The sequence below is a fragment of the Kitasatospora sp. NPDC023385 genome (assembly GCF_055664045.1).
Window position 1 is genome coordinate 1 of the sequence record NZ_JBVOOL010000018.1, and the last position, 115,343, is coordinate 115,343.

Sequence of the window (115,343 nt, forward strand, 5' to 3'; positions counted from 1 at the left end):
CCGCAACCCGGCATCCCGTCACGACGTCGGCAAGACCATCAAACGCGAACCCACGCTCCAGGCCCACCTCGCCGCGCGAGGTTAAACGTCAAGCTAAGCGTCAACCGCGCAGCGCCCGGTCGTCGAGCCTGCGTAGCAGGCCGGGCAGGTGCCGGTACTCGTCGCGGAGCGCGGCCAGCCGCTGCCGGAACTCAGAACCGCGCCCGACGTGGTCGCAGGCATCACGCAGCTCGACCATGAGGGCCACTGCGATGTCGTAGCGCGCCACCTGCTTACGGGCGACGTGGTTTGCAACCTCGCGCCAGATCGCTTCCTCCTCGGCGGCCAGGGCGGTCAGCTTCGTCGCCCGCGCCTCGACTCGAACCCGCTCGGCGCGCTGCCGGCGCTCCGTGACTCGCGCATGCGCTGCGTCCAGCAGTTCCGCGGCGGAGCGCTGCCCCGGCACGGTCACGGCAGACGGTTCGCCGCGCAGTCGGCGCACGAGTTCGGCTCTCAGCTGAGGCTCATCACCCAGCGCGAAGCGCACCAGGAGGTCGTCCTTCTCCTTCTCGGGAAGCGCGGCGATCAGCGGCGCCAACTCCTTCTTCCCGGGTCGCTTCCGAGGGGCGGGGGCGGGCGGGCTGACCTGGGCGGCGACCGCCAGCAGGTCGGCGTCGACGCGCAGGAAGTCCGCGAGCGCTCGCTGCGGCGCGGTCAGCCGGTCGAGCCCGGCCGGGACCGGGGGCTCGACCGCGTCCTGGTAGGCCTCCTCGTCGTCCTCCTGGAGTGCCCAGGCGCTGATGGCGGACAGCCATGCGAGGTACAGGGCGCGGTGATCACCGGCGGCCAGCTCGGCCCGCACCCCGGCGATGGCACCGAGTGAGTCTTCGGCGCCCTCCTCCCAGTCGCCGCTCTCGTCCTCGCTGCGCAGGTCCAGGACGAGGTGGGTCTTGGTCGTCCACGCCTCGACGCACTCGTCGAAGCAGTACGGCTCCAGCGCCCGCAGCGGGAGCTGCCCCTTGGGCAGGCGCAGGATCACCTGATGGGTACCCCAATTTGTCAGGTACAGGTGGGCGTCGTAATACTGCTCCACCATCCGCCGAGGATCGCCGCGCAAGTTGCCCCACTGATACCCGTTGGTGAAGCTGGTCGCGGTGATCCGGGCCCGGGTGGACAGCGATCGCAGCTGCCCCTGCTCGTCGCTGGTCAGCGGCCGGTCGATCGCCAGGAACTCGTAGTACTGGTACTCGCTCATCGCCCCGCGAGCCTAACGGGAATGCCGATCCTCGATGATGGAGTCCTCAAGCCCTGAGCAGACAGGAAGCAGCGATGGAACCCGAGCAGCCACGCACCGTCGAGCAGGTCCGAGGGCTCGTCAGCTGGATCGGCGCGGGACGCAAGCTCACCCAGACGGGCAAGGTCACCCTCGCGGACGCGCGGGCCCTGGTCGCTCTTCTGGAGACCGACGACACCATCGACCCGGCCATCGGTGACAGGACCTTCAAGACCAAGTCCAGCCAGGAGCTGTACCACCTGAACCTGCTGGTCGAATGGGCCAAAGCAGCCCGACTGCTGCGGGTCACCAGCGGCCGCCTGGTGCCCGTCAAGAAGAACGCGCGCGTACTGGAGGACCCCGAGCGCATCCTCGACGCGCTGTTCGAGGCCCTGCCGCGCATCGGCGAGGCGGTACTCCCCTCCGGGTGGCTCGGCTCCCTGCTCGCGGAGGAGTACCCCGGCGGGCTGCGGGCGGTGCTGACGAGCCTCTACGCCACGGACCTCCCGGTGCCGGAGCAGAAGCTGCGGACTTCGGTGTGGGAGACACTGTCCGGGTTCTTCGTCCTCGACGACCTTCCCGAGGACCGCCTTCGCCTCCTGCGCCAGAGCAACGACCGCGACGTGGACCGCCTCCTCGCCACACTCAGGGGCCTCGGGGCCGCCCAGCCGACCGGCAAGTCCGTCACTCTCACCTCGGCCGGCCGTCAAGCCATGGCTCGGCTACGGGGGAGCCACGCCTTGGCGACCCGGTCTACCAGCTCCGCATCCAACTCGCCGATGCGGAACAGCCTGCGGTGTGGCGCCGCGTCCAGGTACCGGCAGGCATCCGCCTCGACAGGTTGCACCAGGTCATCCAGGCCGCTATGGGCTGGCAGAACTGTCACCTGCACGCGTTCAGCGCGAACGGCGTCCGGTACGGACGCCGCTCCAGCGAACTGGACTTCGTGGACGAGACCACCGCTGTCCTGGACAGCCTGGTCAAGGAAGATGGAGTCCTCGATTACGACTACGATTTCGGTGACTCGTGGGAGCACAGCATCACCGTCGAACGCCGGATGACAGCCGAGGCCGGCCACCACTATCCCGCCTGCGCGGACGGCGCCGGAGCCTGCCCTCCTGAGGACTGCGGCGGCCCGGGCGGGTACGAGGACCTCAAGCGGACCCTCCAGGACTCCGCCGCCCCGGAGCACGAGGACCAGCTTCGCTGGCTCGGTCTCACGACAGCAGCCGACTTCGACCCGGCCCACTTCGACCTGCGCGAGACCAACCGGCAACTGCGCACCCTCGGCTGGTGAGCGCGGTCCGATGCCGTGACTCCGGTTGACGCCAACGCTGACGCCAACCACCGTGCACTGTGACGTCCGTAGCCGCACTTCTACGGACGGCAGGACAGCTCAAAACAGGGCGTATCGACGCTCCGGCTTGGCCTGAAAAGCGGAAGATCGCCGGTTCGACCCCGGCCCTGGCCACATCGCCTGACCAGGCACGATGCCCTCGAAGCAGTTCGCTTCGGGGGCATTTTCGTGCGCTACGGGCGATGTCGCTCCCGGTGCCGGACTACCCTGAGGACGTTGCCCGGCGCACCCCAGGAGACACCGCGCATGAACCCGGAGCACTTCGCACTCCTCGACGAAGCCCGCCGGAGCCTGCCCGACGGATTCAAGGTCGAGATCTCGGGCGACACCATCGTCATGACGGTCAGCCCCTCGGGCATCCACCAGCGGAACCTGCTGCTGGTCCGCCGCCAGTTCGACGCCCACGCACCGGCCGAACTCCTACCGAGCGAGAACACCGACCTGGTCTCGCCCATGGTCGGCAAGAGCCGCAACCCGGACCTGACCTACCTTCCGAGTGAGGCGTTGGAGACGTCCGACAACCAGGTCCCGTCCGAGCTCGCCGCTGTCGCCGTCGAGCTGGTCTCCCCCTCGAACCCGGAGAACGACTGGGTGGGGAAGGTTCGCGACTACCCGTTGATGGGCATCCCGCTGTACTTGTTGGTCGACGCGAGGCAGAAGACCGTCACCCTGTTCAGCCGCCCCGACGGTACGAAGTACCACCGCCGCGAGGACATCGAGTTCGGTGAGACGCTGCCCATCCCCGAGCCGTTCGGCTTCGACCTGGTCACGGCCGGCCTGCTGCCGTACTGACGCACGCCGGCCCGCCTGCCGCAGTCCTGACCGGCTCGGCGCCGGACGGACCGTCAAGGACGAAGGCCGGCCCCCGGTTGAGGGCAGCCACGGCCCACCGCCCCGGCGCGAGGTCAGGAGGTGCCTCTCCGGGGTGGCGTGGGGCCCGGAGGCGACCACGACCACCGCGGAGCCGCGCGCGCCCCGCCCGTGAGGCCGGCGGGCCGGCTCAGGAGGTGCGGAGCCAGCTGGTTCTGGTGTCCAGCACCGAGCCGTCCGCCGCGTAGGAGGTGACGGCCTTGGCGTCGGTGCCCGGCTTCGCGATGACGGCGTAGTAGCGGAACGGGGAGTCCCCGACCGCGACCGGCACCGCCTCGGTGGAGCCGCCGGTCTGCCATTCGACGACGATCCGCGCGACCTCGGACCGGACCCCCTCGATCACGACCGGCGGGAGGCTCGACCGCGCGCCGTGCTCCAGGCCGAGCGATGCGCCGCCGACGGCGGCCGGGTACCCGCCCGGAGCGGAGACCCGGTGCACCGAGTCGTCCGCCTGCCGCCTGCCGTCCACGGTGTAGTAGAGGTTCGCCGCGTCGAGGAGCGGGTCGAAGTTCCGGTCGGCGTCCGCCTGGGTGACGGGCCGGACGTCCGGGTTGGCGGCGTGCCGCTCCATCTGAATCAGCCGGGCCTGTTTGAAGGCGGCCTCCTTGGTCTGGGCGGCCGGCCACAGGGCGGTCCAGGCCTGCCAGGTGTGGCCGTTCGCCGTGCCTTCGCCGACCTTGACCCGGGCTGGGCTGAGCGGATCCCGGGCGGGTGCGCTCGTGGTGGCCGCCGCGGCGGCCGTGGCGGAGACCGCGGTGCCGGCCGAGGCGGCCACCGCCACGGTCGAGGCCGCCTGCCGGCCGCGCTCGCCGAGCGCCGCCCCGCCGCCGAGGACCGCCGTGACCAGCACGGCGGCCGCCCCGGCGGTCAGCAGTCGTCGCCGCCGCAGGCGCCGCCGGCCGCCGGCGACCAGCCGGTCGTACGGGACCGTACCGGTCTCGACGCTCCCGGCCAGTTCGCCGAGGGCCCGTACGGCCGCCCTCTCGTCGTCGGCCGCCGTGTCCGCGGGCAGGAACTCGGGCAGGAACTCGGGCAGGAACTCCTTGCTCATCTTGCGCCTCCGATGCTGGTCAGTTCGATGAGTGAGGAGGCTCCCCGGAGTTTGGCCAGCCCGCGGGCGGCCTGGCTCTTCACCGTCCCGACCGAGCAGCCCATCGCCGCCGCGGTCTGGGTCTCGGAGAGGTCCTCCCAGTACCGCAGCACCACGGCCTGGCGCTGGCGCGGCGGCAGGCCGCCGAGCGCGTCGAGCAGCACGGCGCGGTCGTCCGGGTCGGCCCAGGCCGGTACGGGCCGGTCGGGGACGGCGTGCACCAGGTGTTCAGGGGGTCTGCGCCGGAACCGGCGGGCGTGCTCGTTGATCAGGATCCGGCGCACGTACGCGTACGGGTCGTCGGCCGCGCGGACCCGCGCCCACGCCACGTAGGCCCGCTCCAGGGCCTGTTGGACCAGGTCCTCGGCGCCGTGCCGGTCCCCCGCGAGCAGGTACGCGGTCCGGAACAGCCGGGACCACGTGCCGCCGGCGAACGCCCGGAACTCCTCGTCCCGTGCGGTCTTCTGGGCTCCCATTGAGCACCTCCTCACCCCCCAGAGCCCACGGGGGGCGCGGACCGTTGCCCGGCGTTCGCGATTGGCCACCGGCGGCTGTGACACTGGAGGGGCTCGAAAACCGAGGTGCGCTCCGCCGTGCCTCCTTGCGAACCTAGAGGGATGCCCGCAGTGAGTTCTCCCGCAGTCCAGTCCGCCCCCGCGCCCGCCGAGGGCCCAGGAATAGGCGAGCTGGCCGCCCGCCTGCCCGAACTGACCCTGCGCGACCAGGTGCGGATCGGCCGCCGGCTGGAGGGGGCCCGCCGGGTGCGCAAGCCCGATGCCCGGCAGAAGGTCGCCGCCGAGATCGCCGCGGACATCGACCGCGCCGAGCTGCTGGTCGCGCGGCGCCGCAGCGCCGTCCCGGCGATCCGTTATCCCGCCGAGCTGCCGGTCAGCCAGAAGAAGGACGAGATCCTGGCGGCGATCCGGGACCACCAGGTGGTGATCGTCGCAGGTGAGACCGGGTCCGGCAAGACCACCCAGATCCCGAAGATCTGTCTGGAGCTCGGCCGCGGCGTGCGCGGTCTGGTCGGCCACACCCAGCCGCGCCGGATCGCCGCCCGCACGGTGGCCGAGCGGGTCGCGGAGGAGTTGGACAGCCCGCTGGGCGAGGCCGTCGGCTGGAAGGTCCGGTTCACCGACCAGGTCGGCCCGGACACCCTGGTCAAGCTGATGACGGACGGCATCCTGCTCGCCGAGATCCAGACCGACCGCGACCTGCAGCAGTACGACACCCTGATCATCGACGAGGCGCACGAGCGCAGCCTCAACATCGACTTCATCCTCGGCTACGTCAAGCAGCTGCTCCCCCGCCGCCCCGACCTCAAGGTCGTGATCACCTCCGCGACCATCGACCCGGAGCGCTTCGCCCGGCACTTCGGCGACGCCCCGATCGTCGAGGTCTCGGGCCGCACCTACCCGGTGGAGGTCCGCTACCGGCCGATCGTCGACGACGACGCCGAGGAGCAGGACGAGGTCGACCGCGACCGCGACCAGGTCCAGGCGATCTGCGACGCCGCCGAGGAGCTGCAGGCCGAGGGCCCGGGCGACATCCTGGTCTTCCTCTCCGGCGAGCGCGAGATCCGCGACACCGCCGACGCCCTCAACCGGCTGAAGCTGAGGAACACCGAGGTCCTGCCGCTGTACGCCCGGCTGAGCTCGGCCGAGCAGCACCGGGTGTTCCAGCGGTCCGGCAGCCGCCGGATCGTGCTGGCCACCAACGTGGCCGAGACCTCGCTCACCGTCCCCGGCATCAAGTACGTGATCGACCCGGGCACCGCCCGGATCTCCCGCTACAGCCACCGCACCAAGGTGCAGCGGCTGCCGATCGAGGCGGTCAGCCAGGCCAGCGCCAACCAGCGCAAGGGCCGCTGCGGCCGCACCTCGGACGGCATCTGCATCCGGCTGTACTCGGAGGAGGACTTCCTCTCCCGCCCCGAGTTCACCGACGCCGAGATCCTGCGCACCAACCTGGCCTCGGTGATCCTGCAGATGACCGCGGCCGGCCTCGGCGACATCGCCGCGTTCCCGTTCCTGGACCCGCCGGACTCGCGCAACATCAAGGACGGCGTTCACCTGCTGCACGAGCTGGGCGCGCTGGACCCGGACGAGAAGGACCCGCGCAAGCGCCTCACCCCGCTCGGCCGCAAGCTCGCCCAGCTCCCGGTGGACCCGCGGATGGCCCGCATGGTGCTGGAGGCGGACCGCAACGGCTGCGTCCGCGACGTCATGGTGATCGCCGCCGCGCTCTCCATCCAGGACCCGCGCGAGCGCCCCGCCGAGAAGCGCCAGGCCGCCGACGAGCGGCACCGCCGGTTCACCTCGGAGACCTCGGACTTCCTCTCCTACCTGTCGATGTGGCGTTACGTCCGCGAGCAGCAGCGCGAGCTGTCCTCCTCGGCGTTCCGCCGGATGTGCAAGACGGAGTTCCTCAACTACCTGCGGATACGGGAGTGGCAGGACATCTACACCCAGCTGCGCACCGTGGCGAAGCAGTTGGGGGTGACGCTGGAGGAGCCGCATGCCACCGGGCCGGCCGAGGAGGCCGAGCCGGACGCCGACCGGATCCACCAGTCGCTGCTGGCCGGACTGCTCTCCCACATCGGCCTGTTCGACGTGGAGAAGCGCGAGTACGGCGGCGCGCGCGGCGCCCGCTTCGCGGTGTTCCCCGGCTCCGGTCTGTTCAAGAAGCCGCCGCGCTGGGTGATGTCGGCCGAGCTGGTGGAGACCTCTCGGCTGTGGGCCCGGATCAACGCCAAGATCGAGCCGGAGTGGGTGGAGCCGCTGGCCGCCCACCTGACGAAGCGCAGCTACAGCGAGCCCCACTGGGAGAAGAAGGCCGGCGCGGTGCTGGCGTACGAGAAGGTGACCCTCTACGGGATGCCGATCGTGGCCCAGCGCAAGGTCAACTTCGGCAGGATCGACCCGGAGCTCTGCCGCGAGCTGTTCATCCGCAACGCGCTGGTCGAGGGCGACTGGGAGACCCACCACCGGTTCTTCGCGGAGAACCGCAAGCTGCTCGGCGAGGTCGAGGAGCTGGAGAACCGGGCCCGCCGCCGGGACATCCTGGTGGACGACCAGACCCTGTTCGAGTTCTACGACGCCCGGCTGCCCGACGACGTCGTCTCCACCCGGCACTTCGACTCCTGGTGGAAGAAGGCCCGGCACGAGCAGCCGGACCTGCTGAACTTCGAGAAGTCGATGCTGATCAACGACGCCGCCGACGGCGTCACGGAGGCCGACTACCCGGACCACTGGCAGCAGGGCAAGCTGCGCTTCCGGCTGACCTACCAGTTCGAGCCGGGCAGCGACGCGGACGGCGTGACGGTGCACATCCCGCTGCCGGTGCTCAACCAGGTCACCGCGGAGGGCTTCGACTGGCAGATCCCCGGCCTGCGGGCCGAGCTGGTCACCGCGTACATCAAGTCGCTGCCGAAGGCGATCCGGCGCAACTTCGTACCGGCCCCGGACTTCGCCAGGGCGGCGCTGCGCGAGGTGAAGGACCGCCAGGAGCCGCTGCTGCCGTCCCTGGAGCGCGCCCTGAAGCGCCTGACGGCCGTCACCGTGCCGCCGGAGGCCTGGGACGACGAGCGGGTGCCGGACCACCTCAAGGTGACCTTCCGGGTGGTGGACGGGCGCCGCAAGCTCGCCGAGTCCAAGGACCTGGAGGAGCTGCGGCTGCAGCTCAAGCCGAAGCTCAAGGAGACGCTGTCCTCGGCGGCCTCCGGCCAGGGCATCGAGCAGAGCGGGCTGACCGCCTGGCCGACCTCCCTGCCCGTCCTGCAGCGCACCTTCGAGCAGCGCTCGCGCGGCCACGCGCTGCGCGCCTACCCGGCTCTGGTGGACGAGGGCGCCACGGTCGGCGTCAAGCTGTTCGACACCCCGGAGGCGCAGGCGCAGGCGATGTGGGAGGGCACCCGGCGGCTGCTGATGCTGACCACCACGTCCCCAGCCAAGTCGATCCAGGGCCGGCTGGGCAACCAGGCGAAGCTGGCGCTCTCGTACAGCCCGCACGGCTCGGTCGCCGCCCTCTTCGAGGACGTCGTGGCCGCCGCGACGGACCGGCTGACGGCCCTGGCGGGCGGCCCGGCGTGGGACGAGGCGGCGTTCGCGAAGCTGCACGACAAGGTGCGCGCGGACCTGTACGACCTGTCCGCGGACACCACGCTGAAGACGGCCGGCGCGCTGATCGCCTTCCACAAGGCCTCGACCCGGTTGAAGTCGGTGAGCAGCCCGGTGCTGCTGAACGCGGTGAACGACGTCCGGCTGCACCTGGCCTCGCTGGTGCACCCGGGCTTCGTGACGGCCACCGGCTGGCAGCGGCTGCCGGACCTCAAGCGCTACCTGCTGGCGGTGGACCGCCGCCTGGAGGCGCTGCCCAACCACCCGCAGCGGGACGCCCAGCAGCTGCTGAAGGTGCAGCAGGTGCAGCAGGCGTACGGGGAGCTGCTGGCGGCGGTGCCGGCCGGGCGGCAGCCGTCCGAGGAGGTGCGGGCGATCCGCTGGATGATCGAGGAGCTGCGGGTGAGCTTCTTCGCCCAGTCGTTGGGCACGCCGACTCCGGTCTCGGAGAAGCGGATCATGAAGGCGATGGAGACGGCGAGGGCGGCCCTGTGACCCGGGCCCCGCTCTGAGCTGGGCGGGGCCGCCGGGCGGGGCCTTCGGGGGCCCTCAGGTGCCAGTTCGACCTGGGGGCCCACCATGGGCTACGATCTGTCTTGTTCGCAGCGCGGCAAGCGAGTGAACGAGATCAGAAAACTCTGGTCCCGTGGAGCAGTTGGTTAGCTCGCCACCCTGTCAAGGTGGAGGTCGCGGGTTCAAGTCCCGTCGGGATCGCCGCAGTGCGAGAGGCCCGGAACCGTCAGGTTCCGGGCCTCTCGCTTTTGGCTTTTCGGCCGCCATGCCCTTACCCCGGCTAGGTCTAGACCACAAGCGACCGACCGCGTGACGGTCGTCACTTCTCTTTCCCGGAACCCGGCCCCGGCACCACCCGGCCCGAACCCCATTAATTTAATATGTAAAATTGTACAGCTATTCACTGTAAATCCCCCCCACCCCACGCGCATCAAATCGTTATCCGGAGTTCAACATTCCGGTCGGCCGACCGGAACCGGAAGCCGGGCCGGGCACGACAAAGGGGCCGCTTACCGGACCCGGCGGAGTCCGGTAAGCAGCCCCTTTAAAGAGCCTTTGGCCCATCAGGCCTCAGTGCGCTGAGCGGGAATCCCGGCCAGCAGGGCGCGCACCTCCGCCTCACGGTAACGGCGGTGACCGCCGAGCGTGCGAATCGACGTCAGCTTGCCCGCCTTGGCCCAGCGGGTGACCGTCTTCGGGTCCACGCGGAACATGGTGGCAACCTCTGCCGGCGTCAGCAGCGGCTCAGCATCAGGGGTACGAGCGGTCATGAGCGGCCTCCTCGGGAGAACCGAACCAGGGCGGTTCTATCCTTCAAATTCTGCACCTTGGCCCGCGATGCCCGAAATGGCATAGACGGGCCGAGTCGGTTATAGGACGAACGGCTTGTCCTGGTGTCTACAACTACACCATCCGTCCAGCCCTATCGACCAAACCGCCAAAATTGACCCCTCACGGGTTCAAGGCCGACGGATGGCGATGGACCACCCCATAACGGACAGTCACACGTCGATGACATCGGGTTACGGGGGGACCAGACCCTCCGTTTCCCCACAAAGCACGCATCGACTCCAGAACCACCCAAAAGTGGGCATGCTCACGTGAAGTTGGGCTGGTTGTCCCATTTTTGCACATAGGGGTAAGTTCGCGTCAACGGTGAGTAGTGTCACGTTCGACAGCTATTGACCCGAACCAGGACCTTGGTCATCGACGCCGCGGTCCCAAGGACTCTTACAGTCATACACGGGCGGTCGGACGTCAGTTCGCGTTCCGCAGCGCCGACACCCGCCGCCAGCGCCCCGTCAGGTCCCCGTACGCGCGCAGCGCCTCGGCGGTGTCCCCCGCGCGCAGCGCGCGCAGCCCCTCCTCCAGCTCCGCCGCCGAACGGTCCGCCAACAGCCGTTCCGGCCCCAGCAGATGCACCAGGCCCCCGTAGTCCAGTTCCACCAGCGAACGCGGATGGAACTCCTCCAGCCACCGCCCGACCCGCTCCGCGCCCTGCGCCAGCTCCCCGTCCGGCAGCTTCTCGCGCAGCGCCCGGTAGGCCCGCGCCACCCGCCGGCGCGCCTGCGCCATCGGCACCAGGTAGAACAGCGCCGCCGGCCGGCCGCCCCGCTCCCCTGCCACCCCCGCTCCGCCGCCCGGCGCCTCCCCCTCGGCCGCCTCCCCGGCCGGCGGCCCGCCGGCCGGCACGAAGCAGCGGTCCTCGTCCCCGAACGGCAGGAACCAGCGCACCGGCACCTCCCACCGGCTGGTGAGGATCCACGGCCGGGCGTCCGGGTGCTCGGCCCGCCAGCGCTCCCGGTCCGCCTCGGCGGCCGCCCTGGCCGCCGGCGGCAGCGCGGTGTCCAGCAGCGCCACCGGCGCCCCGGCCCGCAGCTCGTCCAGCGCCTGCCAGCTGCGCAGCCTGGTCGCCCACGGGCAGACGTACAGCACGCCGTCCACCACCCGCAGGTACGCCCGCCCGCTCTCCCGCTCGGGCAGCGCCCGGGGCGTCCGCGAAGCCAGCCCCGCGAGCGCCTCCCGCTGCTCCTCCAGCACCGCCGCCGCGACCGGCTGGCCCGCCTGCCCGGCGTCCGGCCCGTGCTCCGCCGCGTAGGCCTGCCAACGCGCCCGCTCGGGCTCCGGATAGGCCGCCAGCGGCTCGTAGACCCGCAGGTGGGCGGCGTAGGGCGGCTGTACGGAAGTGCGTACGACGGTCACGTCCTGCATGGTCGCACGAGCCGCCCGGCCCCGGGAGAGCGCGCCTGCGAACCGTTCGCGCCCGCACCGCGCACCCCTCCCGTCTCACCCCTCGGACAACCGGCGCAAGCTCGGACAAGCGGGCCGATCGGCGGCGCCCGCCCGACTACGCTTCGCCGTAGGCGCCCGCACCACAGCAGCGGGCCTTCGATACTGGAGTCACCACAGTGACCGACGTACAGACCCCCGCCACGCACCCCGCACCCGGCGTGCTCAGCAGGATCTTCCGCACCGAGCAGGACGGCGCCCCCGGCGACGGCCACGAGCAGGTCGTCCTCTGCCACGACCGAAGCTCCGGCCTGAAGGCCATCATCGCCATCCACTCCACCGCCCTGGGCCCGGCCCTCGGCGGCACCCGCTTCTTCCCGTACGCCTCCGAGGAGGCGGCGCTGGAGGACGCGCTGAACCTGTCCCGCGGGATGTCCTACAAGAACGCGCTGGCCGGGCTGGACCTCGGCGGCGGCAAGGCCGTCATCATCGGCGACCCGGCCCCCAAGTCCGAGGGCGGGGACAAGAACGAGGCGATGCTGCGGGCCTACGGCCGCTTCGTGGAGTCCCTGCGCGGCCGCTACATCACCGCCTGCGACGTGGGCACCTACGTCCAGGACATGGACGTCATCGCGCGCGAGACCGCGTTCGTGACCGGCCGCTCGCCCGAGCACGGCGGCGCCGGCGACTCGTCCATCCTGACCGCCTTCGGCGTCTTCCAGGGCATGCGCGCCTCCGCCCAGGCCCGCTGGGGCCAGCCGACCCTGCGGGGCAAGCGGGTCGGCGTCGCGGGCGTCGGCAAGGTCGGCCACTACCTGGTCGGCCACCTGGTCGCGGACGGCGCCACCGTCGTCATCACCGACGTCTCCGAGGCCGCCGTCAACCGCGTGCGCGCGGCCCACCCGGAGGTGGAGGTGGTCGCCGACACCGCCGCCCTGCTCCAGGCCAAGCTGGACGTCTACGCCCCCTGCGCCCTCGGCGGTGCGCTGACCGACGCCACGGTGGCGGCGCTGGGCGGGCTCGGCACCTCGATCGTCTGCGGCGCGGCCAACAACCAGCTGGCGCACCCGGGCGTCGAGAAGGACCTGGCCGACCGCGGCATCCTCTACGCGCCGGACTACCTGGTGAACTCCGGCGGCGTCATCCAGGTCGCCGACGAGATCGACGGCTTCAACTTCGAGCGGGCCAAGAACAAGGCCACCAGGATCTTCGACACCACCCTGGAGATCTTCACCCGGGCCGCCGTCGACGGCGTCCCGCCGGCGGTTGCCGCCGACCGCCTGGCCGAGCGGCGGATGCGCGAGATCAGCGCCCTGCGCACCGTCCTGCTGCCAGGCGCCCGCCGCGCCTGATCCGGCCGGTACCGGAATCCGGATGCGCGGGGGGCCGCCGACCGCGGCCCCCCGCGCATCACGATGTGGAACCGGATTCTCACTTCTGCGCCCGATCGGGTGATCCAGCGCCCCCCTAGGGGGGATAATCGGTCCCGGAACGACGGACCCGAGACACCTCTGGACAGCGCGCAAAACGCCGCAAAACCTCCCCTGACCTGGGAAGACCTGGTCTCGGGTGCAGTCGGTGCGCGCCACGTCACACCGACGACGTACCGTCCAGCGGCGGAAACAGGTACCGTTAATGCTCCAAGGCACGGTCCTCCCATTCGGGCAGGCCGGTCCTGATCATGAACACGTGTCAGACTCGGGGCCGTGAGCCCCATCGTTGAGGGGGTCGACCCATGGGGCGCGGCCGGGCCAAGGCCAAGCAGACGAAGGTCGCCCGCGAGCTGAAGTACAACAGCGGCGGGTTCGACGCTAACCGTCTGTCCAACGAGCTGGGCGTATCGCCGTCCACCGCTTCGATCGACCCTGAGCCGATCGAGGAGGAGGAGGAGGACGACGACCCGTACGCGGAGTACGCCGCCCGCTACGCCGACCTCGAAGACGAGGACGACAACGAGCCGGGCACCGGGGCCTCGCAGGCCTCCCGCCGCTCGTAACCAGCAGCTTCGCCGGACCGGTCCGGGCGCCCAGGGCGCCGGGCCGGTCTTCGGCGTTCCCGCGGACGGGAGCGCTGCCCGCGGCGGCCGCGGAACGACGAGAGGGCCCCTCCGGTGCGCCGGAGGGGCCCTCTCGTCGTCGGGGCCGGGTCAGACCGCCCGGAAGCCCTCGTAGGCGTTGTAGAGGGCCGCGCCGCCCTCGTACTCGTCGCCGCGCTCGACGATGTCGCCGAGCAGCCAGGCCTCCACGCCGCGGTCCTCGAGGATCGCCAGCACGGCGTCCACCGAGTGCGGCGGGACGACGGCGACCATGCCGACGCCCATGTTGAGCGTCTTCTCGATCTCCAGCGTGGCCACGTTGCCGACCTCGGCGACGGTCCGGAAGACCGGCAGCGGGGTCCAGGTGCCGCGGTCCAGGCGGGCGTGCAGGCCGTCCGGGACGACCCGGGCCAGGTTGGCCGCCAGGCCGCCGCCGGTGACGTGCGAGAAGGCGTGGACCTCGGTGGCGCGGGTCAGCGCCAGGCAGTCCAGCGAGTAGATCCGGGTCGGCTCCAGCAGCTCCTCGCCGAGGGTGCGGCCGAACTCCTCGACCTTGCGGTCCAGCTTCCAGCCGGCCTCGTTCAGCAGCACGTGGCGCACCAGCGAGTAGCCGTTGGAGTGCAGGCCGGAGGCGGCCATCGCGATCACCACGTCGCCGGCCCGGACCCGGTCCGCGCCGAGCAGCGCGTCGGCCTCCACCACACCGGTGCCGGCGCCCGCCACGTCGTACTCGTCCGGGCCAAGCAGGCCCGGGTGCTCGGCGGTCTCGCCGCCGACCAGGGCGCAGCCGGCCAGCGCGCAGCCCTCGGCGATGCCCTTGACGATCGCGGCGACCCGCTCCGGGACGACCTTGCCGACGCAGATGTAGTCGGTCATGAACAGCGGTTCGGCACCGCACACCACCAGGTCGTCGACGACCATGCCGACCAGGTCGTGACCGATGGTGTCGTGCTTGTCCATGGCGGCGGCGATGGCCACCTTGGTCCCCACGCCGTCGGTGGCCGAGGCCAGCAGCGGCCGCTCGTAGTTCTTGAAGGCGGACGCGTCGAAAAGGCCGGCGAAGCCGCCGAGACCGCCGACCACCTCGGGGCGGTTGGCCTTCTTCACCCACTGCTTCATGAGCTCGACGGCGCGGTCGCCCGCCTCGATGTCGACGCCGGCGGCGGCGTAGGTGGCGCCATCAGGGGTGTGACGCACAGCGTCTCCATGGGGGGTGGCGGTGGGCGACGGGTGGGAGGTCACTGCGGTGCGGCCCTTCCGGGTCGGGGTGGGGGTCGGAACAGCGCGGTGGGGCCCCGGGTTCCGGGGCCCCACCGTGAGTACTACGGGCGGCGCAGCGCGTCGGCCGCGCCCGCCCCGCCGAGCAGCGACTGGACGCCGTCCAGGTCGCTGCCGCTGGTCGGCTTGCCGCGGACGGCCGGCTGCTGCCGGCCGCCCTTGATCTCGGCCTCCAGCAGGAGCTTGCCGAGCAGCGCCGGGTCGGGCAGCTCCATCGGGTACTCACCGTCGAAGCAGGCCCGGCAGAGCTTGTCCTTGGGCTGGGTGGTGGCCTCGATCATGCCGTCGATCGAGATGTAGGAGAGCGAGTCGGCACCGAGGGTGCGGCCGATCTCCTCGATGGTCATGCCGTTGGCGATCAGCTCCGCGCGGGTGGCGAAGTCGATGCCGAAGAAGCACGGCCACTTCACCGGCGGGGAGGAGATCCGGATGTGCACCTCGGCGGCGCCGGCCTCGCGCAGCATCTTCACCAGCGCGCGCTGGGTGTTGCCGCGCACGATCGAGTCGTCCACGACCACCAGGCGCTTGCCCTGGATGACCTCGCGCAGCGGGTTCAGCTTGAGCCGGATGCCGAGCTGGCGGATGGTCTGGCTGGGCTGGATGAAGGTGCGGCCCACGTAGGCGTTCTTCACCAGGCCGGAGCCGTACGGGATGCCGCTGGCCTCGGCGTAGCCGATCGCGGCGGGGGTGCCGGACTCGGGCGTCGCTATCACCAGGTCGGCCTCGACGGGGGCCTCCTTCGCCAGGCGGCGGCCCATCTCCACCCGGGAGAGGTGCACGTTGCGACCGGCGATGCTGGTGTCGGGGCGGGCCAGGTAGACGTACTCGAAGACGCAGCCCTTGGGCTTGGCCTCGGCGAAGCGGGAGCTGCGCATGCCGTTCTCGTCGATGGCGATCAGCTCGCCGGGCTCGACCTCACGGATGAACGAGGCACCGCAGATGTCCAGCGCCGCCGTCTCGGAGGCGACCACCCAGCCGCGCTCCAGCCGGCCGAGTACCAGCGGGCGGATGCCCTGCGGGTCGCGGGCGGCGTAGAGGGTGTGCTCGTCCATGAAGACGAGCGAGAAGGCGCCCTTGACGGCCGGCAGCACGACCTTGGCCGTCTCCTCGATGGAGAGGTCCGGGTGGCCGGCGAGCAGCGCCGTCACCAGGTCGGTGTCGTTGGTCGCGGCGGTCCGGCCGGAGCGCGAGACGTGCTCCTCGCCGGGCAGTTCGGCGACCATGGCCGCCAGTTCGGCGGTGTTCACCAGGTTCCCGTTGTGCCCGAGGGCCAGCGAACCGTGGACGGTCGCCCGGAAAGTCGGCTGGGCGTTCTCCCAGACCGAGGAACCGGTGGTCGAGTAGCGGGCGTGTCCGACGGCGATATGCCCGTGCAACGACCCCAGGGAGGCCTCGTCGAAGACCTGGGAGACGAGTCCCATGTCCTTGAAGACGAGAATCTGGGAGCCATTGCTCACTGCGATGCCCGCGGATTCCTGACCGCGGTGCTGCAGGGCGTAAAGGCCGAAGAACGTGAGCTTGGCGACCTCCTCGCCGGGAGCCCAGACACCGAAGACGCCGCAAGCGTCCTGGGGGCCTTTCTCACCGGGAAGAAGATCGTGGTTGAGTCTTCCGTCACCACGTGGCACGCCTTCGAGTCTAGGGCAGTTGGTGCGGTCTTCCGGAACCAGGGATGCCTGGATTGTCGGGCGGCCGATCAGTAACGCGCGTAGACAAAACCCCTTACGGGGTGGGGATTTAGGGGCGCCGGAATTCCGGTGGGCAGCGGTTGGCCTTGCGGTTCGCGCCCGTTGGGGAATGTCGGGGACTTCCGGGTGTGCGGCGGGGGGTGTCGGGGCGACGGCGAACGTGAGCCTGCTCACCCGGCGTTCACCTCGGGGTCGCATGGTCGCGCGGTCGCGCGGTCTGCCCGGGGGTGGTCGGCGCTACGCCGCGGGCAGCAGCAGGCCCCAGGCGTCGGGGCGCACCGTCCAGGTCCTGGCGCGGACCGGGCCGATCTGGTGGCCGTCCGCCTCGTAGCCGAAGCCCCGGCCGACCACCGAGACGCTCGCCGCCCGGGCCCGCACCAGGGCACCTGAGGCGCGCACCACGATCTCCAGTTCGCCCGTGCCGTCCGGGGCCCCGGACGGGAGCGTGACGTGGACCAGCCGGACCGGCCGGTGGACGTCCGCGAGCAGCCGGCCGTCCGCCTCGACCCGGACCCGGGAGCTGTGGTCGACCCCCTCGGGAGTGAGTGCGTTCGCCTGCTCGGCCGCAGCCAGTTTCGCCCATAGCGAACGCCAGCCACTCGAACGGCCCCCCGGACGGCGCGCGCCGCCACCGGTGATCCGCACTCCGCCCAGGGCCACCCCGCCGCCGTCGTCCACCAGGAGGTCCAGCCGGCGCGACGCGCCCGACAGCACCGCCCGCGCGGCCCGCACCGGCTCCCCCGGCACACCGAGCGCCCGGGCCGCCGCCAGCTCCTCCGCCCGCCCGACCGGAACCATCCCCACCGGTTCCGCACCCAGCTCACGCTGGCGATGCAGCGCCTGCAGCACCCGCTGCAACGCGAGATCGGAACCGATCACCACCGGTCGCCGCCGACCCCGGTGCGAAAGCACCCGGTCCAGTTCGGAAGGACTCTCCGGATAGGCCACCTTGACGTCCGCGCCCCCGCAGAGGACGTCCTTCGCGATCCGCACCGACTCGCCGTCGGTCCGCCGGGCCACCGGGTCGAGGAGCAGCAGGAGCGGCTCGGGGCCGCCGGTGGCAGGCGTGGACAGGGACGACACGACCGGTCCTTCCTCAGGTAATCTCTCGGTGCAAGAGCCCCTTGCGCCATTGCGCCAGGGGCTTCGTCTATCTCGGGGCAGACTGCGGCCTACGCAGGATGCCCCAACCGGAAGGGGTGTACGCCTGTGCCGGCACTCGTGCTCGTTGGCGCTCAGTGGGGGGACGAGGGCAAGGGGAAGGCCACCGACCTCCTCGGTGGTTCCGTCGACTACGTCGTCCGCTACCAGGGCGGCAACAACGCCGGTCACACGGTGGTCATCGGCGACCAGAAGTACGCCCTGCACCTGCTTCCTTCCGGCATCCTCAGCCCGAACGTCACGCCGGTGATCGGCAACGGCGTCGTGATCGACCCGGCCGTGCTGCTCTCCGAGCTGGCCGGCCTGAACGACCGCGGCATCGACACGTCCAAGCTGCTGATCTCGGGCAACGCCCACCTGATCACGCCGTACCACCGCACCCTGGACAAGGTCACCGAGCGCTTCCTCGGCAAGCGCCGGATCGGCACCACCGGCCGCGGCATCGGCCCGACCTACGCGGACAAGATCAACCGCGTCGGCATCCGGGTCCAGGACCTGTTCGACGAGTCGATCCTGCGCCAGAAGATCGAGGCGGCGCTGCACGACAAGAACCAGATCCTGGTCAAGCTGTACAACCGCCGCACCATCCCGGCCGACCTGGTGGTCGAGGAGTACCTGGGCTACGCGGAGAAGATCAGGCCGTTCCTCGCCGACACCACCCTCGTCCTGGACGAGGCCCTGAAGGCGGACAAGGTCGTCCTGCTGGAGGGCGGCCAGGGCACCCTGCTGGACGTCGACCACGGCACGTACCCCTTCGTGACCTCGTCGAACCCGACCGCGGGCGGCGCCTGCACCGGCGCCGGCATCGGCCCCACCAAGATCGACCGGGTCATCGGCATCCTCAAGGCCTACACCACCCGCGTCGGCTCCGGCCCGTTCCCGACCGAGCTGCTCGACGCGGACGGCGAGGCGCTGCGCCGGATCGGCGGCGAGCGCGGTGTCACCACCGGCCGTGACCGCCGCTGCGGCTGGTTCGACGCCGTCATCGCCCGCTACGCGACCCGGGTCAACGGCCTCACCGACTTCTTCCTCACCAAGCTCGACGTCCTGACCGGCTGGGAGCAGATCCCGGTCTGCGTCGCGTACGAGATCGACGGCAAGCGGGTCGAGGAACTCCCTTACAACCAGTCGGACTTCCACCACGCCAAGCCGGTCTACGAGAGCCTGCCGGGCTGGAGCGAGGACATCAGCAAGGCGAAGACCTTCGCCGAGCTGCCGAAGAACGCCCAGGCGTACGTGAAGGCGCTGGAGGAGATGTCGGGCGCGCCGATCTCGGCCATCGGCGTCGGCCCGGGCCGGGACGAGACGATCCAGATCAACTCGTTCATCTGAGCCGAGTCCGTTCTCGGCGAAGGGCCCTGCGGGATGCGTCCCGCAGGGCCTTTCGCTTTACCCTCCCACATATGCACTAGTGCAAATATCCCTTGCATCTAGTGCATAGCGCGGTTATTTTCGGATCATGACCGCGAAGCTGCCCGTGCCCGTCACCCTCACCGGCCGCCACGTCCGCCTGGAACCCCTGGACCGCCGACACCTCGCCGACCTCTGGACCGGCGTCGGCCCCGACCCCGAGGTCTGGCGTTGGATCCCCTTCCTCCCGCCCACCTCGGAGGCGGAACTGGGCGCCATCCTCGACGTCCGCCTCGCCGAGGTCGCGCGGGGAACGGCGGTGAAGTTCGCCGTCATCGACCTCACGAGCGGCCGGGCCGTCGGCATCACCGGCTACTACAACTTCAGCGCCGAGAACGAGCTGCTGGAGATCGGCGGCACCTGGTACGCCCGCTCGGTCTGGCGCACGGCCGTCAACACCGAGTCCAAGCTCCTGCTGCTCACCCACGCCTTCGAGGACCTGGGCATGGGGCGCGTCTCCTGGAAGACCGACGCCCTCAACGACCGCTCCCGCAACGCGATCCTCCGCCTCGGCGCCCAGTACGAGGGCACCCACCGCCGCGAGAAGTACCGCGCCAACGGCACCTGGCGCGACTCCGCCTACTTCTCGATGCTCGCCGACGAGTGGCCGGCCGCCAAGTCCCGTCTGCTGGAGCGCCTTTCGCGCGGCTGAGGGACGCCCGGCGCCAAGTCGACCGCCCGGCCGGCGCAAGGAGAGGCGCTATCTCCGGTCTCCGCCGGTGGAGTGGCCGGCCGTGATCCCGCGCTTCGCCGGGCGGGGTTCGCGGGGCTGGAGGTTGACCAGCCAGACCAGCCAGCCGACGAAAAGGACGGCCAGGAGGAGTGCGGACAGTGCGGCGACCAGAAGCGCATTCACCGGGATACGGAAATGCGGCGGGAAGGACAGGGATGGCGGGGAAGGCGGAGAGTCGGGGGAAGGGGCATGGCTGTCTCCGGTCGGTGGTGTCGGGCGCCGTGACCATGCATCCGGCGGGTAATGACGGCTGATTGATGACTGTTTAGACAGCAACAAGTCAGCGAGTGACACGACGACCATAGGGTCAGGGTGCCAGAGTTGCTACCGAGCGGAAGAACGTTCACTCCATCGTGGGTTATCCCCCATTTCGGTAGCTAGCGCCAGGTATGCGCGGCACACTTCACCGGAAGCATCGACCGCAGCCGCGATCCGGAGAAGAGAGTCATGCCACCCCGCTTGTCGCCGACCGTGCGCCAGCAGCGCCTCGGGATCGAGTTGCGCAGGATCCGCGAACGCGTGGGCGTCACGCCCAAGAGCCTGGCCGCCACCATCGGCACCGACCTGCCCAAGATCTCCCAGATGGAGAACGGGAAGTCGGGCATCAGCGCCGACCGGCTGCGGACCTGGGCCCGCACCTGCGGCTGCGAGGACGGCCCCTACCTGGACGCGCTGCTGACGATGACCCAGGACCGCCGCAAGTACTGGTGGGACGGCTACCGCGGCCGGCTGCCGAACCCGATCATCGACATCGCGGAGATGGAGCACCACGCCGCGTCGCTGTCCATCCTGAACAGCACGTTCATCCCCGGCCTGCTGCAGACCCCGGAGTACGCCGCCGCGGTGTTCGAGCGGCTGCCCCCGCAGTACCGGCAGGAGGCGGCCGTCCGGAAGGCCTTCCGGATTCGGCGCCAGCAGATCTTCACCGAACGTCCGAAGCCGTACAGCGCATTCCTGCACGAATCCGCGCTGCGCATGCAGTTCGGCGGTCCGGAAGTGCTGCGCGCACAGTTGGAGAGCCTGCTGGAGAATTCCGAGCGGCCCTTGGTGGAGATCCGGGTGATCCCGTTCAGCGTGCCCACCTACACCGGATCCGGCGAGAGCCTGTACCTCGCCCGCGGGCCAGTCCCGGAGCTCGACACCGTCCAGATCGACCTCACCCACGGTCCGAAGTTCGTGCACACCCAGGCCGAATTGGCCTCCTACCGCCGGATCAAGGAGGAGACCGCGGCGATCGCGCTCGGGACGGACGAGTCCCGGGACTTCATCCAGTTCTTACTGAAAGACTTCTCATGAGTACGTGGCGCAAGGCGTCCGCCAGCGGCGAGAGCACCGACTGCGTCGAGGTCAGGGCGGCGGGCGGACAGGTGGAGATCCGCGAGTCGGACCGGCCCGAGGTGGTCGTCCGGACCTCGCCGCGCAAGTGGGCCGCCTTCGTCCGCGGCGTGAAGGCCGGGGAGTTCGACCGGTACGGCGACCCCGCCCGGCCCTGACGCCGATCGCCCGGGCAGGCCACGACGGTAGGCTTGGCAGCCCACAGTGGACCCCTGCGCCTGACGCAGCACTCCGGGCGGGGTGCGCGTGCGGGAGAAATCGGAGCATCCGGGAATGGCTCGCCACCTGATCACCAGCGCCCTTCCGTACATCAACGGGATCAAGCACCTGGGCAACATGGTCGGGTCCATGCTCCCGGCGGACGTCTACTCCCGCTACCTGCGCCGACGCGGCCACGACGTGCTGTTCATCTGCGCCACCGACGAGCACGGCACCCCCGCCGAGCTGGCCGCCCAGGAGGCCGGACTGCCGGTCGCCGAGTTCTGCGCCCGGGCGCACGAGGCGCAGAAGGCGGTGTACGACGGCTTCGGGCTCTCCTTCGACCACTTCGGCCGCAGCTCCTCGCCGCAGAACCGGGAGATCACCCAGGAGATCGCCCGCGAACTGCAGCGCAACGGCTTCATCGAGGAACGCGCGATCCGCCAGGTGTACTCCAACGCCGACGGGCGCTTCCTGCCGGACCGCTACATCGTCGGCACCTGCCCGCACTGCGGCTACGACAAGGCGCGCGGCGACCAGTGCGAGAACTGCACCCGGGTGCTGGACCCGACCGACCTGCTGGAGCCGCGCTCGGCGATCAGCGGCAGCTCCGACCTGGAAGTCCGGGAGACCAGGCACCTGTTCCTGCTCCAGTCGAAGCTGACCGAGGAGGTCGAGGCGTGGGTCGCCGCCAACGGCGACAACTGGCCGGTGCTGGCCTCCTCGATCGCCCGCAAGTGGCTCACCGAGGGCCTGCAGGACCGCTCGATCACCCGCGACCTGGAGTGGGGCGTCCCGGTGCCGGCGGACGTCTGGCCCGAACTGGCCGCCGAGGGCAAGGTGTTCTACGTCTGGTTCGACGCCCCGATCGAGTACATCGGCGCCACCAAGGAGTGGGCCGACGCGGCGCCGGCCGGACAGCCCCGGGACTGGAAGTCCTGGTGGTACGAGGCCGACGAGACCGTCCGCTACACCGAGTTCATGGGCAAGGACAACGTCCCGTTCCACACCGTGATGTTCCCGGCCACCATCCTCGGCTCGCGCCGCCCGTGGAAGAAGGTCGACTACGTCAAGGCCTTCAACTGGCTGACGTACTACGGCGGGAAGTTCTCCACCAGCCAGAAGCGCGGCATCTTCAGCGACGTCGCGCTGGAACTGCTGCCGGCCGACTACTGGCGCTACTTCATGATGGCCCACGCGCCCGAGTCGGACGACTCCAGCTTCACCTGGGACCTCTTCGCCTCGGTGGTCAACAAGGACCTCGCCGACACCCTCGGCAACTTCGTCAACCGGGTGCTGTCCTTCAGCCGCAAGCGCTTCGGCGACGACGTCCCCGGCGGCCACGCGCCGGGCGAGGCCGAGCAGCGCCTCGGCGGACAGGTCGCCGGACTGCTCGCCGAGTACGAGGCCCAGCTGGACGGGCTCAACTTCCGCAAGGCGGCGCAGGCCCTGCGCGCCCTGTGGAGCGCGGGCAACGCCTACCTGGACGAGAAGGCGCCCTGGCAGCAGGTGAAGACCGACCCGGACGCGGCGGCGCTCACCCTGCGCACGGCGATGAACCTGATCCACCTGTACGCGGTGGTGTCCGAGCCGTTCATCCCGACCGCGGCCGCGGCGATGCGCGCCGCCTTCGCCCTGCCCGCGGACACGCCGGCGGCCGGCCGCGCCTGGGTCGACCCGCAGGAGGCCCGGGCGCTGGACCTGGTGCCGGCCGGGACGCCGTTCACGGTGCCGCCGGTGCTCTTCGCCAAGATCACCGACGAGGACCTGGCGGCCTGGTCGGAGCGCTTCGGCGGTACGGCGGCCTGACGCCGGGCGCGCCGAGCCGGGGGCGCCGCGGGCGTGCGGCGCCCCCCGCCGAGGTGGCTCGGCTCAGGGCGGTGCGGCTCAGGGCTTGCGGGCGGTGTGGACCGTCATCGCGGAGAGGTAGAAGGCGTCCGGCCGGTTGAGGATGCCGGTGGGGGCGTCCTCGTCGAGCAGGGCGTCCAGGGTGGCGCGGTCCTCCGGGGCGAGCGCCTCGGTCAACTGGTCACGGCGGCGGACCAGTTGAGTGTACAGGTACGCGCGGACGGGGCGGGCGAGCGGCGCCGGGTGGTCGACCAGGAAGGTGCGGGTGCCACTGGGGGCGAGTCCGGCCCGGCGCAGCATCGCCGGCCAGTCCTCGATCTGCTCGGCGGCGTCGGGCAGTTCGGCGCGCATCGCGCTGAAGCCGTCCTCGTGGGCCGCGTCCAGCCGGGCCTGGAAACCGGGCCGGCCGAGGCCGAAGTCCCGGGGCAGGAAGCGCGGCGGCAGGCCGCTCTCGGCGACGGCGAGCAGCCCGCCGGGTCGCAGCCGCGCGCCCAGGGCGGTGAGCGCGGCCTGCTGGTCGCCGAGGTGGTGGATCGCGTTGCCGGACCAGATCAGGTCGGCCTCGCCGAGCTTGTCGAACTCGGCGGGCAGCTCGGCCTGTTGGATGCCCAGTCGGCCGCCCGAGCGGGTCCGGGCGCGGTCCAGCAGGGCGGCCGACTGGTCGACGGCGACCACCTCGGCCGCCGGGAAGGCCTCGGCGAGCAGCCCGGCGATCACCCCGGGGCCGCTGCCGACGTCCAGGACCCTCCGGACGGTGCCCTCGCCGGCCAGGCCGGACAGCCAGCGCCCGGCCTCGGTGACGGCTCCGGCGCGCAGGTCGGCCTCCTGTTCCAGGTGCGTGGCGAGGGCGTCCCAGTCGAGGTCGGCGGCGGGGGCGTGGGCGTGGGCATGGGCATGGGCGTGGTTTCGGTGGCTGTGGGTTCCGTGGTCGTGCTGGTGCTGCTGGTGCTGCTGCTGGTGCGCGGACATGGGCTTCCTCCGGGGGTGGGGTTGGGGTGGTGGCTGGACGACAGCTTCCCGCTCAGGCGGGCACGGCGGCGCCGGACGCGCGGTGGCGGGCGACCGCCCGCTCGATCTCCTCCGCCCTGAGGTCGTGGTCCAGCGCGAAGGCGGCCGCCGCGCCCATCCCGGCGGCGGTGATCACCTGGGCGCGCGGGTCGGCGACGTTCCCGACCGCCCAGACGCCGGGCCGGCTGGTGCGTCCCGTCCGGTCGGTGGTGACCCAGCCGTGGTCGTCCCGCTGGCAGTCGAGGCCGAACAGCAGCGCATCCCGGGGCACCGGCTGCGGGAGGACGAACACGGCCTCGCGCGGCACCACCCGCCCGTCGGCGAGCTCGACGCCGCTCAGCCGCCCGTCGTCGGCGACCAGCCGGACGATCCGGCCCGCGACCACCCGGACACCCCGGGCGGCGAGCCGCTCGCGGTCGGCGTCGGTCAGCGCCAGGGTGTGCGCGAGCAGCACCACGTCCGCCGACCACTGCCGCAGCAACAGCGCCTGGTCGACCGACCTCGGGTCGGTGCCGAGCACCCCGAGCGGGCGGTCGCGGACCTCCCAGCCGTGGCAGTACGGGCAGTGCAGCACGTCGCGGCCCCACCGTTCGGTCAGCCCCGGCAGCTCGGGCAGCCCGTCGCGCAGCCCGGTGGCCACGACCACCCGGCGGGCGTGCAGCACCGGCCCACCGGCCAGGTGCACCGCGAAGCCGGGCCCAGCCGGGACGACCGCCCCGGCACGCTCGGCGGGCTCGATGTGCTCGATGTGATTGGCGTGCTCGATGTGCTCGATGTGCTCGACCCGCCCGTCGATCAGGTCCACCCCGTACCGGGCGACCTCCTCGCGCCCGACCGCCAGTAGGGCCGCCGGTGGCATGCCGTCCCGGCTCAGGTAGCCGTGCATGTGGGCGGCGGGGGCGTTGCGCGGCTCGCCCGCGTCCACCACCGCGACCCGCCGCCGCGCCCGGCCCAGTACCAGGGCCGCGTTCAGTCCCGCCGCGCCGGCGCCGATCACCACCACGTCGTGGCGCTCCGTCGTCCTCGTCTCGGTCATGGCGTTCACCTCCGACGCCAGGCTGCGACCGACCGTCCGGTGTCGGCAAGCTTTGTTGCCGTCTCAGCAAACGCCCTGCGCCCGCAACCCCTGTGCCCGGAACGCCTCCCCCGCGAACACCTCCACGCAAACGCCCCCGCTCACGCCCCGGTCCGCCGCCAGTACGAGCGGACCGCCGACACCAGCGCCACCCCGTACCCGGCGAAGGCGCCCATCCCCACCCAGGCCACCTGCAGGGTCTGCTCGGGTGTGGCGAACTCGCCCTGCCGGATGCCGATCACCCCCGTGCTGCACAGCGCCAGATAGCCGATCCCGACCAGCCCGTACGGCGCCAGCGTGGCCGCGCCCAGCAGCGCCGGGGCGAGCGGCAGCCAGCGCGGGACGCGGCGGCCGCGCAGCGGCAGGGTCCAGCGCGGGAAGACCTGCCCCCACGGCCGCACCAGCCCCCACAGCAGGAACACCCCGATCGCCGCCAGCAGCACCGTGCCGTCCAGCCCCCAGGACTCCAGGGTGAGCCAGATCCCGGAGGAGCCGTTGTGCACGTACGTGGCGTACATCTCGGCGCCGCTGATCCCGGCGAAGCTGCCGCCGAGCGCCCAGACCGACTTCATCGCCGCGTACGGCAGGAACGCCAACGTCCCTGTCCAGGCAGCGCGTTGGACGGCGGCAGGGGCCGCGGAGGGTGCCGGCGCCGGGCCGCCCCGCACGCTGTCACCGGACCGCCGGGCGCGGGCGGTACCGGCCAGCAGCAGCGCCCCGGCCTCCGCCCGCGCGACGATCCGACTCCCCCGCCCGAGCGATCCGCCGGCCGGAGGATCAGGCCGCCGGGGGACCAGGTCGCCGAGGCCGCGCCCTTGCCTTCGAGTGCACTCCAACTCCTAGGCTCTGACGCGCCATCACCCCACCACAGACCCACCACCAGGGGGAGCACGACCATGCGCTACCGCGTTCTCGGCGGCACCGGCATCGAGGTGAGTGCCTACTGCCTCGGCACGATGATGTTCGGCTACGTCGGCAACCCCGACCACGACGACTGCGCCCGGATCATCGACGCCGCGCTCGACCGGGGCATCAACGTCATCGACACCGCCGACATGTACTCAGCCGGCGAGTCCGAGGAGATCGTCGGCAAGGCCCTGGCCGCCCGCGGCGGCCGCGAGGACATCGTGCTCGCCACCAAGGCGCACTTCCCGATGGGCGAGGGCCGCAACCGGGGCGGCAATTCGCGGCGCTGGATCGTCCGCGAGGTCGAGGAGAGCCTGCGCCGCCTGCGCACCGACTGGATCGACCTGTACCAGATCCACCGGCCGGACCACACCACGGACATCGAGGAGACCCTGTCCGTCCTCGGCGACCTCGTCCGGGCGGGCAAGATCCGCGCCTTCGGCTGCTCGACCTTCCCCGCCGAACAGATCGTGGACGCCCACCACGTCGCCGAACGGCGCGCCCTCCCGCGCTTCCGCACCGAGCAGCCGCCGTACTCGCTGCTCGCCCGGGGCGTCGAGCGGGACGTGCTGCCGGTGGTCCAGCGGCTCGGCATGGGCGCGCTGACCTGGGGCCCGCTCGCCGGCGGCTTCCTCACCGGCCGCTACCGCAAGGGCCGCGACATCGACCTCAGCCGCGGCCGCGCCGCGATCAACCCGGGCCGCTTCGACCCGGCGCTGCCCGCCACCGCCGCCAAGCTGGACGCCGTCGAGGCCTTCACCGAGCTCGCCGAGGAGCTCGGCCGCACGCTGCCCGAGCTGGCGGTGGCCTTCCCGGCAGCCCACCCGGCGGTCGCTTCGGTGATCATCGGTCCGCGCACCATGGAGCAGCTCGAGTCCGCCCTCAAGGGCGCCGACCTGGTCCTGGACGACGCCGCCCTTGACCGGATCGACGCCATCGTCCCGCCCGGCACGGACCTCTACCGGGCCGACGGCGTCTGGCAGCCGCCGGCCCTGACCACCCCGGGCCTGCGCCGCCGCCCGACCGCCGAGCGCTCGGCGGGTCAGCGCTCGGCGGCTTAGCGCTCAGCCGGTTAGCGCTCGGCCGGCCGCAAGGGCTCGGCCCTCGGCGCGGCGAAGCAGTGGACGAGGACCGCACGACCGGAGGCCCACCGCTGCTCGCCACTGCCGAGCAGGGTCCAGCCCAGGCGCCGGTACAGGGCCACGGCGGCGGTGTCGGTGGCGAGCACGTCGAGCACCGGGTGCAGCCCGAGCGCCCGCGCATGCACCACCGCGCGCGCCAACAGGTGGGCGCCGGTGCCGTGGCCGCGCGCCGTCGGGGCGACGTAGAGGCGGCCGATCACGGCGGTCAGTTCCGGGCGCCCGCCCGTCCGCAGGCTCCACAGACCGGGGGCGGCATCGCCCGGGGCGCTGCGGCAGAGCCCGACGTGCCCGGTGATCCGGTCCTCCGACTCGGCGACCCAGGCGGCCAGCAGGCCGGCCGGGGTGAGCCAGGCGGCGGGCCGCTCGGGCCAGTCGGCGGGGTAGCCGTCGACGGTGTGGACGTCGGCCAGCACCCGGACGCAGTCGGCGAGATCGGCGGCGCGGCGCCGTCGGACGCCCACCCCCGCACCGCTGTGCCGAGGGCCGGACGCGACGACGTTGGCGCGTTCTTCAAGGTCAGCCATGCCGGTACGTTACCGGCCGGCCCTCACCGTCGCAGCAGGTCGACGACCCCGGTCAGGTCCTCCGCACCACCGCCGAGCTCCAACCGGCGCTCCATCAGCCGGAAGTACGGCTCCAGCAGTTCCGGGCTCACCCCCTGCTCCTCGGCGGTGCGCAGCAGCGTGCCCTTGCCCGCGACCTGCATGCCCAGGCTGGACACCACGTCCTTGGTGTAGTCGCCGCTCTCCAGCTGCTCGGCGGTCTTGGCGATGGTCCGGGACATCGCGATGACGTAGTCGCCGAGCAGCGGCGCGAGGTCGCCCGGCGCGACGGCCTCGCCGCGGACCAGCGCGAAGGCGTGCGCGACCCCGGCGAACATCCCGTACATCGCGCTGAGCAGCGCCACGTCGTGCAGCGCCGCGTACCCGGCGTCCTCGCCCACGTAGCGGGTGCCGGCCGGGGCGGCGAGGGTCGCCCGGTGCTCCTGGAACAGCTCGGCGGAGCCGCTGTAGAAGACGTACGGCCCGGCCGCCGGGACGCCGATCATCGGCGGGACGGCCATGATCCCGCCGTCCAGGTAGCGGGCGCCCCGGCGCGCGGCCCAGGCGGCGCGGGCCCGGGCCTGCCCGGGGGTGCTGGTGACCAGGTTCACCAGGTCCTTGCCGGCCAGGTCGGCGCCGGCCAGCGCCTTGTCCACGGAGGCGTCGTCGAGCAGGCAGACGACGACCAGCCGGTTGGCCGCGACGGCCTCGGCGGCGGTGGCGGCGACGGTGGCGCCACGGAGGGCGGGCGCGTCGGCGCGGGCGGAGGTGCGATTCCAGACGGTCAGCGGGTGCCCGGCGGTGAGCCAGGCCCCGGCCAGCGCGGTGCCCATCGCGCCGAGGCCGAGCAGGGTGAGGGGGGTGAGCGGGGCGAGCTGAGTGCCGGAGACTTCGTCAACTGTGGTGGGTGCCATGCCGATCAGCCTCCGTGCCGCCCCCGGAGACGATCAAGTACCCACTTTGAGGTGGGTGGTTACCCTGGAGTGAGCATCGAGGTCGGAAGGGGTGGGCAGTGGCGACGGTGCGGAGGCCGGGGTCGTACGTCTGCGGGATCGACGCCGCGATGGACGTGATCGGCGGCAAGTGGAAGGTGCTGATCCTCTGGGCCCTGGGCGAGCGTCCGCACTGCCGCTTCGGCGAGCTGCGCCGCCTGGTGCCGGGGATCACCGAGAAGGTGCTGGCCGCCCACCTGCGCGAACTGGAGGCGGACGGCATCGTGCACCGGGAGGCGTACGAGGAGGTGCCCCCCCGGGTCGAGTACACGCTGACCGAGGTGGGGCGGCACCTCAACGCGGCGCTGGGGCCGCTGGGCGCGTGGGGCCGGGAGCACGTCCTGGGCGGCGAGCCCCACCCGGCGTGACGCTGCTGGGCGGTCAGGCGATCGCGGCCGGCACCACCGGCGGTCAGTCCTCCTCGTGCACCAGGTGGTCCACGCAGGCCGCGATGGCCAGCAGCAGGCCGGTGTCGGCGCCGTCGGCGACCTCCACCCCGTAGGTGTCCCGGACCCGGAACCACTTGCGGCTGATCCGGGCCAGCTCGTCACCGTGGTGGTTCTCCACCCGGTAGTCCTTGTCGATCAGGTCCCCGTGGATCTTCAGCTCACCGCCGTCGGCCAGCTCCACCAGGTACTTGTCGCGGAACGGGGTGAACAGCTTCTCCCGGACGGTCGCGACCACCTCGCCGTGGGCGTCCTCGATCTTCATCGCGTCGCGGACGGTGAGCATCTTCTCCTTCACCACCGCGACCACCCGGCCGTGCGCGTCCTTCAGTTCGAAGGTGTGCCGCAGGCGCAGCACCTTGCCGTCCACCAGGTACGCCTTGTGGCCCCGGTCGTCCTCGATCCAGTAGTCGTCGCCGACCGCGAACAGCTTCTCCCTGACCAGATACCGCACCGTGGGACCTCCTCCGTGTTGACGTCGGCCCATTCGACCCCGATTCCCCGCCCGGCGAAAAGCACCGCCACGAAGCACCTGCGGGAAACCCGGTCGCACGGCGGGTTCCCGATGGCCTTCAATACCGCCATGCGCCCCGACCCCACCGCCGTCCCGCTGCGCAGCGAGCGGCTCGACCTGCTGCCGATCGCCCCCGGGCACGCCGAGGAGCTGGCCGCCGCGCTCGCCGATCCGGCCCTGCACGGCTTCACCGGCGGCCGCCCGGCCACCGTCGAGGAGCTGCGCGCCCGCTGCGCCCGGCTCGCCGCCGGCTCCCCCGACCCGGCCGAGGCCTGGGGCAACTGGGTCCTGCGGCTGCGCGCCGACGGCGCCCTGACCGGCTACGTGCAGGCCACCCTCCGCCCCGGGGAGGCCGAGCTCGCCTGGGTGGTCGGCACCCCCTGGCAGGGCCGCGGCCTGGCCACCGAGGCCGCCCGCGCCCTGGTCGCCCACCTCGCCGCCGCCGGCGCCGTCACCGCCGTCGCCCACATCCACCCCGACCACCACGCCTCCGCCGCCGTCGCCCGCGCCGTAGGCCTGCGCCCCACCGCCCGCACCCTGGACGGCGAAACCCGCTGGCAGGCCGACCTGTCGCGGCCGTAGCCGGCCGCCGGCCGGCCACCCCCGCCGCCCCACCGCCCTCCCCCGGACCCCACCCCGGAATGCCCGCCGCCACCGATGGGGTTGGATACAGGCATGGCATCTCGTGCACGTGTACGCGCCCCCGAGCGGACCTTCGCGTAGGGATCTCGCCGAAACGCGGTTAGCGTGTACTGGTCAAGCACGCGGCGGTCCCTGAAGTTGATAAGTTCAATTAGCCACTCATGGCCTGTATCAACTCCAGGGAGAGCGACGTTGGCCGGACGAGGCAGGCCCAGCCGCGCTACTGTCTACAACCGACTCGCTGGCGCACTGACCGAGCTGAACGAGCGCTTCGGCGGGCTCCCCGACCCCAGAGAAGCCCAGGAGATCTGGGATGACATCTGGCATCAGGAAGCACACCACTCCACCGCGCTTGAGGGCAATACTCTGGTCCTGCGCGAGGTGCAAGCACTCCTGGATCAAGGGCGAGCCGTCGGAGCGAAGCCACTCAGCGAGTACAACGAGGTCCAGGGATATGCCGACGCCGCTCGCTGGGTCTACGGCCAGGCACTGGAACCCGACGCCTGGCATGACGGCCGCCTCATCACCCTCGGCGAGATCCGCCATATCCACCACACGGCCATGACGCCGGTCTGGAACGTTGCACCCCACCCGGAGGCGGGCGACCGCGAGGGCCCTGGCAACTTCCGCGAACACGACATCGCCCCCTTCGCCGAGGGAATGACGCCGCCCCGCTGGCCGCTGGTGCCGGCGCAGGCCGAGCAGTGGGTTACCGACGTCTGCGCTCTCGGTCAGCTGATCGAGAAGAGCGCGGATCTCGGACGCCCGCTTCCCGAGGAACTGGCCCGCATCCACAACCAGTTCGAGCGAATCCACCCGTTCCTCGATGGCAACGGCCGAACTGGGCGACTCGTCATGAACCTTGTCCTCGTCCGGCTCGGGTATCCGCCGATCATCATCTTCAAGAGACAGCGGAACGCGTACCTGTCCGCACTGCGCAGGGCGGACACCGGAGACTGCGGCGCCCTCGGCGAGCTGATCGCCAGGGCGATGGAAGACAATCTCAACCGGTTCATCGTCCCCAATGTGGCCGGCCCAGCGAGGATGGCCCCGCTCGCCGCGCTCGTCGATGAAGATCTGTCCCTGGCAGCACTCCGGCAGGCGGCCCAGCGTGGTCGGCTGAGCGCAGTACAGGGGCCTGACGGAGTCTGGCGCTCGTCACGTAAGTCGGTCGCTGCCTATAAGGCCGCCAAGCACCAGCGCAGGCCCCGCTCCACTGCATGACGCCGGGCTCTGGAATGTGGGCAGGCACAGTGAGGTTTGATTGGGGTATGGCTTCTCGTGCACGTGTCCGCGCCCCTGAACTGGTCGGCGCCGGTGGCTGGCTCAACACCGGTGGCAAAGAACTGACCCTTGCCGACCTCCGAGGTCGCATTTTGGTACTAGACTTCTGGACCTTCTGCTGCATCAACTGCCTGCACGTCCTGGACGAGCTGCGGGAGTTGGAGGAGAAGCACCGCGACACCGTGGTGATCGTCGGGGTGCACTCGCCGAAGTTCGTGCACGAGGCCGACCACCAGGCCGTGGTGGACGCCGTCGCCCGCTACGAGGTGCACCACCCGGTGCTGGACGACCCGGAGCTGGCCACCTGGAAGCAGTACGCGGTGCGGGCCTGGCCGACGCTGGTGGTGATCGACCCGGAGGGCTACGTGGTCGCCCAGCACGCCGGTGAGGGCCATGCGCACGCGATCGCGCGGCTGGTCGAGGAGCTGGAGGCCGAGCACGCCGCGAAGGGCACGCTGCGCCGCGGCGACGGGCCGTACGTGGCGCCGGAGCCGACCGCGGGGGACCTCAAGTTCCCCGGCAAGGCGGTCCGGCTGCCGAACGGCCACTTCCTGGTCGCCGACTCCGGCCACCACTCGCTGGTCGAGCTGGCGGAGGACGGCGAGACGGTGGTGCGCCGGATCGGAGACGGCCAGCGCGGCCTGGTGGACGGCAGCAGCCCGCGGTTCAGCGAGCCGCAGGGCCTCGCGCTGCTCCCCGAGGGCCACCCGTACGACTACGACGTGGTCGTCGCCGACACCGTCAACCACGCCCTGCGCGGCCTGCGGCTGGCCGACGGCAGCGTCACCACGCTGGCCGGCACCGGCCGCCAGTGGTGGCAGGGCTCGACCACCGAGGGCCCGGCCCGCGAGGTGGACCTCTCCTCGCCGTGGGACGTCGCCTGGTTCGACGGCCGGGTGTGGATCGCCATGGCGGGCGTGCACCAGCTGTGGGCGTACGACCCGGCGGCCGGCACGGTCGGGGTCGCGGCCGGCACCACCAACGAGGGCCTGGTGGACGGGCCCGTGGCCGAGGCCTGGTTCGCCCAGCCGTCCGGCCTCGCGGTCTCGGCGGACGGCGGGACGCTCTGGGTCGCCGACTCCGAGACCTCCGCGCTGCGTTCCGTTTCACGTGAAACAGGCACGGTCGCCACTGCCGTCGGCACCGGCCTGTTCGACTTCGGCCACCGCGACGGCGCCGCCGACCAGGCCCTGCTGCAGCACCCGCTGGGCGTCACCGTGCTGCCGGACGGCTCGGTGGCCGTCAGCGACACCTACAACCACGCGCTGCGCCGCTACGACCCGGCGACCGGCGAGGTCAGCACGCTCGCCACCGACCTGCGCGAGCCCTCCGGGGCGGTGCTGGTGGACGGCGACATCGTGGTGGTCGAGTCGGCCCGGCACCGGCTGACCAGGCTGCGGCTGCCCGAGGAGGCGGTCCGGGTCGAGTCGGTGGCGCACCGCACCCAGCGGGCGGCCACCGAGGTCGCGCCCGGCGCCTTCCGGCTGGACGTGGTCTTCTCCGCGCCGAGCGGCCAGAAGCTGGACGAGCGCTACGGCCCGTCCACCCGCCTGCTGGTCAGCTCGACGCCGCCCGAGCTGCTGGTCTCCGGCGCGGGCGCGGACAGCGACCTCTCCCGCGAGCTGGTGCTGTCGGGGGACGTCGCCGAGGGCGTGCTGCACGTGTCGGCGATGGCGGCCTCCTGCGACGACGCCCCGGAGATCGAGTACCCGGCCTGCCACGTGCACCAGCAGGACTGGGGCGTGCCGGTGAAGCTGGTCGCCGACGGCGCCCGCCGCCTGCCGCTGGTCCTGGCCGGGATGGAGTGACCGGACGGGATCGACGATGACGAGGAGAGGGGCGGGGCCCGGCGCGAACGCCGGGCCCCGCCCCTCCCGTCGTCCGGCCTCAGCCCTCCAGGAAGGCCTTGATCGCGCTCGCCAGCAGGTACGGGTCCTCCGCGCCGCACAGCTCGCGCGCCGAGTGCATGGACAGCGCCGCGATGCCGCAGTCCACCGTCTTGATGCCCAGCCGCGCCGCCGTGATCGGGCCGATGGTCGTCCCGCAAGGCATCGCGTTGTTGGAGACGAAGCTCTGCCACGGCACGCCCGCCCGCTCGCAGGCGGCCGCGAACACCGCCCGGCCGACGCCGTCGGTCGCGTAGCGGTTGTTGACGTTGACCTTGAGGATCGGCCCGCCGTTCGGCATCGGGTGGTGGCCCGGCTCGTGCCGCTCGGCGTAGTTCGGGTGGACGGCGTGGCCCATGTCCGAGGAGAGGCAGACGGTGCCGGCGAGCGCCCGGGCCCGGTCCTCCGGGGTGCCGCCGCGCGAGTGGATCGAACGGTCCAGGACGTTGCCGAGCAGCGGGCTCTGCGCGCCGGTGTCGGACTCGCTGCCGGTCTCCTCGTGGTCGAAGGCGGCCAGCACCGGGATGTACGGCAGCTCGGCGGCGCCGTCCGCGGTGGCGACGGCGGCGAGCGCGGCGGTGGCCGCGTGCACCGAGAGCAGGTTGTCCAGGCGCGGCCCGGCCAGCAGCTCGCGGTCGCGGCCGAGGTAGGAGGCGGGCTGGACGTCGTGCGTCATGAGGTCCCAGCCGACCACGTCGGCGGCGGCCAGGCCGGCCCGCTCGGCGACGTAGGAGATCAGGCCGCCCTCGTCGACCGGGCCGAGGCCCCAGATCGGGGTGAGGTGGCGCTGCTTGTCGAGCTTCATGCCCTCGTTGACCTGGCGGTCCAGGTGGATGGCGAGCTGCGGCACTCGCATCAGCGGCTCGTCCAGCTGGACCAGGCGGGCGGTGCCGTCCCGGAGCACGAGTCTGCCGGAGATGCCGAGGTCGCGGTCCAGCCAGGTGTTCAGCGGGACGCCGCCGTAGATCTCCACGGCGACCTGCCGCCAGCCGGCCGAGCCGGTGTCCGGCAGCGGCTTGACCCGCAGGTTGGGCGAGTCGGTGTGGGTGCCGACGATCCGGAACGGGGTCTGGGGGCCCGCCCCCTCCGGCAGGTACCAGGCGATCAGGGCACCGCCGCGGATCAGGTAGCGCCCGCCGGCGGAGCCGTCCCAGGCGTCCGTCTCGGCGACCTGCCGGAAGCCCGCCTTCTCCAGCCGCTCCGCGGCGCTCGCGACCGCGTGGTACGGGGACGGCGAGGTGCCGAGGAACGCGATCAGGTCGTCGCTGTGCGTCCGGTCGAAGAATGCCTGGCGGGCGGCGGTCGACATACTGCTCCTGGGTCGAGGGGGGCCGAAGCCGGATGGGGAGCGGCTTCGCACGTTGAGCATATGCCCGTACACAGACAGGGCACTCGGATCTCTCGCGCCGGGCGCAGCCGTCCACCAGCCGTGCCGCGCCGCGTACTTCCGCGGCATCCGCCCAGCTCGCGCCGGGTGCGCCGGGTGGGCCGGCTGGGCCGGCTGGGCCGGGGGACGGCACCAGGTCGGAGCCGAGCTGCCGCAGGGCGGCGGGCCGCCGGGGAACGGCCCGGGCACACCGAAGGGCCCGGTGGCAGCCGGGCCCTTCGGTGTGAGGGTGTGTCAGGCGGTCGGAAAGGGTGCGGGCCTTAGAAGGCCTCCTCCGCCAGCTCCATGATCTCGTTGTCGATGCCCTCGGCGATCACGCGCTGGGGGGCGACGGTCGGCAGGATGTTCTTGGCGAAGAAGCGGGCCGCCGCGACCTTGCCCTGGTAGAACGGGACGTCCTTCTCGGAGGCGCCGGCCTCCAGCTTGGCCAGGGCCACCGCGGCCTGGCGCAGCAGCAGCCAGCCGACCACCACGTCGCCGGAGACCATCAGCAGGCGGGTGGTGTTGAGGCCCACCTTGTACATGTTCTTGACGTCCTGCTCGACCGAGGACAGGTCGGCGAGCAGCTTGCCGATGATGGCTTCCAGGTCGCCGGCGGCCTTGGCGAGCAGCTCGCGCTCGGCGGCCAGGGCGTCGCCGCCCGCGGCGGAGCCGAGGAACTTCTGGATCTGCTCGGACAGCGCGGTCAGCGCCTGGCCGCCGTCCTTGACGATCTTGCGGAAGAAGAAGTCCTGGCCCTGGATCGCGGTGGTGCCCTCGTACAGGGTGTCGATCTTGGCGTCGCGGATGTACTGCTCGATCGGGTACTCCTGCAGGTAGCCGGAGCCACCGAAGGTCTGCAGGGACTGGGCGAGCTGCTCGTAGGACTTCTCGGAGCCGTAGCCCTTGACGATCGGCAGGAGCAGGTCGTTCAGGCGCTCGGCGGCCTCGTCGCGCTCGCCGCGCAGCTTCGCCGCCATCATGTCGTCCTGGGTGGACGCGGTGAACAGGACCAGCGCGCGCATGCCCTCGGCGTAGGCCTTCTGGGTCAGCAGCGAGCGGCGCACGTCGGGGTGGTGGGTGATGGTGACGCGCGGGGCGGTCTTGTCCAGGAACTGCGAGATGTCGGCGCCCTGCACGCGCTCCTTGGCGTACTCCAGGGCGTTCAGGTAGCCGGTGGAGAGGGTGGCGATGGCCTTCGTGCCGACCATCATGCGGGCGAACTCGATGATCTTGAACATCTGGCGGATGCCGTCGACCTTGTCGCCCAGCAGCCAGCCCTTGGCCGGGTGCTTGGCGCCGAAGGTCATCTCGCAGGTGTTCGAGGCCTTGAGGCCCATCTTGTGCTCGACGTTGGTGGCGTAGACGCCGTTGCGCTCGCCCAGCTCGCCGGTCTCCCAGTCGAAGTCGAACTTGGGGACGATGAACAGGCCCAGGCCCTTGGTGCCCGGCTTACCGCCCTCGGGGCGGGCCAGCACCATGTGGATGATGTTCTCGGACATGTCGTGCTCGCCCGAGGTGATGAAGCGCTTCACGCCCTCGATGTGCCAGGAGCCGTCCTCCTGCTGGATCGCCTTGGTGCGGCCGGCGCCCACGTCGGAGCCCGCGTCGGGCTCGGTGAGGACCATGGTGGAGCCCCAGAGGCGGTCGGTCATCCGCTTGGCGACCTCCAGCTGCGCCTCGGTGCCCTCCTCGGCGATGACGCCGGCGAAGGCCGGGCCGGAGGAGTACATCCAGATGGCCGGGTTCGAGCCCAGGATCTGCTCGGCGAAGGCCCAGATCAGCGAGTTCGGGGTGACCTGGCCGCCGATCGACTCCGGGATGCCCAGGCGCCACCACTCGGCGTCCATGAAGGTCTGGTAGCTCTTCTTGAAGGTGGCCGGGATCGGCGCGGTGTTGGTCTCCGGGTCGAACACCGGCGGGTTGCGGTCGGCGTCGACGAAGGACGCGGCGAGGTCGTTCTCGGCGAGGCGCGAGATCTCGCTCAGGATGTTCTTCGCGGTCTCGACGTCCATGTCCGCGAACGGTCCGGTGCCGTAGACCTGCTCGCGGCCGAACACCTCGAAGAGGTTGAACTCCACGTCACGCAGGTTGGACTTGTAGTGACCCATGGCCGTTTTCTCCGGTTCGTCGCTTCCGGGAGACCGCCGCGTTCCGGCGTCCCGTACCCACCAGTAGGCATCATGATGCTACCCAGCGGTAACTTGGGCAAGCCCTCGGCGGTGAATCCGCTATGAACGTGGTCACGTCCCACAGCCCGGACCGCCACTCCTTGTCAGGATCGACGCCAGCGCGAGCGGGTGCGCTCCCGCTAGCCTGTCCGTGTGTACGGATATGACCAGAACGCATACCCGGGCGACCCCTACCAGCAGCAGGCGGGACCGCAGCCGGGCATGGGCGGCATGCCCGGAGCCGACGCCTACGGCGCACAGTCCCAGGCGACCCAGCAGTCGCTCTACCCGGAACCCTCCCCGCCCTCGCTCGCGGACGCCGTCCGGGCCTTCACCACCGGCTCGATGGCGGTCGAGGACTTCCAGGCGATCTTCATCACCTCGAAGGTGCACTGCCCGCGCGGCGAGCGCCCCGGCTTCCTCGCACTGCACAACACCCCGACGCCGGTGATCCCGATGTTCAGCTCCCTGAAGGAGCTGCGCCGCTACGCCGGCAAGGACTCCAAGCACTTCACCGTCAGCGGCGCCGAGGTCCTGGACCTGCTGCCGACCGGCTACGGCTTCGCGCTGGACATGGAGGGCGAGCACCGGATGGTGTTCGACGCCAAGGCCGTGGAGCAGATGGTCGACTTCACGATGCGCCGGATGTACGGCTAGGCGGTCCCGGACAGAGGAGGGCCTACGCCCCCCGTCACCACATAGTTCAATTTTCAACTTGCCAGTTGTTGAGGATTGAACTAACCTCGTGGACGTAGGCCGCAGAAACCCCCTCGAAGGAGGCCGACATGCCCGCCGTGACCGTCGACAACCCGCTGACCCTCCCGCGCGTCACCCCCCCGGACGCCGCCGTCGCGAACCCGCGGCCGGTGCGGACCGTGGTCACCGCCCCCGAGGGCTACGAGGGCGAGGGCTTCCCCGTCCGCCGAGCCTTCGCCAAGATCGACACCAAGTACCTCGACCCGTTCATCATGATGGACCAGATGGGCGAGGTGGACTACGCGGCCGGCGAGCCCAAGGGCACCCCGTGGCACCCGCACCGCGGCTTCGAGACCGTCACCTACATCATCGACGGAACGTTCGTGCACCAGGACTCGCACGGCGGCGGCGGTGTCATCACCGACGGCGACACCCAGTGGATGACGGCCGGCTCCGGCCTGCTGCACATCGAGACCCCGCCGGAGTCGCTGGTCATGTCCGGCGGCCTCTTCCACGGCCTCCAGCTGTGGGTCAACCTGCCCGCCTCCGACAAGATGATCGCCCCGAAGTACCAGGACATCCGCGGCGGCAGCGTCAAGCTCCTCAGCACCGAGGACGGCGGCGCCCTGCTGCGGGTGATCGCCGGCGAACTCGACGGCCACCAGGGCCCCGGCGCCACCCACACGCCGATCACCATGGTCCACGCGTCGATCAGCCCCGGCGCCCAGGTCACCCTGCCCTGGCGCTCCGACTTCAACGCCCTCGCGTACGGCCTGGCGGGCACCGGCTCGGCCGGCCAGGAACGGCGCCCGTTCGGCATGGGCCAGGCGGTCCTGTTCGGCGACGGCGACTCCCTCACCATCCGCGCCGACGGGAACCAGGACTCCCGCAGCGCCAACCTCGAGGTCGTCCTCCTCGGCGGCCTCCCGATCCGCGAACCCGTCGCCTGGTACGGCCCGTTCGTGATGAACAGCCACCGCGAACTCCAGCAGGCCATGGAGGACTTCCAGGCCGGCCGGCTCGGCACCGTCCCGGCCGACGGCCACTGAGACCGCAACTGAGACCGATCACCCACCGATCGCCTTCCGATCACCCGGGGAGCGGCAGACCGGATTCCGGCTCTGCCGCTTCCCACTGCGTTGCCGTCGCTGCCACCGCCGCTGCCACCGCCGCTGCTCGGGTTCGGGAGGCAGGACAGCCGAGGCCTCGTACCCTGACGCGATACGTTGGCACCTCCGACTCCGAGATCGGACACGGGGGCCGCGGTGGCCGCGGAGGGGAAGGGCTGGGAGGGCGACGTGGTCGAGGACCTCACGCACTGGGTTCGCGTACCGGTGGGGCCCGACGCGGCTCGCTGGGCCACCCGCGGACGGTGCCGGCGGGTCCTGCTGGTCGTCCACAACGTGACGGCGGCGACCCGGCTGCTCGACGTGCTCCCGCTGTTCCGTGACGACCTACGACTCCAGGTGCTGGCGACCTGCACCGGGTCGTCGCCGTTCCAGTCGGGTGTGGCGGAGCTGCTGGCGGCCACGGGCGTTCCCGTCCTGCCGTGGGAGCAGGCCCTCGCGACCCCCGTGGACCTGGCCATATCGGCGAGCTTCGGCGGCCAACTCGCCGGTATCCAGGGCAAGTTGACAGTGCTCTCACATGGCGTCGGATACAATAAGAAGCTGACCACGCCGGACGCCGGACGCCGGACGCCGGACGCCGGACGCCGGACGCCGGACGCCGGACGCCGGACGCCGGACGCCGGACGCCGGACGCCGGACGCCGTGTTCGGGCTGGGGCCCGAGTGGATCCTCACCGCCGAAGGCGTGCCGATCGCGGACGCCATGGTCTTCTCCCACCCCGAACAGATCGGCCGGCTCGCCGAGTCCTGCCCCGCGGCCCTGCCGACCGCCGTGCTGGCCGGCGACCCCTGCTTCGACCGCATCCTCGCCGCCCGGCACCACCGCGACCGCTACCGGCGGGCCCTGGGAGTGCGTCCCGGGCAGCGCCTCGTCCTGCTGAACTCCACCTGGAACCCGACTTCGCTCTTCGGTGACGCCGGCTCCGAGGACGTCCTCCCGCTCCTGCTGCCCCGGCTGACGTCCGAGCTTCCCGCCGACGAGTACCGCGTGGCAGCCGTCCTCCACCCGAACATCTGGCACGGCCACGGCCCCGGCCAAGTCCGCCTCTGGCTGGACCGGGCCCGGCGGGCCGGGCTCGCCCTCGTCGATCCGCTCGAAGGCTGGCGGCAGGCCCTGATCGCCGCGGACGTGGTCCTGGGCGACTTCGGCTCGGTCAGCTACTACGCCGCCGCCTGCGGCACGCCCGTCCTGCTCGGCGCCGCCGACCCGCAGGCCCTCGGGGCGGAGTCACCCGTGGCGGCGTTCGTCCGGTCCGCGCCCCGGCTCGATCCGTACGGCGCACTGCTGCCCCAGCTGGACAAGCTGCTGGCCGAGCACCGTCCCCTCGAAGGGCCGGCCGAGCTGACCAGCTCGGTTCCGGGGCGCTCGGCGGCCCTGCTGCGCAGCCTCTTCTACCGGATGATCGGCATCACCGAGCCGGCCGCCCCGGCGGTGCTCGACCCGCTGCCGCTGCCGCCGTACGAGCCGCCGCCTCGCACCGCACCTCTGCGCGTCCTCACCCGCACCACCGCGGACGGCACCATCGCCGTCCAGCGCTTCGCCGAGCCGCGGTACGAACCCGACGGCGCCGAAGGCGAGGGGCACCTCGCCGTGCCCGAGGAGACCCTCGATCCCGGTGCGCTGGAGCTCGCCGACGTCGTCCTCCGGCACGGCGAGGCCGACGATCCCCGGTTCGGCTCGCCCCGCGAGTGGGCGGCCGAGGTCCTCGACCGGTACCGTTCCGCCTCGCTCGCCGCCTACGTCACCGGCCCCCGGGAGTGCGTGGTGCTGCACCGCAGCGGACTGCTGTGCACGCTGACCTCCGACACCGACGGAGACCCGGCAGCGCACGCGTCGGCGCTGCACGCACGGTTGCACGCCGGTCCGGCGATCGCGGCACCGGCGTCCACCACCCTGACCGTCAAGACCGGCCCGCACCTCACGCGGGTGCGCGTCACGACGGTCCGGGCAGGCACCGGGCCCGCAGCCCGGCCAGGTAGGTGAGGTGGACGGTGGCGTTCTCCCGGCTCAGCAACGCGACCGCCTCGTCGATCAGGGGCAGCGCCCCGGTGGGGTCGGCCGCGTCGAGGTGGAGCTCGGCGAGGTCCGTCAGCACCCGGGCCGTGTTGTACCGCTCCCCGGTGCCGCGGAAGAACTCCCGTGCCGCGTCGAGCCGTTGCTCCGCCTCGTCGAACCGGCCGAGGCCGCGTAGCGCTCGCCCCCGGTGCCGGTGCAGCAGCGCACGGGCCCGCGGCACGTCGGCGGCGCCGTCGCCGGTCGGGCCGATCCCGTCGAGCAGCCCGTCCGCCTCCTCGAAGCACTCCAGGGCGGACCGGAACCGCCACTGGCGCAGCCGCAGCAGCCCCAATGACTCGACCGCCGTCGCCCGGCCGCGCGCGTGCCCGGCCCGGGCCTCGTCGTCCGCGGCGGTCAGCAGCTCGCGTGCGGCCTCCTCCTCCTGCCGCGACTCCATCAGGGCGAAGGCCAGTTGGATGTGCATCCGGCCCGCCGTCCGGGTGCCCGGGCAGTGCCGGGCCGCGGTACGGGCCCCGGCCCTCAGCGCGGGCAGCAGGGCGTCGTGGCAGCCGGCCTTGAGCTGGACTGCCCACAGCGCCTCGACGGTCTGGCAGACGGTGTCGAAGCGGCCGAACTCCTCGGCGGCGAGCACGGCTTCCACCAGGTTGCCCGACTCGGCCACCAGCGCGGCGACCGCCGCGCCCTCGTCCTCGTACGGGCCCGGACCCAGCTCGGCGTACAGCAGGCCGACGTGCCAACGTTCCTTCAGCGCCGCGTAGTCGGCCCGGACGGCGAAGCGCAGGTACCAGTCCACGGCGCGGGCCACCGCCGCGGCGCACCCCGCCAGGCCGTCCTCTCGGGCCGCGGCCTCCTCCGCGTGGGCGCGCACCGCCGGCCGGTACCGGTAGCGGCCGTCTCCGGTGCTCTCCAGCAGCTGGAGCTCCGCCAGTTCGGCCAGTACCGGTTCCGCCTCGGCCTCCGGGACGTCGGCCGCCGCCGCCACCGCGGCCGCGTTCAGCGCGGGCCACGGCCGCAGCGACCCGAGCCGGTAGATCCTGGCGGCCTGCGCCCCGAGCCGCCGGTAGGCCTCCTCGACCGCCGCCCGCACCGGGGGCAGGGGATTCGCCGGATCGCCGGTGCCGAGCGGCCCGGTCGTCGTCAGGTACGGGGCCATCGCCCGCAGGGCGAACGGGGAGCCGGCGCACCGCTCCAGCACGGAGGGAAGCGCGGCGCGGGCCGTCAGCATGGCCGGCCGTCCCGCCAGCTCGGCCAGCAGCCGCCTGGCGTCCTTGTCGGACAACGGGCCGACCGGGATGGTGACCGCGTCCAACCCGGTGAGCGGACGGCGGGCGACGATCAGGGTGAACACCCCGGGCGCCGCCGTGATCAGCGGCTGGACCTGGGCCGCCGACTGCGCGTGGTCGAGCACGACCAGCAGCCGCCGACCGGAGAGCAGGGAGCGGAACAGGTCGATCCGCTCGTCCGTGGCGAGCGGAACGTACTCCGTCGGCACGCCCAGGCGCAGCAGGAAGTGCCGCAGCACCGTCGCCGCCGTCGGAGCGGTGCTCACCGAGCCGCCCCCGAGGTCCGTGTACAAGGTCCCGTCCGGGAACCTGCCCGCCTCGCGGCCTCCCCAGTGGAAGGCCAGCGCACTCGTCCCGATCCCCGCCGGACCGTGCAGCACGGCCACCTTCGGCAGACCGCCGGGCTTGCGGTCCGCCTCACGGTCCAGCAGCGCCAACGGCACCTTCCGGTCGGTGAAGAAGCGGGCCGAGGCCGGCAACAGCCGCGGCACCCCGTGCGCCACCGCCCCACCGACGCCCTTCCCGCTCATCACGGCGGCGATCGCCCTGGCCTGCTCGGGACTGCGCAGCGCCTGCGCCACGAGCAGCCCCGCCACGGACTCCCGCTCGGCCTGCCCGACCGGGGCGGGCACCTCCCGCCCCACCGCCCGGGCCACCAGGCCGCCCACCGTCTCCCAGGCCCGCTTCCCCGCCTCGTTGGCCATCCCCGCGCCGGCCGCACCCAGGAAAGCCGTCACCATCGACAACGACAGCGGATCCACCGCACCCACCCCCCGGTCCTTCGTGGGGCAAGGTCCACCGCTGCCCCAGCCTGTTGCCTCCCGCCCAACGGTAGCCTGCCGCAGCAAGCGGTCCAGGGAACGCGGGCCGCCGCTACGGCGGGTACTACGGGTACGGCGGGTACGACAGGTACGGCGGGTACGGCGGGTACGGCGGGTATGGCTGGTACTACGGGTACGGCGGGTACGACGGGGCGGCCGCAGGTCGTGGTCGTGACCTGCGGCCGCCCCGCCGTCGCGCGAAGCCGGCCTCGGTGCGCCGGTCAGCTCGCCGCCGCGATCCAGGCCTCCAACTGCTCGGGGGTGGTGGACGGATCGGCCACCAGCTCCGACAGTTCGTCGTCCCGGTAGTGCGTCGTGGAGACGGCCGGGCAGTGGTGGCAGGCGTCCACGCCGCGCTGGCGCCACCACTGGCACTGGGTCCGCAGGTGACACCGGGGAACCGCGCGCGCCTCGCCCTTCGGCGGGAGGGCCAGCACCCGGTCGACCAGGGTGCAGTCGTCGCCCGAGCGGTTGATGCAGTTCGAGACGCAGTGCGACGCGAACCGCAGCACCCGGGTCGGGGAGATCCCCTCCGGAACGGCTCCCAGCACGTCGCCCGCCGGCACCGGCTCGGCCAGGTAGGCCACCTGGCCGTCCGTACCGGAACGCACCCCGAGGACCACGGCCTCGGGCGCGTGCGCGTCCCCGCTCGGACACCAGGAGGGGGTGGACTCGTCGGTTCCCACGGTGCTCACCTCCGGGTCAGCAGGCGGGGAGCTCGGACCCGGCCCCCACGCTCTCCTGGGCGACCCGCCCGACGCTGTTGGAGCTCAGCACGGCGGCCCTCCCGACAGTGTCGGAGCTCAGCAGCCCGCTCTGGGTCTGCTCGATCGCGATCGCCTGCTGCAGGCTCTCGTGCAGCTGCTGGACCGAGGTGATGCGCTCGGCCTTGGCCGGGGCGGCGCTCGCCGGGGCGGCGCCGGCGACGGCGAGGCCGGCCGCGATGAGCGCGGCCGCGCCGGTGGCGGTGAGTCGGGTGTGCTTCATGAAGCCTCTCCTGGGGTCGGATGGGTCGAACGACCGGACTTCGGGCGCAGGCACCAGGAGCAGGCGCCCTGGTCTCGGCCGGCCGCCACTCTAGGAAGGCCCGGGGGCCCGGAAGCGGCAGTTGGCGGCGGCAGTTGGGCCCTGCCGGTGCCCGGCGGTTCACTCCCCGGCGGTTCACTCAGCGGCGGTTCACTCCCCAGCGGTTCATTCAGCGGCGGCACCACGCACGGCAGTTCACCTCCCGGCGGCCCCCCGTCGGTTCACTCCTCGCCGGTCAGCCAGCCCCTGGCCACCGCCCGGGTGCCCGCCTGGAAGCGGCTGCGGGCGCCCAGCAGTTCCATCAGGTCGGCGGCGATCCGACGGGCGGTGCGCGGCGAGACGCCCAGCCGCTTGGCCACCGCCTCGTCGGTCAGCCCCTGGCCGAGCATCCGCAGGGCCTCGGCCTCCTGCGAGGTCAGGCCGCGCTGGTCGCGGTCGCGGGAGGTCGAGCCGAGCGGGACGCCCTGGTCCCAGATCGAGTCGAACAGCGCGCAGAGCGCGGTCAGCGTGCCGTTCCCGGTCAGCACCAGCGCGCCGGCTGCGCTGTTCTCGCCGTCGGTGGGCACGATCGCCACGCTCCGGTCCATGATCATCAGCCGGATCGGCAGCGACGGCGCCGTCCGGACCTCACCGCCGAGCCCCGACAGCCACTTCGCGTACGCCACCGTGGCCGGGCTGTTGCGCACGCTGTCCAGGTAGAGGGTCCGCATCCGCACGCCGCGGCCCAGCAGTTCCTCGTCCTGCGGCTTGGCGGCCTCCATGCTGGCCGCGCTCTGGGCGCCGCCGGGGGCGAGCGTCATCACCTCGCTCCGCACCGCCTGCACCAGCACCCGGATGCGGTCGCGGATCTCGGCGATGCCGTCCAGCCGCTCGATGTCCGGCACGCTGTGCCGCGGCCGGTGCGCCGCCAGGTCGGCGGCCAACCGGACTGCGGCCAGGCGCAGTTGCTCGACCCGCTGCTGCTCGGCGGCCAGCCGCTCCTGCTGCCGGGCGATCAGCGCCTGGAGGCCGAGCTCCGGATCGACCGCGCGGTAGACCCGCTGCTCGTCGTAGGACGGGCGGATCAGGGCCAGCGCACCGAGCTTGTCGAGTGCCGCCCGCAGGTCGTTCTCGGCCATCCCGAGGAGGGTGCAGAGCTCCCCCAGCCCGGCGTCCGGGTTCGCGAGCAGTGCCCGGTAGACGTTCGTGCAGGTGTCATCCAGGCCCAGTGCGTCCAGCACGAAACTCACCCCCTTGCGTCACGCTTCCACCACGAGCGCATCAAAACATGTCGAACACGGCTTCGGTGAGGACCATCCTTCTCGAACCGGGTGCTCTTGGCCTGGCGCTGGGCGACACTGGCCGGTTTATGACCCTGCATACAGCGGCCTCGGGCTCGGCTTGTCCCTGCGCGGCCGCGGTGCGCAAGCTCGACTGGTGCATCTTGTCCACGCGCGAGTGCGACTCGCCGCCGAGCCCACCGAGCCGCAGCAGTTGACGGAGGCTTTCCTCCGACACGCCAGTCAGCGAACGGGGGTGGAACACCTCTGCGTGCACCTCCTCGGGGCCGGATCGCTGACGGTCAGTCTCTACGTCACGGCCCCGTCGCTGGTCGCCGCCGAGCACGTCGCGCGCACGGTCACCCAGAGCACGCTCGCGCACGAACCCGCCTTCCGGCAGGCCCGCCTCCTGGGGTGCTCGGGCGCCCTGGTGGCCGAGTACTACGACCGGTTACTCGAGGTGCCCGGTCACGATGGACGGACTATGCGACTGCCGGTTCAGGACACCGATCAGAGCTAGCGGGAACTCCCGGCGCACGGGAATCTGGTGTCACCGGCCAGGGAGCAGCCCCCGCAGGACACGGGGCCCGGGCCGGTGACCGAGGAGCCGAGCAGCACCTCGGGCACCACCGCGAAGCACCACCGCGAAGCACCACCGCGAAGCACCGCCGCGGAGCACCGCCGTACGTGCTCCCGATCCTCCGATCCCCACCACCGAGAAGAGGTCCGTCGTGTTCAGCCGCCTGCCGCTCGCCACGTCCGCCGCCGTGCTCACCCTCGTCGCGGTCCCGCTCCTCGGCCTCGCCGCCACTACCTCCGCGGACGCCGGCATCCACGCCGGCACTCACGCCGGCACCCGGATCGCGGCCGCCGCCACCGCGACCGAGGCAACCGAGGCGACCGACCAGACGCAGACCCCGGCGCCCACGCCGACGCCGACCACCGACGACCACAAGACCACCGGCTGGGACTGATCCGGGCCCTTTGCCCCGTCCTTACCCGCGCCTGCCCGCGCCCCGGTCGCCCCGGCCTCCCGGCCCTTCCGACCGCGGCCCTGCGTCCGGGTCCGGCGCCCGATCCGGAACGTCGGCTACCACATCACCGGTGGGAAGCCGTAGGCGTGAACCGGCCATGTGCCGATGCGGACGCCGCGTCCTGACCGTCGAGCGCGGCTCCGGCTGGTCCCACCAGTCACACCGGACACATCCGTCACAGCCTCCCTGTCGTCCGCACCCCTCGCGCTGATCCCGCGACGCACCCCGTGCGCGCCGTCCGCGCGCTTCCATCGTCACCAGGTCCGTGACACCCCTGGCGGCGCAGGCCGCAACCGGCCTCGCCCCGGGGCGTCGCGGCCTGCCCGCGCGCAGCCCCGGACCGGGCAGGCGACGCCTGTGGTCCGCCGACCCCCGCGGTCCATCGGTGTCGCCGCACGCCCGGACGTTTGGTCGTCCGGACATCCGGACGACCCCTGCGGGCCGATCGCCCGACACCGCCAGACACCTCGTACCAGCCATCCTGTGGAGGGGCAGTGCACACGCCGCACAAGGTGAACAGATTCGGATCCCTTCTCCAGCTCTACCGGGCCGAGGAGGGAATGACCCAGCAGCAACTCGCCGACTTCTCCGCCATGAGCGTCCGCGCCATCCGCGACCTGGAACGCGGCCGGGCCGAACGGCCCCGGCGGGACACCGTACGGATGCTCGCCGACGCCCTCCGGCTCAAGGCCGACCGGCGCGACGCCTTCGAACGGGCCGCCAGGCCGTGCCCCGACATCGACCGGTCGGAACTGATGGACCTCCGACTCGTGCCCAGGGAATCCGAGTACGAGTACGCGACGATGCTCCTCGAATCGCTCTCCACCGACTCCGGGGACGGCGACTGGGCCGAGGCGCTCAACGACATGGCCAAGCAGAACTGGCGGCTGGTCACCGTCGACCGGGGCGTGGCCTTCCTTGAACGCCGGCTCGACCAGGCCTGAACCAGGCCTGAACCAGGCCCGAACCGGCCCCGAACCGGCCCGGAACCGGCCCGGGACCGGCCCGGGGACCGGCGGAAATCCGCCGCCGAAACGGACCGGAAAGCTGCCGCCCGCAACTGCCGCCCGACCGGAATTCCAGCCCCTAGATTCACTCCAGCAGGAATTCCACAAAGAAGCCCACAAAGAAGCGAGAGGGCCGCGGCATGTCCGAGCACGCTCAGCAGGAATCACCGATCGAGGCGGCGGCGCGGCCGCTTCCCGGAACTCCCCGGGAACACCTCTCCTCCGAAACCACCCGCACCGTCCTGCGAATTCAGCACCGCATGCTGATGGCGATCCGCCGCCATCTCGACGAGGCCGGATTCACCGAGCTGCACGCGCCGGTGATCGGCCCGGTGACCGACCCCGGCTGCCGCGGCGCCAAGCAGGTGGACATCGACTACTACGGTCGCCGCTACAAGCTCATGACCAGCGCGATCCTCTACAAGCAGGCCGCGCTGCACGCCTTCGACAAGATCTTCTGCATCGCCCCCAACATCCGCCTGGAGCCGCCGGAGACCGCGAACACCAGCCGGCACCTCGCCGAGTTCCACCAGATCGACATCGAGGTGGCTGGGTACACCCGCGAGCAGATCATGGGCGTCGCCCAGGGCATCGTGGTGGCCGCGGTCCGCGAGATCGTCACCACCATGCCGGGCGAGCTGAAGGACCTCGGCCGGGACCTCGAGGCCTTCACCGACCTGCTGGAGAACCCGTTCGACGTCATCACCCACACCGACGCGATCGAGCGGGTCGGCGGCGACCCGCACGCCGAGATCGACTGGGCGGCCGAGGCGCGGATCTCCCGCGAGGCCACCCGCCCGTTCTTCGTCACCGACTACCCCAAGGGCTCGCGCGGCTTCTACGACCGCGAGAACCGCGAGCAGCCCGGCCTGCTGCGCAACTTCGACCTGCTGGCCCCCGAGGGCTTCGGCGAGCTGGCCAGCGGCAGCGAGCGGGAGTTCGAGTACGCCCGCATCGTGACCCGCATGCGGGAGACGGGTGAGAACCCGGCGAAGTACGGCTGGTACCTGGACATGGTCCGGGAGGGAATTCCGGGCAGCGCCGGATTCGGCATCGGGTTCGAGCGGCTGACCCGGTACATCACCGGCGTCCAGTACGTCTGGCAGGCCAGCGCCTACCCCAAGGTGCCCGGCGTCCACTCGGCCTGAGCCGAATCACCGGACCGCGCCGGACAAGCGGCCAGAGAAATACCGGACCCCGGGGAATACCAGCCCCGGAACAGGAGCATGGAATGCGTCCGGTCATTCCGGGCCGGGACATTCCCGGCCCCCACCGCGCCCGGCGGATTCGGGTTTCTCGCGTGGATTCGCCGGGCTTCCCTGATTCCCCCGGTTCGCCTGATTCCCCCGGTTCCCGGATCCACCCGGATCCACCCGGATCCACCCGGCCCCACACACCCAGATCCCCCCGATTCCCCTGAGACAGCAGCAGAGAAGGCGGAGTGAGCGACATGTCGGCCGATCGTGACGAGCAGCAGTGGTGGCAGGAGCGGCTCGCCGGACGCACCGAGCAGTCCGGGCCGCTGCTGCCCGGCACCGGGGCGGACGGTGAACCGTCCTCCGTGGTCGGGCAGTTGACCGACGGCTCGGTGGCGGGCCTGCGCGAGCTGGCCGTCCTGGCCGGGACCGGCCTGGAGGCGGTGCTGGTCGCGCTCACGGCCGCCTTCCTCGGCCGGGTCGGCCCCGAGTCCGACCAGCTCGTCGGTGTCCCGGCGCCCGGCCACCGGGCGCTGCCCGTCCGGCTCGACCCGGCGCCCGGTACCGCCCTGCCGGACCTGGTCGGGCTGGCGGCCGCCGCCCTCGCCGAGGCGATGGCCCACCGCGGTGTCGCCGCCGGGGAGTTGGCCGCGCTGCTGCCCGGCCGCCGAGCCGGCTACGGGGCGGCCGGCCCGCTGGTGCGCCTCGGTGAACCGTCCGCGGAGGACGGCGCCGAGGGCCTGACCGTCGCCCTGGACCCGGCCACCGGCCGACTCGCCCTGCAGGCCGGCCCCGGCAGCGTCTCCGGGCCCGAACTCGCCCTGCTGCACCGCTCGCTGTCGGCCTTCCTGGAGTCCGCCGGGCAGGGTGGCGCGGACCGTACCGCCGACGAACTCGACCTGCTGGACGGGCCGTTGCGGCACACCGTGGTCAGCGAGTGGAACGACACCGCCGCGCCGACGGACGGCCGCGCGGAGAACGTCGTGGCGGCTTTCGCCCGCCAGGTGCGCCGTGCCCCCGAGGCGGTGGCGCTGCGTACCGAGGACGGCCCGGTCGGGTACGGCGAACTCGACCGCCGCGCCAACCGGCTCGCGCACCGGCTGCTCGGCCTGGGCGTCGGCCCGGAGACCGCCGTCGCGGTGCTGATGGAGCGCTCCGCCGACCTGGTCGTCGCCCTGCTGGCCGTACTCAAGGCCGGCGGCGCGTACGTCCCGCTGCACGCCACCTACCCCGAGGCCCGGATGCGCTCGGTCCTCGAGCAGACCGGTGCGCCCGTCCTGCTCACCGACCGCGCCACCAGCCCCGGTGAGGCGTTCGCGGGCCTGGTCCGCACCCTCGTGGTCGACGCCGACCCCGGGCTCGCGCAGTGCCCCGACACCGCGCCCGCGACGCCGCCCGTCGAGCCCGGCCGGCTGGCCTACGTGATGTTCACCTCCGGCTCCACCGGCGCCCCCAAGGGCGTGGCCGTCAGCCACCGCGACATCCTCGCCCTCACCGCCGACCGCCACTGGGACGGCGAGGCCCAGGACCGGGTGCTGGTGCACTCCTCGCACGCCTTCGACGCGGCGACGTACGAGCTGTGGGTGCCGCTGCTCTCCGGCCGGCAGGCAGTACTCGCCCCGGCCGGGCAGCTGGACGCGCCGCTGCTGCGCCGGCTGGCCGAGGAGGACGGCATCGGCAGCGCCTTCCTCACCACCGCGCTGTTCAACCTGATCGCCGAAGAGGACCCGACGGCCTTCCGCACCCTGCGCCAGGTGTGGAGCGGCGGCGAGGCCTGCTCGCCCGAGGCCGTCCAGCGGGTCCTCGACCTGTGCCCGGACACCGAGTTCGTCCACGTCTACGGCCCGACCGAGACCACCACCTTCGCGACCTGCCTGCCGCTGCGCGCACCGCACCGGGTCGGCGCCACCGTGCCGATCGGCCGGCCCATGGACAACATGCGCGCCTACGTCCTGGACGACGCGCTGCGCCCCGTCCCGCCGGCCGTCACCGGCGAGCTGTACCTGGGCGGCGACGGCCTCGCCCGCGGCTACGTCGGCCGCCCGGGGCTGACCGCCGAACGCTTCGTGGCCAGCCCCTTCGAGCCCGGCGCCCGGCTGTACCGCACCGGCGACCTGGTGCGGTGGCTGCCCGACGGCACCCTGGAGTTCGTCGGCCGCGCCGACCACCAGGTGAAGATCCGCGGCTTCCGCATCGAGCTCGGCGAGATCGCCGCCGCGCTGGCCGGCTTCCCCGGCGTCGGCCTGCACACCGTGGTCGTCCGGGAGGACCGGCCCGGCGACAAGCGGCTGGTCGGGTACGTCGTCCCCGCCGACGGGGCCGTCGTCGACACCGCCGAACTGCGCGCGCACACCGCCGAACTACTGCCCGAGTACATGGTTCCGTCCGCCTTCGTGGTGCTCGACGCGCTCCCGCTCAACTCCAACGGCAAGGTCGACCGCGCCGCCCTGCCCGCCCCTGCCGCCGAGCCGGCCACCTCGCTGCGCGGCCCGCGCACCGCGGAGGAGGAGGTGCTGTGCGCGCTGTTCGCCCAGCTGGTGGGCCGGGAGCAGGTCGGCATCGACCAGAACTTCTTCGACCTGGGCGGGAGTTCGCTGCTCGGCATGAAGCTGGTCAGCCGGATCCGGGCCGCCCTGGGCGCCGAGGTGCCGTTCGCGGTCTTCTTCCGCGACCCGACCGTGGCCGGCCTCGCCGCCGCGCTGCGGGACGGCGGCGAGCGGCGTCCGGCGCTCACCGTCGCGGCCGTACGGCCCGAGCCGCTGCCGCTGTCGTACGCGCAGCAGCGCCTCTGGTTCCTGCGGGAGTGGGAGCAGGGCGGGGCGACGTACAACATCCCGCTGGCCCTGCGACTGCGCGGCCCGCTGGACGAGGACGCCCTGCGCGCGGCGTTGCGCGATGTGACGAGTCGTCATGAGGCCCTGCGGACACGGTACCCGGCGGTGAACGGCGAGCCGTACCAGGAGATCGCGCCGAGTGCCGGGATCCCGCTGGTGACGGCGACCGTGACGGAGGAGGACCTGGACGAACGGGTCGCCCGGGCCGCCGCCCACGCCTTCGACCTCGCCGCCGACATCCCGTTCCGCGCCGAGCTGTTGCGGCTGGGCGAGGACGACCACGTCCTGGTGCTGGTGCTGCACCACATCGCCGGTGACGGCTGGTCCCTGGCGCCCCTCGCCCGCGACCTCTCCACCGCCTACGCGGCCCGCGGCGCCGGTCACGCCCCCGACTGGGCACCGCTGCCCGTCCAGTACGCCGACTACACCCTCTGGCAGCGCGACCTGCTCGGGGCGGAGGATCAGGCCGACGGCCTGGCCGCCCGGCAGCTCGCCTACTGGACGTCACAACTGGCCGACGCGCCCGAGGAATTGGCCCTCCCCCTGGACCGGCAGCGGCCCGCCGTCGCCTCGCACCGGGGCGAGGTCGTCACGGCGCTGACCGGCCCGGAGCTGAACGACGAGCTGACCGCCCTGGCCCGCGAGAGCGGCACCACCCTGTTCATGGTCCTGCACGCCGCCGTGGCCACCCTGCTGTCCCGGCTCGGCGCCGGCACCGACATCCCCCTCGGCACCGCCATCGCCGGACGCACCGACGAAGCCCTGGACGACCTCGTCGGCTTCTTCGTCAACACCCTCGTCCTGCGCACCGACACCTCCGGCGACCCCACCTTCCGCGAACTGCTGGCCCGCGTCCGGGCCACCGACCTCGACGCGTTCGCCCACCAGGAACTGCCCTTCGAACGGGTCGTGGAGGCGCTCAACCCCGCCCGATCCACCGCCCGCCACCCGCTCTTCCAGACCATGCTCGTCCTGCAGAACAACATCGACGGCGTCTACGAGTTCCCCGGCGCCCATGCCGAGCAGCACCCGCTGGAGAAGCGCGCCGCCAAGTTCGACCTGACCTTCTTCGTGGCGGAGGACCCGGCGGGCGGCCTGCGCTGGGACGTCGAGTACGCCACCGACCTGTACGACCGCTCCACGATCGAGGCGATGACCGCCCGGCTGCTCCGGCTGCTGGCGGCCGTGGTCGCGGACCCGGACGCGGCGGTGACCGGGATCGAGCTGCTGGACACCGAGGAGCGTGAGCGCGTCCTCGGCGAGTGGAGCGGCGGCACGTTGGGCGGCACGGACGGGCGTTCGGTGCAGGCCGTGTTCGAGGAGCGGGTGCGGGTCAGCCCACAGGCCGTCGCGCTGGTCCAGGGCGACGAACGGGTGTCGTACGAGGAGTTGAACGCCCGCGCCAACCGGCTCGCCCGCCACCTGCGCGAACACGGCACCACCCGGGGCGAGACCGTCGGCGTGTACCTGGAACGCGGCACCGCGCTGATCACCGCGCTCCTCGCCGTCCTCAAGGCCGGCGCCGCCTACACCCTCCTCGATCCCGCCTTCCCGGTCGAACGGCTCACCGCCGTCCTCCAGGACGCCTCCGTCCGAACCGTCATCTCCCGCCGCGAACTCGCCCACACCCTCGGCCAAGGACCGGACTACGTCCTGCTCGACGCCGAACACCTCGACCAGCTCGACAGCGCCAACCTGACCGACCAGCCCGCAGGGGCCGACGACGCGGCGTGCGTGATGTTCACCTCCGGCTCCACCGGCCGTCCCAAGGGCGTCATCGCACCCCACCGCGCCCTGGTCACCACCTTCGTCGGCCCCGACTACCTCGAATTCCGCGCCGACGACGTCTACCTGCAATCCTCACCCGTCTCCTGGGACGCCTTCGCCCTGGAGGTGTTCTCGGCGCTGTACCACGGCGGCACGACCATCCTGCCGCTCAGCCCCCGCACCGACCTCGACGAGATGGCCCACCTCGTCACCCAGCACGGCGTCACCGTGCTCCAGCTCTCCGCCAGCCTCTTCAACGTCCTCACCGACGACCGCCCCGAGGTCTTCGCGGGCCTGCGCACCGTCATGACCGCCGGCGAAGCCGCCTCCGTCGCCCACGTCACCCGCGCCCGACAACTCCACCCCCACCTGCGCATCCTCAACGGCTACGGCCCCGTCGAATCCATGGGCTTCACCACCTCCTTCACCATCACGGACATCGCCCCCGGCACCACCACCATCCCCATCGGCACACCCCTCACCGGCAAACACGCCTACGTCCTGGATGACGGGCTGCGCCCCGTGCCGCCCGGCGTCACGGGCGAGCTCTACCTGGGTGGCGACGGGCTCGCGCGCGGCTACGCCGGCCGCCCCGGCCTGACCGCCGAACGCTTCGTGGCCGGCCCCTTCGCGCCGGGCTCCCGGCTGTACCGCACCGGCGACCTGGTGCGGTGGCTGCCCGACGGCACCCTGGAGTACATCGGCCGCCTCGACCACCAGATCAAGATCCGGGGCTTCCGCGTCGAACCCGGCGAGGTCGAAGCCGCGATCACCCGCTTCCCCGGCATCGTCCAGACCACCGTCCAAGCCCGCGAGGACCACCCCGGCGAGAAGCGACTGGTCGGGTACGTCGTCCCCGCCGAGGGAATCGTCGTCGACACCGCCGCGCTGCGTGCGCACGTCGCGGCGCTGCTGCCCGATTACATGGTCCCGGCGGCGTTCGTGGTCCTCGACGAGCTGCCGCTCACCCCCAACGGCAAACTCGACCGCCGAGCCCTACCCGCCCCCGCCACCGGCGCCTCCACCACCGGACGAGCACCCCGCACACCCGAAGAAGAAGTACTCTGCGCCCTCTTCGCCGAAATCCTCGACCTCCCCCGAGTCGGCGCCGACGACAGCTTCTTCGACCACGGCGGACACTCCCTCTCCGCCACCCGCCTGATCAGCCGCGCCCGCACCACACTCAACACCGAACTCACCCTGCGCGACCTCTTCGCCACCCCCACCCCCGCCGGCCTCGCCACCAAACTCACCCCCCACACCGGCACCCGGCCCACCCTCACCGTCGCGGCGGTACGGCCCGAGCCGCTGCCGCTGTCGTTCGCGCAGCAGCGCCTCTGGTTCCTGCGGGAGTGGGAGCAGGGCGGGGCGACGTACAACATCCCGCTGGCCCTGCGACTGCGCGGCCCACTGGACGAGGACGCCCTGCGCGCGGCGCTTGACGACGTGACGGGCCGCCATGAGCCTCTGCGGACGCGGTACCCGGCGGTGAACGGCGAGCCGCGCCAGCAGATCGTCGCGGACGCCCGGATCCCGCTGCTCACCACCCGCACGACGCCCGGGGAACTGGCCGGGCAGCTCGCCCGCGCCGCCACGCACCCGTTCGACCTCGCCGCCGACATTCCGTTCCGCGCCGAGCTGTTGACGCTGAACGATGGCGACCACGTGCTGTTGCTGGTGCTGCACCACATCGCCGGTGACGGCTGGTCGATGGCCCCGCTCGCCCGCGACCTCTCCACCGCCTACGCCGCCCGCACCAACGGCCACGCCCCCGACTGGGCACCCCTGCCCGTCCAGTACGCCGACTACACCCTCTGGCAGCGCGAACTCCTCGGCGACGACACCGATCCCGACAGCCTCGGCAGCCGCCAACTCGCCTACTGGACACGCCAACTCGCCGACCTGCCGGAAGAGGTCCAGCTTCCCCTCGACCGCCCCCGCCCCGCCGTCGCCTCGCACCGGGGCGAGGTGGTGACCACGCTGGCCGGCCCGGAGCTGAACGCCCAACTGTCCGCGCTGGCACGGGAGACCGGCACCACCCTGTTCATGATCCTGCAGGCCGCCGTCGCCACGCTCTACTCCCGCCTCGGCGCCGGCACCGACATCCCCCTCGGCACCGCCATCGCCGGACGCACCGACGAAGCCCTGGACGACCTCGTCGGCTTCTTCGTCAACACCCTCGTCCTGCGCACCGACACCTCCGGCGACCCCACCTTCCGCGAACTCCTCGACCGGGTACGCCGGACCGACCTCGACGCCTACGCCCACCAGGAACTGCCCTTCGACCGCATCGTCGAAGCCGTCAACCCCACCCGCTCCACCGCCCGCCACCCCCTCTTCCAGACCATGCTCGTCCTGCAGAACAACATCGACGGGGTCTACGAGTTCGCCGGCGCCACCGCCGAACCGCACCCGCTCGACCACCGGATCGCCAAGTTCGACCTGACCTTCTTCGTGGCGGAGGACCCGTCCGGCGGCCTGCGCTGGGACATCGAGTACGCCACCGACCTCTTCGACCGCGCCACCGTCGAAGCGGTGGGCCGACGCCTGCTACGCCTCCTGACCGCCCTCGCCGCCGACCCCGACGCCCCCGTCGGCCAGGCCGACCTCCTCACCCCCGAGGAGCGGGACCGCATCCTCGGCGAGTGGAGCGGCGCCGCCCACGACGGCGCCGATGGGCGTTCGGTGCAGGCCGTGTTCGAGGAGCGGGTGCGGGTCAGCCCGCAGGCCGTCGCGCTGGTCCAGGGCGAGGAACGGGTCTCCTACGAGGAGTTGAACGCCCGCGCCAACCAGCTCGCCCGCCACCTGCGCGAACACGGCACCACCCGGGGCGAGACCGTCGGCGTGTACCTGGAACGCGGCACCGCGCTGATCACCGCGCTCCTCGCCGTCCTCAAGGCCGGCGCCGCCTACACCCTCCTCGACCCCGCCTTCCCGGTCGAACGGCTCACCGCCGTCCTCCAGGACGCCTCCGTCCGAACCGTCATCTCCCGCCGCGAACTCGCCCACGCACTCGGCCAAGGACCGGACTACGTCCTGCTCGATGCCGACGCCGAACACCTCGACCAGCTCGACGGCCACAACCTCGCAGAGGCATCCGTAGGGGCGGACGACGCGGCGTGCGTGATGTTCACCTCCGGCTCCACCGGCCGCCCCAAGGGCGTCATCGCACCCCACCGCGCCCTGGTCACCACCTTCGTCGGCCCCGACTACCTCGAATTCCGCACCGACGACGTCTACCTCCAGTCCTCACCCGTCTCCTGGGACGCCTTCGCCCTGGAGGTGTTCTCGGCGCTGTACCACGGCGGCACGACCATCCTGCCCGTGAGCCCCCGCACCGACCTCGACGAGATGGCCCACCTCGTCACCCGCCACGGCGTCACCGTGCTCCAGCTCTCCGCCAGCCTCTTCAACGTCCTCACCGACGACCGCCCCCAGGTCTTCGCGGGCCTGCGCACCGTCATGACCGCCGGCGAAGCCGCCTCCGTCGCCCACGTCACCCGCGCCCGACAACTCCACCCCCACCTGCGCATCCTCAACGGCTACGGCCCCGTCGAATCCATGGGCTTCACCACCTCCTTCACCATCACCGACGTCGCCCCCGGCACCACCACCATCCCCATCGGCACACCCCTCACCGGCAAACACGCCTACGTCCTCGACGCGAACCTGCGCCCCGTCCCCACCGGCGTGCCGGGCGAGCTGTACGTCGCCGGATCGGGCCTGGCCCGCGCGTACGCCGGGCGGCCCGCGCTCACCGCCGAGCGGTTCGTCGCCAACCCGTTCGTCCCCGGCACCCGGATGTACCGCACCGGCGACCTCGCCCACTGGCGGCCGGACGGCACCCTGGAGTACGCCGGCCGCCTCGACCACCAGATCAAGATCCGGGGCTTCCGCGTCGAGCCCGGCGAGGTCGAAGCCGCGATCGCCCGCTTCCCCGGCATCGTCCAGACCACCGTCCAAGCCCGCGAAGACCACCCCGGCGAGAAGCGACTGGTGGCCTACCTCGTCCCCGCGCCGGACACCGCGATCGGCACCGGCGCAGTCCGCGACCACCTTGCCGGGCTCCTCCCCGAGTACATGGTCCCGGCGGCCTTCGTGGTCCTCGACGAGCTGCCGCTCACCCCCAACGGCAAACTCGACCGCCGCGCCCTACCCGCCCCCACCACCGGCGCCTCCACCACCGGACGAGCACCCCGCACACCCGAAGAAGAAGTACTCTGCGCCCTCTTCGCCGAAATCCTCGGCCTCCCCCGAATCGGCGCCGACGACAACTTCTTCGACCACGGCGGCCACTCCCTCTCCGCCACCCGCCTGATCAGCCGCGCCCGCACCACACTCAACACCGAACTCACCCTGCGCGACCTCTTCGCCACCCCCACCCCCGCCGGCCTCGCCACCAAAGTCACCCCCCACACCGGCACCCGGCCAGCCCTGCGCACCACCCCCACCAGGCCGGACCCGCTCCCCCTCTCCTACGCCCAGCAGCGCCTCTGGTTCCTCCGCGAGTGGGAGCAGGGCGGCTCGTCCTACAACATCCCGCTCGCCCTGCGACTGCGCGGCCCGCTCGACCAGCAGGCGCTCCAGGACGCGCTGAACGACGTCGCCGGGCGGCACGAGGCCCTGCGCACCCGCTTCCCCGCCACCGGCGGGACTCCGCGCCAGCAGATCGCCGCCGATGTCTCGATCCCGCTGCGGGTCGCGGCCTGCCCGGGCGTGGAGCTGGCCGGGCACCTGGCCCACGCGGCCCGGTACTCCTTCGACCTGGTCGCCGAACTGCCGCTGCGGGCCACGCTGTTCAGGATCGGCAAGGACGACCACGTGCTGGCGCTGGTGCTGCACCACATCGCCGGTGACGGCTGGTCGATGGCACCGCTCGCCCGCGACCTCTCCACCGCCTACGCCGCCCGCTCCAACGGCCACGCCCCCGACTGGGCACCCCTGCCCGTCCAGTACGCCGACTACGCCCTCTGGCAGCGCGAACTCCTCGGCGACGACACCGATCCCGACGGCCTCGGAAGCCGCCAACTCGCCTACTGGACACGCCAACTCGCCGACCTGCCGGACGAGCTGGAGCTCCCCCTCGACCGCCCCCGCCCCGCCGTGGCCGGTACCGACGCAGACGCGGTCACCGTCACCATCCCGGCGCCCTGCCACGACCAACTCACCCGGCTGGCACGGGAGACCGGCACCACCCTGTTCATGATCCTGCAAGCCGCCCTGGCCACGCTCTACTCCCGCCTCGGCGCCGGCACCGACATCCCCCTCGGCACCGCCATCGCCGGACGCACCGACGAAGCCCTGGACGACCTCGTCGGCTTCTTCGTCAACACCCTCGTCCTGCGCACCGACACCTCCGGCGACCCCACCTTCCGCGAACTCCTCGACCGCGTCCGCACCGCCGACCTCGACGCCTACGCCCACCAGGAACTGCCCTTCGACCGCATCGTCGAAGCCGTCAACCCCACCCGCTCGACCGCCCGCCACCCCCTCTTCCAGACGATGATCCTGCTCCAGAACACCGGCGACGGGGTCTACGAGTTCGCCGGCGCCACCGCCGAACCGCACCCGCTCGACCACCGGATCGCCAAGTTCGACCTGACGCTGGGGCTCACCGAGGCCCACGACGACCAGGGCCACCCGGCGGGCATCAGCGCCGAGTTCGAGTACGCCACCGACCTCTTCGACCGCGCCACCGTCGAGGCGATGAGCCGCAGCTTCCTCCGGCTGCTGGAGGCCGTCACCGCCGATCCGGACGCGCCCGTCGGCCAGGCCGAACTGCTCGGCCCGGAGGAGTACGACCGCATCCTCACCGAGTGGAGCGCCGCCGTCCCGGCCGGACTCTGGCAGGAGGTGGCGGAAGCGGCAGCGGCAGCGGAGATAGCGGAGGAGGACGCCCGCGACAGCCGGACCGCGTACGTCCTGGACGAGGCGCTGCGGCCGGTCCCGGCGGGCGTCCTCGGCGACGTGTACCTCGCCACGGCCGCTCCGACCGCCCTCGCCACCCCCGCCGCCCCCCGGGCGGCCGACCGCTACGTGGCCGACCCGTACGGCGGCCCCGGCGCCGTCATGTACCGCACCGGCCGCCTCGGCCGCTGGCACGCGGAGGGCCGACTGGACCTGCGGGCGCCCGCCACCCCGGCCGGGCCGGCGCCCGTGACCGTCGCCGAGCCCCCGCGCCGGAACGGGCCGCGCAACCCGGTCGAGGAGGTGCTGTGCGCGCTGTTCGCCGAGGCACTGGAGCTGCCCGAGGTCGGCGTCCAGGACAACTTCTTCGCCCTGGGCGGGTATTCGCTGATGGCCACCCGGCTGACCAGCCGGATCCGCGCGGTGCTGGGCGCCGAGGTCGGCATCCGTACGCTCTTCGCCAACCCGACGGTGGCCGGCATCGCCGCCGCCCTGCGGGACGGCGAGGCGCAGCGCCCGGCGCTGACCGCCGCCGCCGTACGGCCCGACCCGCTCCCCCTCTCCTACGCGCAGCAGCGCCTCTGGTTCCTCGGCGAATGGGAGGAAGGCGGATCGGCGTACAGCATCCCGCTCGCCCTGCGGCTGCGCGGCGCGCTCGACCTGCCCGCGCTGCAGGCCGCGCTGAACGACGTCGCCGGGCGGCACGAGGCGCTGCGCACCCGCTACCCGTCGGCGGCGGGCGAGCCGTACCAGCAGATCCTCGCGGACGCCGGGATCCCGCTGGTCAGCCGCCGCACGACGCCCGGGGAGCTGGCCGGCCAGCTCGCCCGCGCCGCCGCCCACCGTTTCGACCTCGCCACCGAACTGCCCGTTCGGGCCGAGCTGTTGACGCTGAACGATGGCGACCACGTGCTGCTGCTGGTGCTGCACCACATCGCCGGTGACGGCTGGTCGATGGCCCCGCTCGCCCGCGACCTCTCCACCGCCTACGCCGCCCGCTCCAATGGCCACGCCCCCAACTGGGCACCCCTGCCCGTCCAGTACGCCGACTACGCCCTCTGGCAGCGCGAACTCCTCGGCGACGACGCCGATCCCGATAGCCTCGGAAGCCGCCAACTCGCCTACTGGACAGGCCAACTCGCCGACCTGCCGGAGGAGCTGGAGCTCCCCCTCGACCGCCCCCGCCCCGCCGTCTCCTCCCACCGCGCAGGCGCCGTCACCATCGACCTCCCGCCGCACGCGCACGGTCAACTCACCCGGCTGGCACGGGAGACCGGCACCACCCTGTTCATGGTCCTGCAAGCCGCCCTGGCCACGCTCTACTCCCGCCTCGGCGCCGGCACCGACATCCCCCTCGGCACCGCCATCGCCGGACGCACCGACGAAGCCCTGGACGACCTCGTCGGCTTCTTCGTCAACACCCTCGTCCTGCGCACCGACGTCTCCGGCGACCCCACCTTCCGCGAACTCCTCGACCGGGTACGCCGGACCGACCTCGACGCCTACGCCTACCAGGAACTGCCCTTCGAACGCATCGTCGAAGCCGTCAACCCCACCCGCTCCACCGCCCGCCACCCCCTCTTCCAGACCATGCTGCTGCTCAAGAACGGCAGCGGCGACGGCCTGGCCCTGCCCGGGCTGGAGACCTACGAGCACCCGCTGGACCTGCACGTCGCCGAGTTCGACCTGCTCTTCGGCGTCACGGAGGAACCGTCCGGCGGCCTGCACTGGACCATCGAGTACGCCACCGACCTCTTCGACCACGCCACCGTCGAGGCGATGAGCCGCCGCCTGATCCGCCTGCTGGACGCGCTGGCCGCCGACCCCGACGCCCCCGTCGGGCAGGCCGACCTCCTCGCCCCCGAGGAGCGGGCGCGCATCCTCACCGCCTGGAGCGGCGACACCGTCGAGCGGCCCCGCCCGCTCGCCGAGCGGCCGGTGCACGAGTTCTTCCAGGAGCAGGCCCGCACCCGGCCCACCGCCACCGCGCTGGTGTTGAACGAGGAGCGGATCGGCTTCCGCGAGCTCAACGAGCGGGCCAACGTGCTCGCCCGGGAGCTGATCCGGCGCGGCGCCGGCCCCGAGGAGCGGGTCGCCGTCCTGCTCCGGCGCTCGACCGCCTCGGTGGTGGCGCTGCTCGCGGTGCTGAAGGCGGGCGCCGTGTACGTCCCCGTGGACACCGGGCACCCGGCGGACCGGATCGCCTACATCCTGCGGGACGCGGCGCCCAGGCTGCTCCTCACCACCTCGGACCTCGACCCGGCTCTCACCGGGGGCGCCCCCGTACTCCTGCTGGACGGCCTGCCGGACACCCAGCACAAAAACACCACCGACCCGAGCGCCGACCCGACCGACCACGACCGCCGCGCGCCCCTGCGGCCCGCCCACCCCGCGTACCTGCTCTACACCTCCGGTTCGACCGGCCGCCCCAAGGGCGTGGCGGTCGAGCACCGGGCGCTGACCAACCTGTTCCACAGCCACCAGGAGACGCTGTTCGCCGAGCACCTGGCCGCCACCGGGCGGCCGGCGGCCAGGGTCGCGGTGACCGCGCCGCTGTCCTTCGACGCCTCCTGGATGGGCCTGCTCGCCCTGTTCGCCGGGCACGAGCTGCACCTGCTGGACGACCCGACCAGGCGCGACCCGGCCGCGATGGTCGGCTACGTCGGCCGGCACGGCGTGGACTTCCTGGACACCACCCCCACCTACGGCCTGGAGATGCTCGAACACGGCCTGCTCTCCACGCCCGCGCTCACCCCCCGCACCCTCACCTTCGGCGGCGAGGCGATCCCGGAGCCGCTCTGGCGCCGCCTGCTCGCCGAACCCGCCACCACCGCCCACAACTTCTACGGCCCGACCGAGTGCACCGTCGAAACCCTCACCACCCCGCTGGAGGCGACCGACACCCCGGTGATCGGCCGGCCGATCGCCAACGCCCGGGTGTACGTGCTGGACGAGGCGCTGCGGCCGGTGCCGGCGGGCGTCACCGGCGAGCTGTACATCGCCGGGGACGGGCTGGCCCGCGGCTACGCCGGGCGGCCCGCGCTGACCGCCGAGCGCTTCGTGGCCTGGCCGTACGGCGACGGCACCCGGATGTACCGCTCCGGCGACCTGGCCCGCTGGCGGGCCGACGGCAGCCTGGAGTTCTGCGGCCGGGTCGACGACCAGGTCAAGCTCCGGGGCTTCCGGATCGAGCTGGGCGAGATCGAGGCGGCGCTCGGGCGCCACCCCGGTGTCGCGGCGGGCGCGGTGGTGGTCCGCAAGGACCGGCCGGGCGACCGGCGCCTGGTCGGCTACCTCGTCCCGGCCGCCGGCGCCGAACCGGACCAGGCGGAGCTGCGCCGCTTCCTCGCGACGGCCCTGCCCGAGTACATGGTCCCGGCGGCCTTCGTCCCGCTCGCGGTGCTGCCGGTGACCGCCAACGGCAAGCTCGACCGGCGGGCGCTGCCGGCGCCCGAGTACGGCGGGCTGGGCCGGGCCCCGGGCACGGCGCTGGAGCGCGCGCTGGCCGCGGTCTTCGCCGAGGTGCTGCAGGCGCCCCGGATCGGCGTGGACGACAGCTTCTTCGATCTCGGCGGGCACTCCTTCCTGGCCGCCCGCGCGGTGAACCGGATCCGCACCGAACTCCCCGACGCCCTGTCCGACCTGACCCTGCAGGCCTTCTTCCGGACGCCGACCGTGGCCGGGCTCGCGGCCCACGCCGGGGGCGGCCCGGCCGCCCCCGGCGCCGACCCGCTGGTCCCGCTCAGCACCCGCGGCAGCCGTCCGCCGCTGTTCTGCGTGCACCCCGTCACCGGCCTGAGCTGGTGCTACGCGGGCCTGGCCGGAGCGCTGCCCGACCGTCCGGTGTACGGGCTGAACGCGGACCTCGACCCGGCCGGCCGGCACCCCGACCTGACCGCGCTGGTCGACGCCTACCTGGCCCGGATCCGGGCCGTCCAGCCCACCGGCCCGTACCACCTGCTCGGCTGGTCGCTCGGCGGCAACCTCGCCCATGCGATGGCCTGCCGGCTGCAGGAGCTGGGCGAGCGGGTCGGCCTGCTGGCCCTGCTCGACTCCTACCCGATGGGCCCGACCGGCGCCGACCACCCCGGCACGGACCACCCCGGCACGGACCACCCCGACACGGACCACCCGGGCGCGCCCGCCTTCGCACCGGCGGAGATCGCCGGCTTCCTCGACCGGGAGGGTGCCGAGGGCGCCGGCGCCGCCCTGGAGCCCGCGTTCGTCGCCTCGCTCGCCGAGGCGGCCGCGCACACCGTCGCCCTGGTCGAGGCCGCCGCCCCGGGCCGGTACGACGGCGACCTGCTGCACGTCACCGCCACCGCGGGCCGCGAGCCCGGCGCACCCGTCCCCGCGGACTGGCAGCCGTACCTCACCGGTCGGATCGCCGGCCACGCGGTCGACTGCGAGCACCTGGACATGACCCGCCCGGGCCCGCTCGCCGCCGTCGCCGAACTGCTCGCCCGCGACCCGCGGTTGGCCTGATCCGCGGCTGGCCTGATCCGCGGCTCGCCCGACCCCGCCCCGCTCACCCGAAGAGAGCCGACTCCTCACCCTGAAGAGAGCCGACCATGATCCACGAGACCATCGCCCAGTACGAGTTGTCCGCCGACGAGGTGACGCAGATCAGAGCGAGCACGACCCGGCTGGCCACCACCTTCACCGACCCGACCGCGCCCCGCGCCTACGACGACCTCCGGCACCGCTTCGCCGACCACGCGCTGCCGCCCCGGCTGCGCACCTTCCTGGAGGAGTTCCGCCGCACCGAGTCCGCCGCCGGCCTGCTGATCCACGGCTTCCCGGTGGACGACGCCGCGGTCGGCCCCACCCCGGAGCACTGGGAGCGGGTGGCGGACCGCGCCACCACCCTGGAGCAGGAGCTCTTCCTGGCCATGTGCGGCACCGCCCTCGGCGACCCGTTCACCTTCTCCACGCTCCAGCTCGGCCGGATCATCCAGAACATCCTGCCGATCCGCGGCGACGAGGTGCGCCAGAGCGGCCACGGCAGCCAGACCCTGCTGGAGTTCCACACCGAGGACGGCTTCCACCCGGGCCGCTGCGACTACCTGCTGCTGTTCGGGGTCCGCAACCACGACCGGGTGCCGACCATCATGGCCTCGGTGCGGGACGTCAAGCTCGCCGAGGAGGACTGGGCGGCGCTGTTCCGCCCGGACTTCCAGATCATGCCGGACGACGAGCACGTGCGGCAGCTCAAGCTGCGCCACCCCGAGCACCCGGCGCTCGCCCGGGCCGAGGAGCTGCAGCGCAACCCGGTCGCGGTGCCGGTGCTGTTCGGCGACCGGGACCGCCCCTACCTGCGCGTCGACCTCCCGTTCATGCGCTGCGCGGCCGACCGGACCGGCGCCGAGCAGGCGCTGCACGCGCTGATGGCCGAACTGGAGCGGGTGCAGCACTCGGTGGTGGTCGAACAGGGCAGCCTGCTCGTGGTCGACAACTACCTCGCGGTGCACGGCCGCAAGCCCTTCGAGGCCCGCTACGACGGCACCGACCGTTGGCTCAAGCGCATGATCGTCAGCCGTGACCTGCGCAAGGCCGCCCAGGCCGACGCGGCCGGCCTGCTGCCGGGCGGCAACCGCGTCCTGTACTGACCGCCCGCCCGGCCCACCACCCCGTTCCCACTGAGGAGTTCCCCTTGCGTACCGTCATCGTCTCCGGCGCCTCCAGCGGCATCGGCCGGGCCACCGCCGCCCGCTTCGCCCGGGCCGGGGACCGGGTCTTCAACCTCGACGTCGCCGCCCCGGAAGCCACCGAAGCCACCACGGCCCCCCACGACGCGGCCGCCGAGGTCCGCTGGCTCAAGGTCGACACCGCCGACTGGGCCGCCGTCCGGGCCGCCGTCCGGCAGGTCCACGAGGAGACCGGCCGGTTGGACGTGGTGATCGCCAACGCCGGGATCAGCGTCCGGCACGGCGTCCTGGACATCGAGGAGGCCGACGCCCGGCGGATCACCGACGTCAACCTGCTCGGCGTGCTCGGCCTGTGGCAGGCCGCCGCCCGGATCATGGCCCCCGCGGGCGGGGGCGTGCTGCTGGCCACCGCCTCCGTCAACGGCCGCCGCGGCTACCCGCACTACGCCGACTACAACGCCACCAAGGCCGGGATCGTCGCGCTCACCCAGACCTTCGCGCTCGAACTCGCCCCGGCCGTCCGGGTGGCCTGCGTGAGTCCCGGCGCCGTCCTGACGCCCATGCAACTGGCCGAGTACACCGGCGACATGCTCGCCGCCACGAACGCCCGGATCCCGGCCGGCCGGCACGCCGACCCGGCGGAGATCGCGGCGGCCTTCCACTACCTGGCCTCCCCGGAGGCGCGCTTCCTCACCGGCCAGGAGCTGGTCGTCGACGGCGGCGAGACCGCCGGCGCCACCACCGCCGACTGGGGCACCGCCCTGGCCACCGCCCGTAACTGACCCCCACCAGCGGGAGATTCGGAAAACCCCGATGCACACATTGGTGACGACGACCTCGTCCGACTCGCACACCTGGAACCTGATCTACCTGGAGCACCTGCTGAAGGAGTGGGGCCACGAGGTGACCAACCTCGGCCCCTGCGTCCCCGACGAGCTGGTCCTCGACCAGTGCTCCCGGCTGCGCCCCGACCTCGTCGTGGTGAGCAGCGTGAACGGCCACGGCGCCAACGACGGCCTGCGGCTGATCCGCAAGGTCAGGGCCGTCCCGGAGCTGGCCGGGCTGCCGGCGGTGATCGGCGGCAAACTCGGCACCGCGGGCAACGCCGCCGCCTGGGCGCCCCGGCTGCGCGAGGCCGGCTTCGACGCGGTGTTCGAGGAGAGCGAGGGCATCCTGCCGTTCCGCGGCTTCCTGGACCGGCTCGCGGCGCGGGTGCAGGTCTGATGGGCTGGACGGTCGACTTCGGCTCGTTCGTGCGCTCCGCCCCCGAGCTGGTGGTCCAGCCCCGGATGGGCTTCGGCACCCAGGCGCGGATGCGGCACGGACTGCTGGCCACCCGGGGCGCGGACGCCACCACGGTGGGCACGCTGACCCTGGACAGCTACACCCGGGTCGGCGACCACGCCGCCGCCCGCCGGGCCGTGGACGAGGGTGTGGACCTCAACGGCTACCCCCTCGTCACCCACGGCCCGGAGGCCACCCGGCGGATGCTGGCGGGCGTGGCCGCCGCCGACTTCCCGGTGCAGGTGCGGCACGGCTCGGCCGCCCCGCAGGCGATCATCACCGCGCTGGCCGCGGCCGGTCTGCACGCCACCGAGGGCGGCCCGGTCTCCTACTGCCTGCCGTACGGCCGCACCCCGATCGCCGAGTCGGTCCGCAACTGGGAGGAGTCCTGCCGGCTGCTCGCGGCGGCCGGCGGGCCCGGGCAGCGGCCGCACCTGGAGTCCTTCGGCGGCTGCATGATGGGCCAGCTGTGCCCGCCCGCGCTGCTGGTGGCGCTGTCCGTGCTGGAGTGCCTGTTCTTCGTCCAGCACGGGCTGACCAGCGTCTCGCTCAGCTACGCCCAGCAGGTCGACGAGGAGCAGGACGAGGAGGCGGTGCGGGCGCTGCGCGCGCTGGCCGCGGAGCTGCTGCCCGCGGTGGACTGGCACGTCGTCGTCTACACCTACATGGGCGTCTACCCGCGCACCCCGTCCGGCGCCCGGGAGCTGCAGGACCGGGCGGTGCGGCTGGCGGTGCGCACCGGCGCCGAGCGGCTGATCGTCAAGACGTCGGTCGAGGCGTACCGGATCCCCACCGTCGCCCACAACGTCGAGGCGCTGGAGACCTCGGCCCGCACGGCGCGGCTCGCCCGGCCCCGGCCGGTGCTGCGCGGCACCGCCGACAACGAGGTGTACGCGCAGGCCAGGGCGCTGGTCGAGGCCGTGCTCTGCCTGGGCGAGGACGTGGGGGCGGCGCTGGTCGAGGCGTTCGCGCGCGGCTGGCTGGACGTCCCGTACTGCCTGCACCCGGACAACGCCGGGCGCGCCGCCGCCTACATCGACGAACGCGGCCGGCTGGCCTGGAGCGCGATCGGCGCGATGCCCATCGGGCACCTGGTGGCCCCGCGTCCGGCCGCCGCGCTGACCAGCGGCGGACTGCTGGACGCCCTGCACCACGTGGTGTCCCGGCTGGACCTGGGACAGCTCGCCGAGGCCGGCGCGTAGCCGGCGACACGTACGAGGAGATGACTTCGATGAGTTCGCTGCATGCCGGCGGGTACCCGCAGGAGCAGGTCCGGGCCCGGGCCCGGGAGGGTGCGGCCGCGGTGTTCCCGCCCGCCGTCGCGTACGGGCACGAGCTGTTCGGCGCCGCGCCGCAGCCGGGGCCCGGCGAGGGCGGGGACGTGCTGGACGCCACCCGGCTGGTGCCGCCCGCGTTCATGCCGCTGCGCCTGGAGAAGCTGATCGAGCTGGGCCGGGAGCCGCTCTACCAGGACGTCGAACTGGCCACGGCGGTGGGCGGGTTCGCCTCCGCGCTGCCGGTGTACGTCTCGGCCTTCGGCTCGACCCAGGTGGCCAGCCGGGACCTGGGGATCGCGGCCGGCCGGCAGGCCGCCCGGCTGGGGATCCCGATGGTGATCGGCGAGAACGTCGGCCCGGTCAACGGCACCGGGCGGCTCGGCGAGAAGGAGGGCCGGACCCTGCTGGGACGGATCGCCGCCTACCAGGACGAGCTGGCCGGCCCGGGCGGCGGCATCGCCGTCCAGCAGTCCACCGAGGACGCCGACGCGGAGATCTGGAACCTGATCTACAGCGACACCTCCGTGCAGCCGCTGCTCGAATCGGGGCGGCTGGCCTTCGAGTTGAAGGTCGGCCAGGGCGCCAAGCCGGGGCTGGGCGGGATGACGCTGGTGGACCGCGAGTCGGCGCGCCGGCTGGAGCAGCAGTACGCCGTGGAGCCCCTGCTGCCGGACGCCGCCGGCGAGCGTACGGTGCTGCGGTCGAGCTGCCCGGGCACGTTCACCGAGGAGATCCTGGCCCACCAGGTCCGGCTGATGCGCAACAACTTCCCGCGGGCCCGGATCTGGGTGAAGCTGCCGCCCTCCCGGGACGTCCGGTCGGCCGCCGCCACCGCCTGGGCGGCCGGCGCCGACGCGGTGACCGTGGACGGCGCCGAGGGCGGCTCCGGCTGGGCGCCGGTGTCCTTCCTGGGCTCGGTCGGGCTGCCGCTGGCCGAGTGCCTGCGCCGGGTCGCCCCCGCGCCGGGGCAGTGCCTGCTGGCCAGCGGCCGGATGTGGGAGGGCGCCCGCGCGGTCAAGACGCTGGCCGCCGGGGCGGCCGCGGTCGGGCTCGGCCGGGCCGCGCTGCTCGCCGTGGACGAGGACCCGCAGGCCGGCCTGGAGCGGCTGGTGCAGGCACTGGCGCTCGAACTGCGGCTGCTCACCAGTGCGTTGGGCAAGTACCGGCCGGCCGACCTGGGGCCGGAGGACCTCTGGCACCCGGACGCCGCACAGTGGAGCGCCGAGCGCCTGCCGGAGCCCGTCGGCCGGTAGCGGTCGGCCGCCCGGACGGCCCCGAAACTGCCCGGCACCCGCCGGGACGACTGCCGGGCCGGGCCGCCTCCCGCTCCTACGCTCGAAAGCACCCCACCCCCTGACACCCATCGAGAGAGGGACCGGACCCATGGCCAACCCCTTCGAGAACGAGGAGGGCCAGTACCTGGTCCTCGCCAACGACGAGGACCAGCACTCCCTCTGGCCCGCCCAGATCGCGGTGCCGGCGGGCTGGCGCGCGGTGCACGGCGTCGACAGCCGCCCGGCGTGCCTGGAGTACATCGAGCGGACCTGGACCGACATGCGCCCGGCGAGCCTGCGCCGCGCCATGGACGAGGTGGCCAACTAGCCATGAGCGGCCAGCTGTTGCAGGACGCCAGGGTGGTCCGTCCGGCCCCGCGGCCGGACGCCGACCACACCCTGGTCTGCCTCGCCTTCTGCGGCGGGGGCACCGGACCGTACCGGAACTGGCTCGACCTGGTCGAGGAGTCCACCGAGCTCGCCCTGGTCTGCTACCCGGGCCGCGAGGGCCGCTTCGCCGAACCCTTCGCCACCACCTGGGACGAACTCGCCGAGGACGCCGCCGAGTCGGTGCTGCGCGCCGCCGACGGCCGCCCGTACACCCTGTTCGGGCACAGCATGGGCGGCTGGATGGCCTACGACGTGGCCGCCCGGCTGGAGGCGCGCGGCGCGCACGCCCCGGCCCGGCTGATCGTCTCCTCCTGCAATGCCCCCGACCGGGGCGTCACCGAACGCGACCGCTTCCCGCGGATCGAGGACGCCGACGGGCGGCTGCTGGACTGGATGCGGGAGATCGGCCTGCTGCCCGAGTACGTCCTGGCGGACGCCGACCTGAGCGAGATGGCGGTCGAGCTGATGCGCGCGGACATCGTCGTCCGCGACTCCTACCGCCCCACCCCCGGGGCCGGCGTCGGCATGCCCGTCCAGGTGCTGTACGGCGCGGACGACGCCGTCATCGAGCCGGCCGTCGCCGAGCAGTGGGCGCGCTGCGTGCGCGGCGACCTGCGGGTGGACCGGCTGGCCGGCGGCCACTTCTACCACCAGCGGCTCTGGGAGTCGCTGCCCGAGCACTTCGTTCCGCGCGAGCCGCGAGAGGAGAGGTCATGACGCTCGACTGGACCGAGGCGCCCGGCCGGCCGGTACGGACCGTGGTCGAGGGCGTGTCCACCGCCGAGCAGGCCGCCGACTGGGTGCGCGCGCACCACGCCGAACTGCGCGAGGTGCTCACCCGGCACGGCTCGCTGTACGTGCACGGCCTGCCGATCGGCACCGCCGGCGACTTCGCGGCCGTCCGCGACGCCCTGTTCGCCGCCCGCGCCAAGTACCAGGAGAAGGCCACCCCGCGCAGCGACTTCGGCGACGACGTCTTCTCCTCCACCGACCTGCCGCCGTCCCAGGCGATCCGGATGCACAACGAGAACAGCTACACGCTGACCTTCCCCGGCCTGCTGCTGTTCTGCTGCCTGACCGCCCCCGAGGAGGGCGGCGCCACCCCGGTGGCGGACGTCCGCAAGGTCCTCGCCGAGCTGCCGCCCGAGCTGGTGGCCCGCTTCCGCGCCGAGGGCTGGGCGCTCACCCGCAGCTACGGCGAGCACATCTCGCTCGACTGGCGCACCGCCTTCGCCACCGACTCCCCCGCGGACGTGGAGGCCTACTGCGCCGACAACGGGATCAGCTGCCACTGGGGCGAGGACGGCACGCTGCGCACCCGCCAGCTGCGCCCGGCCGTGATCCGCCACCCCCGCACCGGCGAGGAGGTCTGGTTCAACCACGTCGCGTTCTGGAGCGAGTGGTCGCTGGACCCGGACATCCGGGACGTGCTGGTCGGCGAGTTCGGCCCGGACGGCCTGCCCTTCAACACCGCCGTCGGCGACGGCACCCCGCTGACCGCCGCCGAGGCCGCGCTGATGGACGCCGCCTACGAGCGCGCCACCGTCCGCGAGGCCTGGCAGCCGGGCGACCTGCTGCTGGTCGACAACATCCTGACCGCGCACGGCCGGGATCCGTTCCGCGGCGACCGGAAGATCGTCGTCGCGATGGGCGAGCCGGTCGCCCTCGCCGACTGCGATCCGGCCGTCCCGGCGGGCGCGGCGTCCCTCCAGCCCACCCCGCTGTAGCCAAGGAGCCTTCGATGCGATCGAGTTCGACCGGCCTGACCGACGCCGCCCCGGCCGCCCTGGCAGCCCCGGCTCCCGAGGCCACCACCGACCCGCTGCTGCGCTTCCGGGCGGCCGCCGCCGCCCACCCGGAGCGCACCGCGGTCACCACGCCCGCCGGCGACCGGCTGACCTTCGCCGAACTCGACCGCCGGGCGGGCGGGTTGGCCGCCGCGCTGACCGCCGCCGGGGTGCGCCCCGGCGCGGCGGTGGGCATCAGCCTGACCCGCGGCGTCGACCTGGTCGCCGCCCTGCTCGCGGTGTGGCGCGCCGGCGCCGCGTACGTCCCGCTCGACCCGGCCCACCCGGCCGAGCGGCTCGACCACGTGGTCCGCGACGCCGGCATCACCGTGGTGGTCGCCGCCGGGGGCGGCCACCGCTGGGCGCCGGAGGTCCGGGTGGTGGCCCCCGACGCCACCGCCGCGCACCCGGCCCCGCCGGTGCCGGTACCGCCGGCCGCCCCGGCGTACGTCATCTACACCTCGGGCTCCACCGGCCGCCCCAAGGGCGTCACGGTGACCCGCGGCGGCGTGGCCCAGTTGCTGACCGCCCTGGAGGCGCGCGGGATCTACCGGGACACCCCCGGCCGGGTCGCCTGGAACGCCAGCGTCTCCTTCGACGCCTCCGTCCAGCAGTGGGCCCGGGTCTGCCGCGGCGACGCACTGCTGCTGCTCACCGACGAACTGCGCGCCGAGCCCGAGGCGCTGGCCGCCTACCTGCTGGCGCACGGCGCCACCGACCTGGACACCACCCCGGCACACTGGAGCGCGCTGCGCGACCAGGTGGCGGCCGCCGCCGAGCGGCTCACCGACCGCCCGCTGCGGCTGTTCATCGGCGGCGAGGCGGTGCCGCCCGCGATGTGGACGGACCTGGCCGACCTCGCCGCGCGCGGGCTCGTCCGGGCGGTGAACCTGTACGGCCCCACCGAGTGCACCGTCGACGCCACGGCCGGCTGGGCCACCGACGGCACCCCGCACATCGGCACCCCGCTGCCCGGGGTGGGCGCCCACGTCCTGGACGACGCGCTGCGGCCCGTGGAGGAGGGCGAGCTGTACCTGACCGGCGCCGGCCTGGCCCAGGGCTACCTGGGCCGCCCGGGCCTCACCGCCGAGCGCTTCCTCGCCGCCCCGGCCGGCCCGCCCGGCGGCCGGATGTACCGCACCGGCGACCGGGTGCGCCGCCGGCCGGACGGCAACCTGGACTACCTCGGCCGGGTCGACCACCAGGTCAAGGTGAACGGCTTCCGGGTCGAACTCGGCGAGATCGAGGCCGCCTTGACGGACCACCCGGCGGTCGCGGCCGCCGTCGTGGTACTGCGCCCGGACGCCGCCGGCGCCACCCTGGCCGGCTACGTCGTCCCCCGCCCCGGCGTCGCGCCGGACCTCGGCGCGGTGCGCGAGCACCTGGCGGCCCGGCTGCCGGCGTACATGCTGCCCTCGCTGACCGAGCTGGCGCGGCTGCCGCTGGCAGTGGGCGGGAAGGTGGACCGGTCCGCGCTGCCGGACCCGGCCGTCGAGGTGGTGCCCGACGGCGGCGAAGCCGCCGAGGCGCTGCCGACGGGCGAGTTCGAGGTGACGGTCGCCGAGGCCTGGCAGGAGGTGCTGGGCCGGGAGCGGGTGCTCGCCACCGACGACTTCTTCGCTCTCGGCGGGCACTCGCTGATGGCCCTGCGGGTGGTGGCGAACCTCAAGCGGCAGCTCGGCGTGGTGATCCCGAGCCGGCTGGTCTACCAGCACCCGAGGCTGCGCGACCTGGCCCGTGAGGCGGCCCTGCTGGCCTCCTGAGGCGCCTGCCGGAGGCACCCGCGGCGCGCCCCGGTCCGCCCACCACGGCGGCCGGGGCGGCGCGCCGTACCCGTACGAGCCGGTCCGGAAGGGGAAGGAGCAGGCCCCAACCTTTCCCAAGACTCCTTGGCAAAGAAGTCTTGGCAAAGAAGTCTTGGGAACCTACGCTGCTGCCATGAGCAACGCCCCGGAACACCCCGCCCCCGCCGAACGCCCCTGGCCCCTGGGCCCCAACCCGGGCGGCGAGGTGGTCCTGGACGCCCGCAGCCTGCGCGGCCTGGCCCACCCCCTGCGGGTGAAGCTGCTCGGCCTGCTGCGGAGCGACGGACCGGCCACCGTCACCCGGCTGGCGGAGTGCGCGGGCGTCAGCACCGCCTCCGCCAGCTACCACGTCCGCCAGCTGGCCGCGTACGGCTTCGCCGAACCCGACCCGCGCCCGGCCGGCCGCGAGCGCTGGTGGCGGGCCGCGCACCAGACCACCCGGCTGCACACCGAGGACTTCGCCGACGTCGAGTCCGCCGCGCTGGCCGGCGCCTACCTGCAGAGCGTCGCCGACTACTACGCCGAGCAGACCCGCGCCGCGGTGGCCGAGATGCACCTGCTGCCGACCGACTGGCGGGAGGCCAGCAGCACCAGCGACTTCGCCCTGCGGCTGACCTCCGACCAGCTGAGCTCGCTGGTCGCCGACCTCTTCGAGGTGATCGGCCGCTACCACCGCGACGACCCCGACGCCGCTGACACCGACGCCGACGCCGACGGCCGGGAGACCGCCCCCGTCGTGCTGCAGCTGCAGGCCTTCCCCCGCCCCGGGGCGCTCACCGGGCCGCCGCCCGGCCGGCCCTCCACCGGTCGGCCCGACCAGCCGTCCGACCAGCCGTCCGACCAGGCCTCTCCGCACCGACCGGAGTGACGAAAGGACCGCCATGCCCTCCCGGAAGCCCTCCGCCGGCGCCTTAACCGCGCGAGGCCGCCGCACCTCACTGCACGGACTGCTCGCCGCGTACACCGTCTCGCTGTTCGGCACCCGGCTGACGATGATCGCGCTGCCCTGGCTGGTCCTGGTGACCAGCGGCAGCGCCGCGGAGACCGGGCTGGTCGCCTTCTGCGAGGCGGTGCCGCTGGTGATCGGCAAGGCCCTCGCGGGCCCGCTGATCGACCGGGTCGGCTCCCGCCCCTTCGCCGTCCTCGCCGACCTGGTCAGCGCGGTGGTGGTCGGCCTGGTCCCGCTCTGCTACTGGCTGGACGCCCTGCCGTACGGCGCGCTGCTGGTCCTCTCGGCGGCCATCGGAGTCGCCCGCGGCCCGGGCGACGTCGCCAAGCGCACCATGACCCCCGAGGTCGCCGAGCAGGCCGGGATCCCGCTGGAGCGGGCCAGCGGCCTGGTCGGCACCCTGGAGCGGCTGGCCGGCACCGCCGGTCCGGCGGCGGCGGGCGCACTGATCGCCATGCTCAGCCCGCTGTGGGCGATGACCGCCAACGCCCTGTGCTTCGTGGTCTCCGCCGCCCTGATCGCGCTGACCGGAGCGCGCGGCGGGAGCGGGCCGCGGTCCGCTGCGGAGGCCGGTGCCGGTACCGGTACCGATGCGGATGGCAAGGCGGATGGCGAGGCGGAGCCGGAGCGCTACCTCGACCGGCTCCGGGAGGGCGTCAGCTTCCTGCGCCAGGACCGGCTGCTGCGTTCGATCGCGGTGATGCTCAGCGTCACCAACCTGGTCGACGCCGCGTACGGCTCACTGCTGATCCCGGTCTGGGCCAAGGAGGTCGGCGGCGGTCCGGCCGCGATCGGCGCGCTGGGCTCGGTGTTCGGCATCGCCGCGGTCGGCGGGTCGGCGCTGGCCACCGCCTTCGCGGCGAAGCTGCGGCGCCGCCCGACGTACGTGATCGCCTTCCTGATCGCCGGCCCGCCGCGGTTCCTGGTGATGGCCTTCCACCTGCCGCTGTGGGTGGTCCTGCTGGTCGCCGTCGGCGACGGCCTGGCGATCGGCTTCGTCAACCCGATCCTCAACGCGGTGATGCTGGAACGGATCCCGCGCCCCCTGCTCGGCCGGGTCTCGGCGCTGACCGACTCGGTCGGCTCGGCCGGCGTCCCGCTCGGCCCGATGCTGGCCGGCGCCGCCGTCACCGCGGCCGGCCTGGTGCCCGTGCTGTTCGCCTGCGCCGGGCTCTACCTGGCCAGTACGGTGCTGCCCGCACTGCGCCCGCACTGGCGCGAACTGGACGCCCGACCCGCGCCTCATGAGCCAACTTTCTCGCCTGACAAGCGTTCTGACGTTACGTCATCTGACGACCGCACGCCGGCCGCGGCGGCGACTGCCGCCGAAACTGCCCCCGGGACCTCCGCATAGCGCGGATTTCGCCGCATAACGTGACAGCAGAGCTCGAAGTCCCGACCCCGGATACCTCTGACCCACGGAAAGAGACGATTCCCATGTCCAGTGGCGCGTTCGCTGCGGTACAGCTCAAGGGTGAGTACGACGTCGATCGGCTGCTGGCCGAACTCCACGACCTGGAGCGGACCCAGTGGGCCGCCCAGCGCACCTACGGCGAGAGCCTCGAACCCGGCGAGGCCACCGTGCTCGACTGGCGGGTGCTCCCGCTGCGCAGCCCCGAGGGCAGCGACGAGCGCACCGACCCGGGCGGCCTCGGCCTGGTCGGGTACGCCGGGACGTCCTGGCTGGCGCGGGCGCCGTACATGGCGTCCATCCTGGCCGCGCTGCCGACCGAACTGCGCGCGGTGCGCCTGATGTCGCTGGGCGCCGGCGCCGAGGTCGACGAGCACCGGGACGTCCCGTACGGCCTGCCGGCCGGCTGGGTCCGGCTGCACATCCCGCTGGTCACCAACGACGAGGCCGTCCTCACGGTCGGCGGCGAGGAGCACACCTGGCAGCCCGGCACCCTCTGGTTCGGCGACTTCTCCCGGCCGCACTCGGTGCGCAACGAGGGCTCCGAGCGCCGGGTCCACATGGTCATCGACGCCTACGTCAACCACGACCTGCTGGAGCTGTTCCCGGCCGCGTTCCGCGACCGCGTGCGCTGGTCCGACGTGCTGCTCAACCGCCCCGAGTTGCCCCTGGACGCCGCCGAACTGCCTTCCTTCGCCTGCGAGTTCGCCCTGCCGGACGCCTTCCTGTACGGCGAGTCCGAGGAGTTGGCGGCCGCCGACGACCGGCACACCGCCGACGCCGTCTCGGCCTCCCGGGACCGGGCGGGCCGGATCCGGGTCGATGGGGAGCGCCTGGTGCTGGACGTGGACGGCGAGCCCCGGGCCGGCCTGGTCCACCTCGGCGAGGGCGAGTTCCGCGCCATGGGCTGGACCGCCGAGCGCACCCTGAAGGTCGAGCCGACCGGCGTCGGCGGCCCCCGGGTCCGGCTGCGGATGCGCTGGGGCAGCCGGATGGAGGAGGTCATCCGGACGGCCGCCCCGCTCGCGGGCTGAGCCCTTCCGACGCCCCGGCCGGCCGCGCGCAGCGCCTACAGCAGCGCGTAGAGGGCCGAGGCGTCGTCGTGCGCCTTGCCCCGCGGCCAGCGCTCGCAGGTGGCGTCCGCCCGCTCCACCGCACGGACCTGGGCGATCAGCTCGCCCGGGCCCGACTCGGCGAGCAGCCGCAGCACGTCGCCCCAACTGCCCAGCCCGAAGCGCTCGGTGTAGCGCGAGGCCCCGTCGGTGAGGGCGGCCAGCGCGTGCAGCCGGTCCAGCCGGACGAACCCGGTCTCGGCGTGCTCGGCCGCCCGCGGGCTGGCGGCGGCGATCCACGGCCCGGCGCCCCGGTTGCGGGCGGCCCGGACGGCCAGCGCGTACTCCAGGTACAGCGCCGCCCGCTCGGCCGAGCCGGGGACGGTCGACCAGATCTGGCGGCGCAGTTCCTCCCCGCCGGGGAAGCGCTGGTTGTCACCGATCACCTTCGGCGGGCCGTCCCTGAACTCCAGCACCAGCAGCGAGTCGCCGAGCACCAGGTACTCCAGCACCTCGCCGTGTCGCCGGGCCGCGACGACCATCGCGGCGGGCGTGTTGGGATGGGCCAGGTCGCAGCGGCCGCCGTGCAGCGCGGCCGTCTCCACGATGGCGTCGGCCAGGCACTCGGCGATCGAGCGGTCCGCCCGGTCGGTGAGCCGGGCGAGCAGGTGCACGCCCAGCCGCCGGACGTACCAGGCCGTTCCGTGCCGGCACCCGGACTCCAGGCCGGTCGGCGAACTCGAGCCGTCCAGCAGGACGAGCGCCTCCGGCGAGGCCGCCGCGAAGTCCTCGCTCTCGCGGTCGGGCCGCCGTGCTTCCCCTGCGAGCTGTAGCTGCATCCCGACAGTGTGGCCGCCGCCCCCGGCCCGCGCCCAGACCCGTGCGCCGGTGCGGCGCGGCCCGGGGCGCGACGCCCGGTGGCAGCCGGGGTGATTCGGCCATACCGTCGGGAAGTGACCGGACAATTCGGCCAATCGGGGCGGGTCAGGTTTGGGAGCACCTTCGGGTGCCCGCGCGGCCCGCGACTGACGAGGAGCGGAAGATGTTCTGGCAGTTCATCGTGGTGCTGGCCGCCTCGCTCGGCTTTCCGACCGCCGCACTGCTCTTCCTGATCGGCGGGCCGCGCTTCCCGGACGAGCAGCGCGGCGAGACCTCCCGACCCGGCCGGCTCTCCCGAATCGGCTAGACCATCCCGAGCCGGCTGGACCTCTGATCCGGCAAGGCCGCCCGACTCACCCCTTCCAGGCGGGATCGCGGCCGAGCAGCTCCAGGGCGCGCTCGAACCGCCCCGGCCCGATTCCCGCCCCGATCCCCGGCCCGGCTCCCGGCCGCAGGCCCGGGCGGAAGGCCTTGCCGGGCGCCCGCGCCTGCGGGGTGTCCGGCACCGCTTCGGTCACCGCCAGCAGCGCGGCGACCAGCGCCTCGTCGCCGTCCACCGCCGCGACGAGTCCCGCCCGGGCGCCGAGCGCGGCCGCGACGTCCCAGCCGTGCACGAGGGTGTCGAGCAGATGGAAGCCCACCGCCTGCGCGAGCGGGAACGGGCGGCCGTCGTGGAGCTCCGGGAGCCAGAGCGCCCGGTCGGCCGCGGCCGCCTCGCGGAACGCGGCGGTGAGGTCGAGGCCGGTCCGGCGGAAGGCGCCCGCCGGGTCGTCGCCGAGCGAGGCGTCCGCGAACAGCGCGAGGTCGGGCCCGGCGCCGCGGGCGACGGCCGCGAACCCCTGGTGCTGGCCGACGCAGTGCGCCAGCAGCCGACGCAGCGTCCAGCCCGCGCACGGCGTGGGCAGCTCCAGGTGCCGGGGCCGTACGGCGTCCACCACCTCGGCGGCCAACTCCATCGACCGCGCGTGGAGTTCGATGAGCTTCATGCGGCGGTGGCCGCCCGGTCGGCGGAGTCGGTGGACAGGAAGCCGATCACCTGGTCGACGACGGCCGGGTCCGCGATGATCCGGCGGTGGCCGAGCCCCCGGGTGACGACCAGGTCGAGCCGATCGCCGTACGCCTTCCGCAGCCGGTGCGCCTGGCTCAGCGGGACGACGTCGTCGTCCTCGTCGTGCACCACCAGGACCGGCAGGTCCACCTCCGCCACCCGCCGGGCGGCGTCGTAGCGCTCCCAGCCTCCGGCGTCCCCGCCGAACAGCTCCCGCTCGATCCGGTCCCGCAGGGCGCGCTCGACCGCCTCGTCCAGCCCGAGCCCGGCGCAGAACGCCGCCGGGAAGAACCCGACCCGGGACACCCCGGAGACGGCCGCCAGCCGGCCCGCCCGCAGGCCGTCGGCCAGCGCGCCGAAGGCCGCGCAGACACCGAGCGAGTGCGCGACGACGGCCTCGAACGGCCCGTACCGCTCCTGGAGCCGCAGCGCCAGCTCGTGGAACTCCGGCACGCTGGTGGTCCGCCCGCCGGAGTCGCCGTGGCCTGGCGCGTCGAAGGAGACGGCGCTCAGCCCGAGCGCCTGCAGCCTGGACACCATGGGCGCGTACCGGGACGCCCGGGAGCGCCAGCCGTGCAGCAGCAGGACCGGCCGCTCGCCACTGCCCCAGCGGTATCCGACCACCGGCTTGCCGTTCACGGCGAGCCGCTCGGTGACGGCCCGCCGGTGGACCTCCCGCTCCGCGGGGCGGACCCGGCTGCGCCGCACCGGGTGCATGAACAGCTCGTAGGCGATCCGCCCGGCGGCCGCGGGGGCGACACGGGCGGCGGGGTTGAGGACGGTGCGGATCAGTGCCTGGGCCGGGTCCATCGGGTCTCCCTGTCGGTGCGGACGGGCGTTCCTGCGGGGGTGTGGCCGTGCTCCTCGCTCGGGCGAGATATTAGCACGACCGTTCGTTCAACTTTATGGGCGCCGACCGGCCGACCCACTACCCTGGGCCGCACGCACTGCGAGCAGAACGGGAGCGGACGATGGCCGGACCGACCACGGACGCCGGGCCGACCACGGACGGACGGGTCCTGCGCGGCGAGGAGACCCGCCGGGCCGTCCTGCGCCGAGCCGTCGGGATCGCCTCCGTCGAAGGCCTCGACGCGCTCTCCATCGGCCGCCTCGCCACCGACCTCGGGCTCAGCAAGAGCGGCGTCTTCGCCGGCTTCGGGTCCAAGGAGGAACTGCAGCTCGCCACCGTCCGCGCCGCCCGCCGGATCTTCGCCGACGCCGTCGTCACCCCCGCCGCCGACACTCCGCCCGGCCTCACCCGGGCCCGCGCCCTGTGCGAGGGCTGGCTCGCCTACTCCCGCGCCCGGGTCTTCCCCGGCGGCTGCTTCTTCCACGAGGTCACCGCCGAGTTCGACGCCCGCCCCGGCGCCGTCCGGGACGCCCTGGCCGGCTGCGCCCGGGAGTGGTCGGACACGATCGTCGCGGCCCTCACCGACGCCCGCACCGCCGGCGCCCTGCGCCCCGACACCGACCTCGGGGACCTCTCCTTCGCCCTGATCGCCGTCCTGGAGGCGGCCAACTCCCAGGCCGTGCTACACGACGAGGACACCCCGTACGAACGCGCCGGCCGCCTCCTGCTGCGCCTGCTGCGCGCCGAGGCCGCCGACCCGGCCGATCCCGCGCTCGCCTAACGGGCCGTCAGCACCCGCTCCACCAAGGACGCCTGGGCCAGCAGCCGCTCGTCCCCGCCTTCCGCGCCGACCACCTGGAGGCCCAGCGGCAGCCCGCCCCCGGTCCGCCCGGCCGGCAGGCTCAGCGCCGGCCTCCCCAGGAAGCTCCACGGCAGCGACATCACCGCGTCCCCCGTGCTGTGCAGGCCCTCCGGTGCCCCGCCGGTCGCCGAAGGCGCCAGCCACAGGTCCACCCCGGCCGCCGCACCCGCTGCGGCCACCCGCTCGCGCAGCCGCTCCCGGAACCGCAGCCCCGCCGCCCGGCCCTCGGGCGCGACGCCCTGGCCGACCCGGATGCCCGCCACCGTCTCCGGCCGGTACAGGCCCCCGAACCGGGCGAACCAGTCGGCGTGACTGCGGGCCATCTCGAACCGGTTGACGGCCTGCAACTGCCGCACCACCTCGGCGAAGTCCGGGAACAGGCCGACCCGGCGCACCGCCAGCCCGGCCGCCGCCAACCGCTCCACCCGCTCCTCGAAGGCGCGCAGCGCGGCCGGCTCGACCCGCTCCAGGTACGGCCCCGTCGGCACCCCGAGCACCGGCGCCGGACCGTCCGCCACCGGCCGCCAGTCGTCGCAGAGCAGCGAGGCCGCCAGGGCCGCGCCCGCCAGGTCGGCGGTGAACACCCCCACGGTGTCGAAGCTCGGCGCGTTCGGGATCACCCCGTCCACCGGGATCCGCCCGTACGTCGGCCGGAAACCCACCACCCCGCAGTACGCGGCCGGGCGGATCACCGAGCCGACCGTCTGGGTGCCGACCGCCAGCGGCACCAGCCCCGCCGCCACCGCCGCCGCCGAACCGCTGCTGGAACCACCCGGGGTGTGCCCCGGGTGGCGCGGATTGCGGGTCGGCCCCGGCGCGCTCCCGGCGAACTCGGCGGTCACCGTCTTGCCCGCGACCAGCGCCCCCGCCGCCCGCAGCCGGTCCACCACCGCGGCCTGCGGCCCACCCAGCACCCCGGGCGGCAGCGCCGACCCGCCGTGCGTGGGCAGCCCGTCCACCCGCACGATGTCCTTGACCCCCACCGCCACCCCGTACAGCGGCGGCCGCCCACCCGGCTCCGGGTACCGCGCCGCCAACTCGCTTGCCTGCGCCCGCAGTCGGCGGTGCCGCCCGGGCTCCGGCACGAACGCCTGGATCAGCGGGTCCACCCGCTCGACCAGCGCGCAGAACCGGTCGACGTACTCGGCGAGCCCCGGCTCACCGTCCTGCAGCCCGGCGGCCTCACGGGCCAACGGCCGCGGCCGGACGAGAGGTTCCTCCATGCCGGTCACCGTAGACCGGGTCTACGGGTGCTCGGCCGCCAGGTACGGCGCCTCCCGCAGGAAGTACGCCCCGCAGGTGTGGCAGCACAGCTCCCGGGTCTTCCCCCACTGCACCGCCTCCCGCACCTCCGCCCCCGCATCGAGCTCCCGCCCGCACATCGCCACGCTCTCCTCACCCCGGACCACGTGCCACAGCCGCACCCCCTCGGCCACACCGCCGGCCCCGTACTCGGCTCGCATCTGGTGCATCATGCCCCCATCGTCCGACCCCCTCCACCCCCCGGCAACCGGGGCCGCCGCACACCGGTTCGAACCTCCCGTACACCAACGACGCGGCACCCGCCGGGCGCCGATCAAAACGAGCCACCCAGTCGAGAACCAGCCACGCAGGGATCGATAAGGTGCGCGGGCGCGACCGCCGGCCACCTGCGCCGGGCCTCCACGTCGCCCCACCACGGACACACCTCACCTAGAGCTGGAGCACCGATCGTGCGCTCTTCCCGCCTTCTGGCCGCATCCGCCCTGGCCGCCCTCACCTTCGGCGCCACGGCCGGTGCCGCCACCGCCGGCGCCGTCGCGGTCGCCCCGACCGCCAGCCCGAGCGCCGCGAGCGCGACCACCCCGGGCACCCCGGGTACCCCGGCCACCAACGCGCCCACCGCGCCGACCGGCCGCCCGACCGGGCTCCCGCCGATGCCGGCGCCGTCCACCGGAGCCGGCGACAACCGCTGCCACGGCGGCGTCTACCAGAGCTCCCTGCTCAAGGTCACCGGCACCGGCCTGTACGGCACCACCCTGGTCAAGGGCGGCCCGGCCGCCGAGGTCAGCGTGACCTTCGAGAACAACAGCGGCGTCGACCTCCCCGCCATCCACAACTCCCTCTACCTGACCGACGAGGGCAGCACCGGCCCCGTCCAGTGGAGCCCCGAGTTCATCACCGTCCAGGTGAAGACCGCCGGCAGCTGGAAGACCCTCCAGGGCAACGAGCGCGTCCTCCCGCTCGCCGACATCAAGCTCGCCAAGGGGGAGAAGACCACCCTGCAGCTCCGGATAGCCGTCAACGCCAAGGCCCCGAACGGCCTCTACGGCGGCAACCTCGACGCGGGCTCGGAGCCGTTCGACAACGACAAGATCCCCACCCCGGCCAACACCAAGCCGAACGCCTGCACCCAGTTCTACGGGAACTACCAGGGCGAGTTCCACGTCGCCGAGGCCGGCAGCACCGCCACCACCCCGGCCGCAGCCACCACCCCGGCCGCGACCACCTCCGCCGCCCCGGTCGCCTCCGCCTCGTCGTCGGCGGGCCCGGAGCTGGCCCACACCGGTGCCGACTCCAACACCCTCCCGATCGCCCTCGGCGGCGCGGCCGTCCTGGCCGCCGGCGCCGGCACCCTCTTCGTCCTCCGCCGCCGCAAGGCCGGCGCGCACAGCTGACCGCACCCAGTCGGCCCGAAGGGGCGCGGGCCCACGGCCCGCGCCCCTTCGGCGTTCCCGGCTCCTCAGGACGCCCGGAGCAGCGCGCCGTCCTGCCACTTGAGGATCTTGTCGAAGCTCACGATCGCCCCCCGGAGGGGGTGGTTGCGGAGTTGGACGTGGTCGGTGAGGGCGTGGATGAGGAAGAGGCCGCGGCCGGATTCTGCGGTGAGGTCGGGGAGGGTGTCGAGGTCGACGGGGCGCAGGGTGGGGGCGGTGGGGCGGCGGGGGAGGACGTGGGTGTCGTAGGGGTGGCCGTCGCGGCGGGGGCGGTGGCCGGTGAGGACGCGGGCCGGGACGGTGGCGCGGCCGCGGCGGGGGCGGTGCGCGGCCGGGCGGGTGGGGGCGGGGGCGGCCGGGCGCCGGACCGGCGGGGCGGCGGGGGCGGTGAGGCCGGGGCCGGAGTCGGTGACCTCGATCCGCAGCCGGTCGCCGCTGATCGAGGCGGTGACCTGGAAGCCGTCGTCGGGCCGCCCGGTGGCGCCGTGCTCGACGGCGTTGGCGCAGGCCTCGCTGAGGGCGACGCCGAGGTCGTCGGCGATCTGCGGGTCGACGCCGGCGGTCGCCATGGCACCGAGCAGGATGCGGCGGGCCAACGGGACGCTGGCCGGGTCGCGCTTGAGGTGCAGAGTCCACCAGATGTCCACGGGAGGTCCCTCCTGGCTGCGGCTCCACATACAACTAGGTATCTCCGGGCGATTCGGCGGTGAACCGTGCCCGGGGGCCGCTACCGCCCGTTCGGCGGATGGACTGGGGGACGGGGTCTGTGCCGAGCGGCGCGTCCTCTCCCCCGCACGCCGCCGCCGAAAGGGGCATTCGTAGGGATTTCCCACCCTGCCCGTGTCGGCCGCGTACGCAATGAGAGGATGGCCCGGCCATGACTGCCCTCGCCGCCGCCCCGCTCCCGGGCGCCCCCGGACCGGCCCAGCCGGTGGGGGCCGCCGCCTGGGATCTGCGGCTTTCCCGGGCGGTTCCGTTCGCGCTGGTCTGCACGCTGATCGCGGCCGCCGGGCACGCCCTGGCGGGTGGCGGGAACGTGCCGGCGACCGCGCTGGCGACGGGTTTCGCCGCGGTGCTGGCGCTCGCGGCGGCCTGCGGCGGACGGGAGCGTTCGCTGGCAGCCATCGCCGGGGCGCTGGGTGCGGGGCAGCTCGGACTGCACTGCCTCTTCCACTCCTTCGGCGGCCACGGCTCCAACAGCCTCCGCTTCAACAGCCTCGGCTTCGGCGGCTCGATGGCCGGTATGCACCACGGCGGTTCCGGTCCGCTGACCGTGCCGCAGGTGGCCGGCCGGCTGATCTGCAACGAGGCTCACCCGGGCACGCTGGTCGGCCTGTCCGGTGGCCCGTCCCCGGAGCAGTTGGTCTCCTCCGCGGGCCTGGATCCGCACGCGTTCGCCGCCGCGCCCTGGTGGCAGGGCGGCGGCGTGCTGGGCATGACGCCGTCGATGCTGGCCGGGCACCTGGCGGCCGCACTGGTGGCGGGCTGGTGGCTGCGGCGTGGCGAGGCGGCGCTGTGGCGGCTGCTGCGGGTGGCCGCGTCGGCGGCCCGGGAGCACTGGGCGGCGCCGCTGCGGGCGGTGTTCGTGCTGGCGGCCGCGTTGCTGCGCGGCCTGTTCGGCATGGCGGGCCCGGCCCGCCGGTTCGGGGCGCGGGGCGGTGAGGGTCCACTTCCGGCGGGTGCCGTGCTGCGGCACAGTGTGGTGCGGCGCGGGCCGCCGTGCGGGGTTCTCGCGCACTGACCCGTACTGATCCGTACTGACCCGTACTGACCCCATCGCCGGTGTTCCTGGCGCCCTTCGGGCCGTACCGGGCCGGTCGTACCGGGTCCTGGCTGTGCGCACCGTCCGGCCGTCCTCCGAGCATCGGAGCGGCCCGAGGCTCTGCCCCCCACACGTCCCCACGCGCGGCACCACCGAGGCATTCCGAGGCGCGGCTCCGTCCGTCGTCCGGTCCCGGCGTGCCGCCGAGCTCCGATCGGAGACCCCGCATCATGCGTTCCCTTCCCGCCCGCCGTCTCGCCGCCGTCGCCCTGACCGCCGCCGCATCCGTGGTGGCGCTGGCCGGTCCCGCCTTCGCGCACGTCACCGTGAACCCGGGTTCGGCCGCCCAGGGCGGCTACACGGCCGTCGACTTCCGGGTGCCGAACGAGAGCGACACCGCGAGCACCGTGAAGCTGGAGGTCAACCTCCCGCTGGACCACCCGCTGGCCTCGGTCCGGACCCTGCCGCTGCCGGGGTGGACCGCGACCCTGGAGAAGGCCAAGCTCGACAAGCCGATCAAGGTGCACGGCAGCGACGTGAACGAGGCCGTCTCCAAGATCACCTGGACCGCCGACGCCGGCACCAAGGTCGCGCCCGGGCAGTTCCAGGAGTTCCGGGTCTCACTCGGCCCGCTGCCGACCGACGCCGAGAGCATGGTCTTCAAGGCCCTGCAGACCTACGACAACGGCGACGTCGTCCGCTGGATCGACGACTCCAAGGAGGGCCAGCCCGAGCCGGCCCACCCGGCCCCGGTCCTGAAGCTCACCAAGGCCGACGGCGGCGACGGCCACGGCGTCACCGCCTCCCCGGCCGCGGGCGCCCACGGGGACAGCTCGGACCACGCCGCCGGCTCCGACAGCGGCAGCAAGGCCAGTGACTCCACCGCCCGCACCCTCGGCGTGGTCGGCATCGTGGTCGGCGTGGTGGGCACCGCCGTCGGCGTGCTCGGCCTGCGCCGCAAGAGCGGCGGCTCCGCCTCCTGACCCCTGCGCCGGCCGGGCCGCGCCCACGCCACGGGCGCGGCCCGGCCGGCGGTCCACCACGCACGATCGGAACTGCCATGTCCCGCACCACCCGCACCACCCGTCTGGCCGGCGCGGCCGCCCTCGCGCTGGCCGCCGCCCTGACGCTGTCCGCCTGCGGTTCCTCCGGCGGCGACTCCACCGCCGCGAAGGTCACCCAGCACAAGGACGACTCCCCGTACCAGGGCACCAAGCTGGCCAAGAACTTCGAGAAGCCGGACCTCCAGCTGACCGACACCTCCGGTCAGCCCTACGACCTGCGGCAGCAGACCAACGGCAAGGCCACCCTGCTGTTCTTCGGCTACACCAGCTGCCCGGACGTCTGCCCGACCACCATGGGCGACATCGGCGTCGCGATGAAGGCGCTCCCTGCGGAGGACCGGCAGAAGGTCAACGTCGTCTTCGTCTCCACCGACCCGCAGCGCGACACCCCCAAGGTGCTGCGCACCTGGCTGGACTCGATGGGCAGCGACTTCATAGGCCTCACCGGCGACCTGGCCAGGGTGAAGACCGCGGCCAAGTCGCTCGGAATCATGATCGAGGACCCGGTGGTCAATGCGGACGGCACCGTCACCTCCACCCACGGCGCACAGGTGCTGGCCTTCCTCCCCTCGGACGACAGGGCGCACGTCCTCTACATGAGCGGCACCGAGGAGAAGACCTACGAGCACGACCTGCCGCTGCTCGCCAAGGGGGTCGCGGCGTGACCGCGGTGGCCCCCGGGATACACCGCTTCCGCCGTACCGCCCTGCTCGGCGCCGTGGTGGCGACGGCGCTGGGCGGCGGCGCCATCCTGGCCGCCTGCGGGACGGGCGGCGGGGGCGGCACGGCCGGTGCGGCCGGTGCGGGCGGGTCCGGCAGCGGGCCGGCCCGGCTCAGCGTCGCCGACCCGTACATCCCGCTGCCCCCGGCCGGCGGGATGGCGGCCGGTTACCTGACCGTCCGCAACGACGGCGGCCAGGACCAGTTGCTCAAGGTGAGCAGCCCGGGCGCGGAGTCGGTCACCATGCACCGCTCGACCCCGTCGAGCATGGAGCAGGTCGAGAGCCTGGACGTGCCCGCGCACGGCTCGCTGCAGTTCGCCCGCGGCGGCACCCACCTGATGATCATGGGGTGGCAGAAGACCCCCACCGTGGGCGACGAGCTGGAGCTCGACCTCACGTTCGCCAAGTCCGGCACCATCGCGGTCAAGGTGCCGGTCAAGGACCTCACCTACCGCCCCGGCCAGAGTTAGGGGACCGCCACCATGCAGTCGGCCGGCCTGGAGAAGGCCTCGCACCGCCGGATCGCCGGGGTGCTCGCAGCGCTCGGCGCGCTGCTCGCGCTGATGCTCGCGGGCGCCGGCCCGGCCTCCGCGCACGCCACCCTGGACTCCACCGACCCCCGGCAGAACTCGGTGGTCGCCACCGCCCCGCAGGCGGTCACTCTGACCTTCAGCGAGTCCGTCTCGCTCTCCTCGGACTCCGTGCGGGTGCTCGACCCGGCCGGCAAGGCCGTGGACACCGGCGGCCCGGCGCACGCCGACGGCAAGGGCAACACCGCCCGGGTCGGGCTGAACGGCGGGCTCGCCAACGGCACGTACACAGTGGCCTGGCGGGCCGTCTCGGAGGACTCGCACCCGGTCGGCGGCGCGTTCACCTTCTCCATCGGCGCCCCCTCGGACACCTCGGTGTCGGCCACCGCGCTGCAGGGTGCCAAGGCCGACGGCCTGGTCGCCGCCCTGTACGGCACCGGGCGCACCATCGCCTACGCGGCGTTCGCGCTGCTGGCCGGCGTCGCCGCCTTCGTGCTGATCTGCTGGCCGGCCGGGGCCGCCCGGCGCCCGGTCCAGCGACTGCTGATGACCGGCTGGACGACGCTGCTGGTCTCCACCGTCGCGGTGCTGATGCTGCGCGGCCCGTACGAGCGCGGCACGGGAGTCGGGCAGGCCTTCGACCTGTCGCTGGTGCGCGCCACGCTGGACGAGCGGATCGGGACCGCGCTGGCCGCCCGGCTGCTGCTGCTCGCGGCGGGCGGGATCTTCCTGTCGCTGCTGGTCGGCCAGCTGGGGCAGCCGCCGCGGCCGGTCCCGGTGACGCCCGGCGCGGACGGGGGCGGCGACGGTGGCGACGGCGGTGACAGGGCTGACGGGAGCGACGACGCCGAGGCCGCCGAGCTGCGGGAGTTGGAGCGGCGGGCCACCGAGCGGCCGCAGCGGGAGACCAGGCTGGGCCTGGGCGTGGCCGGGCTGCTGCTGGCGGTCGCCCTCTCGGCGACCTGGGTCGGCGCCGACCACGCCTCGGTCGGCATCCAGGTCTGGCTGGCGCTGCCGTTCGGCATCCTGCACCTGATCGCGATGGCGCTCTGGCTGGGCGGCCTCGCCGCACTGCTGGTCGCGCTGCGCGAGGGCATCGGCGCCGACGTGGTGGACCGCTTCTCCCGGATCGCCTTCGGCTCGGTGGCCGTCCTGGCCGTCACCGGCATCTACCAGTCCTGGCGGGGGCTCGGCAGCTGGGGTGCGCTGACCGGCACCGAGTACGGGCGGCTGCTGCTGGTGAAGGGCGGCTGCGTGGTCGTGATGCTCGGCGTCGCCTGGATGTCGCGGTCCTGGCTGGCCCGGCTGCGGGCGGCCCCGGCCGAGGCGGCGCAAGTCGAGGCGGCGCAAGTCGAGGCGACGGAGCTCGAGGCGGCGGAGGTCGAACAGGCCGGGGTGTTGGCGCCCGTCGGCGCTGCGGCGCGGGTCGAGGACCCGGTCCGGCAGGCACAGCTGGCCCGGCAGCAGGCCGCCCGGGACAGCGCCGGGCGCGAGCGCGGGCTGACCCCGACCCGGGCCGGGCTGCGCCGCTCGGTGCTGGTCGAGGCGCTGGTCGCGGTGGCGGTGCTGGTGGTCACCACGATGCTCACCAACTCGCCGCCCGGGCGGGTGGCGAGCGAGATCAAGGCCGGGGCGGCCACTCCGGCCGCCGACGCCGGGGGCGCGGCGGCCCCGCAGACCGAGCCGGGCCGCACCGTCGAGCTCAAGCTCCCGTACGACACCAAGGGCCGCACGCCGAACGCCAAGGGCACCGCGACCGTCACCCTCAACCCGGCCCGGACCGGCCCGAACGAGGTGAAGCTCGCCCTGGACGGCCCGGACGGCCGACCGGTGGACGTCCCCGAGGTGCAGCTCGCCTTCACCCTGCCGGACCGCGACCTCGGCCCGCTGCCCGTCGCGCTCACGCCGGAGGGCACCGGCCGCTGGAGCGGCACCGCGCAGCTGCCGTTGGCGGGCACCTGGGTGGTCTCGGTGCAGGTCCGGTCGTCCGACATCGACCAGACCACGCCGACCCAGCAGTTCAAGATCGGCTGACGGCGATGGACGACGCAGCGACGACGGACTCAGCGACGATGGACGCAGACACGGCGGACGCAGTCACGACGGACTCAGCCACGACGGCGGAGCAGACCCCGGCGGAGCAGGCCTCGGCCGGGCAGCCCGCCGGGGGTTTCACCCGGCGGGCGCTGCTCGGCACCGCCGGCGCCGGGCTGCTGGTCGGCGCCGGCGCGGGCGTCGCCGGGGCGGTCGCCCTGGACCGTCCCGACGGTGCCGGGCGCCCGGCCGGCGCGGCGGAGACAGGCGGCGCGCTCGGCGCGGCCCGGGTGTCCTTCCGCGGGGAGCACCAGGCCGGGATCCTCGAACCGCAGCAGGCCAGGGTCCAGCTGGCCGCCTTCGACCTGGCCGGGGATGTCGGCCGGGACGGCCTGGGCGCCCTGCTGCGGCGCTGGACGAAGGCGGCCGAGCGGCTGACCGCCGGGGAGCCGGCCGAGGAGTTCGACAACCAGATCGCGCTGGACGCCGGGCCCTGCTCGCTCACCCTCACCGTCGGCTTCGGCGCCGCGCTCTTCGACAAGGCCGGGCTGGCCGACCGCCGCCCGCCCGGGCTCGAACCGCTGCCCGCCTTCCCGGGCGACGCACTCGACCCCGCCCGCGGCGAGGGCGACCTGTTCGTCCAGATCGGCGCCGACGACGCACTGGTGGCGGTGCACGCCCTGCGGGTGCTGCAACGGCTGGCGGCCGGTACGGCGGCGCTGCGCTGGCAGTCGGCCGGCTTCGCCCGGACCCCCGGCGCGGCCGCCCGGCCGGTGACCGGCCGCAACCTGATGGGCCAGGTCGACGGCACCAACAATCCGAAGCCCGGCGACGACGGCTTCGCCGCCAAGGTGTTCTGCGCCGTCGGCGGCGACCAGCCGGGCTGGCAGGCCGGCGGCTCGTACCTGGTGTTCCGCCGGATCCGGATGCTCCTGGACCACTGGGAGACGCTGCCGGTGGACCGGCAGGAGCGGGTGATCGGGCGGCGCAAGGCGGACGGCGCCCCGCTCGGTGCGCCCGCCGGGGCCGGCGAGCACAGCCCCGTCGACCTGTCCGCCCAGGGCCCGGACGGCGCCCTGGCGATCCCCGCCGACGCGCACATCCGGGTCGCCGCCCCGGCGGCCAACGGCGGGGCGGCGATGCTGCGGCGCGGCTTCTCGTACCACGACGGGCTGCTACCGGACGGATCGCCGGACGCCGGGCTGCTCTTCCTCGCCTTCCAGGCCGACCCGCGCAAGGGCTTCACCCCGGTGCAGCGCAAGCTCTCCCGGGCCGACGGCCTCTCCCGCTTCCTGCGGCACGAGGCGAGCGGCCTGTACGCGCTGCCCCCGGGCGCACCGGCCGGCGGCTACCTCGGGCAGCAGTTGCTGGAGGGGTGACGCCCCCGGCCCGCGGCGGGCGCCGTCCGGGCCCGCAGCGGGCGCCGTGCCCTCCCGTACCGGGCGCCGTCCCGGCCCGTAGCACAGGCGGTCCCGACCACTGGAACGCCGTACTGCCGGGACCGCGGAATCGTTATGGTGACTGCTTCGGCACCACCCCGTTCGTGCAGCATCAGAACCCATGGAGGCGTCATGTCGGCCACCCGCTACACCTACCTCGGCCCGGCCGGCACCTTCACCGAGGCGGCGCTGCACACCCTGCCCGAGGCGGCGACCAGGGAGTTGGTGCCGCTGTCCTCGGTGGCGCTGGCCCTGGACGCGGTGCGCGGCGGGGAGGCCGCCGGGGCGTTCGTGCCGATCGAGAACTCGGTGGAGGGCGCGGTCACCGCGACCAACGACGAACTGGCCTCCGGCACACCGCTGATGATCTACCGCGAGGTGCTGCTGCCGATCTCGTTCGCGCTGCTGGTGCGGCCGGGCACCGAGCTGGCCGGGATCAAGACGGTGACCAGCCACCCGGTGGCCCAGCCGCAGGTGCGCCGCTGGCTGGCGGCCAACCTGCCGGAGGCGGCCTGGGAGTCGGCCGCCTCCAACGCCGACGGCGCCCGGCTGGTCGCCGAGGGCCGCTACGACGGGGCGTTCGCAGGCGAGTTCGCGGCGCCGATCTACGGGCTGGAGCCACTGGTCAGGGACATCGCGGACGCGAAGAGCGCGGCCACCCGGTTCGTCCTGGTGGGGCGCCCCGGCCGGGTCTCCTCGCCGACCGGCGCGGACAAGACCTCGATGGTGGTCTGGCTGCCGGACGACCACCCGGGCGCCCTGCTGGAGCTGCTGCAGGAGTTCGCGGTGCGCGGCATCAACCTGATGCGGATCGAGTCCCGGCCGACCGGTGAGGGCCTGGGCAACTACTGCTTCCTGATCGACTGCGAGGGCCATCTGTCCGAGCGCCGGGTGGGCGAGGCGATGATGGGCCTCAAGCGGATCTGCCCGCAGGTGCGGTTCCTCGGCTCCTATCCGCGCGCCGACCGCCAGGTGTCCACCCACCGGCGGCCGGGAACCTCGGACGACGATTTCTCCTCGGCGGCGGACTGGCTGTCCCGCGCGCTCGACGGGCGCGGGGACATCTGAGGCAGCCGCGAGGGCCCCGGGGCCGACGCGAGGCTTCCGCGGCAGACGGGTCGCTTCGGCGGCGGACGCGGCGCCCCGCCGGTCAGCCGAGCGACATCTCTTGTCTTTCTGACCTTTTCCGACCGTTTTAGACCGGGCCGGTCAGGCGGGGCGGGTGACCGCCCCCGTCATCCACAGAGCCGCCCGGCGCCGGAGGCCGCTGTCCACAGGCCTCCCCACTGTCCACAGCCGGAAGTTATCCACAGGCCTGGGGATGAGTCGACAAACCGGTATAGCCATTGCCCAGAACTGGTCGGATCATCGGTTTGCATCGCAGAGATGATTTATCGGACCAGAGTCACCCGGTTGCCAGCAAATCACCCGTCTGAGTGCTTCAATTCCCTCACCTGAGAAGGTCAAATGGGGTTTGAAACCTCAATTCCCCGGTTCGGGCGGACGGAGGGCGATCCTCCCCTTCGATCCACAGCCCCCGCCCCAGCCCTGTGGATAACCCGCCCCCGGCGCGTTCCCCACAGAAGTTATCCACAGGATCAGGGAAGTTATCCCCAGGGAAAAACCGGTACCGGTGGAGGAACTCCCGCCCGGTACGCTTGGGCCTGTGATTGACCTTCGCCTGCTCCGTGAGGACCCTGACCGAGTGCGCGCCTCGCAGCGCGTCCGTGGCGAGGACGTCGACCTGGTCGACGCCCTCCTCTCCGCCGACGAACGGCGCCGGTCCTCGGGCAGCCGCTTCGACGAACTGCGCAGCGAGCAGCGGGTGCTCGGCAAGCAGGTCGCCCAGGCCAAGGGCGAGGAGAAGGCCGCCCTGCTCCAGCGCACCAAGGAGCTGGCCGCCGAGGTCAAGGCCGCGGACGCCGAACAGGGCGCGGCCAAGGAGGAGGCCGAGCGGCTGGTCCGCTCGTTGGCGAACCTCATCGACCCGGCCGCCCCGGTCGGCGGCGAGGAGGACTTCGTCACCCTGGAGGAGATCGGCACCCCGCGCGACTTCGCCGCCGAGGGCTTCGAGCCGCGCGACCACGTCGAGCTCGGCCAGATCCTGGGCGCGATCGACACCGAGCGCGGCGCCAAGGTCGCCGGCTCGCGCTCCTACTACCTGACCGGCGTCGGCGCGCTGCTGGAGCTCGCCCTGGTCAACATGGCGATCGCCCAGGCCACCGCGGCCGGCTTCATCCCGATGATCACCCCGACGCTGGTCCGCCCGGCCGCCATGGACGGCACCGGGTTCCTCGGCCAGGCCGCCGAGAACGTCTACCACCTCGCCGAGGACGACCGGTACCTGGTCGGCACCAGCGAGGTCCCGCTCGCGGCGTACCACATGGACGAGATCATCGACGCCGAGAAGCTGCCGCTTCGCTACGCCGGCTACTCGTCCTGCTTCCGCCGCGAGGCCGGCACCTACGGCAAGGACACCCGCGGCATCATCCGCGTCCACCAGTTCGAGAAGGTGGAGATGTTCGTCTACACCACGCCCGAGGACGCGGAGAACGAGCACCGCCGCCTGCTCCAGTGGGAGAAGGACTTCCTCAACGCGCTGGAGCTGCCGTACCGGGTCATTGACGTCGCCTCCGGCGACCTCGGAGCCTCCGCCGCGCGCAAGTTCGACATCGAGGCCTGGATCCCCACCCAGGGCAAGTACCGCGAGGTCACCTCCACCTCCAACACCACCGAGTACCAGGCCCGCCGGCTGTCGATCCGGATGCGCGAGGAGGGCAAGACCCGCCCGCTCGCCACCCTGAACGGCACCCTGGTCGCCATCCCGCGCACCATCGTGGCGATCCTGGAGAACCACCAGCAGGCCGACGGCTCGGTCGCCGTGCCCGAGGCGCTGCGGCCGTTCCTCGGCGGGCGGACCGTCCTCGAGCCGGTCAAGTAGCCCCGGCTCCGTCGGCACTACCGGCACTACCGGCACCGATCGCACCGCCCGTACCACCTCGCACCACCCGCAACTCCCGGGAGACGACCGGCCCATGAGCACCACCAGCCCCAGCCCCGTCTCCCCGGACGACACCGCCGACGGTGGCGGCCTGCCCTACCGGCTGGTCGCCACCGACCTCGACGGCACCCTGCTGACCAGCCGGGAGACCGTCTCCGAGCGCACCCGCGCCGCCCTGGCCGCGGCCACCGGCGCGGGCGCGCTGCACATCATCGTCACCGGCCGCTCGGCCGTCTGGGCCCGCCCGGTGTTCGACGAGATCGGCTACACCGGGATAGCCGTGTGCGGCCAGGGCGCCCAGGTCTACGACGCCGGCGCGCACAGGCTGCTCACCTCCCTCACCCTCGACCGCCGGCTCGCCGCCCTCGCCATCGAGAAGATCGAAGCCGAGACCGGCCCGCTCGCCATCGCCGCCAACCAGGACGGCCTCGACGGCCAGGTGCTGGCCGGCCCCGGCTACGAACTGCGGATCGGCTCCGACCTGCCGGTCGTCCGGGTCGACCGCGGCGCACTCCTCGCCGCCCCGGTCAGCAAGCTCTACATCCAGCACCCCGCCCTGACCGACGACGCCCTCGCCGAAGCCGCCCGGCGCGCCGCCGGCGACCTCGTCGGCATCGTGATGGCCGGCGCCGGCGTGGTCGAACTGCTCCCGCTCGGCCTGTCCAAGGCCACCGGCCTGGCCGTCGCCGCCCGCCGCCTGGGCCTGCGCGCCGCCGACACCATCGCCTTCGGCGACATGCCCAACGACATCCCGATGTTCGCCTGGGCCGCCCACGGCGTCGCCATGGCCAACGCCCACGAAGAACTCCTCGCCGTCGCCGACGCCGTCACCGCCGGCAACGACGAGGACGGCGTCGCCGTCGTCCTCGAACGCCTCTACCCGGCCCGCTGACGCCCCCCGCCTGCCCGGCCATCCGCTGGGCGAGACCAGTTGTAGGATGACCGGGCAATCAGTTGTAGGATGACCGACGACTTGTAAGGCACGTGCGGTGGCATGCGGTGGCGTGCAGTGACGGAAGGGGCCCGGAATGACCAGCGACGGCAGCAGCCTGCAGGCGGCCGGGCGGCGTTCCCTGGTGGACACCGCGATCGACCAGCTGCGCGAGCAACTGGCCGGTGGAGTGTGGCCCGTGGGCTCGCAGATCCCCACCGAGCACGAGCTGGCCGAGCGGCTGCAGGTCGGGCGGAACACCGTGCGGGAGGCGATCCGGGTGCTGGTGCACGCCGGGATGCTGGTCTCCCGGCAGGGCGAGGGGACGTTCGTCCGCTCCACCAGCGACCCGGCGGCGGTGCTGCGCGGCGTCCAGCGCTCGGGCATCCGGGACGTCCTGGAGGTCCGCGCCGCGCTGGAGACCGAGGCCGCCCGGCTGGCCGCCCTGCGGCACACCCCCGAGGACATCCGGCGGATGCGAACCGCGCTGGCCCGCGAGGCCGAGGTGTTCGCGGCGCACCCCGAGCGGGCGAGCCGCGAGGCCACCGTCGAGCACGACCTGGAGTTCCACACCGCCATCGTCGACGCCGCGCACAACCCCGCGCTGGCCGAGGTGTACCGCTACTTCGGCGCCTCCGTCCGCGAGGCGATGACCGCCGCCTTCGGCGACCACGACATGCCCGAGGCGGTCGTGGCCACCCACGAGGCGCTGGTCGCCGCGATCGAGAGCGGTGACCCGGACCGGGCGGAGGCGGCGTGTCGTGCGCTGCTCGCCGGCCCGACCGCGGCCGTCGAGCAGCTGCTCGCGGCCATCGCGGCCCGGAAGTAGGACGGCGCGAGCCTCCTCCTGCCCGCCCCCGCATCCACGCACCTCCCGGAAAGAACAGCACATCCATGGCCGTCACCCGTGCCCAGCAGCCGGTTGTCACCACGTCCGCCCCGCTCCCCGTCCGCGCCCGGCTCGCCCATCCGCTCCTGCTGCTGACCGGCATCGTGCTGGTCGCGCTGAACATGCGGGCCTGCCTGGCCGCGATCTCCCCGATGGTCGGCGAGATCCAGCGGACCTTCGGCCTCTCCACCACCGCGAGCGGCCTGATCACCACCGTGCCGGTGCTGTTCCAGGGCGTCGGCGCCCCGCTCACTCCCCGACTGACCCGCCGGTTCGGCGCCGAGCGGGTGGTGCTGGGCGCGGTGCTGGTGCTGGGCGCGGGCGTGCTGCTGCGGGTGCTGCCCACCGTGTTCGCCCTGTACGCGGGCTGCGTGGTGATCGGCGTGGCCATCGCGGTGCTGAACGTGTCGATGCCGGGCCTGGTCAAGCGGGAGTTCCCGGACCGGGCGGCGACCATGACCGGCGTCTACTCCACCACCATGCTGGTCGGTGCGACCCTCGCCGCCGGCACCTCCGTCCCGCTGGAGCACGCGCTCGGCGGCGGCTGGCGGGCCTCGCTCGGCGCCTGGTCACTGCTCGCGCTGGTCGCGGCGGTGGCCTGGCTGCCGCAGGTGCTGCGCTCCCGTCAGGAGCGGGGCGCGGCGGCCGCGCCGGGCACCCCGGGTACGCCGGGCACGCCGGGCACGCCGATCGCGGGTGTCTGGAAGTCCCCGCTGGCCTGGCAGATCAGCCTCTTCATGGGCGTCTCGTCGCTGCTGGTGTACACCCTGGTGGCGTGGATGCCGACGATCCTGGCCGACCACGGCATGGACCGCGGCCAGGCCGGCCTGGTCTTCGCCTTCTCCAACCTGATGCAGGTGGCCGGCGCCTTCCTGGTGCCGCTGATGGCCGGCCGGATGACCAACCAGCGCGCCCTCGCGGTGACCATGGCCGTCCTGAACGGGCTCGGCATCGCCCTGCTGCTGGCGGCCCCCGTGTCGGCCGCGTGGGTGTCGGCGACCATCCTCGGCGTGGCCCAGGGCGGTTCGCTGGGCCTGGGCCTGGCGTTCATCGTGCTGCGGACCCGCAGTGCGGCCGGCGCCGCCCAGCTGGGCGGGATGTCGCAGGCGATCGGCTATCTGGTCGCGGCGGCCGGCCCGGTCGGCGCGGGCGCGCTGCACCAGCTCACCGGCGGCTGGGAGGCCACCCTGGCGCTGATGTTGGTGCTGGTGGTCGTGGTCGGCGCGGCCGGCTGGGGCGCGGGGCGCAACCGTACGCTCTGAGCCCCGCGGTACGGCTCACTCCCCGCCGGGTGACTCGTCAGCGGGCCACTCCTCGCCGGGCCACTCCTCGCCGGGTCACTCGTCTCCGGCCAGGGTCAGCCCGGCCAGCTTCACCGAGGCGAGCACCGTCGCCGCGACGGTGACCACCAGCAGCAGCGGAACGGCCGCCGCCAGCGAGACATCGGCGCCGATCGCGGTGTCCCCGGCGACCGCCTCGGCCACCGCCCGGCCCCACTGCTGGACGCTCAGCGTCCGGGCGCCCTCGACGAAGTTGCCGACCAGCGACTCCCAGACCAGCGCGTACCCCAGCCCGGCCACGACCGCGTGCCGGGTGACGACGCCGAGCAGCAGGAACAGCGCGCTGTACGCGGCCCCGGCGACCAGCACCGCCACGGTGTAGCCGAGCGCCACGCCGTCCCGGGTGCCGTACAGCAGCAGCCCGGCGAGCAGCGTCGGGACGACCGAGAACAGCCAGGTGACGCCGATCGCGACGGTCAGCTTGGTGGTGATGATCCGCCAGCGCGGCAGCGGCTTGGCGAGCAGGTAGACGATCGAGCCGTCGTCGATCTCGGTGGCGATGACCCCGGTGCCGACCACCAGGCCGAGGATCGGGACCAGGGTGCCGAGGCCGAGCTGGCCGAGGATCTTGACGGTCAGGCCGTGCGGGTCGGCGCTCGACCCGTTCGCGATGGCGGAGACGAGCAGCAGCAGGGCGGGGACCACCAGCAGCACGAGGCCGCGGCGGCGGCCCAGCAGCCCGCGCAGGGTCAGCCTGGCGACGGTGGGGTTCATGGTCGGTCGGCCCCTTCCTGGGCAACAACGGTCACGGCGGCGGGGACGGAAACAGCGGTACTCACGCGGAGACCAGGTACGAGAAGACGCTCTCCAGCGACTCGTCGGCCGGGGAGACGGTGTACAGCCGGATGCCGGCCTCCCGGGCGACCCTGGGCAGCAGGGTGGTGAAGCCCTGGAAGTCGACCGCCTCGATCCGCAGCGCCCGCTCCCGCTCGTCCACCTCGATGCCGGTGGTGGAGCCGTCGGCGATCAGCGCGGCGGCGAGCCGGCGGTCGTCGCCGGAGCGGACCAGGTACCGGTGCGGTCGGTCGGTCATCAGTCGGCGGATCTTGCGGAAGTCGCCCGAGGCCGCGTGCCGGCCGGCCACCACGACCTCGATGTGCCGGGCCAGTTGCTCGACCTCCTCCAGGATGTGGGAGGAGAACAGCACGGTGCGGCCGTCCGCACCGAAGCGGCGCAGCAGCTCCATCAGCTGGAGCCGCTGGCGCGGGTCCATGCCGTTGAAGGGCTCGTCCAGCAGCAGCGCGGCCGGGTCGTGGACCAGCGCCGAGGCCATCTTGACCCGCTGCTTCATGCCCTTGGAGTACGTCCCGGTGCGGCGGTCCTTGGCGTACGCCATCTCCACCAGGTCCAGGGCGCGGCGGGCGGCGGCGCCGGGCTGGGGCAGGCCGTGCAGTTCGGCGTTGGCGAGGACGAACTCCCAGCCGGTCAGGTAGTCGTACATCGACTCCCGCTCGGGGACCAGGCCGATCTGCCGGTACACCTGCTGGTTGCGCCAGATCGGCACTCCGTCCAGGGTGACCGAGCCGCTGGAGGGGGCGAGGAAACCGCTCATCATGTGGATGAGGGTGGACTTGCCCGCGCCGTTCGGCCCGAGGAGGCCGGTGACGCCGGGGCCGATGTCCATGCTGACGTCGTTGACCGCGACCACGTTCCCGAACCAGCGGGAGACCTTGTCGATGCTGATGGTGGCCATGCCGCCCTCTCTCAGACCTTCTTGTAGCGGCTCAGCAGCAGCCGGTACGAGCCGACCACCATGGCCACCGCGACGAGTGCGAACACCGCCACCCCGAGGCCGCCCGGAGCGTGCCGGCGGTCGAGGCCGGTACCGACGTCGAACAGCTCGTTGACCAGGGACTCCACCAGGTCGGTGGGCGAGATCAGCGCCGTCCACTGCGCGCCGTCGGAGCCGGTCGTGCCCGGGTTGCTGATGCCGACCGCGACGGCGGCCACCGCGGCGCTGACCGCCAGGTAGCCCATGATGGCGGCGACCCCGAACCCCCTGCGCGAGGTGGTGCCCGCGATCACCAGGGCCACCGAGGTCGGCACCAGGGCGTACAGGGCGGCCGCCACGAGGCCGTACAGGAACTGCCCGGTGTTGTGCGAGAAGTCCATCCCGCCGAGCAGCGCGCCGACGTACAGCACCAGCAACGGGGCCGCCATCAGCAGCAGTTGGGCGCAGACCATGGCGGCGAACTTGGCCCGCACGTAGTCGCTGCGGGTGATCGGGCGGGAGAAGTAGAGCGGCACGGTCTGGTACCGCAGGTCCCGGGAGAGCAGCACCGGCGCCTGGGCGGCGAGGAAGACCGAGACCACCAGGCTGAGGTCGGCGAGGTAGACCGGGAAGTCGACCGGCAGCTCGTCCTGCTTCATGGCGACCGCGATCGCCACGAAGATCACCGCGGGCACGGTGACCACGCCCAGTACCAGCATCGGCAGCACCTTGGACTTGCCGGAGCGGCCGAGGCCGTACGCGGCGCGCAGGCTCTGGGTGAAGAGCGAGCGGGTGGCGTAGGCGCGGCCGAGCCGGGGGCCGGTGTAGCCGCGGTAGCCGATGTCGTGGATGACGCCGGTGTCGGCGGGCCTGGTCTCAGGTGGCAGCGACATCGTCCGTCCCTCCCCTGCTGTCCTGGGCGTTGGTGGCGTTGGTGGTGTTGGGGGTGTTGGCGGTGCTCGGGGTGCCCGGCGCGTCGTGGTCCTCGGTGAAGAGTTCGGCGACCCGGTGCCGGCGCTGCTCCAACCGCACCAGCCCGAGCCCGAGTTCGGCGACGGTGTCGCGGATGGTGTCGTACGTCGACTCGTCGGCCAGCCGTACCAGCAGCAGGTGGGAGGTCTCGGCCTGCACCGAGAGGCCGGCCGCCGCGAGGCGTTCGCGGACGACCTCGGCGGGCTCGGGAGCGGCTGGCTCGGGAGCGGCTGGCCCGGGGCTCGCGGATTCGGCGGCGTGGTCCTGCGAACGGGTCTCGGGCGGGTCGGTGACCTCGACCGCGAGGACCGCCGTCGCCTCGGTGAAGGAGGCGGTGGAGGAGGAGCGCAGCAGCTTGCCGCCGTCGATGACGACCAGGTGGTCGCAGGTGCGTTCCAACTCGCCGAGCAGGTGGGTGGTGACCAGCACCGAGATGCCGAAGTCGGTGTGGACCCGGCGGATCAGCCCCAGCATCTCGTCCCGGCCGGCCGGGTCGAGGCCGTTGGTCGGCTCGTCCAGCAGCACCAGCTTCGGGTCGTGCACCAGCGCCTGGGCGAGCTTGACCCGCTGCTTCATGCCGGTCGAGTACCCGCCCATCGGCCGGTACCGCTCCTCGTAGAGGCCGACGTGCCGCAGGGTGTCCGCGGTGCGCTCCCGGGCCGCGGTGGCGGGCAGACCCGCCATCCGCGCCATGTGCACCACGAACTCCGTGGCGGAGACGTCCGGCGGCAGGCAGTCGTGCTCGGGCATGTAGCCGACCCGCTCGCGGATCTCGGAGCCCCGGGTGGCGACGTCCAGGCCGAGGACCTCGCCACGGCCGGAGGTCGCCGGGGCGAGCCCGAGCAGGATCTTGATCAGGGTGGACTTGCCGGCACCGTTGGCCCCGACCAGCCCGACCACCCCCGGCTGCACCTCGACGGTGAGCTGGTCGAGGGCGGTGACCCGGGGGAACCTCTTGGTGAGGCCGTCCGTCGTGATGACAGCTGTGGACACGCCCTCAACGTAACGGCGTTGCACGGAAACGGACATGAGCTGGAATGACGAGCCCGTCTGCTGCTGCGGTATGACGTCCCGGCCTTTCTCCCCTAAGGGTGGGCCGGCCTCGGCACCCGCCCGCACCCCCGACGTGCCCAGGCGCCGAGCAGCCCCAGTCGGGTGGGCCGCCCGGCGCCGCACGCGCCGCGGGTCAGCTGTGCGCGCGCTCCCAGAGCTCGGTGACCTTGCCGGAGGCGTCGATCGCCACCTTGTAGTCACCGGACGAGCACGGGTACGAGCCCTTCTCGTTGTGCGGCGTGGCGATGCACTCGTTGACGTGCTTCACCAGATCGGCCAGGTTGACGTCCTTCGGCGGCGCGAGCACCGACCTGAGGTGGCCCTTGGCGGTCGGCGCGAAGGGCGCGGTCTTGTCGGCGCCCACCGGCTCGAAGCCGACGTCGTCGACCCCGCAGGCGTCCTTGGTGTCCTTGTACACCAGGGTGGTCGCGGTGGTGCCCTTCGCCGGGTAGATCCACTTCTGCCCGGCGGGCAGCGGCTCGTGGGTGCAGAAGCCGTCGGGCTCACCGGAGGCGGTCGACGTGCCGGCCGGCGCGGGCTTCCCGGTGCCGGCCGGGGATCCGGTGGGCGCGGCGGGAGCCGCGGTCGGGGCGGCGGTCGGGGCTGCGGTCACGGGGCTGGTGGACCCGCCACCCGCCCCCTGGTCCGACGAGTTGTCCGGGCCGCAGGCCGTGAGGCCGAACGCGGCGGCGGCGACCAGGGCGGCGGCGAGCAGTGATCTGGAAACAGGCATGACGAAGGAACCCCCGTTGTAACGCATGATCAGATTGACGGTGCGGCGGACAGACTAGCGCCTGGCACCGACGGCCCCCCTCGCGCGGTCGCACCAACGCACCGCGCGGACCGGCGCGCCGACCTGCTGACGTACGGGCGCACCCACCGGAAACGGCAGCGGGTGCCACCCCGCAAGAGGTGGCACCCGCTGCCGAGCAGGATCAGGGAGTCAGGACGAGGGCCAGGGCCAGGGGGTCAGCGACGGCCGACGGCCCGGGTGGCGCCCACGAAGGGCAGCCGGAACGGGCTCGACGCCGCGGCCCCGCCCTCGGACGCGGACGGCGCCGGAGCGGCCTGCACCTTGGCGGACGGCGCGCCGGCGGCAGGGGCAGCGGCGGCAGGGGCGGCGGAAGCGGCGAACGGCTTCACGCCGCTGCTCGTGGTGTAGAACCCGAACAGGTCCACCACGATGTCGGTGCTGCCGACGTGGTTGAAGAAGTCGACGTAACCGTTGTCCCCCACCGTGGCGTTGACCATGTTGGGGATGGTCTGGCCCGCGGTGAAGTTCAGGTTGGAGGCGTCCGGCAGCCCGGCGCCGGTCGGCTCGGAGTCCACCGGCCCGCCGTCCGGGTACACGGTGATGAAGCTGTCCTCGGTCGGGCTGGTCGCCGTCACGTTGAGCAGCAGCGCGCCGATCCCCCAGTCCCGCGGCTGCAGGCCCCAGCCGACCATCGAGGTGCCGCCGGCGATCGGCGAGCCGCTGTCGCGGCTGTCGTACATCCGCTCCGGCGAGGTGGTGACCAGCACACCGTCGGTGGTCTGGCCGCTCGTGTCCGGGACGAAGTACCCCGAGGCGTCGACCACGATGTCGACCGGCGCGAACGCCGAGCTGAAGATGTCCACCGAACAGCCGCTGCCGAGACGGGCGATGGCCGTGTTGGCGATCGTCTGCCCCGGCGTGAAGTTGAGGGTGGAGGCGTCCGGCCGCGACTGTCCGTGCGGGTAGACCGTCAGGAAGCCCGCGTCCTGCGGCTCGGTGACGGTGACGTTGAGCGCCGCCGCCGTGGCCGCGGCCGGGAACCCGGCCGTCGCGCAGAGGTCCACCGTGACCGTGCCGCGGGCCGGCACGTGGGCGGGGCGGGTGTCCAGGGCGCGCCGGGGGCTGAAGCCGGTGTAGACGGCGCCGGTGGTGTCCGGGACGTAGTAGCCGACGACGTCGGCGACCAGGTCCAGGTCGCCGTCCGACCCGTTGAGCATGCTGACCGCGCCGCCCGCACCCAGCTGCACCGTCACCGCGTTGGCGATGGTCTCGCCCTTGGCGTGGTTCAGGCTGGACGCCGTCGGAACGGGCCGCCCGGCCGGGTAGACGGTGACGTACCCGGCGTCCTTCGCCTCCGTCGCGGTGACGTTCATGACCACGGCGACGGCATCGGCCGGGACGCCCGCGACACCGGCGACCTTCAGCGACCCGGTGCCGCGGCCCGCCAGCGTGCCGCCGTTACGGGTGTTGAGCACGCGCTGCGGCGCCGTCGGCACGAAGGTGCCCGCGATGCCCACCGAGATGTCCAGCGGCTTGGCCAGCGGCGTGCCGACCGCACCGAAACTGTGCACGCCGTCGGCATCCGTCACGGCGATCTCCACTGCGTACAGGCCGGCCTGGCAGCCCGTCGGCAGCGGACCGCCGGCACCCTCGGTGGTGGACGCGGCGGCGAACGGCAGGTTCAGCGAGACCGTCGTCGACAGGGTGCCGTCCGGCAGCGTGACGGACGCCGTCGGCGCGCAGCCCGCAACGGCCGGCCCGTGCGCGGTCACCGTGACCTTGGAGATCGCGACCGAGTCGGACACCGGGAAGGACACCGGCACCCCGCCCCCGCTCGGCGGCGCCTGACGCTGCAACGACACGTCCCCGATCGACACGCCGCCTGCCGACTGCAGCGCCGGCGCGGCCGCCGACCCGGTGCCGGCCGAAGCGGCGGGCGCCGCCAATCCGGCCGCGGCCAACCCCGTCACCGCCGTCAGCGCCACCGCGGTGGCACGCCGCAGCCGGCGGTTCCTGGATATGTCTCTACTCATGCCGTGCCGTCCTTCATGGGGGGACTCGTCACCAACGGGCGGGGCATGGCAGAGCCCGACACTCCAGAGACCACCCCCACGGAAATTCGCCCAGATACTAGCGGCCCCCTCCGACACCCGAAGACCCGGCGGAGCCCACGCCGAGAACCCCGGCTTTCACAGCGCGAACATCTACGACCACCTACGAGACCAGCTGCCGGGCTGTCGTTCCCGTGAAGGCCGGTTTGGAGACCGCCGGAGCGCGCCTGGACACTGAAGGCCCGCTCCGGCGGCCACCGTCAGCCGAGCTGGGCGAGGCCCTCGGTGGCGATGCGCTCGAAGACGTCGAGGTCGTTCTCGAAGATCGAGTCGGGGACCGGCCAGTGGATGACCAGCTCGGTAATGCCCAGCTCCTGGTACTTGCCGGCCCAGTCGACGAAGGCGTCCACGGACACCAGCGGCTTCTCCGCCGTCGAGCCCTGGAGCAGCACCTTCTCCAGCGTCGCCACGTCCCGGCCGGTCGCCTCGCAGGCCGCCGTCAGCTTCTCGATCTGCTTCGCGATGACCCCGGGCGCCTGCTCCACCGGCACGTCCGCGGGCCCCTTCGGGTCGCCGTACGTCACCCAGCCCTGCCCGTACTCGGCGGCCAGCCTCAGCCCGCGCGGCCCGGTCGCGGCCACGTAGAACGGCACCCGCGGCGTCTGCACGCAGCCGGGGATGTTCCGCGCCTCGACCGCCGAGTAGTACACGCCCTCCCGGGTGGTGGCGTCGGTGCGCAGCAGCTCGTCCAGCAGCGGCAGGAACTCGCCGAACCGGTCCGCCCGCTCCTTCGGCGACCACGCCTCCTGGCCCGTCGCCGTCGCGTCGAACCCGACCCCGCCGGCCCCGATCCCCAACGTCAGCCGCCCGCCGGACACGTCGTCCAGCGTGATCAGCTCCTTGGCGAGCGTCACCGGATGGCGAAAGTTCGGCGAGGTCACCAGCGTGCCGAGCCTGATCCGCTCGGTGGCCGTGGCGGCGGCCGTCAGCGTCGGGACCGAGCCGAACCACGGCTCCTCCCGGAAGCTCCGCCACGACAGGTGGTCGTAGGTGTACGCGGCGTGGAAGCCGAGCTCCTCGGCCCGCCGCCAGATCTTCTGCCCCTCGCTCCACCGGTGGATGGGGAGGATCACGGTACTCAGACGCATACCGGCGACCCTACGTCGTCGGACGTCCGTGGTTCCGGTCAGTCGCTGCCGCCGCACCCCGGAGCGGTGCGCCACCGGTCGGCGACGGCGGCCGCGTGCACGAAGTGCGCGGCGGCCTCGGCGTCGCGGCCGAGCAGGCGGGCGAGCTCGCCGAGCGTGTACGCGACCGGGCGGACCGCCAGGGTGAAGCCCGCGGAGGGCGGCGGCGCGTCACGGTGGGGGAGCAGGGTGTCGTACAGCTCCTCGGCCCGCTCCTTCGCGCCGAGCGCCACCACGGCCATCGCACGGAAGGTCGCGAGGACCGTGAGGAGGTAGTCCGTGCGCAGGGGCCCGACCCCCGCGAGGACCGCCCGGGCCTCGTCCTGCTGCCCGGCGGCGCACAGGGCCGCCGCGAGCAGGTCCGACATCGACGGGCCGTACTCTTCGCTCAACTTCCGGGCCTGCGGGACGAGTTCGCCGAGCCTGCCCTGAGTGGCCCGGATCGTCGCGGTCGCGATCTGCAGGAAGCCGTCGGCGTGCGGAGAGCCTTGCCTGGCCATTCCGGCGGTGGCTTCGGCGTACAGCTCCTCGGCGTCCTCGGTGCGCCCCTCGATCAGCGCTCGCGTCGCCAGCGCGGTCTGACCGACCACGACGGGCCCCGGCATCCGGTAGGCCCGGGCCAGTTCCACGCACGTGTCGATGTGGCCGTAAGCACCGGCGACATCGCCTGCGGCAGCGGCAGTTGTCGACAGGCTGAGCAGGCCGAACCAGCGGAAGGCGGGCAGGTCGTGCTCGGTGGCGAGCCGGACGAGCTCCTCGCTCCGCACCGCCAGCTCGCGTCCCTCGCGATCGGCGTCGAGTTCGCGGAGCAGCGCCGCGAGCGCCCTCGCGAGGAGGCCGGGATCGCCCAGGGCCGTGGCGATCTCGACGGCTTCCTCGGCCGCGGCCCGCGCCCGCGGGCTCCGTACGTCGGACAGTTCGGCACAGGAGGCGAGCAGCAGCCTGCACCGGTCGGCGGGCGCCAGATCCGGCAGGTCCAGCGACCGGCCGAGCAGCACGACGACGGGCTCGTCGACCGCGCCGTACGGCCGGGTCTGCCACGGCGTCGGCTCGGACCAGGCAGTCAGCGCGCGGACCAGCAGCTCGCTCCGGCCGGTGCCGACCGCGCATTCGATCGCCCGCTGCCGGCTCGCGCGGGCGGCCATGACCGCCCCGGCCCGCACCTGGGCGCGCAGCAGCCTGCCCAGCAGGTCGATGCGTTCCGCCTCCCGGTCCTCCGACGGACCGGCCGGGGTCCGGTCGAAGCAGTCCAGCGCCGCGGCGAGCAGGTCGGCCGCCGTGTCGTGGGCGTAACGGCTGATCGCCAGGTCGGCCGCGCGCAGGCAGTAGTGAACGCCCTTGGCGGCCGTGGCCGATGCCGCGGCCCGCGCGAAGTGGTGGGCCAGCGCGGACACATCACCCGAACCGAGCCGCTCCAGGCCGGCCGCGATCCGCCCGTGCATGCGCCTGGCCCGCAGGCCGCTCAGATCGGCGAGCAGCGTGTCGCGCACCAGCGCGTGCGTGAACCAGACGCGGCCCGGGGCCGGTTCGGTCAGCAGCCCGGCGACCAGACCGGCGTCCAGCGCGCCCAGGACTCCGTCCTCGTCGGTGTCCGCGGCAACGACCAGCAGCTCGACGTCCGCCTCGCGCCCGACGACCGCGGCCAGCCGCAGCACCGCCACCACGGCCTCGGGGAGGCGCCCGAGCCTGCGGCGCAGCACGTCCCGGACCCCCTCCGGCACCTCGGACAGGGCCACCAGCGCACCTTCGCTACCGAGCAGTCGGGCGCTCTCCCAGACGTAGAAGGGATTTCCGCCGGTGCGTTCGGCGAGCGCGGCGACCGTCCCGGCGTCCACCGGCCCGGCACCCACCGCCTTGATCACCTCGGCGACGGCCGACGCGGGCAACCCCGGCAGCGGCAACCGCAGCGGCGACCGCCCCGCGAGCACGGCGAGCTGGTCCGCGAGCGGGCCCTCGATCTCGTTCGGACGGTAGGCGGCCACGACCAGGACCGGTGTCCCCGGAGGCAGGTCGGTCAGGCCGGTCAGCAGGGCGAGCGTCTCGGCGTCGGCCCAGTGCAGGTCGTCCAGCAGCACGGCCAACGGCCGCTCCCGGGCCACCGCCGCGAGCCACTGCGACACCGCGCGGTTCAGGCGGAACCGGCCGGCGGCCACGTCCTCGTCCGGGCCCCGGCCGGCTGCGCGGTCGGAGAGCAGCGGGGCCAGGATCTCGGCTGACTCGGCCGGGGGCGGCGCAGCGGCGGCGATCGTCCGCAGCGCCGCCACCCAGGGCCACGCGGGTGGCGCGCCCTCGTCGTCGGTGGCCTGGCCGACCGCGACCAGCCAGCCGTCGCCACGGAGCCGCTCGCCGAGCCGCTCCAGCAGCTCCGACTTTCCCAGGCCCGCCTCGCCCGTGACCAGCGCGACCCCGGGCCCCGCGGTGGCCGCCCGGCCGGCGGCCTCCACCAGCCGGGCGGATTCGGCCTCGCGGCCGACGAACGGGCGCGCGTCAGCGGCTGGTCGGCGCGACGGTGCCGGGACGTTCCGTCCCTCGGGCGGGGTCGGCGGCCGGTGCTGCGGGGCCTCCGTCGCGGCCTGCAGCACCGTGGTGCGACCGCCCAGGATGGCCGCTTCGAGCTCGTTCAGCGCGGGCCCCGGGTCGAGGCCCACCTCGGCCGCCAGGACCGCGCGGGCCCGGCGCAGCGTCGCCAGCGCGTCGGCCTGCCGGCCCGCCGCCCACAGCGCCAGCGCGTGCAACCGCCAGCCTTCCTCCCGCAACGGCTCGTCGAACGTGAGCAGTTCGGCGTCGGGAACGGTCACGGCGGCCTGCGCCGACCTCAGTCCGGCGACCACGTTCAGCTCGCGCGCGACCAGCCGCAGCTCGTCGAGACGGGCGATCTCGGCCCGGGCCCAGGACTCGTCGACGAACTCGGCGTACGCCGTGCCCTGCCACAGCGACAGCGCCTCGCTGAGCAGGCGCCGCGCGGTCTCCGGCGGCCGCTGCGGTTCGCGCGCCTCGCGCAGCAGCCGCTCGAACCGCCAGGCGTCGACGGCGCCGTCGGGCAGGCGCAGCGCATACCCGGGTGGTGCGCTGACCAGCAGGGTGGCCGGAGTGCGCGGCGCCCTGCCGGGCTCCAGCAGCCGTCGCAGGTTCGACACGTACGCCTGCAGTGACGTCACCGCCCGTGCGGGCGGGGCCCCTTGCCAGATCTCCTCGACCATCCGGTCGACCGAGACGACCGCGCCGCGCGCCACGGCCAGCCGGGCCAGGACCGCGCGCTGCCGCCGGCCGCCGAGCGGGACTGGCCCGCCGTTCCACTCGGCCGCGAACGAGCCGAGCACGCGTATGGAGACCATCACCAGGCACATCGTAGAGGGCCCGATGTTCTCCAAGTCGCTTCCAAATGCCCTCCAGGGGCCCCCGGCGAGGCTTCTCGCATGGACACCACGAACGCACCAGTGCAGACCCGTCCGAACACCCGGGAGATGGTGGTCATCCACCGCGGACTGCGCCGCGAGTCGCGACTGCTCATCGAGCTGATCGCCGCCGCGGCTCCCGGAGACACCGCCCGCGCCCGCGTCCTGGCGGGCCACTTCCGCGACTACCGGCTCGGATTGAGCAACCACCACCACGGCGAGGACGAGTTCCTGTGGCCTCCGCTGCTGGCCAGGGTCGACCTCGAAGCCGACCTGGTCCTGCGGATGGAGGCCCAGCACGAACGTGTCGCCGCCACCCTCGCGGCGGCCGAAGCCGCCCTGCCCGCCTGGGAGTCGGGGGCCGGAGAATCGGAACGCGACACGCTCACGGCAGCCCTCGCCGAGCACCGCACGGTCCTCGTCGAGCACCTCGACGAGGAGGAGACCTCACTGCTCCCGCTCGCGGCAACGCACTTGTGGCTGCACGAATGGACCGCGATGGGCGAACACTTCCTGGCCAACACGCCCAAACCCAAGCTGCTGTTCTTCCTCGGCATGGTCCTCGAGGAGGCCGACGCGGCCGAACGCTCGGCGATCCTCGGCGGCCTGCCACTCCCCGCCCGACTGCTCTGGTACGCCGTCGGCCGCGCGCAGTACACCCGCGCCACCCGCCGGGTCCGGGGCTGACCGCCCCGACCGCCTCCGCCCGGACCGCCTCTCCTCCCCGAAAGACAGGAAAGCCATGAAGCGCTTCACCACCGTCCTCACCGCCCTGAGCGGCCTGTTCCTCCTGTACATCGGCCTCCTCTACCTACTGGACCCTCAGACGGCCGCAGCCGGATTCGGCCTGCCGAGCTGGCCCCAGCACGAGGGCACGGGCTTCCTCACCGTCAAGGGCGGCCGCGACATCTCCATGTGCCTGGGCGTCTTCGCGCTCCTGCTGAGCGGCCACCGCAAGGCTCTCGGCTGGATGCTGCTGGGGCTCACCTTCGCGCCCGTCACGGACATGCTGACGGTCCTGGGCAACCACGGGTCAGCCGGCACCGCGTACGGCGTCCACGGCCTCGCCGCCGCAGTGGTCGCCCTGAACGCCGCACTCCTCCTGCGCGAACGCCCCACCCCGACCCTCGCCTGAACAGGTCGTGCACCCAACCGCGGACATGTCCGGGAAGGACGACGACCCGCCGGGAGCTGTTCACGCCCCGAGCGCCGGCCAACGGTCCTTCCCGTCATCCCGGCAGGTGATGGGTGAACGAGGTGTGGGCGACCCACGATGACGACACCCGCGCTACCGCTGGTGTGGCGCCATGAGTGCATTGGGCAGGGCTTGACCGGCAGCTGGACAAGGGCGAGGCGGTCCGGATCATCGACCACTTCGTCCTGCCGGACCGCGTGCCGGGCCGTTCGGCGGTGGTGACCGGTTCGTCGCCGTAACGGTGAACGCAGACTCCTGCCGGTTAGTAGCGACCCATGTGCGGCATGGCTTTCTCCGCCAACTCGATGATCGCTCGCGCCTTCGGCAGATCTTCCGCGACCTCCTCGGCGGTGATCGGCGGAGCTTCAGCAGATCGGTACTCACTCTCGTTCCGGCGGACACGCATGCGGCCGAACGGGCGCAGAATGCCGCCGAGCGGTGGGTCCAGCTGTGCCTTCACCACCTCCTAGACCGCGACATGGCCACCCCTGCTCGTGGCGCGAAGACCCTGGTTCACCAGGACCGCCGCAAGCGCCTTGCGCGCAGCATCGTAGGAGCTCCGCCACGACAGATGGTCGTACGTGCAAGCGGCGTGGCACCCGAGCTCCTCGGCCCGACGCCAGCTCTACTGCCCCTCGCTCCGCCGGTGGATGGGCAGGGTAGCGGTACTCAAGCGCATGCGGTGGCGATACGCGCGCGAATCGGCGGGGCTTCGGACCGCCCGCACGTCGGCACGGGCAGGTTGGCTAGCGTGAGGCCATGGGCACGTCGAGCAGGCGGGAACTGGCCGCGTTGGTCGACGAGGCGACGGTCGGCCCCTGCGACGAGCACGAGCTGCACCCGCGGCGGATCCCGGCAGACGATCGGGCTGCTGGACCTTCCCCTGCTGGACCCGGTTCCGGAAGGGGCGGAGTGGGTCGAGGCATATCGCTAGTACTGGGTTCAGGACTGAGAGGGCTCGCATGACTGCTGCTGTACGGCGCGAGGACGAGGCGTCGTTGCGGATCCTGATCGAGCGAAGCTCCGAGCTGAAGGGCGAACTCGTCTCCTTCGCTCAAGGCGCGCGCTTCGACCGGTGGTTGACCCCTCTCCTCCTGGAGGCAGCAGGCCCTGAGCGGCTGCTGGACGAGGCTGAGGCGATCCGGATCATCGACGCCTTCATCCTGCGGTACCGCTTGCCGGACGGTTCGACCGTGGTGGAGCAATTCGTCGCCAGGCGGCGGGACTTGAGCGAATCCGACCGGGCGATGCTGCTCGGCTGGGGTGACCCGGTCGAGGGCGTCTTCGAGATCCAGCGCAAGGACGGGGACGCCGTCGTCCTGCTGAACCTGGTCGACGACCTGGAGTACCGCACCTACTCGAACGTCGGGCGGGCGGCCTTTCGTGGGGTGTCCACGGGTGGATTCCTCCTCGCCTGCCTGGTGCCCGTTCACTCGGCCGAGGGGGCGTGGCTGATCTCGGGCGCGATGTCGTCCTACCCGAAGTCCAGCGCGACCGAGATCGCCCGGGCCGCACTCCACTTGGCCGCCAGCCAACCCGAACTGGTCTTCCGTAACCCCGAGAAGATCGCGCAGGGATGGGAGTCGATGCGGGCGGACCGGGCAGCGTTCGTCGAGTTCTGCGGCAGCGACGAACTGGTCCTTCCCCCGGCCGAGGTCGAGGAGAGGCTCAACGCCTACTACCGGCACCGGCAGGAGGCCGCAGTCCCCGAGCGGCCCGACCGGGCCAGGGGCAGGCGGCTGCCCGGAATCGAACTGCCGGTAATCGAACTGCCGACCTTCGAACTGCCGCAGACCCTCGCGGACTCCGACACGGTCGGCGTCATCTACGACGAGGTCGACGGACTCAACTTCTACGCCGACTACGGGATGCTTCGGGACCTCTTCGCCGAGCCGGCCCTCTCAGGCCGCAGGCAGCACCAGGACGTGCTGCGCGCATACCTGCGCGACGAGTCGATCGCGCCACTGCCGATCCTCCGCCTGGCCGCCGCCTACCCCGAGACCGTCGACGCGGTGTTCCGCAAGCTGCTGCGGAAGCCCGGATTTACCTGGGCCGAGCACGGAGAAGCTCTGCTGCGCCGGCGCAAGCCCCGGTACTACGCGCAGGAGCCCCGGCCCGCCGTCTCCGTCATCGGCGAGCGGCTCGGCGAGCTCGCTGCCGGCGCCGGCGCCGGACGGCAGAAGTTCACCAGGGCCCGGCGTGTGCCGCGCCGACCCGACCGTCCGCAACCGCGAACGCCGGCTTCCGGTGGCCAGTAGCGGCCCAGGTGCGGCACGGCCCGACCTCTCACGTTTCGGCGTCTCAAGTGCGACCGCGAGCCGGGAGGCGGACCGGTTGACCCAGCCGGCCCAGCGGGCGCAGCCGGCTCCGCGTCGGGGCGGGTGGGACGAGGCCCGCCCACGGCCGTCGGGGTAGGCGGTGGTGGTGTTCACGCTCGGTACGACTGGGGGCGGCGTTCGGGCTCGCACGGGTTGAGGCGTGGAAGCGGCCCGCAAGACCAGCCGGTACGCGCGACCGAGAAGGCGGCGCCGGTCTCCGAGGGTTTCTCGGGGACCGGCGCCGGGTGTTGCTGCCGTTCGGTGGGAGGGGTTACACGTAGTACCCGAGGACGTCGGCGATCAGATGCGTCGGCCCCCAACCCGCGTTGAGCAGGTTGACCTTGCCGTCCGCACCGACCGGCACCACGACCAGGTTGGGGGTCGTCTGGCCGGCCACCCAGTTGAGGTTGGACGACGTCGGCTGCTCCGTGCCCGAGGGCCACACGGTCAGGTGGCCGTCCCCCGCGGGCTCGGTCACCGTCACGTTCAGGACCACGGCCTTCGCACCCTGCGGCACACCGCCCCGGCCCGCGACCTGGAGCGACACCGTGTCGTTCGCCGGAACCTTGTCGTTGCCCGGTCGACCGATGCCCTCACGCGAGTCCAGCAGCCGCGACGGGTCCACCGTCGAGAAGGTCGACCCCGCCGCACTGTCCGAGTAGTACCCGAAGACATCCGCGATCAGGTGGGTGGGGCCCCAACCCGCGTTGAGGAGATTGACCTTGCCGTCGGCACCGACCGGGACCACGACCAGGTTCGGAGTCGTCTGGCCGGCCACCCAGTTCAGGTTGGACGACGTCGGCTGCGCCGTACCCGAACGGGCATCCGGGCCGGTGGGGGGCGTGCCCGGGGGGTGCCGGTGGGGTGCCCGGGGGCGTGCCGGAGCGCACGGGCTCGCCTCCCGGCAAGGGGACGGGGCCCGGCCGGCGCTACGGGTGGGGGCGGGTCCGTTGCGCGGGGAGGCTCGGGACGCCGGCGCCGGTGCCGGCGCCGGCGCGGCGGGCGAGGTCGGCGACGGTGTGGAAGAGGACGTCGCCGAGCAGCACCGGGTCGCGTGAGGTGTCGGTCGCGTCCGGGGCCGGGGAATCGGGGCGGGCGGGCGAGGGCGGCTGGTCACGGAGCTGGCGAGTGGGCATGGCTCTTCCTGCCGACGGGGTGGCCGTCGGCAGTCCTGCCCGCCGTGGCCGGGCCGACAACCCCGGGCGGGGGCGGATCGGCCGGAAACGGCGCACGAAGGGCCGGATCAAGCCCCGGACCTGCCCTGGACCTGCCCTGGACCTGCCCTGGACCTGTCTCGGGCCTGCCACGGACGTGCCCCGGAGGACCGCGGCGGCCCGCCCGGGACGCCGTCCGAGCGCCCGCGGGACCGGCGAACAGTCGCCGAACGGCCGCCGGCCCGCCGCCGCGCACGGCCCGCTGCCGGGGCGGTGCCCCGGTGACGCCGATGGGCGAAGATGGACCGGTGACCGAACCCCGCACCGCTCCCCGCCTCATCGCCACCGACCTGGACGGCACCCTGCTCTGCTCCGGCGGCACCGTCACCGACCGCACCGCCGCGGCGCTGGCGGCGGCCGAGGCGGCCGGGGTGCAGGTGGTGTTCGTGACCGGGCGGCCGCCGCGCTGGATGCAGCAGGTGAGCCCGCACATCGGCGGCCACGGGGTGGCGATCTGCTCGAACGGCGGCGCGGTGGTGGACGTGCGGCGCGGCGAGCTGCTGGAGTCCTTCCCGCTGACGGTGGAGACCACCCTGGCGGTGGTCGAGGCGCTGCGGGCCAGGCTGCCCGGCACCGCGTTCGCCTTCGAGTACCCGGACGGCTGGGCCCGCGAGGCCGGTTACGCGGTGCCGATGTGGGGCGACGACCTGGAGCACGCGGTCGGTTCGGCGGAGGAGCTGCTGGAGACCGGCGGGCCGGTGCGGGGCCTGTACAAGCTGCTGGCCAAGCACCCGGACCTGGATCCGGACAAGTTCCTGGCCGAGGCCCGGGCGGCGGCCGGGCACCTGGCGGAGATCACCCGCTCGGCGCCGATGCCGCTGCTGGAGATCAGTGCGGCCGGTGTCACCAAGGCCAGTACGCTGGCCCGCTGGTGCGCCGCGCACGGGATCGACCGCAGCGAGGTGGTGGCCTTCGGCGACATGCCGAACGACCTGGAGATGCTGGCCTGGGCCGGCACCGCGTACGCCGTCGCCAACGCGCACCCGCACGTGCTGGCGGCGGTGGCGCTGCACGCGGCGAGCAACGAGCAGGACGGCGTCGCGGCGGTGCTGGAGGAGCTGCTCGGCTTCGCCTGACCGAGCCGCCCCCGCTCCCTCCCGGACAACTCGCTTAGCCGAAGCGACCGTTGACGTAGTCAGAGGTCCGCTGGTCGTGCGGGCTGCCGAAGACCTGCCCGGTCGGCCCGGCCTCGACGATCCGGCCCGGGGTGTCGTGGGTGGCCAGGAAGAACGCGCAGGTCTGCGAGACCCGCTGGGCCTGCTGCATGTTGTGGGTGACGATCACGATGGTGAGCCGCCCGCGCAGTTCGGCGATGGTCTCCTCGACCCGCCGGGTGGACGTCGGGTCGAGCGCCGCGCACGGGCCGCTCGATCAGCAACTCTCTGACGGCTTGGGCGAGTTCGTCCTCGCTCCGGTACGTCCGCACGCCGACACCGAGCGGTCTGCCGTTGGCGGCGCGCAGCACCCACCCGACGCAGCGGTCGCCCACCGGCACGGTCAGCAGCCGCGGGCCGCGCCGCTCAGCGGCCATCGGTGCGTCTCAACGGCGGTGCGTTGGCGGGTAGTTCTCGCGGTGGCTGCTTGGCGAGCAGCACCACGAACCGCCGGAAGGCGTTCTGGCAGGTCGCGTAGCGTTCGTACGCACGGCTGGAGCGCACCTCGGGGAGGCCGCGCGAGCCGGGGATGACCCAGACCCAGCCGATGCCGTCCCGGACGTGGGTGATGCGCGCGGTCAGCTCGTCCGCGCCGAGGCGCAGGCCGTCGAAGCCGCGTTCGGCCTCGCCGGCCGTTTCGAACGCGGCCGGGGTGATCGCGACCACCCGGCCGTTGGGCGCCTTGAGCTGCCACCGGTAGCGCCCGTCCGCGGCCCGTTCGGTGCGGAACCCCCCTCGACTTGCCCCTGCTGCGGTGCGACCGCGGCCGGAAGCGTCCACTGCCCCCTCCGTCCGGTTACCGTCGGGTCTCCCCTCCGGGACGGAGCAAAGCTATGTGTGCACACGGAGCGGCCGAAAGCCCAGAACGTTCACAACTTGCGCCGTTGGTCGGGAAGTTCTCCCTCGTTTAACTTTCACTTGTCTTGGCCCGACGGCCCCGGAGCCGGCCCGGGAGCCGGGCCCGGCGCCCCCGGGAGCCGGGCTCGGCGGCGGCCGGACCGGGCTCAGAGCCGGGCCGTCCAGCGCACCCTCGTCCCCTTGCGGTGGGGCCCGCTCTCGTGCCACGCGTCGCCGCCGAGCGCCTCCGCGCGCCTGGTCAGGTTGAGCAGTCCGCTGCGCCGGCCGCCCGCCGGGATGCCCACCCCGTCGTCGGTCACGGTGAGCAGGACGCCCGGCCGCCCGTCGCGGTCCGGCCACTCCGGGTCGCCGCCCATCGGCCGGCCGTCGTCGCTCAGGTGGACGGTCGCCTCGACCTCCACGCCGACCCGGGAGGCCCGCGCGTGCCGCGCCGTGTTGGACAGCATCTCCCGCAGGGCGGCGAGCAGTTGACGGCCGGTCTGCTCGCCCACCAGGCTCTCCACCGGTCCGACGAAGCTCACCGAGGGCTTGAACCCGAGCGCCGCCGCGGCCTGGCTGGCCTCCCGCAGCACCCGGGTGCGCAGGGTGTCCGGGGCGTCGCCGTGGTTGTCGTGCTGCAGGGCGTAGATGGTGGTGCGGACCTCCTGGATGGTGGCGTCCAGCTCGTCCACCGCCTTGCCGATGCCGGTCCGCACCTCGGGGACGATCGCCCGCCGGGCGGCGCTCTCCAGCATCATCCCGGTGGCGAACAGCCGCTGGATCACCAGGTCGTGGAGGTCGCGGGCGATCCGGTCGCGGTCCTGGAAGACGGCCAGGCGCTGCTGGTCGCGCTGGCCCTCGGCGAGCCGCAGGGCGAGGGCGGCCTGCGAGGCGAAGGTCTCGGCGAGCTGCTTCTCGCCGTCGGTGAACGGCAGCGCGCCGACCGGCCGCCAGACGCAGAGCCCGCCGAGCACCCGCCCGGCGGAGACCATCGGCACGGCCATGGACGGGCCGAAGCGGCGGGCGAGCCGGATCACCACGGTCGGGTCGCTGGACATGTCGTCCAGGTAGACGCTCTCGCCGGCCAGCAGCCGGGCCGCGAAGCTCTCCTTGGGCAGCAGTTCGCCGCGGACGAACTCGGCCAGCTCGCCGGAGGCGTGGGCGACCCGCAGCTGCCCGTCGCGCTCGCCTTCGGGGCCGGTCGGCAGGAGGATCATGCCGAGCGCGGCGTTCGCCAACTCCCGTACCTGTTCGGCCGCGACGGTCAGCGCCGACTCAGCCTGCTCGGCGGAGAGCAGCGCGGTGGCGACGGCGGCGGCGCCGGCGATCCAGCGCTCGCGGCGGCGGCCCTCCTCGTACAGCCGGGAGTTCTCGATCGCCACGCCGGCCGCCGCGGCGAGGGCGTGCACCACCTGTTCGTCCTCGGGGGTGAAGGCGCCGCCGCCCTTCTTCTCGGTGAGGTAGAGGTTGCCGAACACCTCTTCGCGGACCCGGATCGGCACGCCCAGGAAGG

The 115,343-nt window shown here is 73.2% G+C and carries 94 protein-coding genes, 1 tRNA gene and 1 pseudogene (1 of these 96 running past the window's edge); 54 read left to right on the plus strand and 42 right to left on the minus strand.

Annotation, left to right across the window (positions count from 1 at the left end):
• Positions 1 to 100: 100 nt before the first annotated feature.
• The gene (locus AC0B61_RS25410; protein ID WP_471743051.1) at positions 101 to 1,234 is read right to left on the minus strand and encodes a hypothetical protein; all 1,134 of its coding nucleotides are present in this window, start codon (positions 1,232 to 1,234) and stop codon (positions 101 to 103) included.
• A 295-nt stretch (positions 1,235 to 1,529) separates the two neighbouring features.
• Here AC0B61_RS25410 and AC0B61_RS25415 point away from each other — a divergent pair, with 295 nt between their 5' ends.
• Both AC0B61_RS25415 and AC0B61_RS25420 read left to right on the plus strand, forming a co-directional pair.
• Entirely contained in the window at positions 1,530 to 2,549 is a 1,020-nt protein-coding gene (locus AC0B61_RS25415) for a plasmid pRiA4b ORF-3 family protein (protein ID WP_471743052.1), read from the plus strand.
• A gap of 306 nt (positions 2,550 to 2,855) precedes the next feature.
• On the plus strand, positions 2,856 to 3,401 hold the full coding sequence (locus AC0B61_RS25420) for a Uma2 family endonuclease (protein ID WP_471743053.1): 546 nt from the start codon (positions 2,856 to 2,858) through the stop codon (positions 3,399 to 3,401).
• 208 nt (positions 3,402 to 3,609) lie between these two features.
• On the opposite strand, the gene AC0B61_RS25425 is transcribed toward AC0B61_RS25420, so the two are convergent.
• Entirely contained in the window at positions 3,610 to 4,530 is a 921-nt protein-coding gene (locus AC0B61_RS25425) for a hypothetical protein (protein WP_471743054.1), read from the minus strand.
• Positions 4,527 to 5,045, minus strand: a complete 519-nt coding sequence (locus AC0B61_RS25430) for a SigE family RNA polymerase sigma factor (RefSeq protein WP_471743055.1) — start codon at positions 5,043 to 5,045, stop codon at positions 4,527 to 4,529. The genes AC0B61_RS25425 and AC0B61_RS25430 overlap by 4 nt, the downstream gene beginning before the upstream one ends.
• A gap of 141 nt (positions 5,046 to 5,186) precedes the next feature.
• Here AC0B61_RS25430 and hrpA point away from each other — a divergent pair, with 141 nt between their 5' ends.
• Together hrpA and AC0B61_RS25440 are read left to right on the plus strand one after the other, a co-directional pair.
• Positions 5,187 to 9,182: an ATP-dependent RNA helicase HrpA gene (gene hrpA / locus AC0B61_RS25435; protein WP_471743056.1), complete on the plus strand. Its 3,996-nt coding sequence runs from the start codon at positions 5,187 to 5,189 to the stop codon at positions 9,180 to 9,182.
• A 145-nt stretch (positions 9,183 to 9,327) separates the two neighbouring features.
• Positions 9,328 to 9,401 (plus strand) — tRNA-Asp (locus tag AC0B61_RS25440).
• 362 nt (positions 9,402 to 9,763) lie between these two features.
• Here the strand turns inward: AC0B61_RS25440 and bldC are convergent.
• Together bldC and AC0B61_RS25450 are read right to left on the minus strand one after the other, a co-directional pair.
• Positions 9,764 to 9,970: a developmental transcriptional regulator BldC gene (gene bldC, locus AC0B61_RS25445; protein ID WP_014137253.1), complete on the minus strand. Its 207-nt coding sequence runs from the start codon at positions 9,968 to 9,970 to the stop codon at positions 9,764 to 9,766.
• A gap of 487 nt (positions 9,971 to 10,457) precedes the next feature.
• A complete protein-coding gene (locus AC0B61_RS25450; protein ID WP_471743057.1) occupies positions 10,458 to 11,402 on the minus strand; it encodes a DUF8083 family protein in 945 nt (314 codons plus the stop codon).
• A 206-nt stretch (positions 11,403 to 11,608) separates the two neighbouring features.
• On the opposite strand from AC0B61_RS25450, the gene AC0B61_RS25455 reads away from it, so the two are divergent.
• Positions 11,609 to 12,781: a Glu/Leu/Phe/Val dehydrogenase dimerization domain-containing protein gene (locus tag AC0B61_RS25455; RefSeq protein WP_471743058.1), complete on the plus strand. Its 1,173-nt coding sequence runs from the start codon at positions 11,609 to 11,611 to the stop codon at positions 12,779 to 12,781.
• 383 nt (positions 12,782 to 13,164) lie between these two features.
• A complete protein-coding gene (locus AC0B61_RS25460) occupies positions 13,165 to 13,425 on the plus strand; it encodes a DUF3073 domain-containing protein (protein WP_471743059.1) in 261 nt (86 codons plus the stop codon).
• Between the two features lie 150 nt (positions 13,426 to 13,575).
• On the opposite strand, the gene purM is transcribed toward AC0B61_RS25460, so the two are convergent.
• The 3 genes from purM to AC0B61_RS25475 all read right to left on the minus strand — a co-directional run bounded on the left by purM (position 13,576) and on the right by AC0B61_RS25475 (position 17,513).
• Complete coding sequence (gene purM / locus AC0B61_RS25465; protein WP_471743060.1) at positions 13,576 to 14,661, minus strand: phosphoribosylformylglycinamidine cyclo-ligase; 1,086 nt, start codon at positions 14,659 to 14,661, stop codon at positions 13,576 to 13,578.
• A 125-nt stretch (positions 14,662 to 14,786) separates the two neighbouring features.
• On the minus strand, positions 14,787 to 16,370 hold the full coding sequence (gene purF, locus AC0B61_RS25470) for an amidophosphoribosyltransferase (protein ID WP_471743061.1): 1,584 nt from the start codon (positions 16,368 to 16,370) through the stop codon (positions 14,787 to 14,789).
• 297 nt (positions 16,371 to 16,667) lie between these two features.
• On the minus strand, positions 16,668 to 17,513 hold the full coding sequence (locus AC0B61_RS25475) for a diacylglycerol kinase (protein WP_471743062.1): 846 nt from the start codon (positions 17,511 to 17,513) through the stop codon (positions 16,668 to 16,670).
• 126 nt (positions 17,514 to 17,639) lie between these two features.
• Between AC0B61_RS25475 and AC0B61_RS25480 the strand changes: the two genes are divergently transcribed.
• Positions 17,640 to 18,923 carry an adenylosuccinate synthase gene (locus AC0B61_RS25480; protein WP_471743063.1) on the plus strand — a complete coding sequence of 428 codons (1,284 nt, stop codon included), beginning with the start codon at positions 17,640 to 17,642 and terminating at the stop codon, positions 18,921 to 18,923.
• A gap of 127 nt (positions 18,924 to 19,050) precedes the next feature.
• Positions 19,051 to 19,653 (plus strand): GNAT family N-acetyltransferase, encoded by a 603-nt coding sequence (locus AC0B61_RS25485; protein WP_471743064.1) that lies wholly within the window; start codon positions 19,051 to 19,053, stop codon positions 19,651 to 19,653.
• 48 nt (positions 19,654 to 19,701) lie between these two features.
• Here AC0B61_RS25485 and AC0B61_RS25490 read toward each other — a convergent pair whose 3' ends face one another.
• The gene (locus AC0B61_RS25490) at positions 19,702 to 19,857 is read right to left on the minus strand and encodes a hypothetical protein (RefSeq protein WP_471743065.1); all 156 of its coding nucleotides are present in this window, start codon (positions 19,855 to 19,857) and stop codon (positions 19,702 to 19,704) included.
• 324 nt (positions 19,858 to 20,181) lie between these two features.
• On the opposite strand from AC0B61_RS25490, the gene AC0B61_RS25495 reads away from it, so the two are divergent.
• The 3 genes from AC0B61_RS25495 to metG all read left to right on the plus strand — a co-directional run bounded on the left by AC0B61_RS25495 (position 20,182) and on the right by metG (position 23,076).
• Positions 20,182 to 21,030: a helix-turn-helix domain-containing protein gene (locus tag AC0B61_RS25495; protein ID WP_471743066.1), complete on the plus strand. Its 849-nt coding sequence runs from the start codon at positions 20,182 to 20,184 to the stop codon at positions 21,028 to 21,030.
• A complete protein-coding gene (locus tag AC0B61_RS25500) occupies positions 21,027 to 21,227 on the plus strand; it encodes a DUF397 domain-containing protein (protein WP_471743067.1) in 201 nt (66 codons plus the stop codon). Before AC0B61_RS25495 ends, AC0B61_RS25500 begins: the two co-directional genes overlap by 4 nt.
• Before the next feature lie 115 nt (positions 21,228 to 21,342).
• Entirely contained in the window at positions 21,343 to 23,076 is a 1,734-nt protein-coding gene (gene metG / locus AC0B61_RS25505) for a methionine--tRNA ligase (RefSeq protein WP_471743068.1), read from the plus strand.
• Between the two features lie 78 nt (positions 23,077 to 23,154).
• Here the strand turns inward: metG and AC0B61_RS25510 are convergent, their stop codons facing one another.
• The 3 genes from AC0B61_RS25510 to AC0B61_RS25520 all read right to left on the minus strand — a co-directional run bounded on the left by AC0B61_RS25510 (position 23,155) and on the right by AC0B61_RS25520 (position 25,794).
• On the minus strand, positions 23,155 to 24,084 hold the full coding sequence (locus tag AC0B61_RS25510) for a class I SAM-dependent methyltransferase (protein WP_471743069.1): 930 nt from the start codon (positions 24,082 to 24,084) through the stop codon (positions 23,155 to 23,157).
• Between the two features lie 52 nt (positions 24,085 to 24,136).
• Positions 24,137 to 25,159: an NAD(P)/FAD-dependent oxidoreductase gene (locus tag AC0B61_RS25515; RefSeq protein WP_471743070.1), complete on the minus strand. Its 1,023-nt coding sequence runs from the start codon at positions 25,157 to 25,159 to the stop codon at positions 24,137 to 24,139.
• Between the two features lie 140 nt (positions 25,160 to 25,299).
• Positions 25,300 to 25,794: a hypothetical protein gene (locus AC0B61_RS25520; RefSeq protein ID WP_471743071.1), complete on the minus strand. Its 495-nt coding sequence runs from the start codon at positions 25,792 to 25,794 to the stop codon at positions 25,300 to 25,302.
• 300 nt (positions 25,795 to 26,094) lie between these two features.
• Between AC0B61_RS25520 and AC0B61_RS25525 the strand changes: the two genes are divergently transcribed.
• Positions 26,095 to 27,165: an aldo/keto reductase gene (locus AC0B61_RS25525; RefSeq protein WP_471743072.1), complete on the plus strand. Its 1,071-nt coding sequence runs from the start codon at positions 26,095 to 26,097 to the stop codon at positions 27,163 to 27,165.
• 11 nt (positions 27,166 to 27,176) lie between these two features.
• Here AC0B61_RS25525 and AC0B61_RS25530 read toward each other — a convergent pair whose 3' ends face one another.
• Together AC0B61_RS25530 and AC0B61_RS25535 are read right to left on the minus strand one after the other, a co-directional pair.
• The gene (locus AC0B61_RS25530) at positions 27,177 to 27,770 is read right to left on the minus strand and encodes a GNAT family N-acetyltransferase (protein WP_471743073.1); all 594 of its coding nucleotides are present in this window, start codon (positions 27,768 to 27,770) and stop codon (positions 27,177 to 27,179) included.
• A 23-nt stretch (positions 27,771 to 27,793) separates the two neighbouring features.
• Positions 27,794 to 28,702 carry an imine reductase family protein gene (locus AC0B61_RS25535; RefSeq protein ID WP_471743074.1) on the minus strand — a complete coding sequence of 303 codons (909 nt, stop codon included), beginning with the start codon at positions 28,700 to 28,702 and terminating at the stop codon, positions 27,794 to 27,796.
• Between the two features lie 98 nt (positions 28,703 to 28,800).
• Between AC0B61_RS25535 and AC0B61_RS25540 the strand changes: the two genes are divergently transcribed.
• A complete protein-coding gene (locus AC0B61_RS25540) occupies positions 28,801 to 29,148 on the plus strand; it encodes a winged helix-turn-helix transcriptional regulator (protein ID WP_471743075.1) in 348 nt (115 codons plus the stop codon).
• A gap of 43 nt (positions 29,149 to 29,191) precedes the next feature.
• On the opposite strand, the gene AC0B61_RS25545 is transcribed toward AC0B61_RS25540, so the two are convergent.
• Positions 29,192 to 29,680, minus strand: a complete 489-nt coding sequence (locus AC0B61_RS25545; protein ID WP_471743076.1) for an LURP-one-related/scramblase family protein — start codon at positions 29,678 to 29,680, stop codon at positions 29,192 to 29,194.
• Between the two features lie 129 nt (positions 29,681 to 29,809).
• Here AC0B61_RS25545 and AC0B61_RS25550 point away from each other — a divergent pair, with 129 nt between their 5' ends.
• From AC0B61_RS25550 to AC0B61_RS25560, 3 genes are all read left to right on the plus strand, one after another.
• On the plus strand, positions 29,810 to 30,322 hold the full coding sequence (locus AC0B61_RS25550) for a GNAT family N-acetyltransferase (RefSeq protein ID WP_471743077.1): 513 nt from the start codon (positions 29,810 to 29,812) through the stop codon (positions 30,320 to 30,322).
• Positions 30,323 to 30,574: 252 nt separating this feature from the next.
• Positions 30,575 to 31,606, plus strand: a complete 1,032-nt coding sequence (locus tag AC0B61_RS25555; protein ID WP_471743078.1) for a Fic family protein — start codon at positions 30,575 to 30,577, stop codon at positions 31,604 to 31,606.
• A gap of 47 nt (positions 31,607 to 31,653) precedes the next feature.
• Positions 31,654 to 33,474 carry an NHL domain-containing thioredoxin family protein gene (locus tag AC0B61_RS25560; protein WP_471743079.1) on the plus strand — a complete coding sequence of 607 codons (1,821 nt, stop codon included), beginning with the start codon at positions 31,654 to 31,656 and terminating at the stop codon, positions 33,472 to 33,474.
• A 79-nt stretch (positions 33,475 to 33,553) separates the two neighbouring features.
• Here AC0B61_RS25560 and AC0B61_RS25565 read toward each other — a convergent pair whose 3' ends face one another.
• Positions 33,554 to 34,861 carry a M18 family aminopeptidase gene (locus AC0B61_RS25565; RefSeq protein ID WP_471743080.1) on the minus strand — a complete coding sequence of 436 codons (1,308 nt, stop codon included), beginning with the start codon at positions 34,859 to 34,861 and terminating at the stop codon, positions 33,554 to 33,556.
• Positions 34,862 to 35,199: 338 nt separating this feature from the next.
• Complete coding sequence (locus tag AC0B61_RS25570) at positions 35,200 to 37,029, minus strand: acyl-CoA dehydrogenase (protein ID WP_471743081.1); 1,830 nt, start codon at positions 37,027 to 37,029, stop codon at positions 35,200 to 35,202.
• Positions 37,030 to 37,242: 213 nt separating this feature from the next.
• On the opposite strand from AC0B61_RS25570, the gene AC0B61_RS25575 reads away from it, so the two are divergent.
• The 3 genes from AC0B61_RS25575 to AC0B61_RS25585 all read left to right on the plus strand — a co-directional run bounded on the left by AC0B61_RS25575 (position 37,243) and on the right by AC0B61_RS25585 (position 40,898).
• Positions 37,243 to 37,746: an SseB family protein gene (locus AC0B61_RS25575; RefSeq protein ID WP_471743082.1), complete on the plus strand. Its 504-nt coding sequence runs from the start codon at positions 37,243 to 37,245 to the stop codon at positions 37,744 to 37,746.
• Between the two features lie 128 nt (positions 37,747 to 37,874).
• On the plus strand, positions 37,875 to 38,834 hold the full coding sequence (locus AC0B61_RS25580) for a pirin family protein (RefSeq protein WP_471743083.1): 960 nt from the start codon (positions 37,875 to 37,877) through the stop codon (positions 38,832 to 38,834).
• Positions 38,835 to 39,050: 216 nt separating this feature from the next.
• Complete coding sequence (locus tag AC0B61_RS25585; RefSeq protein WP_471743084.1) at positions 39,051 to 40,898, plus strand: hypothetical protein; 1,848 nt, start codon at positions 39,051 to 39,053, stop codon at positions 40,896 to 40,898.
• On the opposite strand, the gene AC0B61_RS25590 is transcribed toward AC0B61_RS25585, so the two are convergent.
• From AC0B61_RS25590 to AC0B61_RS25605, 4 genes are all read right to left on the minus strand, one after another.
• Positions 40,849 to 42,984: a tetratricopeptide repeat protein gene (locus AC0B61_RS25590; RefSeq protein ID WP_471743085.1), complete on the minus strand. Its 2,136-nt coding sequence runs from the start codon at positions 42,982 to 42,984 to the stop codon at positions 40,849 to 40,851. The two genes, AC0B61_RS25585 and AC0B61_RS25590, sit on opposite strands and share 50 nt — an antisense overlap.
• Positions 42,985 to 43,256: 272 nt before the next feature.
• Positions 43,257 to 43,721 (minus strand): hypothetical protein, encoded by a 465-nt coding sequence (locus AC0B61_RS25595; RefSeq protein ID WP_471743086.1) that lies wholly within the window; start codon positions 43,719 to 43,721, stop codon positions 43,257 to 43,259.
• Between the two features lie 16 nt (positions 43,722 to 43,737).
• A complete protein-coding gene (locus AC0B61_RS25600; RefSeq protein WP_471743087.1) occupies positions 43,738 to 44,022 on the minus strand; it encodes a hypothetical protein in 285 nt (94 codons plus the stop codon).
• 260 nt (positions 44,023 to 44,282) lie between these two features.
• Positions 44,283 to 45,281 (minus strand): LuxR C-terminal-related transcriptional regulator, encoded by a 999-nt coding sequence (locus tag AC0B61_RS25605; RefSeq protein ID WP_471743088.1) that lies wholly within the window; start codon positions 45,279 to 45,281, stop codon positions 44,283 to 44,285.
• A 196-nt stretch (positions 45,282 to 45,477) separates the two neighbouring features.
• Between AC0B61_RS25605 and AC0B61_RS25610 the strand changes: the two genes are divergently transcribed.
• The 17 genes from AC0B61_RS25610 (at position 45,478) to AC0B61_RS25690 (ending at position 75,924) form a co-directional block, all read left to right on the plus strand.
• Positions 45,478 to 45,840 (plus strand): hypothetical protein, encoded by a 363-nt coding sequence (locus AC0B61_RS25610; RefSeq protein WP_471743089.1) that lies wholly within the window; start codon positions 45,478 to 45,480, stop codon positions 45,838 to 45,840.
• A gap of 211 nt (positions 45,841 to 46,051) precedes the next feature.
• Positions 46,052 to 46,294 (plus strand): hypothetical protein, encoded by a 243-nt coding sequence (locus AC0B61_RS25615; RefSeq protein WP_471743090.1) that lies wholly within the window; start codon positions 46,052 to 46,054, stop codon positions 46,292 to 46,294.
• 572 nt (positions 46,295 to 46,866) lie between these two features.
• On the plus strand, positions 46,867 to 47,298 hold the full coding sequence (locus AC0B61_RS25620) for a helix-turn-helix domain-containing protein (protein WP_471743091.1): 432 nt from the start codon (positions 46,867 to 46,869) through the stop codon (positions 47,296 to 47,298).
• Between the two features lie 203 nt (positions 47,299 to 47,501).
• Positions 47,502 to 48,509 carry an asparagine synthetase A gene (locus tag AC0B61_RS25625; protein WP_471743092.1) on the plus strand — a complete coding sequence of 336 codons (1,008 nt, stop codon included), beginning with the start codon at positions 47,502 to 47,504 and terminating at the stop codon, positions 48,507 to 48,509.
• Between the two features lie 302 nt (positions 48,510 to 48,811).
• Positions 48,812 to 63,550, plus strand: a complete 14,739-nt coding sequence (locus AC0B61_RS25630) for a non-ribosomal peptide synthetase (protein ID WP_471743093.1) — start codon at positions 48,812 to 48,814, stop codon at positions 63,548 to 63,550.
• A gap of 86 nt (positions 63,551 to 63,636) precedes the next feature.
• Positions 63,637 to 64,674, plus strand: a complete 1,038-nt coding sequence (gene gntD, locus AC0B61_RS25635) for a guanitoxin biosynthesis L-enduracididine beta-hydroxylase GntD (RefSeq protein ID WP_471743094.1) — start codon at positions 63,637 to 63,639, stop codon at positions 64,672 to 64,674.
• A gap of 44 nt (positions 64,675 to 64,718) precedes the next feature.
• Positions 64,719 to 65,495, plus strand: coding sequence for an SDR family NAD(P)-dependent oxidoreductase (locus tag AC0B61_RS25640; RefSeq protein ID WP_471743095.1), 777 nt, complete (start codon positions 64,719 to 64,721; stop codon positions 65,493 to 65,495).
• A 43-nt stretch (positions 65,496 to 65,538) separates the two neighbouring features.
• Positions 65,539 to 65,937: a cobalamin B12-binding domain-containing protein gene (locus tag AC0B61_RS25645; protein ID WP_471743096.1), complete on the plus strand. Its 399-nt coding sequence runs from the start codon at positions 65,539 to 65,541 to the stop codon at positions 65,935 to 65,937.
• Positions 65,937 to 67,199 carry a methylaspartate mutase gene (locus tag AC0B61_RS25650; protein WP_471743097.1) on the plus strand — a complete coding sequence of 421 codons (1,263 nt, stop codon included), beginning with the start codon at positions 65,937 to 65,939 and terminating at the stop codon, positions 67,197 to 67,199. The genes AC0B61_RS25645 and AC0B61_RS25650 overlap by 1 nt, the downstream gene beginning before the upstream one ends.
• Before the next feature lie 29 nt (positions 67,200 to 67,228).
• The gene (locus tag AC0B61_RS25655) at positions 67,229 to 68,527 is read left to right on the plus strand and encodes a glutamate synthase-related protein (RefSeq protein WP_471743098.1); all 1,299 of its coding nucleotides are present in this window, start codon (positions 67,229 to 67,231) and stop codon (positions 68,525 to 68,527) included.
• Positions 68,528 to 68,657: 130 nt separating this feature from the next.
• Positions 68,658 to 68,876 carry an MbtH family protein gene (locus AC0B61_RS25660; protein ID WP_471743099.1) on the plus strand — a complete coding sequence of 73 codons (219 nt, stop codon included), beginning with the start codon at positions 68,658 to 68,660 and terminating at the stop codon, positions 68,874 to 68,876.
• 2 nt (positions 68,877 to 68,878) lie between these two features.
• On the plus strand, positions 68,879 to 69,655 hold the full coding sequence (locus AC0B61_RS25665; RefSeq protein ID WP_471743100.1) for a thioesterase II family protein: 777 nt from the start codon (positions 68,879 to 68,881) through the stop codon (positions 69,653 to 69,655).
• On the plus strand, positions 69,652 to 70,665 hold the full coding sequence (locus AC0B61_RS25670) for a TauD/TfdA family dioxygenase (RefSeq protein ID WP_471743101.1): 1,014 nt from the start codon (positions 69,652 to 69,654) through the stop codon (positions 70,663 to 70,665). Before AC0B61_RS25665 ends, AC0B61_RS25670 begins: the two co-directional genes overlap by 4 nt.
• 14 nt (positions 70,666 to 70,679) lie before the next feature.
• Complete coding sequence (locus tag AC0B61_RS25675; protein WP_471743102.1) at positions 70,680 to 72,488, plus strand: non-ribosomal peptide synthetase; 1,809 nt, start codon at positions 70,680 to 70,682, stop codon at positions 72,486 to 72,488.
• A 175-nt stretch (positions 72,489 to 72,663) separates the two neighbouring features.
• A complete protein-coding gene (locus tag AC0B61_RS25680; protein WP_471743103.1) occupies positions 72,664 to 73,398 on the plus strand; it encodes a helix-turn-helix domain-containing protein in 735 nt (244 codons plus the stop codon).
• Between the two features lie 13 nt (positions 73,399 to 73,411).
• Positions 73,412 to 74,833 carry an MFS transporter gene (locus AC0B61_RS25685; RefSeq protein WP_471743104.1) on the plus strand — a complete coding sequence of 474 codons (1,422 nt, stop codon included), beginning with the start codon at positions 73,412 to 73,414 and terminating at the stop codon, positions 74,831 to 74,833.
• Between the two features lie 83 nt (positions 74,834 to 74,916).
• Complete coding sequence (locus AC0B61_RS25690) at positions 74,917 to 75,924, plus strand: aspartyl/asparaginyl beta-hydroxylase domain-containing protein (protein WP_471743105.1); 1,008 nt, start codon at positions 74,917 to 74,919, stop codon at positions 75,922 to 75,924.
• 35 nt (positions 75,925 to 75,959) lie between these two features.
• On the opposite strand, the gene AC0B61_RS25695 is transcribed toward AC0B61_RS25690, so the two are convergent.
• On the minus strand, positions 75,960 to 76,781 hold the full coding sequence (locus tag AC0B61_RS25695) for an integrase (RefSeq protein WP_471743106.1): 822 nt from the start codon (positions 76,779 to 76,781) through the stop codon (positions 75,960 to 75,962).
• Between the two features lie 203 nt (positions 76,782 to 76,984).
• Between AC0B61_RS25695 and AC0B61_RS25700 the strand changes: the two genes are divergently transcribed.
• Complete coding sequence (locus AC0B61_RS25700; protein ID WP_471743107.1) at positions 76,985 to 77,128, plus strand: hypothetical protein; 144 nt, start codon at positions 76,985 to 76,987, stop codon at positions 77,126 to 77,128.
• A 46-nt stretch (positions 77,129 to 77,174) separates the two neighbouring features.
• Here the strand turns inward: AC0B61_RS25700 and AC0B61_RS25705 are convergent, their stop codons facing one another.
• Positions 77,175 to 77,807, minus strand: coding sequence for a TIGR03086 family metal-binding protein (locus AC0B61_RS25705; RefSeq protein ID WP_471743108.1), 633 nt, complete (start codon positions 77,805 to 77,807; stop codon positions 77,175 to 77,177).
• Positions 77,804 to 78,679 (minus strand): alpha/beta fold hydrolase, encoded by an 876-nt coding sequence (locus AC0B61_RS25710; protein ID WP_471743109.1) that lies wholly within the window; start codon positions 78,677 to 78,679, stop codon positions 77,804 to 77,806. The genes AC0B61_RS25705 and AC0B61_RS25710 overlap by 4 nt, the downstream gene beginning before the upstream one ends.
• Positions 78,680 to 78,840: 161 nt before the next feature.
• Here AC0B61_RS25710 and AC0B61_RS25715 point away from each other — a divergent pair, with 161 nt between their 5' ends.
• Entirely contained in the window at positions 78,841 to 79,500 is a 660-nt protein-coding gene (locus AC0B61_RS25715) for a TetR/AcrR family transcriptional regulator (protein ID WP_471743110.1), read from the plus strand.
• Here AC0B61_RS25715 and AC0B61_RS25720 read toward each other — a convergent pair.
• On the minus strand, positions 79,497 to 80,804 hold the full coding sequence (locus tag AC0B61_RS25720; protein WP_471743111.1) for an amidase: 1,308 nt from the start codon (positions 80,802 to 80,804) through the stop codon (positions 79,497 to 79,499). The genes AC0B61_RS25715 and AC0B61_RS25720 overlap by 4 nt on opposite strands.
• A 21-nt stretch (positions 80,805 to 80,825) precedes the next feature.
• Complete coding sequence (locus AC0B61_RS25725) at positions 80,826 to 81,056, minus strand: hypothetical protein (protein ID WP_471743112.1); 231 nt, start codon at positions 81,054 to 81,056, stop codon at positions 80,826 to 80,828.
• A 237-nt stretch (positions 81,057 to 81,293) separates the two neighbouring features.
• On the opposite strand from AC0B61_RS25725, the gene AC0B61_RS25730 reads away from it, so the two are divergent.
• Positions 81,294 to 82,238, plus strand: coding sequence for an LAETG motif-containing sortase-dependent surface protein (locus AC0B61_RS25730; RefSeq protein WP_471743113.1), 945 nt, complete (start codon positions 81,294 to 81,296; stop codon positions 82,236 to 82,238).
• A gap of 65 nt (positions 82,239 to 82,303) precedes the next feature.
• Here AC0B61_RS25730 and AC0B61_RS25735 read toward each other — a convergent pair whose 3' ends face one another.
• Positions 82,304 to 82,924: an ATP-binding protein gene (locus AC0B61_RS25735; protein ID WP_471743114.1), complete on the minus strand. Its 621-nt coding sequence runs from the start codon at positions 82,922 to 82,924 to the stop codon at positions 82,304 to 82,306.
• 230 nt (positions 82,925 to 83,154) lie between these two features.
• Here AC0B61_RS25735 and AC0B61_RS25740 point away from each other — a divergent pair, with 230 nt between their 5' ends.
• The 11 genes from AC0B61_RS25740 (at position 83,155) to AC0B61_RS25790 (ending at position 95,911) form a co-directional block, all read left to right on the plus strand.
• A complete protein-coding gene (locus AC0B61_RS25740) occupies positions 83,155 to 84,018 on the plus strand; it encodes a hypothetical protein (protein WP_471743115.1) in 864 nt (287 codons plus the stop codon).
• A gap of 251 nt (positions 84,019 to 84,269) precedes the next feature.
• Entirely contained in the window at positions 84,270 to 85,022 is a 753-nt protein-coding gene (locus AC0B61_RS25745) for a YcnI family copper-binding membrane protein (protein WP_471743116.1), read from the plus strand.
• 77 nt (positions 85,023 to 85,099) lie between these two features.
• Positions 85,100 to 85,768, plus strand: a complete 669-nt coding sequence (locus AC0B61_RS25750) for an SCO family protein (protein ID WP_471743117.1) — start codon at positions 85,100 to 85,102, stop codon at positions 85,766 to 85,768.
• Entirely contained in the window at positions 85,765 to 86,295 is a 531-nt protein-coding gene (locus AC0B61_RS25755) for a copper chaperone PCu(A)C (protein ID WP_471743118.1), read from the plus strand. Before AC0B61_RS25750 ends, AC0B61_RS25755 begins: the two co-directional genes overlap by 4 nt.
• Positions 86,296 to 86,307: 12 nt before the next feature.
• Positions 86,308 to 88,389, plus strand: a complete 2,082-nt coding sequence (locus tag AC0B61_RS25760; RefSeq protein ID WP_471743119.1) for a copper resistance CopC/CopD family protein — start codon at positions 86,308 to 86,310, stop codon at positions 88,387 to 88,389.
• Positions 88,390 to 88,427: 38 nt separating this feature from the next.
• A complete protein-coding gene (gene efeB, locus AC0B61_RS25765) occupies positions 88,428 to 89,768 on the plus strand; it encodes an iron uptake transporter deferrochelatase/peroxidase subunit (RefSeq protein WP_471743120.1) in 1,341 nt (446 codons plus the stop codon).
• Between the two features lie 192 nt (positions 89,769 to 89,960).
• On the plus strand, positions 89,961 to 90,896 hold the full coding sequence (pheA, locus tag AC0B61_RS25770) for a prephenate dehydratase (RefSeq protein WP_471743121.1): 936 nt from the start codon (positions 89,961 to 89,963) through the stop codon (positions 90,894 to 90,896).
• A 598-nt stretch (positions 90,897 to 91,494) separates the two neighbouring features.
• A complete protein-coding gene (serS, locus tag AC0B61_RS25775) occupies positions 91,495 to 92,769 on the plus strand; it encodes a serine--tRNA ligase (protein ID WP_471743122.1) in 1,275 nt (424 codons plus the stop codon).
• A gap of 94 nt (positions 92,770 to 92,863) precedes the next feature.
• Positions 92,864 to 93,721, plus strand: coding sequence for an HAD family hydrolase (locus tag AC0B61_RS25780; protein WP_471743123.1), 858 nt, complete (start codon positions 92,864 to 92,866; stop codon positions 93,719 to 93,721).
• 136 nt (positions 93,722 to 93,857) lie between these two features.
• Complete coding sequence (locus tag AC0B61_RS25785) at positions 93,858 to 94,589, plus strand: FadR/GntR family transcriptional regulator (protein ID WP_471743124.1); 732 nt, start codon at positions 93,858 to 93,860, stop codon at positions 94,587 to 94,589.
• A 65-nt stretch (positions 94,590 to 94,654) separates the two neighbouring features.
• Positions 94,655 to 95,911, plus strand: a complete 1,257-nt coding sequence (locus tag AC0B61_RS25790; RefSeq protein WP_471743125.1) for a CynX/NimT family MFS transporter — start codon at positions 94,655 to 94,657, stop codon at positions 95,909 to 95,911.
• A gap of 75 nt (positions 95,912 to 95,986) precedes the next feature.
• Here AC0B61_RS25790 and AC0B61_RS25795 read toward each other — a convergent pair whose 3' ends face one another.
• The 8 genes from AC0B61_RS25795 to AC0B61_RS25830 all read right to left on the minus strand — a co-directional run bounded on the left by AC0B61_RS25795 (position 95,987) and on the right by AC0B61_RS25830 (position 107,052).
• A complete protein-coding gene (locus tag AC0B61_RS25795; protein WP_471743126.1) occupies positions 95,987 to 96,703 on the minus strand; it encodes an ABC transporter permease in 717 nt (238 codons plus the stop codon).
• Between the two features lie 61 nt (positions 96,704 to 96,764).
• A complete protein-coding gene (locus AC0B61_RS25800) occupies positions 96,765 to 97,682 on the minus strand; it encodes an ABC transporter ATP-binding protein (protein ID WP_471743127.1) in 918 nt (305 codons plus the stop codon).
• An 11-nt stretch (positions 97,683 to 97,693) separates the two neighbouring features.
• Positions 97,694 to 98,593, minus strand: coding sequence for an ABC transporter permease (locus tag AC0B61_RS25805; RefSeq protein ID WP_471743128.1), 900 nt, complete (start codon positions 98,591 to 98,593; stop codon positions 97,694 to 97,696).
• Positions 98,577 to 99,701 (minus strand): ABC transporter ATP-binding protein, encoded by a 1,125-nt coding sequence (locus AC0B61_RS25810; RefSeq protein WP_471743129.1) that lies wholly within the window; start codon positions 99,699 to 99,701, stop codon positions 98,577 to 98,579. Before AC0B61_RS25810 ends, AC0B61_RS25805 begins: the two co-directional genes overlap by 17 nt.
• Before the next feature lie 157 nt (positions 99,702 to 99,858).
• Entirely contained in the window at positions 99,859 to 100,458 is a 600-nt protein-coding gene (locus AC0B61_RS25815; protein WP_471743130.1) for a hypothetical protein, read from the minus strand.
• Between the two features lie 236 nt (positions 100,459 to 100,694).
• Entirely contained in the window at positions 100,695 to 102,512 is a 1,818-nt protein-coding gene (locus AC0B61_RS25820) for a hypothetical protein (RefSeq protein ID WP_471743131.1), read from the minus strand.
• A gap of 278 nt (positions 102,513 to 102,790) precedes the next feature.
• Positions 102,791 to 103,678 (minus strand): LLM class flavin-dependent oxidoreductase, encoded by an 888-nt coding sequence (locus AC0B61_RS25825; RefSeq protein WP_471743132.1) that lies wholly within the window; start codon positions 103,676 to 103,678, stop codon positions 102,791 to 102,793.
• A gap of 38 nt (positions 103,679 to 103,716) precedes the next feature.
• Complete coding sequence (locus tag AC0B61_RS25830; protein ID WP_471743175.1) at positions 103,717 to 107,052, minus strand: BTAD domain-containing putative transcriptional regulator; 3,336 nt, start codon at positions 107,050 to 107,052, stop codon at positions 103,717 to 103,719.
• Between the two features lie 81 nt (positions 107,053 to 107,133).
• Here AC0B61_RS25830 and AC0B61_RS25835 point away from each other — a divergent pair, with 81 nt between their 5' ends.
• Positions 107,134 to 107,799 (plus strand): hemerythrin domain-containing protein, encoded by a 666-nt coding sequence (locus tag AC0B61_RS25835; RefSeq protein WP_471743133.1) that lies wholly within the window; start codon positions 107,134 to 107,136, stop codon positions 107,797 to 107,799.
• A gap of 55 nt (positions 107,800 to 107,854) precedes the next feature.
• Positions 107,855 to 108,247, plus strand: coding sequence for a DUF4267 domain-containing protein (locus tag AC0B61_RS25840; protein WP_471743134.1), 393 nt, complete (start codon positions 107,855 to 107,857; stop codon positions 108,245 to 108,247).
• Positions 108,248 to 108,569: 322 nt separating this feature from the next.
• Here the strand turns inward: AC0B61_RS25840 and AC0B61_RS25845 are convergent, their stop codons facing one another.
• Complete coding sequence (locus tag AC0B61_RS25845) at positions 108,570 to 108,767, minus strand: hypothetical protein (RefSeq protein ID WP_471743135.1); 198 nt, start codon at positions 108,765 to 108,767, stop codon at positions 108,570 to 108,572.
• 87 nt (positions 108,768 to 108,854) lie between these two features.
• Positions 108,855 to 108,986: pseudogene (locus AC0B61_RS25850) on the minus strand (LLM class flavin-dependent oxidoreductase); the annotation flags it as partial.
• Positions 108,987 to 109,269: 283 nt separating this feature from the next.
• Here AC0B61_RS25850 and AC0B61_RS25855 point away from each other — a divergent pair.
• Positions 109,270 to 110,565: a hypothetical protein gene (locus AC0B61_RS25855; protein ID WP_471743136.1), complete on the plus strand. Its 1,296-nt coding sequence runs from the start codon at positions 109,270 to 109,272 to the stop codon at positions 110,563 to 110,565.
• A gap of 331 nt (positions 110,566 to 110,896) precedes the next feature.
• Here the strand turns inward: AC0B61_RS25855 and AC0B61_RS25860 are convergent, their stop codons facing one another.
• Together AC0B61_RS25860 and AC0B61_RS25865 are read right to left on the minus strand one after the other, a co-directional pair.
• Positions 110,897 to 111,403: a hypothetical protein gene (locus AC0B61_RS25860; protein WP_471743137.1), complete on the minus strand. Its 507-nt coding sequence runs from the start codon at positions 111,401 to 111,403 to the stop codon at positions 110,897 to 110,899.
• A 151-nt stretch (positions 111,404 to 111,554) separates the two neighbouring features.
• A complete protein-coding gene (locus tag AC0B61_RS25865; RefSeq protein WP_471743138.1) occupies positions 111,555 to 111,761 on the minus strand; it encodes a hypothetical protein in 207 nt (68 codons plus the stop codon).
• A gap of 308 nt (positions 111,762 to 112,069) precedes the next feature.
• On the opposite strand from AC0B61_RS25865, the gene AC0B61_RS25870 reads away from it, so the two are divergent.
• Positions 112,070 to 112,915, plus strand: a complete 846-nt coding sequence (locus tag AC0B61_RS25870) for an HAD family hydrolase (RefSeq protein ID WP_471743139.1) — start codon at positions 112,070 to 112,072, stop codon at positions 112,913 to 112,915.
• Positions 112,916 to 112,949: 34 nt separating this feature from the next.
• Here the strand turns inward: AC0B61_RS25870 and AC0B61_RS25875 are convergent, their stop codons facing one another.
• The 3 genes from AC0B61_RS25875 to AC0B61_RS25885 all read right to left on the minus strand — a co-directional run.
• Positions 112,950 to 113,123 carry a hypothetical protein gene (locus AC0B61_RS25875; protein WP_471743140.1) on the minus strand — a complete coding sequence of 58 codons (174 nt, stop codon included), beginning with the start codon at positions 113,121 to 113,123 and terminating at the stop codon, positions 112,950 to 112,952.
• A gap of 236 nt (positions 113,124 to 113,359) precedes the next feature.
• Positions 113,360 to 113,773, minus strand: coding sequence for a YegP family protein (locus AC0B61_RS25880; protein WP_471743141.1), 414 nt, complete (start codon positions 113,771 to 113,773; stop codon positions 113,360 to 113,362).
• Positions 113,774 to 113,997: 224 nt separating this feature from the next.
• Positions 113,998 to 115,343: the 3' portion of a sensor histidine kinase gene (locus AC0B61_RS25885; protein ID WP_471743142.1), read on the minus strand. The gene runs 463 nt beyond the window's last position; the window shows 1,346 of its 1,809 coding nt (coding positions 464-1,809); the start codon falls outside the window, past its right edge — the gene reads right to left on this strand; the stop codon is at positions 113,998 to 114,000.

Bases quoted from the DNA above. Each gene is read 5' to 3' on its own strand.
- AC0B61_RS25805 (WP_471743128.1), bottom strand. From the start codon at position 98,593: ATGTCGCTGCCACCTGAGACCAGGCCCGCCGACACCGGCGTCATCCAC.
- AC0B61_RS25685 (WP_471743104.1), top strand. From the start codon at position 73,412: ATGCCCTCCCGGAAGCCCTCCGCCGGCGCCTTAACCGCGCGAGGCCGC.
- metG (WP_471743068.1), top strand. From the start codon at position 21,343: ATGGCTCGCCACCTGATCACCAGCGCCCTTCCGTACATCAACGGGATC.
- AC0B61_RS25760 (WP_471743119.1), top strand. From the start codon at position 86,308: ATGCAGTCGGCCGGCCTGGAGAAGGCCTCGCACCGCCGGATCGCCGGG.
- pheA (WP_471743121.1), top strand. From the start codon at position 89,961: ATGTCGGCCACCCGCTACACCTACCTCGGCCCGGCCGGCACCTTCACC.
- AC0B61_RS25410 (WP_471743051.1), bottom strand. From the start codon at position 1,234: ATGAGCGAGTACCAGTACTACGAGTTCCTGGCGATCGACCGGCCGCTG.
- AC0B61_RS25720 (WP_471743111.1), bottom strand. From the start codon at position 80,804: ATGGAGGAACCTCTCGTCCGGCCGCGGCCGTTGGCCCGTGAGGCCGCC.
- AC0B61_RS25650 (WP_471743097.1), top strand. From the start codon at position 65,937: ATGGGCTGGACGGTCGACTTCGGCTCGTTCGTGCGCTCCGCCCCCGAG.
- AC0B61_RS25580 (WP_471743083.1), top strand. From the start codon at position 37,875: ATGCCCGCCGTGACCGTCGACAACCCGCTGACCCTCCCGCGCGTCACC.
- AC0B61_RS25550 (WP_471743077.1), top strand. From the start codon at position 29,810: ATGCGCCCCGACCCCACCGCCGTCCCGCTGCGCAGCGAGCGGCTCGAC.
- AC0B61_RS25500 (WP_471743067.1), top strand. From the start codon at position 21,027: ATGAGTACGTGGCGCAAGGCGTCCGCCAGCGGCGAGAGCACCGACTGC.
- AC0B61_RS25785 (WP_471743124.1), top strand. From the start codon at position 93,858: ATGACCAGCGACGGCAGCAGCCTGCAGGCGGCCGGGCGGCGTTCCCTG.
- efeB (WP_471743120.1), top strand. From the start codon at position 88,428: ATGGACGCAGACACGGCGGACGCAGTCACGACGGACTCAGCCACGACG.
- AC0B61_RS25660 (WP_471743099.1), top strand. From the start codon at position 68,658: ATGGCCAACCCCTTCGAGAACGAGGAGGGCCAGTACCTGGTCCTCGCC.
- AC0B61_RS25740 (WP_471743115.1), top strand. From the start codon at position 83,155: ATGACTGCCCTCGCCGCCGCCCCGCTCCCGGGCGCCCCCGGACCGGCC.
- AC0B61_RS25725 (WP_471743112.1), bottom strand. From the start codon at position 81,056: ATGATGCACCAGATGCGAGCCGAGTACGGGGCCGGCGGTGTGGCCGAG.
- AC0B61_RS25420 (WP_471743053.1), top strand. From the start codon at position 2,856: ATGAACCCGGAGCACTTCGCACTCCTCGACGAAGCCCGCCGGAGCCTG.
- AC0B61_RS25870 (WP_471743139.1), top strand. From the start codon at position 112,070: ATGGGCGAAGATGGACCGGTGACCGAACCCCGCACCGCTCCCCGCCTC.
- AC0B61_RS25530 (WP_471743073.1), bottom strand. From the start codon at position 27,770: ATGGCTGACCTTGAAGAACGCGCCAACGTCGTCGCGTCCGGCCCTCGG.
- AC0B61_RS25485 (WP_471743064.1), top strand. From the start codon at position 19,051: ATGACCGCGAAGCTGCCCGTGCCCGTCACCCTCACCGGCCGCCACGTC.
- AC0B61_RS25700 (WP_471743107.1), top strand. From the start codon at position 76,985: ATGTTCTGGCAGTTCATCGTGGTGCTGGCCGCCTCGCTCGGCTTTCCG.
- AC0B61_RS25600 (WP_471743087.1), bottom strand. From the start codon at position 44,022: ATGAAGCACACCCGACTCACCGCCACCGGCGCGGCCGCGCTCATCGCG.
- AC0B61_RS25425 (WP_471743054.1), bottom strand. From the start codon at position 4,530: ATGAGCAAGGAGTTCCTGCCCGAGTTCCTGCCCGAGTTCCTGCCCGCG.
- AC0B61_RS25535 (WP_471743074.1), bottom strand. From the start codon at position 28,702: ATGGCACCCACCACAGTTGACGAAGTCTCCGGCACTCAGCTCGCCCCG.
- AC0B61_RS25865 (WP_471743138.1), bottom strand. From the start codon at position 111,761: ATGCCCACTCGCCAGCTCCGTGACCAGCCGCCCTCGCCCGCCCGCCCC.
- AC0B61_RS25570 (WP_471743081.1), bottom strand. From the start codon at position 37,029: ATGGGTCACTACAAGTCCAACCTGCGTGACGTGGAGTTCAACCTCTTC.
- AC0B61_RS25495 (WP_471743066.1), top strand. From the start codon at position 20,182: ATGCCACCCCGCTTGTCGCCGACCGTGCGCCAGCAGCGCCTCGGGATC.
- AC0B61_RS25715 (WP_471743110.1), top strand. From the start codon at position 78,841: ATGGCCGGACCGACCACGGACGCCGGGCCGACCACGGACGGACGGGTC.
- AC0B61_RS25790 (WP_471743125.1), top strand. From the start codon at position 94,655: ATGGCCGTCACCCGTGCCCAGCAGCCGGTTGTCACCACGTCCGCCCCG.
- AC0B61_RS25510 (WP_471743069.1), bottom strand. From the start codon at position 24,084: ATGTCCGCGCACCAGCAGCAGCACCAGCAGCACCAGCACGACCACGGA.
- AC0B61_RS25665 (WP_471743100.1), top strand. From the start codon at position 68,879: ATGAGCGGCCAGCTGTTGCAGGACGCCAGGGTGGTCCGTCCGGCCCCG.
- AC0B61_RS25695 (WP_471743106.1), bottom strand. From the start codon at position 76,781: ATGCAGCTACAGCTCGCAGGGGAAGCACGGCGGCCCGACCGCGAGAGC.
- AC0B61_RS25525 (WP_471743072.1), top strand. From the start codon at position 26,095: ATGCGCTACCGCGTTCTCGGCGGCACCGGCATCGAGGTGAGTGCCTAC.
- AC0B61_RS25675 (WP_471743102.1), top strand. From the start codon at position 70,680: ATGCGATCGAGTTCGACCGGCCTGACCGACGCCGCCCCGGCCGCCCTG.
- AC0B61_RS25560 (WP_471743079.1), top strand. From the start codon at position 31,654: ATGGCTTCTCGTGCACGTGTCCGCGCCCCTGAACTGGTCGGCGCCGGT.
- AC0B61_RS25625 (WP_471743092.1), top strand. From the start codon at position 47,502: ATGTCCGAGCACGCTCAGCAGGAATCACCGATCGAGGCGGCGGCGCGG.
- AC0B61_RS25710 (WP_471743109.1), bottom strand. From the start codon at position 78,679: ATGGACCCGGCCCAGGCACTGATCCGCACCGTCCTCAACCCCGCCGCC.
- AC0B61_RS25840 (WP_471743134.1), top strand. From the start codon at position 107,855: ATGAAGCGCTTCACCACCGTCCTCACCGCCCTGAGCGGCCTGTTCCTC.
- AC0B61_RS25415 (WP_471743052.1), top strand. From the start codon at position 1,530: ATGGGCCAAAGCAGCCCGACTGCTGCGGGTCACCAGCGGCCGCCTGGT.
- AC0B61_RS25680 (WP_471743103.1), top strand. From the start codon at position 72,664: ATGAGCAACGCCCCGGAACACCCCGCCCCCGCCGAACGCCCCTGGCCC.
- AC0B61_RS25815 (WP_471743130.1), bottom strand. From the start codon at position 100,458: ATGCCTGTTTCCAGATCACTGCTCGCCGCCGCCCTGGTCGCCGCCGCC.
- AC0B61_RS25655 (WP_471743098.1), top strand. From the start codon at position 67,229: ATGAGTTCGCTGCATGCCGGCGGGTACCCGCAGGAGCAGGTCCGGGCC.
- AC0B61_RS25460 (WP_471743059.1), top strand. From the start codon at position 13,165: ATGGGGCGCGGCCGGGCCAAGGCCAAGCAGACGAAGGTCGCCCGCGAG.
- gntD (WP_471743094.1), top strand. From the start codon at position 63,637: ATGATCCACGAGACCATCGCCCAGTACGAGTTGTCCGCCGACGAGGTG.
- AC0B61_RS25780 (WP_471743123.1), top strand. From the start codon at position 92,864: ATGAGCACCACCAGCCCCAGCCCCGTCTCCCCGGACGACACCGCCGAC.
- AC0B61_RS25690 (WP_471743105.1), top strand. From the start codon at position 74,917: ATGTCCAGTGGCGCGTTCGCTGCGGTACAGCTCAAGGGTGAGTACGAC.
- AC0B61_RS25835 (WP_471743133.1), top strand. From the start codon at position 107,134: ATGGACACCACGAACGCACCAGTGCAGACCCGTCCGAACACCCGGGAG.
- AC0B61_RS25800 (WP_471743127.1), bottom strand. From the start codon at position 97,682: ATGGCCACCATCAGCATCGACAAGGTCTCCCGCTGGTTCGGGAACGTG.
- AC0B61_RS25825 (WP_471743132.1), bottom strand. From the start codon at position 103,678: ATGCGTCTGAGTACCGTGATCCTCCCCATCCACCGGTGGAGCGAGGGG.
- AC0B61_RS25750 (WP_471743117.1), top strand. From the start codon at position 85,100: ATGTCCCGCACCACCCGCACCACCCGTCTGGCCGGCGCGGCCGCCCTC.
- AC0B61_RS25745 (WP_471743116.1), top strand. From the start codon at position 84,270: ATGCGTTCCCTTCCCGCCCGCCGTCTCGCCGCCGTCGCCCTGACCGCC.
- AC0B61_RS25855 (WP_471743136.1), top strand. From the start codon at position 109,270: ATGACTGCTGCTGTACGGCGCGAGGACGAGGCGTCGTTGCGGATCCTG.
- AC0B61_RS25795 (WP_471743126.1), bottom strand. From the start codon at position 96,703: ATGAACCCCACCGTCGCCAGGCTGACCCTGCGCGGGCTGCTGGGCCGC.
- AC0B61_RS25705 (WP_471743108.1), bottom strand. From the start codon at position 77,807: ATGAAGCTCATCGAACTCCACGCGCGGTCGATGGAGTTGGCCGCCGAG.
- bldC (WP_014137253.1), bottom strand. From the start codon at position 9,970: ATGACCGCTCGTACCCCTGATGCTGAGCCGCTGCTGACGCCGGCAGAG.
- AC0B61_RS25565 (WP_471743080.1), bottom strand. From the start codon at position 34,861: ATGTCGACCGCCGCCCGCCAGGCATTCTTCGACCGGACGCACAGCGAC.
- AC0B61_RS25430 (WP_471743055.1), bottom strand. From the start codon at position 5,045: ATGGGAGCCCAGAAGACCGCACGGGACGAGGAGTTCCGGGCGTTCGCC.
- AC0B61_RS25630 (WP_471743093.1), top strand. From the start codon at position 48,812: ATGTCGGCCGATCGTGACGAGCAGCAGTGGTGGCAGGAGCGGCTCGCC.
- hrpA (WP_471743056.1), top strand. From the start codon at position 5,187: ATGCCCGCAGTGAGTTCTCCCGCAGTCCAGTCCGCCCCCGCGCCCGCC.
- AC0B61_RS25820 (WP_471743131.1), bottom strand. From the start codon at position 102,512: ATGAGTAGAGACATATCCAGGAACCGCCGGCTGCGGCGTGCCACCGCG.
- AC0B61_RS25670 (WP_471743101.1), top strand. From the start codon at position 69,652: ATGACGCTCGACTGGACCGAGGCGCCCGGCCGGCCGGTACGGACCGTG.
- AC0B61_RS25515 (WP_471743070.1), bottom strand. From the start codon at position 25,159: ATGACCGAGACGAGGACGACGGAGCGCCACGACGTGGTGGTGATCGGC.
- AC0B61_RS25810 (WP_471743129.1), bottom strand. From the start codon at position 99,701: ATGTCCGTTTCCGTGCAACGCCGTTACGTTGAGGGCGTGTCCACAGCT.
- AC0B61_RS25830 (WP_471743175.1), bottom strand. From the start codon at position 107,052: ATGGTCTCCATACGCGTGCTCGGCTCGTTCGCGGCCGAGTGGAACGGC.